Annotated in this window: 107 protein-coding genes and 1 tRNA gene (2 of these 108 only partly in view); 56 read left to right on the forward strand and 52 right to left on the reverse strand. The window is 55.2% G+C overall.

Going from position 1 to position 115,343, the window contains the following annotated elements; translation table 11 throughout:
- On the forward strand, positions 1-147 hold the end of the coding sequence (mdtD, locus tag WH298_RS09500; protein ID WP_180822730.1) for a multidrug transporter subunit MdtD. The gene continues 1,257 nt to the left of window position 1, outside the view; only the last 147 of its 1,404 coding nucleotides appear in the window; the start codon falls outside the window, past its left edge; the stop codon is at positions 145-147.
- Here mdtD and rbsR read toward each other — a convergent pair.
- From rbsR to WH298_RS09535, 7 genes are all read right to left on the reverse strand, one after another.
- Positions 144-1,127, reverse strand: coding sequence for a ribose operon transcriptional repressor RbsR (rbsR, locus tag WH298_RS09505; protein WP_202883443.1), 984 nt, complete (start codon positions 1,125-1,127; stop codon positions 144-146). The genes mdtD and rbsR overlap by 4 nt on opposite strands.
- A gap of 13 nt (positions 1,128-1,140) precedes the next feature.
- On the reverse strand, positions 1,141-2,070 hold the full coding sequence (rbsK, locus tag WH298_RS09510) for a ribokinase (RefSeq protein WP_007893647.1): 930 nt from the start codon (positions 2,068-2,070) through the stop codon (positions 1,141-1,143).
- Between the two features lie 64 nt (positions 2,071-2,134).
- Entirely contained in the window at positions 2,135-3,010 is an 876-nt protein-coding gene (gene rbsB, locus WH298_RS09515; protein WP_007893644.1) for a ribose ABC transporter substrate-binding protein RbsB, read from the reverse strand.
- A gap of 26 nt (positions 3,011-3,036) precedes the next feature.
- Complete coding sequence (gene rbsC / locus WH298_RS09520) at positions 3,037-4,008, reverse strand: ribose ABC transporter permease (protein ID WP_007893642.1); 972 nt, start codon at positions 4,006-4,008, stop codon at positions 3,037-3,039.
- The gene (rbsA, locus tag WH298_RS09525; protein WP_007893638.1) at positions 4,005-5,513 is read right to left on the reverse strand and encodes a ribose ABC transporter ATP-binding protein RbsA; all 1,509 of its coding nucleotides are present in this window, start codon (positions 5,511-5,513) and stop codon (positions 4,005-4,007) included. Before rbsA ends, rbsC begins: the two co-directional genes overlap by 4 nt.
- A gap of 7 nt (positions 5,514-5,520) precedes the next feature.
- Positions 5,521-5,940 (reverse strand): D-ribose pyranase, encoded by a 420-nt coding sequence (rbsD, locus tag WH298_RS09530; RefSeq protein ID WP_007893635.1) that lies wholly within the window; start codon positions 5,938-5,940, stop codon positions 5,521-5,523.
- A gap of 172 nt (positions 5,941-6,112) precedes the next feature.
- Entirely contained in the window at positions 6,113-6,508 is a 396-nt protein-coding gene (locus WH298_RS09535) for a YgiW/YdeI family stress tolerance OB fold protein (protein ID WP_180822732.1), read from the reverse strand.
- 180 nt (positions 6,509-6,688) lie between these two features.
- Between WH298_RS09535 and qseB the strand changes: the two genes are divergently transcribed.
- On the forward strand, positions 6,689-7,351 hold the full coding sequence (gene qseB / locus WH298_RS09540) for a quorum sensing response regulator transcription factor QseB (protein ID WP_007893629.1): 663 nt from the start codon (positions 6,689-6,691) through the stop codon (positions 7,349-7,351).
- Complete coding sequence (qseC, locus tag WH298_RS09545; RefSeq protein WP_007893627.1) at positions 7,348-8,679, forward strand: quorum sensing histidine kinase QseC; 1,332 nt, start codon at positions 7,348-7,350, stop codon at positions 8,677-8,679. The genes qseB and qseC overlap by 4 nt, the downstream gene beginning before the upstream one ends.
- Positions 8,680-8,690: 11 nt before the next feature.
- Here the strand turns inward: qseC and kup are convergent, their stop codons facing one another.
- On the reverse strand, positions 8,691-10,559 hold the full coding sequence (gene kup / locus WH298_RS09550) for a low affinity potassium transporter Kup (RefSeq protein WP_049852414.1): 1,869 nt from the start codon (positions 10,557-10,559) through the stop codon (positions 8,691-8,693).
- A gap of 299 nt (positions 10,560-10,858) precedes the next feature.
- Between kup and ravA the strand changes: the two genes are divergently transcribed.
- From ravA to WH298_RS09670, 24 genes are all read left to right on the forward strand, one after another.
- Positions 10,859-12,355 carry an ATPase RavA gene (ravA, locus tag WH298_RS09555; protein ID WP_180822733.1) on the forward strand — a complete coding sequence of 499 codons (1,497 nt, stop codon included), beginning with the start codon at positions 10,859-10,861 and terminating at the stop codon, positions 12,353-12,355.
- A complete protein-coding gene (gene viaA, locus WH298_RS09560; RefSeq protein ID WP_180822734.1) occupies positions 12,352-13,812 on the forward strand; it encodes an ATPase RavA stimulator ViaA in 1,461 nt (486 codons plus the stop codon). Before ravA ends, viaA begins: the two co-directional genes overlap by 4 nt.
- 54 nt (positions 13,813-13,866) lie before the next feature.
- Positions 13,867-16,005 (forward strand): 5-histidylcysteine sulfoxide synthase, encoded by a 2,139-nt coding sequence (ovoA, locus tag WH298_RS09565; RefSeq protein ID WP_180822735.1) that lies wholly within the window; start codon positions 13,867-13,869, stop codon positions 16,003-16,005.
- A gap of 106 nt (positions 16,006-16,111) precedes the next feature.
- The gene (gene asnC, locus WH298_RS09570; protein WP_007893613.1) at positions 16,112-16,573 is read left to right on the forward strand and encodes a transcriptional regulator AsnC; all 462 of its coding nucleotides are present in this window, start codon (positions 16,112-16,114) and stop codon (positions 16,571-16,573) included.
- A gap of 154 nt (positions 16,574-16,727) precedes the next feature.
- Positions 16,728-17,168, forward strand: coding sequence for an FMN-binding protein MioC (mioC, locus tag WH298_RS09575; RefSeq protein WP_007893612.1), 441 nt, complete (start codon positions 16,728-16,730; stop codon positions 17,166-17,168).
- 441 nt (positions 17,169-17,609) lie between these two features.
- Positions 17,610-19,499, forward strand: a complete 1,890-nt coding sequence (gene mnmG, locus WH298_RS09580) for a tRNA uridine-5-carboxymethylaminomethyl(34) synthesis enzyme MnmG (protein ID WP_180822736.1) — start codon at positions 17,610-17,612, stop codon at positions 19,497-19,499.
- A 47-nt stretch (positions 19,500-19,546) separates the two neighbouring features.
- Complete coding sequence (gene rsmG, locus WH298_RS09585) at positions 19,547-20,164, forward strand: 16S rRNA (guanine(527)-N(7))-methyltransferase RsmG (protein WP_180822737.1); 618 nt, start codon at positions 19,547-19,549, stop codon at positions 20,162-20,164.
- Positions 20,165-20,877: 713 nt separating this feature from the next.
- Positions 20,878-21,258, forward strand: a complete 381-nt coding sequence (atpI, locus tag WH298_RS09590; RefSeq protein WP_180822738.1) for a F0F1 ATP synthase subunit I — start codon at positions 20,878-20,880, stop codon at positions 21,256-21,258.
- A gap of 8 nt (positions 21,259-21,266) precedes the next feature.
- On the forward strand, positions 21,267-22,085 hold the full coding sequence (gene atpB / locus WH298_RS09595; RefSeq protein ID WP_007893608.1) for a F0F1 ATP synthase subunit A: 819 nt from the start codon (positions 21,267-21,269) through the stop codon (positions 22,083-22,085).
- A 49-nt stretch (positions 22,086-22,134) separates the two neighbouring features.
- Positions 22,135-22,374 (forward strand): F0F1 ATP synthase subunit C, encoded by a 240-nt coding sequence (gene atpE / locus WH298_RS09600; RefSeq protein WP_003849523.1) that lies wholly within the window; start codon positions 22,135-22,137, stop codon positions 22,372-22,374.
- A 107-nt stretch (positions 22,375-22,481) separates the two neighbouring features.
- The gene (atpF, locus tag WH298_RS09605) at positions 22,482-22,952 is read left to right on the forward strand and encodes a F0F1 ATP synthase subunit B (protein WP_007893603.1); all 471 of its coding nucleotides are present in this window, start codon (positions 22,482-22,484) and stop codon (positions 22,950-22,952) included.
- A 14-nt stretch (positions 22,953-22,966) separates the two neighbouring features.
- Positions 22,967-23,500: a F0F1 ATP synthase subunit delta gene (gene atpH / locus WH298_RS09610; protein ID WP_007893600.1), complete on the forward strand. Its 534-nt coding sequence runs from the start codon at positions 22,967-22,969 to the stop codon at positions 23,498-23,500.
- A 14-nt stretch (positions 23,501-23,514) separates the two neighbouring features.
- Entirely contained in the window at positions 23,515-25,056 is a 1,542-nt protein-coding gene (gene atpA / locus WH298_RS09615; RefSeq protein ID WP_007893598.1) for a F0F1 ATP synthase subunit alpha, read from the forward strand.
- Positions 25,057-25,108: 52 nt separating this feature from the next.
- Positions 25,109-25,975, forward strand: a complete 867-nt coding sequence (gene atpG, locus WH298_RS09620) for a F0F1 ATP synthase subunit gamma (protein WP_007893596.1) — start codon at positions 25,109-25,111, stop codon at positions 25,973-25,975.
- Between the two features lie 63 nt (positions 25,976-26,038).
- On the forward strand, positions 26,039-27,436 hold the full coding sequence (gene atpD / locus WH298_RS09625; RefSeq protein ID WP_007893594.1) for a F0F1 ATP synthase subunit beta: 1,398 nt from the start codon (positions 26,039-26,041) through the stop codon (positions 27,434-27,436).
- 24 nt (positions 27,437-27,460) lie between these two features.
- Positions 27,461-27,880, forward strand: a complete 420-nt coding sequence (locus WH298_RS09630) for a F0F1 ATP synthase subunit epsilon (protein WP_007893591.1) — start codon at positions 27,461-27,463, stop codon at positions 27,878-27,880.
- Between the two features lie 163 nt (positions 27,881-28,043).
- Positions 28,044-29,414: a bifunctional UDP-N-acetylglucosamine diphosphorylase/glucosamine-1-phosphate N-acetyltransferase GlmU gene (glmU, locus tag WH298_RS09635; protein ID WP_007893589.1), complete on the forward strand. Its 1,371-nt coding sequence runs from the start codon at positions 28,044-28,046 to the stop codon at positions 29,412-29,414.
- Positions 29,415-29,556: 142 nt separating this feature from the next.
- On the forward strand, positions 29,557-31,386 hold the full coding sequence (glmS, locus tag WH298_RS09640; RefSeq protein WP_007893588.1) for a glutamine--fructose-6-phosphate transaminase (isomerizing): 1,830 nt from the start codon (positions 29,557-29,559) through the stop codon (positions 31,384-31,386).
- A 176-nt stretch (positions 31,387-31,562) separates the two neighbouring features.
- Positions 31,563-32,606 (forward strand): phosphate ABC transporter substrate-binding protein PstS, encoded by a 1,044-nt coding sequence (gene pstS / locus WH298_RS09645; RefSeq protein ID WP_049852409.1) that lies wholly within the window; start codon positions 31,563-31,565, stop codon positions 32,604-32,606.
- Between the two features lie 89 nt (positions 32,607-32,695).
- Positions 32,696-33,658: a phosphate ABC transporter permease PstC gene (gene pstC / locus WH298_RS09650; protein WP_049852408.1), complete on the forward strand. Its 963-nt coding sequence runs from the start codon at positions 32,696-32,698 to the stop codon at positions 33,656-33,658.
- A complete protein-coding gene (gene pstA, locus WH298_RS09655; protein WP_049852407.1) occupies positions 33,655-34,542 on the forward strand; it encodes a phosphate ABC transporter permease PstA in 888 nt (295 codons plus the stop codon). Before pstC ends, pstA begins: the two co-directional genes overlap by 4 nt.
- A gap of 43 nt (positions 34,543-34,585) precedes the next feature.
- A complete protein-coding gene (pstB, locus tag WH298_RS09660) occupies positions 34,586-35,359 on the forward strand; it encodes a phosphate ABC transporter ATP-binding protein PstB (protein WP_007893584.1) in 774 nt (257 codons plus the stop codon).
- Positions 35,360-35,373: 14 nt separating this feature from the next.
- On the forward strand, positions 35,374-36,108 hold the full coding sequence (phoU, locus tag WH298_RS09665; protein WP_007893583.1) for a phosphate signaling complex protein PhoU: 735 nt from the start codon (positions 35,374-35,376) through the stop codon (positions 36,106-36,108).
- A gap of 119 nt (positions 36,109-36,227) precedes the next feature.
- Complete coding sequence (locus WH298_RS09670) at positions 36,228-37,466, forward strand: MFS transporter (RefSeq protein WP_007893577.1); 1,239 nt, start codon at positions 36,228-36,230, stop codon at positions 37,464-37,466.
- A 172-nt stretch (positions 37,467-37,638) separates the two neighbouring features.
- On the opposite strand, the gene yieH is transcribed toward WH298_RS09670, so the two are convergent.
- A complete protein-coding gene (gene yieH, locus WH298_RS09675) occupies positions 37,639-38,301 on the reverse strand; it encodes a 6-phosphogluconate phosphatase (RefSeq protein WP_049852406.1) in 663 nt (220 codons plus the stop codon).
- 152 nt (positions 38,302-38,453) lie between these two features.
- Here yieH and WH298_RS09680 point away from each other — a divergent pair, with 152 nt between their 5' ends.
- The gene (locus WH298_RS09680; RefSeq protein ID WP_180822739.1) at positions 38,454-39,767 is read left to right on the forward strand and encodes an NCS2 family permease; all 1,314 of its coding nucleotides are present in this window, start codon (positions 38,454-38,456) and stop codon (positions 39,765-39,767) included.
- Between the two features lie 32 nt (positions 39,768-39,799).
- Here the strand turns inward: WH298_RS09680 and WH298_RS09685 are convergent, their stop codons facing one another.
- Positions 39,800-40,546: a 4'-phosphopantetheinyl transferase family protein gene (locus WH298_RS09685; protein ID WP_049852404.1), complete on the reverse strand. Its 747-nt coding sequence runs from the start codon at positions 40,544-40,546 to the stop codon at positions 39,800-39,802.
- A 296-nt stretch (positions 40,547-40,842) separates the two neighbouring features.
- Between WH298_RS09685 and WH298_RS09690 the strand changes: the two genes are divergently transcribed.
- The gene (locus tag WH298_RS09690) at positions 40,843-41,352 is read left to right on the forward strand and encodes a flavin reductase family protein (protein WP_180822740.1); all 510 of its coding nucleotides are present in this window, start codon (positions 40,843-40,845) and stop codon (positions 41,350-41,352) included.
- Positions 41,353-41,399: 47 nt separating this feature from the next.
- On the opposite strand, the gene WH298_RS09695 is transcribed toward WH298_RS09690, so the two are convergent.
- The 6 genes from WH298_RS09695 to rpmH all read right to left on the reverse strand — a co-directional run bounded on the left by WH298_RS09695 (position 41,400) and on the right by rpmH (position 46,035).
- Positions 41,400-41,990, reverse strand: coding sequence for a malonic semialdehyde reductase (locus tag WH298_RS09695; protein WP_007893569.1), 591 nt, complete (start codon positions 41,988-41,990; stop codon positions 41,400-41,402).
- 199 nt (positions 41,991-42,189) lie between these two features.
- A complete protein-coding gene (gene mnmE / locus WH298_RS09700; protein ID WP_180822741.1) occupies positions 42,190-43,554 on the reverse strand; it encodes a tRNA uridine-5-carboxymethylaminomethyl(34) synthesis GTPase MnmE in 1,365 nt (454 codons plus the stop codon).
- Positions 43,555-43,650: 96 nt separating this feature from the next.
- Entirely contained in the window at positions 43,651-45,297 is a 1,647-nt protein-coding gene (yidC, locus tag WH298_RS09705) for a membrane protein insertase YidC (RefSeq protein ID WP_007893566.1), read from the reverse strand.
- Positions 45,298-45,299: 2 nt separating this feature from the next.
- Positions 45,300-45,557, reverse strand: a complete 258-nt coding sequence (gene yidD, locus WH298_RS09710; protein ID WP_007893564.1) for a membrane protein insertion efficiency factor YidD — start codon at positions 45,555-45,557, stop codon at positions 45,300-45,302.
- The gene (gene rnpA, locus WH298_RS09715) at positions 45,521-45,880 is read right to left on the reverse strand and encodes a ribonuclease P protein component (protein WP_034830013.1); all 360 of its coding nucleotides are present in this window, start codon (positions 45,878-45,880) and stop codon (positions 45,521-45,523) included. Before rnpA ends, yidD begins: the two co-directional genes overlap by 37 nt.
- Before the next feature lie 14 nt (positions 45,881-45,894).
- A complete protein-coding gene (gene rpmH, locus WH298_RS09720) occupies positions 45,895-46,035 on the reverse strand; it encodes a 50S ribosomal protein L34 (protein ID WP_003849659.1) in 141 nt (46 codons plus the stop codon).
- A gap of 602 nt (positions 46,036-46,637) precedes the next feature.
- On the opposite strand from rpmH, the gene dnaA reads away from it, so the two are divergent.
- From dnaA to gyrB, 4 genes are all read left to right on the forward strand, one after another.
- A complete protein-coding gene (gene dnaA, locus WH298_RS09725; protein ID WP_007893559.1) occupies positions 46,638-48,044 on the forward strand; it encodes a chromosomal replication initiator protein DnaA in 1,407 nt (468 codons plus the stop codon).
- 5 nt (positions 48,045-48,049) lie between these two features.
- Complete coding sequence (dnaN, locus tag WH298_RS09730) at positions 48,050-49,150, forward strand: DNA polymerase III subunit beta (RefSeq protein ID WP_049852401.1); 1,101 nt, start codon at positions 48,050-48,052, stop codon at positions 49,148-49,150.
- A gap of 172 nt (positions 49,151-49,322) precedes the next feature.
- Complete coding sequence (gene recF, locus WH298_RS09735; RefSeq protein ID WP_097095491.1) at positions 49,323-50,408, forward strand: DNA replication/repair protein RecF; 1,086 nt, start codon at positions 49,323-49,325, stop codon at positions 50,406-50,408.
- Between the two features lie 17 nt (positions 50,409-50,425).
- Entirely contained in the window at positions 50,426-52,834 is a 2,409-nt protein-coding gene (gene gyrB, locus WH298_RS09740; RefSeq protein WP_007893552.1) for a DNA topoisomerase (ATP-hydrolyzing) subunit B, read from the forward strand.
- 51 nt (positions 52,835-52,885) lie between these two features.
- Here the strand turns inward: gyrB and WH298_RS09745 are convergent, their stop codons facing one another.
- Positions 52,886-54,358, reverse strand: coding sequence for a sensor histidine kinase (locus WH298_RS09745; protein WP_180822742.1), 1,473 nt, complete (start codon positions 54,356-54,358; stop codon positions 52,886-52,888).
- A gap of 8 nt (positions 54,359-54,366) precedes the next feature.
- Complete coding sequence (locus WH298_RS09750) at positions 54,367-55,077, reverse strand: response regulator transcription factor (protein ID WP_180822743.1); 711 nt, start codon at positions 55,075-55,077, stop codon at positions 54,367-54,369.
- Between the two features lie 153 nt (positions 55,078-55,230).
- Here WH298_RS09750 and WH298_RS09755 point away from each other — a divergent pair, with 153 nt between their 5' ends.
- The 10 genes from WH298_RS09755 to WH298_RS09800 all read left to right on the forward strand — a co-directional run bounded on the left by WH298_RS09755 (position 55,231) and on the right by WH298_RS09800 (position 64,541).
- Positions 55,231-55,842 (forward strand): cytochrome b/b6 domain-containing protein, encoded by a 612-nt coding sequence (locus WH298_RS09755; RefSeq protein WP_180822744.1) that lies wholly within the window; start codon positions 55,231-55,233, stop codon positions 55,840-55,842.
- Between the two features lie 10 nt (positions 55,843-55,852).
- Positions 55,853-56,641: a molybdopterin-dependent oxidoreductase gene (locus WH298_RS09760; RefSeq protein WP_180822745.1), complete on the forward strand. Its 789-nt coding sequence runs from the start codon at positions 55,853-55,855 to the stop codon at positions 56,639-56,641.
- Between the two features lie 66 nt (positions 56,642-56,707).
- Positions 56,708-57,022, forward strand: coding sequence for a hypothetical protein (locus WH298_RS09765; protein WP_180822746.1), 315 nt, complete (start codon positions 56,708-56,710; stop codon positions 57,020-57,022).
- A gap of 152 nt (positions 57,023-57,174) precedes the next feature.
- A complete protein-coding gene (yidA, locus tag WH298_RS09770) occupies positions 57,175-57,984 on the forward strand; it encodes a sugar-phosphatase (protein ID WP_180822747.1) in 810 nt (269 codons plus the stop codon).
- 216 nt (positions 57,985-58,200) lie between these two features.
- The gene (locus WH298_RS09775; RefSeq protein ID WP_007893539.1) at positions 58,201-58,899 is read left to right on the forward strand and encodes a FadR/GntR family transcriptional regulator; all 699 of its coding nucleotides are present in this window, start codon (positions 58,201-58,203) and stop codon (positions 58,897-58,899) included.
- Positions 58,896-59,774, forward strand: coding sequence for a 2-dehydro-3-deoxygalactonokinase (locus WH298_RS09780; protein WP_180822748.1), 879 nt, complete (start codon positions 58,896-58,898; stop codon positions 59,772-59,774). Before WH298_RS09775 ends, WH298_RS09780 begins: the two co-directional genes overlap by 4 nt.
- Positions 59,758-60,375 carry a 2-dehydro-3-deoxy-6-phosphogalactonate aldolase gene (locus WH298_RS09785; protein ID WP_049852395.1) on the forward strand — a complete coding sequence of 206 codons (618 nt, stop codon included), beginning with the start codon at positions 59,758-59,760 and terminating at the stop codon, positions 60,373-60,375. The genes WH298_RS09780 and WH298_RS09785 overlap by 17 nt, the downstream gene beginning before the upstream one ends.
- Complete coding sequence (dgoD, locus tag WH298_RS09790) at positions 60,372-61,520, forward strand: galactonate dehydratase (RefSeq protein ID WP_007893527.1); 1,149 nt, start codon at positions 60,372-60,374, stop codon at positions 61,518-61,520. The genes WH298_RS09785 and dgoD overlap by 4 nt, the downstream gene beginning before the upstream one ends.
- A gap of 302 nt (positions 61,521-61,822) precedes the next feature.
- Positions 61,823-63,115, forward strand: a complete 1,293-nt coding sequence (locus WH298_RS09795) for an MFS transporter (protein ID WP_180822749.1) — start codon at positions 61,823-61,825, stop codon at positions 63,113-63,115.
- A gap of 163 nt (positions 63,116-63,278) precedes the next feature.
- Positions 63,279-64,541: a YidR family protein gene (locus WH298_RS09800; RefSeq protein WP_180822750.1), complete on the forward strand. Its 1,263-nt coding sequence runs from the start codon at positions 63,279-63,281 to the stop codon at positions 64,539-64,541.
- Here WH298_RS09800 and WH298_RS09805 read toward each other — a convergent pair.
- Positions 64,519-64,878 (reverse strand): YceK/YidQ family lipoprotein, encoded by a 360-nt coding sequence (locus tag WH298_RS09805; RefSeq protein ID WP_036622144.1) that lies wholly within the window; start codon positions 64,876-64,878, stop codon positions 64,519-64,521. The genes WH298_RS09800 and WH298_RS09805 overlap by 23 nt on opposite strands.
- Before the next feature lie 285 nt (positions 64,879-65,163).
- On the opposite strand from WH298_RS09805, the gene ibpA reads away from it, so the two are divergent.
- Positions 65,164-65,577 (forward strand): small heat shock chaperone IbpA, encoded by a 414-nt coding sequence (gene ibpA, locus WH298_RS09810; protein ID WP_049852393.1) that lies wholly within the window; start codon positions 65,164-65,166, stop codon positions 65,575-65,577.
- A 64-nt stretch (positions 65,578-65,641) separates the two neighbouring features.
- On the opposite strand, the gene WH298_RS09815 is transcribed toward ibpA, so the two are convergent.
- Genes WH298_RS09815 through WH298_RS09840 form a run of 6 tightly spaced genes read right to left on the reverse strand, consistent with a single transcriptional unit; the run spans position 65,642 to position 71,360 of the window.
- Entirely contained in the window at positions 65,642-66,547 is a 906-nt protein-coding gene (locus WH298_RS09815) for an O-acetylserine/cysteine exporter (RefSeq protein WP_007893510.1), read from the reverse strand.
- Positions 66,548-66,568: 21 nt separating this feature from the next.
- Positions 66,569-67,069 carry a YbaK/EbsC family protein gene (locus tag WH298_RS09820; protein WP_049852391.1) on the reverse strand — a complete coding sequence of 167 codons (501 nt, stop codon included), beginning with the start codon at positions 67,067-67,069 and terminating at the stop codon, positions 66,569-66,571.
- A 28-nt stretch (positions 67,070-67,097) separates the two neighbouring features.
- Positions 67,098-67,898, reverse strand: coding sequence for a 2OG-Fe(II)-dependent halogenase WelO5 family protein (locus tag WH298_RS09825; protein WP_180822751.1), 801 nt, complete (start codon positions 67,896-67,898; stop codon positions 67,098-67,100).
- Between the two features lie 5 nt (positions 67,899-67,903).
- Positions 67,904-68,611: a class II glutamine amidotransferase gene (locus tag WH298_RS09830; protein WP_180822752.1), complete on the reverse strand. Its 708-nt coding sequence runs from the start codon at positions 68,609-68,611 to the stop codon at positions 67,904-67,906.
- Entirely contained in the window at positions 68,599-69,876 is a 1,278-nt protein-coding gene (locus tag WH298_RS09835; RefSeq protein ID WP_180822753.1) for an ATP-grasp domain-containing protein, read from the reverse strand. The genes WH298_RS09830 and WH298_RS09835 overlap by 13 nt, the downstream gene beginning before the upstream one ends.
- Before the next feature lie 17 nt (positions 69,877-69,893).
- On the reverse strand, positions 69,894-71,360 hold the full coding sequence (locus WH298_RS09840) for a hypothetical protein (protein WP_180822754.1): 1,467 nt from the start codon (positions 71,358-71,360) through the stop codon (positions 69,894-69,896).
- 213 nt (positions 71,361-71,573) lie between these two features.
- Here WH298_RS09840 and WH298_RS09845 point away from each other — a divergent pair, with 213 nt between their 5' ends.
- Positions 71,574-73,007 carry an aminotransferase-like domain-containing protein gene (locus WH298_RS09845; protein ID WP_049852387.1) on the forward strand — a complete coding sequence of 478 codons (1,434 nt, stop codon included), beginning with the start codon at positions 71,574-71,576 and terminating at the stop codon, positions 73,005-73,007.
- A 66-nt stretch (positions 73,008-73,073) separates the two neighbouring features.
- Here the strand turns inward: WH298_RS09845 and WH298_RS09850 are convergent, their stop codons facing one another.
- From WH298_RS09850 to WH298_RS09890, 9 genes are all read right to left on the reverse strand, one after another.
- Positions 73,074-74,321: a valine--pyruvate transaminase gene (locus tag WH298_RS09850; RefSeq protein WP_180822755.1), complete on the reverse strand. Its 1,248-nt coding sequence runs from the start codon at positions 74,319-74,321 to the stop codon at positions 73,074-73,076.
- An 82-nt stretch (positions 74,322-74,403) separates the two neighbouring features.
- Entirely contained in the window at positions 74,404-75,378 is a 975-nt protein-coding gene (ghrB, locus tag WH298_RS09855) for a glyoxylate/hydroxypyruvate reductase GhrB (protein ID WP_180822756.1), read from the reverse strand.
- 66 nt (positions 75,379-75,444) lie between these two features.
- Positions 75,445-76,728: an MFS transporter gene (locus WH298_RS09860; RefSeq protein WP_049852384.1), complete on the reverse strand. Its 1,284-nt coding sequence runs from the start codon at positions 76,726-76,728 to the stop codon at positions 75,445-75,447.
- 180 nt (positions 76,729-76,908) lie between these two features.
- Positions 76,909-77,853, reverse strand: coding sequence for a sugar kinase (locus WH298_RS09865; RefSeq protein WP_180822757.1), 945 nt, complete (start codon positions 77,851-77,853; stop codon positions 76,909-76,911).
- Positions 77,854-77,863: 10 nt separating this feature from the next.
- A complete protein-coding gene (locus WH298_RS09870; protein ID WP_049852382.1) occupies positions 77,864-78,610 on the reverse strand; it encodes a sugar phosphate isomerase/epimerase family protein in 747 nt (248 codons plus the stop codon).
- Positions 78,611-78,734: 124 nt separating this feature from the next.
- Positions 78,735-79,760 (reverse strand): LacI family DNA-binding transcriptional regulator, encoded by a 1,026-nt coding sequence (locus tag WH298_RS09875; protein ID WP_180822758.1) that lies wholly within the window; start codon positions 79,758-79,760, stop codon positions 78,735-78,737.
- A 58-nt stretch (positions 79,761-79,818) separates the two neighbouring features.
- On the reverse strand, positions 79,819-80,823 hold the full coding sequence (locus tag WH298_RS09880; RefSeq protein WP_007893483.1) for a LacI family DNA-binding transcriptional regulator: 1,005 nt from the start codon (positions 80,821-80,823) through the stop codon (positions 79,819-79,821).
- 159 nt (positions 80,824-80,982) lie between these two features.
- Positions 80,983-81,645 (reverse strand): OmpA family lipoprotein, encoded by a 663-nt coding sequence (locus tag WH298_RS09885; protein ID WP_049852380.1) that lies wholly within the window; start codon positions 81,643-81,645, stop codon positions 80,983-80,985.
- Between the two features lie 109 nt (positions 81,646-81,754).
- Complete coding sequence (locus tag WH298_RS09890; RefSeq protein ID WP_007893480.1) at positions 81,755-82,315, reverse strand: DNA-3-methyladenine glycosylase I; 561 nt, start codon at positions 82,313-82,315, stop codon at positions 81,755-81,757.
- 141 nt (positions 82,316-82,456) lie between these two features.
- Between WH298_RS09890 and WH298_RS09895 the strand changes: the two genes are divergently transcribed.
- From WH298_RS09895 to WH298_RS09915, 5 genes are all read left to right on the forward strand, one after another.
- Positions 82,457-83,152, forward strand: coding sequence for an autotransporter (locus tag WH298_RS09895; protein ID WP_180822759.1), 696 nt, complete (start codon positions 82,457-82,459; stop codon positions 83,150-83,152).
- Positions 83,153-83,225: 73 nt separating this feature from the next.
- Complete coding sequence (locus WH298_RS09900) at positions 83,226-83,903, forward strand: hypothetical protein (protein WP_049852377.1); 678 nt, start codon at positions 83,226-83,228, stop codon at positions 83,901-83,903.
- A gap of 111 nt (positions 83,904-84,014) precedes the next feature.
- Positions 84,015-84,551, forward strand: coding sequence for a primosomal protein DnaT (gene dnaT, locus WH298_RS09905; RefSeq protein ID WP_007893473.1), 537 nt, complete (start codon positions 84,015-84,017; stop codon positions 84,549-84,551).
- Positions 84,551-85,291 (forward strand): replicative helicase loader DnaC, encoded by a 741-nt coding sequence (dnaC, locus tag WH298_RS09910; protein ID WP_007893471.1) that lies wholly within the window; start codon positions 84,551-84,553, stop codon positions 85,289-85,291. The genes dnaT and dnaC overlap by 1 nt, the downstream gene beginning before the upstream one ends.
- Before the next feature lie 8 nt (positions 85,292-85,299).
- Positions 85,300-86,430 (forward strand): ROK family protein, encoded by a 1,131-nt coding sequence (locus WH298_RS09915; protein WP_049852376.1) that lies wholly within the window; start codon positions 85,300-85,302, stop codon positions 86,428-86,430.
- 469 nt (positions 86,431-86,899) lie between these two features.
- Here the strand turns inward: WH298_RS09915 and WH298_RS09920 are convergent, their stop codons facing one another.
- Complete coding sequence (locus WH298_RS09920; RefSeq protein ID WP_180822760.1) at positions 86,900-88,363, reverse strand: sugar porter family MFS transporter; 1,464 nt, start codon at positions 88,361-88,363, stop codon at positions 86,900-86,902.
- A 401-nt stretch (positions 88,364-88,764) separates the two neighbouring features.
- On the opposite strand from WH298_RS09920, the gene WH298_RS09925 reads away from it, so the two are divergent.
- Positions 88,765-89,757, forward strand: coding sequence for a LacI family DNA-binding transcriptional regulator (locus WH298_RS09925; RefSeq protein ID WP_180822761.1), 993 nt, complete (start codon positions 88,765-88,767; stop codon positions 89,755-89,757).
- Between the two features lie 57 nt (positions 89,758-89,814).
- Here the strand turns inward: WH298_RS09925 and WH298_RS09930 are convergent, their stop codons facing one another.
- Together WH298_RS09930 and WH298_RS09935 are read right to left on the reverse strand one after the other, a co-directional pair.
- Positions 89,815-90,852 (reverse strand): acyltransferase family protein, encoded by a 1,038-nt coding sequence (locus WH298_RS09930; RefSeq protein WP_180822762.1) that lies wholly within the window; start codon positions 90,850-90,852, stop codon positions 89,815-89,817.
- 238 nt (positions 90,853-91,090) lie between these two features.
- Positions 91,091-92,224, reverse strand: a complete 1,134-nt coding sequence (locus tag WH298_RS09935) for an EpsG family protein (RefSeq protein ID WP_007893462.1) — start codon at positions 92,222-92,224, stop codon at positions 91,091-91,093.
- A gap of 209 nt (positions 92,225-92,433) precedes the next feature.
- Here WH298_RS09935 and WH298_RS09940 point away from each other — a divergent pair, with 209 nt between their 5' ends.
- Positions 92,434-93,402, forward strand: a complete 969-nt coding sequence (locus WH298_RS09940) for an alpha/beta hydrolase (RefSeq protein WP_238344424.1) — start codon at positions 92,434-92,436, stop codon at positions 93,400-93,402.
- Positions 93,403-93,405: 3 nt separating this feature from the next.
- Here the strand turns inward: WH298_RS09940 and WH298_RS09945 are convergent, their stop codons facing one another.
- The 4 genes from WH298_RS09945 to torC form a co-directional block, all read right to left on the reverse strand.
- Complete coding sequence (locus WH298_RS09945; RefSeq protein WP_180822763.1) at positions 93,406-93,846, reverse strand: GNAT family N-acetyltransferase; 441 nt, start codon at positions 93,844-93,846, stop codon at positions 93,406-93,408.
- A 112-nt stretch (positions 93,847-93,958) separates the two neighbouring features.
- Positions 93,959-94,597 (reverse strand): molecular chaperone TorD, encoded by a 639-nt coding sequence (gene torD / locus WH298_RS09950; protein ID WP_238344425.1) that lies wholly within the window; start codon positions 94,595-94,597, stop codon positions 93,959-93,961.
- The gene (torA, locus tag WH298_RS09955; protein WP_180822764.1) at positions 94,594-97,128 is read right to left on the reverse strand and encodes a trimethylamine-N-oxide reductase TorA; all 2,535 of its coding nucleotides are present in this window, start codon (positions 97,126-97,128) and stop codon (positions 94,594-94,596) included. The genes torD and torA overlap by 4 nt, the downstream gene beginning before the upstream one ends.
- A gap of 10 nt (positions 97,129-97,138) precedes the next feature.
- Positions 97,139-98,302: a pentaheme c-type cytochrome TorC gene (gene torC / locus WH298_RS09960; protein WP_180822765.1), complete on the reverse strand. Its 1,164-nt coding sequence runs from the start codon at positions 98,300-98,302 to the stop codon at positions 97,139-97,141.
- A gap of 135 nt (positions 98,303-98,437) precedes the next feature.
- Here torC and torR point away from each other — a divergent pair, with 135 nt between their 5' ends.
- A complete protein-coding gene (gene torR / locus WH298_RS09965; RefSeq protein ID WP_180822766.1) occupies positions 98,438-99,130 on the forward strand; it encodes a two-component system response regulator TorR in 693 nt (230 codons plus the stop codon).
- On the opposite strand, the gene torT is transcribed toward torR, so the two are convergent.
- Positions 99,103-100,128, reverse strand: coding sequence for a TMAO reductase system periplasmic protein TorT (gene torT, locus WH298_RS09970; RefSeq protein WP_180822767.1), 1,026 nt, complete (start codon positions 100,126-100,128; stop codon positions 99,103-99,105). The genes torR and torT overlap by 28 nt on opposite strands.
- A gap of 77 nt (positions 100,129-100,205) precedes the next feature.
- On the opposite strand from torT, the gene torS reads away from it, so the two are divergent.
- The gene (torS, locus tag WH298_RS09975) at positions 100,206-102,926 is read left to right on the forward strand and encodes a TMAO reductase system sensor histidine kinase/response regulator TorS (RefSeq protein WP_180822768.1); all 2,721 of its coding nucleotides are present in this window, start codon (positions 100,206-100,208) and stop codon (positions 102,924-102,926) included.
- A gap of 193 nt (positions 102,927-103,119) precedes the next feature.
- Here torS and WH298_RS09980 read toward each other — a convergent pair.
- A tRNA-Sec gene (locus WH298_RS09980) sits at positions 103,120-103,214 on the reverse strand.
- A gap of 167 nt (positions 103,215-103,381) precedes the next feature.
- Here WH298_RS09980 and xylB point away from each other — a divergent pair.
- Both xylB and WH298_RS09990 read left to right on the forward strand, forming a co-directional pair.
- Positions 103,382-104,824 carry a xylulokinase gene (xylB, locus tag WH298_RS09985; protein WP_180822769.1) on the forward strand — a complete coding sequence of 481 codons (1,443 nt, stop codon included), beginning with the start codon at positions 103,382-103,384 and terminating at the stop codon, positions 104,822-104,824.
- A gap of 134 nt (positions 104,825-104,958) precedes the next feature.
- Positions 104,959-105,891 (forward strand): GlxA family transcriptional regulator, encoded by a 933-nt coding sequence (locus WH298_RS09990; RefSeq protein WP_180822770.1) that lies wholly within the window; start codon positions 104,959-104,961, stop codon positions 105,889-105,891.
- Here the strand turns inward: WH298_RS09990 and WH298_RS09995 are convergent.
- The 9 genes from WH298_RS09995 to WH298_RS10035 form a co-directional block, all read right to left on the reverse strand.
- Entirely contained in the window at positions 105,876-106,871 is a 996-nt protein-coding gene (locus tag WH298_RS09995) for an acyltransferase (protein ID WP_180822771.1), read from the reverse strand. The genes WH298_RS09990 and WH298_RS09995 overlap by 16 nt on opposite strands.
- 192 nt (positions 106,872-107,063) lie before the next feature.
- A complete protein-coding gene (locus tag WH298_RS10000; RefSeq protein WP_049852364.1) occupies positions 107,064-108,179 on the reverse strand; it encodes a mandelate racemase/muconate lactonizing enzyme family protein in 1,116 nt (371 codons plus the stop codon).
- A gap of 32 nt (positions 108,180-108,211) precedes the next feature.
- On the reverse strand, positions 108,212-108,973 hold the full coding sequence (locus WH298_RS10005; protein WP_007893447.1) for a GntR family transcriptional regulator: 762 nt from the start codon (positions 108,971-108,973) through the stop codon (positions 108,212-108,214).
- A gap of 1 nt (position 108,974) precedes the next feature.
- On the reverse strand, positions 108,975-110,363 hold the full coding sequence (locus tag WH298_RS10010; RefSeq protein ID WP_180822772.1) for a dihydroorotase: 1,389 nt from the start codon (positions 110,361-110,363) through the stop codon (positions 108,975-108,977).
- Positions 110,360-111,286, reverse strand: a complete 927-nt coding sequence (locus WH298_RS10015; RefSeq protein WP_180822773.1) for an ABC transporter substrate-binding protein — start codon at positions 111,284-111,286, stop codon at positions 110,360-110,362. The genes WH298_RS10010 and WH298_RS10015 overlap by 4 nt, the downstream gene beginning before the upstream one ends.
- Positions 111,286-112,338 (reverse strand): alpha-hydroxy acid oxidase, encoded by a 1,053-nt coding sequence (locus WH298_RS10020; protein ID WP_180822774.1) that lies wholly within the window; start codon positions 112,336-112,338, stop codon positions 111,286-111,288. Before WH298_RS10020 ends, WH298_RS10015 begins: the two co-directional genes overlap by 1 nt.
- Complete coding sequence (locus WH298_RS10025; RefSeq protein WP_180822775.1) at positions 112,325-113,851, reverse strand: amino acid ABC transporter permease/ATP-binding protein; 1,527 nt, start codon at positions 113,849-113,851, stop codon at positions 112,325-112,327. Before WH298_RS10025 ends, WH298_RS10020 begins: the two co-directional genes overlap by 14 nt.
- 64 nt (positions 113,852-113,915) lie before the next feature.
- The gene (locus WH298_RS10030; protein ID WP_180822776.1) at positions 113,916-114,812 is read right to left on the reverse strand and encodes a transporter substrate-binding domain-containing protein; all 897 of its coding nucleotides are present in this window, start codon (positions 114,810-114,812) and stop codon (positions 113,916-113,918) included.
- Positions 114,813-114,928: 116 nt separating this feature from the next.
- Positions 114,929-115,343, reverse strand: the 3' end of a protein-coding gene (locus tag WH298_RS10035; RefSeq protein ID WP_180822777.1) for a D-2-hydroxyacid dehydrogenase. 557 nt of this gene lie beyond the right edge of the window; only the last 415 of its 972 coding nucleotides appear in the window; its start codon lies off the right edge, out of view; its stop codon occupies positions 114,929-114,931.

Genomic DNA, 115,343 nt, shown 5'->3' on the forward strand with positions numbered 1-115,343 from the left:
GAGGCGACAACCGTCGCGCAATTCCACGCCACCTTCCTAACAATGGGCGTCGTCACCGTGTTGTCAGCTTTCACCTTCATGATGTTACGTCCGGGCGATGGCCGAAATCTCATCGCCAACCGCGAGAAAAAGAAGAAAGCCGCTTAAACCGAACCGCGCTCCACCAGCTCCGGCGTCAGCACCAGCGTTTGCTGACTGGCGTCGGGATCGCTCATACGATGAATCAAGGTATCAATCGCCAGTTCGCCGAGCTCATCTTTCGGTTGATGGATGGTGCTAAGCGGCGGCGTCAGGTAACGCGCCAGCTCGATGTTGTCATAGCCCATCACCGCAATATCCTGCGGCACACGCAAGCCGGCCTGGAACAAAGCGTGATAGACGCCAACCGCCATAGCATCGTTACTGGTAAACACCGCTTCAGGTAACGCATCTAACGCCAGCAGCTGGTTCATCGCATTGAAACCGCCCTGAAACTCGAAATCGCCATCGACGACGTAGCCCGGCGGCACCGACAATCCGCGGTTGGCCATCGCTTTATGGAAACCTTCCAGACGCAAACGCGCCGGGGTTTTATCCTGCGGTCCCGCAATACAGGCAATACGCGTGTAGCCGCGATCGATCAGATGCTGAGTGGCCAGCTCGCCGCCCAGCAGCGCGTTATCCTGAATAATGTCACCGCGCCCTTCAAATGGCGCCCAGTCCATCATCACCATTGGCACCGACGGATAACGATTGAGGATCTCCGCCGACGGCAGATGGGTTTCGGTACACATCATCAGCAAACCATCGACACGCTTTTGCATCAACGTTTCGAGGCTGCGATTCATGCGTTCTTCATCGCCTTCGGTATTGCACAGAATCAGGCTATAGCCGCGTTCGTAGCAGCTATTCTCCACGCCACGCACCACTTCAGAATAGAACGGGTTACTGCTGGCGGTCAGCAGCATGCCAATGGTGCGCGTTTGCTTGAGCTTCAGGCTGCGCGCCAGCGCGGACGGCGCATAGTTGAGTTCGCGAATCGCCTGATCCACCTTTTCCCGCACCTGCTCGCTGACAAAGCGATTGTTATTGATGACGTGAGAAACGGTGGAGGTAGAGACGCCCGCCAGGCGAGCGACATCTTTCATGGTAGCCAAGCGCTTAGCCCTGTTGTTGCAGGAAGGCGTCGATCTCAGTGCGCCACGGCACTGAGGGTTGAGCGCCCGGACGCGTCACCGCAATCGCGGCGGCGGCATGGGCGAAACGCACGGCATCATGCATCGCTACGCCTTCCAGACGCGCGGTGATAAACGCACCGTTAAAGGTATCGCCCGCAGCGATGGTATCGATGGCCTGCACGCTGAAGCCCGGAATACGCACGCCGTTTCCTTGTTCACTCAGCCACACGCCGCGACGGCCCAACGTGATTAACACGGTAGCAATACCTTTGGCATGCAATGCCTGCGCGGCACGCGCTGCGTCTTCATCGCTCTTTACCGCGATACCGGTGAGAATTTCTGCCTCAGTTTCATTTGGCGTGATGATGTCAATCAATCCGAGCAGCTCATCAGAGAGTTGTGTGGCTGGCGCGGGATTGAGAATCACCTGGGTATGCTGCTCACGGGCAATTTTCGCCGCTGCCAGTACGCTTTCCAGTGGCGATTCCAGCTGCATCAGCAACGCATCTGCATCGGCAATGACCTGCTGATGATGCGCAACGCGGGCAGGGGTTAGGGCCGCATTGGCGCCGGAATAAATACCGATATTATTTTCGCCTTCGCCATTGACGAAGATCATCGCCACCCCGGTGGCTTCATCCGCGACGATTTCGACCGGCGCAGTATCAATGCGGTCTTGCTGCAGCTGCTGACGAATGCGTGCACCAATATCATCGGCACCGACACACGCAATAAATGCAATATCAGCCCCTGCACGGCCAGCGGCTACTGCCTGATTGGCCCCTTTGCCGCCAAAGGCAATTTGATACTGTTTGCCGATCACCGTTTCGCCCGGACGCGGAAAGTGGGCGAGGTTAAGGATGTGATCGGCATTGATGCTGCCGAGAACGGCCAGTTTTGCGCTTGTGGTCATTGGGATTCATCCAGAAAGATGCGCCACCAGGACGGTGGCGCGTTGCCCTGCTTTTCTTTACTTATTATTTGGTCACCAGCTTCAGGTCAACCGGGTTCACCGACTGCACCTTCTCACCTTTCAATACTTTATCGGCAGTCTGCACGCCAATCACGCCAATCTTATCTGGCATCTGTGCCACAGTAGCGGTCAGTTTACCCGATTCTACCGCCTTCACACCGTCAGCGGTGCCATCGAAGCCCACCACCAGCACGTCAGTTTTCCCGGCAGTTTGCAGCGCACGCAGCGCGCCCAACGCCATTTCGTCGTTCTGAGCAAAAACAGCCTGTACATCCGGATGTCCCTGCAGCAGGTTCTGCATCACGTTCAAACCTTTGGTACGGTCAAAGTCAGCAGGCTGGCTCGCCAGAATATTGAATTTGTGCGCATCAGCCGCCTGTTTGAAGCCTTCGCCACGCTCGCGCGCTGCAGAAGTACCGGCAATACCCTGCAGTTCAATGATTTTCGCGCCTTCGCCCAGCTTTTTGGCGATGAAGTCACCGGCCATTTTGCCGCCGAAGCGGTTGTCAGAAGCAACGTGACTCACCACGGTACCTTGTGCAGCAACACGGTCCAGGGTGATCACCGGAATGTTCGCCTGGTTCGCCATCTTAACGGCGTTGCCCACTGCATCAGAATCGGTTGGGTTGATCAGCAGCAGCTTGGTGCCGCGCACCGTCAGATCCTGCACGTTCGCCAGCTCTTTCGCCGGGTTGTTCTGCGAATCCAGCACTACAAGGTTATAACCCAGTTGATCAGCTTCTTTCTGTGCGCCATCTTTCAGTGACACAAAGAACGGATTATTCAGGGTTGAAACCACCAGAGCAATGGTGTCCTTAGCCATCGCGCCAGCACTGAGGGTAGCGCCAAGAATGACGGCCAATGCAGTTAACTTTTTCATTTTTAAATCCTGTGTGAAGGTCAGAGTTATTTACTGCTTTTGTTATCCACCAGCACCGCTAGCAGAATGACGACGGCTTTAACAATCATTTGGTAGTAAGACGATACGCCCATCAGATTCAGGCCGTTATTCAGGAAACCGAGGATTAACGCACCAATCAGCGTGCCCATAATGCGACCTTTACCGCCCGCCAGGCTGGTACCGCCCAGCACCACCGCAGCAATGGCATCCAGTTCATAACCGGTACCTGCCGTGGGTTGTGCAGAAGAAAGGCGAGCCACTTCGATGGTGCCCGCCAATGCCGCCAGCAGACCGCACAGCGAATAGACGATGATTTTGACGCGGTTAACGCTGATACCGGATAAACGCGTAGCCGCTTCGTTACCGCCCAGCGCATAGATGTAACGTCCGAGGCGCGTGTGATGCAGCATGTACCACGCCAGTGCGAACACCACCGCCATCAGCCATACCGGTGTAGGAATGCCCAATGGACGGCCGATGCCGAACCAGCCGAACAGATCGGCGTTATCGTTAAAACCGGTGTTAATTGGACTACCGTTGGTATAAACCATGGTGACACCGCGCAGCAGCAGCATCATTACCAGCGTAGCGATAAAAGCCTGCACCTTGCCGCGTGCGACAATCACGCCGGTAATAGCACCAATTGCCGCGCCCAGCGCCAGCGAAGCCGCAACGGCTACCAGCGCATTCACTTCTAATCCGACGATTGACGCCGCGACGGCACCCGTCAGCGCCAGTAGCGATCCCACCGACAAATCAATGCCCGAGGTCAGAATCACCAGCGTCATCCCCACCGCCATAATGGCGTTGACCGATGTCTGCTGCAGGATATTGAACATGTTTGGCAGCGTGAAGAAATTCGGGCTCTGGCTGGCGACCACGGCGATCAGCACAATCAGCGCAATCAGGGATTTCTGCTCTAGCAGCCAGGCTTTGCTGAACCAACGACGGCTGGCGGGTAAGGTTTGGGTGCTCATACTACTAACTCCTCGCTGTGTTGCTTACCGACTGCCGCCGCCATCAGGGATTCCTGGGTAGCCTGCTCACGGGAAAATTCGCCACTCAGATGGCCTTCATGCATCACCACGATGCGATCGCTCATGCCCAGCACTTCCGGCATTTCTGACGACACCAAAATGATGCTCAGCCCTTCGGCTTTAAACTGGTTAATTAACTGATAGATCTCTTTTTTCGCCCCGACATCGACGCCGCGTGTCGGCTCATCAAGAATCAGCACATCGGGGCGCGTCATCAGACCGCGCGCAATCGCTACTTTTTGCTGATTACCACCGGACAGCAGGCCAATCGGCTGCTCCATTGAGGGGGTTTTGACGTTGAACAGGCGGATAAAATCGCCCACCGCCAGCTGCTCGTCACTGTGTCGGAGATTGCCCGCGCCGGTACTGAAATAGCGCAGCGCGGTCAGCGACATGTTCTCTTTCACCGACATGCCAAGCACCAGGCCATCGCGCTTGCGGTCTTCAGAGATATAAACGATGCCGTTTGCTAAGCCATCCTGCGGTGAGCGGGTCATGATCTCGCGGCCATTCAGCGTCACTTTGCCTTTGCTGCGCGGCAAGGCGCCATACAGCACTTTCATCAATTCGGTCCGGCCCGCGCCCATCAGGCCGGACACGCCAAGGATTTCCCCTTTGCGCAGCGTAAAGCTGACATCATCGACGCCCGGCCCGCTCAGGTTTTCTACTTTTAAGCGGATCTCACCCGGCTGTTGATCGATGCGCGGATATTGATCTTCCAGCTTGCGGCCGACCATCATCTCGATCAGGCTCTCTTCGCTCAGATCGCTGACCGCACGCTCGGCGATAAACTGCCCATCGCGGAACACGGTGACGTCATCGCAAATCTCGAAGATCTCTTTCATGCGGTGCGAGATATAGACGATGCCGCAGCCCTGCGCTTTCAGTTCATTAATCACGCGGAACAACGACAGCGTTTCGGTATCGGTTAGCGCATCGGTCGGTTCATCCATAATGATGACTTTCGACTCGAAGCTGAGCACTTTGGCGATCTCGACCATCTGCTGATCGCCAATCGACAAATCGCCCACCAGCTTGTGGCTGCTAAAACGCAGATTGAGGCGCTTTAACAGCGCATCCGCCGCGGCGTACATCTTTTTCCATTCGATGCGGCCAAAGCGGTTAACAAATTCACGGCCAAGGAAAATATTCTCGGCAACAGTCAGTTGTGGAATCAGGTTCAGTTCCTGATGGATGATGCCAATGCCCGCTTCCTGAGACGCTTTTGGGCCAGAGAACGCCACATCCTTACCTAGCCACTGCATGGAACCGGCGTCCATGCTGTAAATGCCGGTAAGCACTTTCATCATGGTGGATTTACCGGCACCGTTTTCACCCACCAGCGCCATGACGCGGCCAGGATAGACGGCAAGCGAGGCGCCATTCAGCGCTTTCACGCCAGGAAACGACTTTTCAATCCCTTTGAGTTGCAATAGCGGTTGCATAACGGCCTCAGAAGGTCACGCCAGCGCTCAGGATGACATTCGCATACGGAGAACACTCTCCGCTGCGAATGACCGCCTGACTACGCTGCGTTTGTTGTTTGAATTGTTCATGGCTGGTGTAACGGATGGTAATGACATTCCCCTGGTGCCGTTGCAAGGCTTCGAGCACGGCGAGCAGTGCGCTGTGGAGCTGCGGATTATGCTGCTTAATCTCCTCCGCCATCAGGGCGCTTTCGACCTGCATCTCCTGCGTGATAACGTCGACCACCTGTAAAAATTCGGGCGTACCCGGCGTTAACGCCAGATCGATGCGCTGTGGACCGGCCGGAATCGGCAAGCCTGCATCTGCAATCGTCAGCGTATCGGTGTGCCCCAGGCGGGCAATCACATGAGAGACTTCAGCGTTTAACAAGCGACCTTTTTTCATTTCTTCCACTCCACAGCGAAACGTTTCGCTGATCGGGAGTGTATAAAATGCGCGCGGCAACTCAATGACGGCATCACGGAAATGTGATCGCCATCGAAACGTTTCGCTTGTACCAGAGAGAATTTGAGTTTGGTGGGATTGCGGAGCCGCTTACACGGCCCCGGGGAGGAAATTATGGCAGTTTACGCACCTGTTTCACGTCCAGTTCGATGGAGTTGAAATCTTTATCCAGTTCACCGGTCAGTTCTACCTGATCCTTCGGTGAGATGGTTAAACCGTTCCAGCGCTTATGATCGATTTCGACCTTCATGGTGCCAGTGGCATCACGGAACTGATAATCCTCATCACCAATTTGCTTCTCTAGCGTACCGCGCACGGTAATCCAGCTATCGTCTTTCATCTCTTCGGCCTGTTTCACCGTAACAACACTGGTGTTATCAGCTTTGAAACCACCAGACTTAACCTGCGCCGTTGGTGCATTCGGATCAATAAAGCCACCCTGCTGGGCGGCAAGTACCGGCGTAGCGGCCAGCGCGATAACGGCTAATAGAGCTGCAGACTTTTTCATAAATGACCTCTTTTTCATCAATGTGTCGGATTACGGGAGCTATTTCACCACAAGGTTCTTAACAGGATCTTAAGAAAACGCATTGCGCGTACATTCATGAAAAATAGTCTATTTGCCGCGATTTTCGCTGTACAAGAGTGATTGTGCTTCGTATAACTCCGTTTAACAGAAGGAGACGTAATGCGCATTTTACTGATTGAAGATGACACGCTGATTGGTGACGGATTAAAAGTCGGGCTCACCAAACTCGGCTTCAGCGTGGACTGGTTTGTCTCCGGCGAAAGCGGGTTTCAAGCGTTAACAGCGGCCCCCTGGGATGCGGTGGTGCTGGATCTGTCGCTGCCCGAGCGCGACGGTCTGGATATCCTGCGCCAATGGCGCCAGCAAGGACACGATGTGCCAGTTCTGATCCTTACCGCGCGTGATGCGCTCGATCAGCGTGTGCAGGGATTGCAGCTCGGCGCCGATGATTACCTGTGCAAGCCGTTTGCGCTGACAGAAGTGGCGGCGCGCTTGCAGGCGCTGATCCGTCGTCGTCACGGGCAACTACAGCCCGAACTCAAACACGGCAAGGTGGTGATGGCGCCCGGCAGCCACAGCGTAATGTGCGATGGCGAAGCCGTCAGCCTGAAGAGCCGTGAACTGGCGCTGCTGGAGCTGTTTCTGCGCAACCCTGGCCGCGTGCTGACGCGCAGTCAGCTGGAAGAAAAACTGTATAGCTGGAATGAGGATGTCTCCAGCAATGCGGTGGAAGTGCACATTCATCATCTGCGTAAAAAACTCGGTAGCCAGTTTATTCGCACCGTGCATGGTGTGGGCTATACGCTGGGAGCGGCGGAATGAGTCTGTTTCTGCGCCTCGCCATCGGCTTTGTGCTGCTGATTCTGTTATGCGGCGGACTTGCCGGCCTCAGCGCATGGCATCAAACCCGCGATACGGTGAATGAGCTGTTTGATACCCAGCAGATGCTATTTGCTAAACGCCTGATAGCGCTCGATCCCACCTCGCTGCAGGACGTTACGCTGCCCAAAACCAAAGCGATATTACGCCATCATCGTGGCGATCAGGATGATGATGCCCTGGCGTTTGCCATTTTCAGCGCCGAGGGACAACCGCTCTTAAACGATGGTGAAAACGGTCGCGATCTGCAGTTTGATCATCAGCGCGATGGCTTTGTCGATGGCCGCCTGCGCGGTGATAAGGACAGCTGGCGCTTAGTGTGGCTCACCTCTGCCGATAAACGTTATCGCGTGGTGGTTGGTCAGGAGTGGGAGTATCGCGAGGATATGACGCGCGATCTGGCGCTCAGTAGCTTGTTGCCCTGGCTGATTGCCATGCCCTTTATGCTGCTGTTTTTGCTGGCGCTGGTGTGGTTCGAACTGCGTCCGTTGAAACGTCTGACGGTTTCACTGCATCAACGTGCGCCGGATGACGCCACGCCATTGCCGGAAGCGCGCTTGCCTAAAGAGGTGAAACCGCTGGTGGTGGCGCTCAACGGATTGTTTAGTCGTATGGCACATCTGGTGCAGCGCGAACGTCGCTTCACCTCCGATGCCGCCCATGAACTGCGTAGTCCGCTGGCGGCACTGCGCGTACAGAGCGAAGTGATTCAGCTGGCCGATGATGATGAAGCGATGCGCAAACGCGCCATTCAGCAGTTGGATAGCGGTATTGTGCGCGCCACCCGGCTGGTGGATCAGCTGCTGACACTTTCACGCGTGGAAGCAGACGATCTGCGCAGCGAATTTCAACCGGTCGCGCTGGCGCCGCTGCTGCAAAATCTATTGGCGGAACATTTCCCACAGGCGGAACAGCAGCATACCGATTTAGCATTTACCAGCCATGCTGAACCGGTGATGAACGGTCATCCGCTGCTGTTGGGTTTGATGGTGCGCAACCTGCTGGATAACGCGCTGCGCTATTCACCGGCGGGAAGTACTATCGATGTGCAGCTCAATGCTCGCGCCATTACCGTTGATGATAACGGACCTGGCGTCAGCGAAGAGCAACTGGCAAGGCTGGGAGAACGCTTTTGGCGACCGCCAGGGCAGGCACAAACCGGGAGCGGATTGGGGCTTTCCATCGTGAAGAATATTGCCCAACTGCACGGCATTCGATTGCAGTTCAGCCAGCGCGCCAGCGGAGGATTGCGCGTCACTTTAAGCTGGTGACGCGCACAGCGTTAAATCTCGACCTGGGTTCCCAGTTCGATCACGCGATTGGGTGGGATTTCAAACTGATCCGGCGCGCGCAGCGCATTGCGTTGCAGCGCCAGGAACAACTTGCCACGCAGGCGCAGATACCACGGACGATCGCCGATAATCAGCGATTCATGCGACATGAAGAATGACGTCTCCATCATGCGGCAATTCAGCCCTTCAAGGCCGCAGCGGTGGAAAATCTCCTCAACGTTCGGCGTTTCACGCCAGCCGTAGCTCGCAACCACGCGCCAGAACGTCGGCGACAGCTGCTCAATCGTCACACGACGTACGTTGTGCACGTAAGGTGCATCTTCAGTACGCAGCGTCAGTAGCACCACGCGCTCATGCAACACTTTGTTGTGTTTAAGGTTATGCAACATGGCAAACGGAATCACGTTAAGCGCACGCGACATATATACCGCGGTACCCGGCACGCGCACCGGCGGCGATTTCTCCAGCGAAGCAATCATCGCTTCCAGAGAGTTACCGTGCTCATGCATACGACGCAGCAGGCGGAAACGCTCGCTTTTCCAGGTGGTCATAATGATGAACATCATCAGTGCCAGCGTTAGCGGCAGCCAACCGCCAGAGAATACTTTGATCAGGTTGGCGGAGAACAGCGACACATCGATACACAACATGGCGATCAGAATCAGCACCACCAGATAGCGGTTCCAGTGCCAGTTTTGAATCGCCACCGTAGAGCAAAGAATCGCGGTCAGCACCATGGTGCCCGTTACCGCAATGCCGTAAGCCGCGGCCAGATTGCTGGAGTGCTCGAAGCCGACAATCACAATCACCACCGAGAAGTAGAGCAGCCAGTTGATCACCGGGATGTAAATCTGCCCTGACTCTTCCTCAGAGGTGTGCACAATACGCATCGGCGGCAAATAGCCAAGGCGCACGGCCTGACGCGTTAACGAGAACACACCGGAAATCACCGCCTGCGAGGCGATCACCGTGGCTAAGGTCGCCAGAATTAACATCGGGATCAGCATCCAGTCCGGCGCGAGCAGGAAGAACGGATTTTTAATCGCTTCCGGATGTTTGAGCAGCAGCGCACCCTGACCGAAGTAGTTGAGCACCAGCGATGGCAGCACCACGATGAACCAGGCAAGTCGAATCGGAAATTTGCCGAAGTGGCCCATGTCAGCATACAGCGCTTCTACGCCTGTAATCGCCAGCACCACCGCGCCCAGCGCGAAGAAAGAGACCGTTTTGTATTCGATAAAGAAGTGCAGCGCCCAGTATGGATTCATCGCGTGCAGCACGTCGGGATTACTGATGATACTGCGCGCGCCCAATACCGCCAGAACCAGAAACCACAGCAGCATCACCGGTGCGAACAGTTTTCCGACAATGCCAGTACCGTGCTTCTGGATAACAAACAGCAGGGTCAAAACGGCGATCGCTAATGGCACGATATAGGCATCCAGACTTGGGGCCGCAATTTCCAGCCCCTCAATCGCCGAAAGCACCGAGACTGCTGGGGTAATCACCACTTCGCCATAGAAGAAGCTGCCGCCAATCAGGCCCATGATCACCAGTATCGCGGTGGCTCTGGCGCCGGTATGACGGCCAGCCAGCGACATCAGCGTCAAAATCCCGCCTTCACCCGCGTTATCGGCGCGCATCACGTAGCTGATGTATTTAAGCGACACCACCAGAATCAGCAGCCAGAAGATCAGCGACAGGAAGCCAAAAACCGCTTCACGCTCAACGCCAAAACCAAACTGACCAGAGAGACATTCACGCAATGTATAGAGCGGGCTGGTGCCGATATCGCCATACACCACGCCAATGGCCGCCAGTGTGACTGCCCCAAGGGACTGTTTCTTATCCGAGCTCATAAGTTGTCTTTTGTTGGAGCCGATGAGGCACTTGCCCACCGCTCAAGCCATCAAAAAGCGCACAGTATGCACATATTCCCAAAAAAACCTACTCTTACAAAGTGTCACCATCGCGTCGGTGACGCGGTTTTTCGCCGAAAATCGGGTAAAAAAAGCGTTGGAAGCGGCGAGTTATCTCGCATCAACCTTCTGAAACAAAAAAGCTGACGGCTATCAACGCAATCGCGCATGATAATCAGTAGAGTATTGCGCTCGCCAGACTATGACGGCACCAGGATCAAAAGGATAATGATGTGATTATGGCTCAACCCCATCTTTTGGCAGAAAGAATTTCTCGCCTGAGCAACGCGCTGGAAAAAGGGCTGTATGAACGCCATCACGCGATCCGCCTCTGTCTGCTGGCTGCGCTGAGCGGCGAAAGCGTGTTTTTGCTCGGGCCGCCCGGCATCGCTAAGAGCCTGATTGCCCGCCGCCTGAAATACGCCTTCCAACACGCCCGCGCTTTTGAATACCTGATGACCCGTTTTTCCACCCCCGAAGAGGTGTTTGGCCCGCTGTCGATTCAGGCGCTGAAAGATGAAGGGCGTTATCAACGTCTCACCAAAGGCTACCTGCCGGATGCCGAAATTGTTTTTCTCGACGAAATCTGGAAAGCCGGCCCGGCGATTCTGAATACCTTGCTCACCGCCATCAACGAACGCCGCTTCCGTAACGGCGACAGTGAAGAAAAAATCCCGATGCGTCTGCTGGTTACCGCCTCCAACGAACTGCCGGAAGCCGATAGCGGACTGGAAGCGCTGTACGATCGCATGTTGATTCGTCTGTGGCTGGATAACGTGCATGAAAAGCAGAATTTCCGCAGCATGCTCACCCACCAGCAGGACGAAAACGACAACCCAGTCGCAGAAGCGTTGCGCATCAGCGATGAAGAGTATGAGCAGTGGCAGAAAGGCATCAGTCAGGTCAGCCTGCCCGACCACGTGTTCGAACTGATTTATCAGCTGCGTCAGCAGTTAGAAACGCTGCCGGATGCGCCGTACATCTCCGATCGCCGCTGGAAGAAAGCCATTCATCTGTTGCAGGCCAGCGCGTTCTATAGCGGCCGCGTGACCATCGCCCCTATCGACTTAATTCTGCTGAAAGATTGCCTGTGGCATGACGTGGCTTCGATGAAGCTGCTGGATCGCGAAATCGATACGCTAATGTCGCAACATGCGTGGCAGCAGCAGGCGCTGCTACACAAGCTGCAACAGATCAAAAGCCGTCGCATTGCGCTGCAACAGCAGCAAAGCGTGGCGCAAGCGCTGACGCTAGAGAAACACAGCGGCATGTTCAGCCGCAAACCGCATTATGAATTACCCGCAGCCATTACTGATGAGCAACTGACATTGATGCTGCAACAGCCGCTAATGCTGCACGATATGCAGGTGACGCATATCCTGATTGGTCGCGAAGCGCTGGAGCAGTGGCTGCTGAAAGGCGGCGAGATCCGCGGCAAGCTGAACGGTATTGGCTTTGGTCAGACGCTCGATCTGCTGGTGGATACACATCACTGTCTGACGCTGCGCGATGTCAGCCTGCAATCCACGCGACTGACGCTGCCGGGCGCCAGCAGCAGCAGCGAGATGCCGCAGGAGATCGTGGATGAATACGAAGCGCTCGAGACACAGCTGCGTGCGCAGCGCACGCTGTTTAGCCAGCATCAGCGCTGCCTGTTTATCAGTGACGATTGGCTAGCCCGCATTGAAACCAGCCTGCAGGATGTCGCGGAACAGCTGAAACAGGCGCGAAAATGATCTCACTGGAGACGCTGAGCACGCTGTTATCGATTGGCGAAACCGAGTTAATCGAAGAGCTGATTTTAGCGCTGCTCGCTTCGCCGCAACTGGCACTGTTCTTTGAGAAATTCCCGCGTTTGAAGCAAGCCATGATGCGCGATCTACCGCGCTGGCGCTCAGAGATCGCTGAGCAGATCAAAGTCACACCGGTGCCAGAAGCGCTGGCGCAGGAGTTTCAGCTGTTTCAACAGATGCAGCTGCTCAGCTCACACCATTTTACCCAACAGTTACCTCACATCATGACGCAGCTGAAAAGCCTGCCGTCGCCGTTCATCGAAGAAGCCAGCAAACTGCTGCTCAACGCCGAAAGCGCCGAGCTCAGCAACGCACAACACACGTTGTTTCTGCAACGCTGGCGCCTCAGTCTGACGCTGCAAACGCTGACGCTGAATGAAACCATCCTGGAAGAACAACGCGAACGTTTAATGGCCGAGTTGCAGCAGCGCATGGCGATCAGCGGTCAACTGGCACCCATTCTCACCGGTGATGATGAAGCCGCCGCCGGACGCCTGTGGGATTTGAGCAAAGCGCCGCTGCAGCACGGCGATTACGAACTGATTGTGCAGTACGGCGACTTCCTTGCTCAGCAGCCGGAGCTGATGAAGCTGGCACAGCAGCTGGGGCGCAGTCGCGAAGCCAAATCGGTACCTTCGCAGGATGCGCCGCTGGAGGCGTTTCACCAACTGGTGCGTGAACCGGATAACGTGCCGGAAGAGGTCAGCGGCATTCATCAGAGCGATGATGTGCTGCGGCTGTTGCCACCTGAGCTGGCGGCACTGAGCATCAGCGAGTTAGAGCTGGAGTTTTATCGGCGCTTAGTGGAAAAACGCTTGCTGACCTACCGTTTGCAGGGCGATGCGTGGCATGAAAAAGTCACCATGAGTCCGGTCAGCCACCAGCAGCACGAAGAACAGCCGCGCGGCCCGTTTATCGTCTGCGTGGATACCTCCGGTTCGATGGGCGGTTTCAACGAACGCTGCGCCAAAGCCTTTTGCCTGGCGCTGTTGAAAGTGGCACTGGCGGATAGGCGCCGCTGCTACATCATGCTGTTCGCCCATGAAGTCATCGGCTATGAACTCACTTCTGATAACGGTATTGAGCAGGCGATACGTTTCCTCAGCCAGCGTTTTCGCGGTGGCACCGATCTGGCGGCCTGTCTTGCGGCAGTCGTGAAACGGATGGAAGGCAGCGCGTGGCAGGAAGCGGATGCGGTGATCGTGTCAGATTTTATAGCCCAGCGTTTACCCGACGATATCGTCAACACCATTAAGCAGCGTCAGCGCCAATATCAACAGCGCTTCCATGCGGTAGCCATGTCGCTGCACGGTAAGCCTGGCATTCTTCGCATCTTTGATCACATCTGGCGCTTCGATACCGGGTTGAAAAGTCGCCTGTTGCGCCGCTGGCAGCGCTAAGTCATCTGGCAGAAATGCTAATTTGCTATAGTGATAAGTTCGCACACTAAGCAAATGGAGCACCTTGTGACCACCGCCCAACTTCCCGCACCGACCCGCACACTGCGACTCTCCGGCCAAAATAGCGAACAAAAAAGAGCCGAACTGCTGACGTACTTCACCCAAACCTGGGAATTGTATGAAAGCCTGTTTGATTGCCTCGCCGACGAGCGCGCCTGGTTTAACAAAGCCATTTCGCTGCGCCATCCGCTGATCTTCTACTTTGGCCATACCGCCACCTTCTACATCAATAAACTCATGGCCGGCCGCTATCTCGACCAACGCGTTGACGATCGTATTGAAGCGATGATGGCGATCGGCGTGGATGAGATGAGCTGGGACGATCTCAATGATAGCCATTACGACTGGCCGACCATCAATGAAGTACGCGACTATCGCGGCAAAGTAAAAAGCCTGGTCAGCGAGTTCATTCGCACCATGCCGCTGGAGCTGCCCATCGATTGGCAAAGCCCGGCGTGGGTGGTTTTGATGGGGATCGAGCACGAACGTATTCATCTGGAAACCTCCAGCGTGCTGATGCGCCAGTTGCCAATTGAATGGGTAAAAGCGCAGCCGCATTGGCCAGTTTGCCCGCAGGCGCGTCACGATCGTCAATCTGTGCCAGCCAATTCGCTAATCGCTATGCCCGGTGGCCGTGTGCAGCAGGGTAAAACTGACGACACTTACGGTTGGGATAACGAATATGGCAGCCAGCAGACGGAACTGAAGCCGTTCAAGGCCAGCAAAATGCTGGTGAGCAATGCCGAGTTTTATCGCTTTATCGCGGCGGGTGGTTATAACGACCCGCGCTGGTGGGATGATGAAGGTTGGGGCTGGCGCGAATTTTCCGGCGCGCAGATGCCGACGTTTTGGGTTGGTAATGAAAAACTGCCCGATCAGCTTAAACTGCGTTTGCTGGCTGAAGAAGTCGCGATGCCGTGGGATTGGCCTGCGGAAGTGAACCAGCTGGAAGCCGCCGCGTTCTGCCGCTGGCTGGCTGAAGAGACAGGTAAATCCGTTCAGTTGCCGTGCGAAGCTGAGTGGGCGCAGCTGCGTGAGCAGGTAAGCGGCGATCAGCCGGATTGGACGGAAGCGCCAGGCAATATCAATCTGGCATATTGGGCTTCATCCAGCCCGGTTGACCATTTTGCGCAGGGGGAGTTTTACGACATCGTCGGTAATGTCTGGCAGTGGACCACCACGCCGACCAACGGTTTCGAAGGCTTTAAAGTGCACCCGCTGTATGACGATTTCTCCACGCCGACCTTTGATGGCAAACATGCGCTGATCAAAGGCGGCAGCTGGATTTCCACCGGCAATGAAGCACTCAAATCCGCACGCTACGCTTTCCGCCGTCACTTCTTCCAGCATGCCGGTTTCCGCTATGTGGTCTCATCTCATGAAGAAACCATGGCGCTCAATCCCTATGAAACGGACAGCATGGTGTCGCAGTATCTCGATTTCCAGTACGGACCGAACTACTACGATGTACCCAATTACGCTGCTGCGCTGGTGGAAAAATTGCTGCCGCACTGCAGTGCGCGCGGTGAAGCGCTGGATATCGGCTGTGCCACCGGACGCGCCAGTTTTGAACTGGCGCGCTATTTCGATGCGGTCACCGGCATGGATTACTCGGCGCGCTTTATTGATGTGGCGCTGCAGCTGACCTCCGGTGAAGATTTCCGCTATGTGGTACCTGAAGAAGGCGAGCTGGTGGAGTATCGCCAGGTGCGACTGAAAGAGTTTGGCCTTGAGGCCGAGCAGGCGCAGCGCATTCAATTTATTCAGGGCGATGCCTGTAACCTGAAGCCGCAGCCGGAACGTTACGATCTGGTACTGGCTTCCAACCTGATTGACCGTTTGCGTCAGCCAAAGCGTTTCCTGCAGGATATAACGCCGATGATCCGTTCCGGCGGTCTGCTGGTGCTGTCATCGCCCTATACCTGGCTGGAAGATTTCACCCCGAAGGAGAACTGGCTGGGCGGTATTCGCGAAAATGGCGAAGCGTTAACCACCTATCAGGCACTGCAGCGCGAACTGCGTGGCGCGTTTGAAGAAGTGGCACCGCCGCAGGATGTGCCGTTCGTCATACGCGAGACGGCACGCAAGTTTCAGCATACTCAGGCACAAGTGACCTTCTGGCGTAAGCGCTAAAAAGCATGCAGACAACGGGATATCCGTTGTCTGCACCTTGCCTGCACCGCTAATTTGCTGCACATTCTCCTTTATTCATAGAAGAAGAACTCAACGAGGATGGACAATGGCGGAACACCTTCAGCTGGATAACCTGGACCGCGGCATTCTGAATGCGCTGCTGCAAAATGCGCGCACCGCCTACGCCGAGCTCGCCAAACAGTTCAATGTGAGCCCGGGCACCATTCATGTTCGCGTGGAGAAGATGCGTCAGGCGGGCATTATTTTAGGCACGCGCGTGGAGATCGATCCCCGTCAACTCGGCTTCGATGTGTGCTGTTTTATCGGTATTATCCTGAAAAGCGCGCGTGACTATCCTGCGGCACTCAGCAAACTGGAAGCGCTAGATGAAGTAGTAGAAGCTTGGTATACCACCGGTCATTACAGCATCTTTATCAAAGTGATGTGCCGATCGATCGATGCCTTGCAACAAGTGTTGATCAACAAGATCCAGACTATTGATGAAATTCAGTCCACCGAAACCCTGATCTCACTGCAAAACCCGATCATGCGCACCATCAAGCCGTAATCCCTCCCTATTCTGTGCACAACCTTATCCCGGGCAGATCGCGCGTCTAGCGCGACTTGCCGCCTGATGCTTTCTACTATTAACCCTGTTTTCCACAGGTGGATCACCGCTTGATCACAGCGTACAATGCTCGCCTTTAGTGCGGGAGAGCATCATGGCCGATATTACGTTAATCAGTGGAAGTACCCTTGGCAGCGCCGAATATGTTGCTGAACATCTGGAAGAAAAACTGCAGGAAGCGGGCTTCTCAACCGAGGTGCTGCATGGCCCTGAGCTGGACGAGCTGCCACAGCAGGGTATCTGGCTGATCGTTACCTCTACGCACGGCGCTGGCGAACTGCCTGACAACTTGCTTCCTTTATATGAAGCATTGCAGGAGACGCAACCTGACCTTTCCGGCCTACGTTATGGCGCTGTGGGCATCGGCAACCATGAATACGATCTTTTCTGCGGCGCGATTAAGCTGCTAGAAGAGCAGTTGAACCAGTTGGGTGCCAAACGCATTGGCGATCGCCTTGAGATCGACGTTTTAGAGCATGAGATCCCGGAAGACGCGGCTGAAGTGTGGGTCGCCACATGGAAAACACAGATTTAAAACGATCTTAGCCGGCTGGGGATCGGGAAAAAGAGACGATCCCCAGTTTATTACGCTGTTTTTTCGCGTTTATCGTGCGATCACTTGTGGATAACATGGCCTGTTTCATGCGTATAACCAGTAGTTATACAAAGAACAACCATTGATTCATTTTTAGCCTGTGCATAAGTCGCCATTTTGATCCCAGCTTATACGGATCAGGATCACCGATCATTCACAGCAAACGATCCTCTCTAATCACTTGTTTAATCTTTGCTTTTCGGGGTTATCAACAGCCTGGTGCGATCCTAATAGTAGATCTAACAGAGAGATCATATAAAAGATCTAAAGATCCTTTATTTAAAACCTCAGGATCCCGCGACTTTCGCCGCCGACATAATTTCAGTAGAATCCACCGCCCAGGGCAACAATCCCTGTCCGAACACTAACGAGGACCACTTCATGTTTTATCCAGATCCTTTTGACGTCATCGTAATCGGTGGTGGTCATGCGGGCACAGAGGCCGCGATGGCCGCCGCCCGAATGGGTCAGCAAACCCTGTTACTCACCCATAACATTGATACGCTTGGACAAATGTCCTGTAACCCGGCGATCGGTGGCATCGGGAAAGGACATCTGGTGAAGGAAGTGGATGCCTTAGGCGGTTTGATGGCCACGGCAATTGACCAGGCTGGCATCCAGTTTAGGATACTAAACGCCAGCAAGGGCCCAGCCGTTCGCGCTACTCGTGCTCAGGCTGACCGCGTGCTGTATCGCCAGGCGGTACGCACTGCGCTGGAGAACCAGCCCAACCTGATGATTTTCCAGCAGGCAGTTGACGATCTGATTGTGGAAAACGATCGCGTCGTCGGTGCTGTGACGCAGATGGGCTTGAAATTCCGCGCCAAAACCGTGGTACTGACCGTCGGGACGTTCCTTGATGGCAAAATCCATATTGGCCTGGATAACTACAGCGGTGGTCGAGCGGGCGATCCGCCATCAATTCCATTGGCGAAGCGTCTGCGTGCACTGCCGTTGCGTGTAAATCGCTTGAAAACCGGTACGCCACCACGTATCGATGCTCGCTCGATTGATTTTTCAGTACTGACTCCGCAGCACGGTGATAACCCGATGCCGGTGTTCTCGTTCATGGGTAAGGCTTCACAGCATCCGCAACAGGTGCCGTGCTGGATCACCTACACCAACGAGCAGACGCATGACGTGATCCGCAACAACCTCGATCGTAGCCCGATGTACGCCGGGATCATCGAAGGGATTGGTCCACGTTACTGCCCGTCGATTGAAGACAAAGTTATGCGCTTTGCCGATCGTAACGCGCACCAGATCTTCCTGGAGCCGGAAGGCCTTACCAGCAACGAGATCTACCCGAATGGCATATCCACCAGCCTGCCGTTTGACGTACAGATGCAGATCGTGCGTTCCATGAAAGGATTGGAAAACGCGAAGATCATCCGTCCGGGTTATGCCATTGAGTATGATTTCTTCGATCCTCGCGATCTGAAGCCGACGCTGGAAAGCAAATTTATCCACGGCCTGTTCTTTGCCGGTCAGATCAACGGCACCACCGGCTACGAAGAAGCGGCGGCACAAGGTTTGCTGGCAGGGCTGAATGCAGCACGTTCCTCTGCAGACAAAGAGGGCTGGGCGCCACGTCGCGATCAGGCCTACCTCGGTGTGTTGGTTGACGATCTCTGTACCTTAGGTACCAAAGAGCCATACCGCATGTTCACATCGCGCGCGGAATACCGCTTGATGCTGCGTGAAGATAACGCCGATCTGCGTCTGACTGAAGTGGGTCGTGAACTCGGCCTGGTTGATGATGATCGCTGGGCGCGCTACAACCAGAAACTGGAAGCGATTGAGCAAGAGCGTCAACGCCTGCGCGATCTGTGGGTGCATCCGAAATCGGAAAACGTGGCTGAAGTCAACGCCGTGATCAGCGCCCCGCTGACTAAAGAAGCCAGCGGCGAAGATCTGCTGCGTCGTCCAGAGATGACTTACCCACTGCTGACGTCGCTCGCCAGCTACGGTCCGGCACTGCTTGATGAGCAAGCCGCTGAGCAGGTGGAGATTCAGGTGAAGTACGAAGGTTACATCGCGCGCCAGCAAGAAGAGATTGATCGCCAGCAGCGCAATGAAAATACCTTGTTGCCTGTGGAGCTCGATTATCGTCAGGTGAATGGCCTGTCGAATGAAGTGATCGCTAAACTTAACGATCACAAACCCACCTCCATCGGCCAGGCTTCACGTATTTCGGGTATCACACCGGCAGCAATTTCAATTCTGCTGATTTACCTGAAGAAACAGGGCCTGCTGCGTAAAAGCGCCTGATAGACTTTGGGGCGAGGCAACTCGCCCACGTTAATGGAATTCTCGTTGTGATCAACAAACTCTCCTCGCTGCTGAAAGCGGCAAACATTTCCCTTACCGATCAACAAAAACAACAGTTGGTAGGCTATGTTGAATTGCTGCATAAGTGGAATAAAGCCTACAACCTGACTTCGGTGCGCGATCCACAGCAGATGCTGGTGCGTCATATTCTCGATAGCGTGGTGGTTGAGCCGCATCTGCAGGGCGAACGCTTTATTGATGTTGGCACAGGGCCGGGTCTGCCGGGTATTCCGCTGGCCATCGTGCGTCCTCAGTCGCATTTCACCTTGCTGGATAGCCTCGGCAAACGCGTGCGTTTTCTGCGCCAGGTACAGCATGAGTTAGGACTTACTAACGTCACGCCGGTGCAGAGCCGCGTTGAAGAGTTCCCATCTGAACCACCGTTTGACGGCGTTATAAGCCGTGCATTTGCTTCGCTGGAAGACATGTTGAACTGGTGTCATCATTTGCCGGGCCGCGAAGGCCGCTTTTATGCCTTAAAAGGTGTGCGTCCGGATGATGAGATTTCCGCGTTGCCTGCTGGCTTTATGGTAGAAAAAATTCAGCCGTTACGGGTACCCGAATTAGATGGTGAACGTCATCTGGTGGTGATTTCCCGGCAATAGCCTTTAAAACGGTATGGATATAAGCCCGTTCATGCCGTTTGTCTTAGCGAATGTGCTGAATGAAAAAGCAGCGATTGAACACTTTAAGATAAAGGCTTTTATTTAGCAGGGCAGGGTGAGGGAGTTAACATCCTCGCCGGAAATTATCCGAAAAGCTCTGTTACATTTAACGATTAGTTCACATTTCATTATCACTTAGATCACTTTATTGCGTGTATTTACCTGGCCGAATAATCACTGTTGAAAATATAACTCTGCAATAAATTGGCGTGCGTAATATCAATTTTACGTTTTTATTGCAGCACATGATGTCAATAGAGTGTTTTTATCGAAAATCCTGATTCAGCACGTAAGTAATAATTTTAACCGAATGATAAGTAAGTGCTTTAACCCGTTTTTGAATCGAATGATTCTTGTCATAAACAAATTTTCTTAGTTATTCCTTGTTTATTATGTGATCTAAAGCACGCTTTAAAAGCAAGTTGAATGGGCGATTTCAGACTTTCAGCGAAGCATTGTCGGAAGTCGATGTTTTGAAAAAGAGTCCTTCAGAAAGAAATTTAAATAATTGTTCACCTTTTCGCTACTTACCGATTGAAATCGCAGGTGGCGCCCGTATAATTTGCACGGCTTTTGCTGCTTGACTCAAATGAGTAAAGGCAGTCTTATACGACACGCGACATACCCCGTTCGGGGCAGGAGAGTTCAGCGTCATGTCAGTGTCTCTTTACAGTGTGAAATTAGCCCGGGCCGTGCTGATCATTCAGCTGGTGACCTTTGTCATCATCGGTGCGCTCTTTACCCTGAAAGAGGTCACCTGGGGCGCCTCCGCCATCGCCGGTGGAGTGGCAGCCTGGCTGCCGAACGTGTTGTTTATGTTTTTAGCCTGGCGCCTGCAGGATCAAACGCCTGCGAAAGGCCGTGTTGCCTGGAGCTTCGCCCTCGGGGAAGTGTTCAAGGTGTTTACAACGGTCATTTTTCTCGCGGTGGCGTTGGGTGTGTTTCGAGCGGTCTTCTGGCCACTCGCAATCACGTGGTTATCGGTGCTGGTGGTGCAGATCGTCGCTCCGGCTGTAATTAACAACAAAGGGTAAGAGGCATCATGGCTGCTGGAGAAATCTCTACTCCGCAAGAATACATAGGTCACCATCTGAATAATCTTCAGTTGGACCTGCGTACTTTCGAGTTGGTGAATCCGCACGACGCTCCTGCGACGTTCTGGGTATTAAATATCGATTCCATGTTTTTCTCTGTGGTGCTGGGACTTATTTTCCTGGTGTTGTTCCGCAAAGTGGCCAAAAGCGCTACCAGCGGTGTTCCAGGGAAATTACAAGCGGCTATCGAACTGGTTGTCGGCTTCGTTGATAACAACGTGCGCGACATGTACCACGGTAAAAGCAAACTTATCGCCCCGCTGGCTCTGACGATTTTCGTCTGGGTCTTCCTGATGAACTTCATGGATCTGCTGCCTATCGATTTGCTGCCGTTTATCGGCGAGCACTATTTAGGCCTGCCGGCGCTGCGCGTCGTGCCGTCTGCAGACGTGAACATCACGCTGTCTATGGCGCTGGGCGTATTTATTTTGATTCTGTTCTACAGCATCAAAATGAAAGGCATTGGTGGCTTCACCAAAGAGTTGACGCTGCAGCCTTTTAATCACCCGATCTTCATCCCCATTAACCTGATTCTTGAAGGTGTTAGCCTGCTGTCCAAGCCTGTTTCACTGGGTCTGCGACTGTTCGGTAACATGTATGCGGGTGAGCTGATCTTTATCCTGATTGCCGGCTTGCTGCCGTGGTGGTCGCAGTGGTTGTTGAATGTGCCTTGGGCCATTTTCCACATCCTGATCATTTCGCTGCAGGCTTTCATTTTCATGGTCCTCACGATCGTCTATCTGTCGATGGCATCTGAAGAACATTGATTTTTATCTCAACACTTAAGCTTTTAACTGAAACAAACTGGAGACTGTCATGGAAAACCTGAATATGGATCTGCTGTACATGGCTGCCGCTGTGATGATGGGCCTGGCGGCAATCGGTGCTGCGATCGGTATCGGCATCCTCGGAGGTAAATTCCTGGAAGGCGCCGCGCGTCAACCGGATCTGATCCCTCTGCTGCGTACGCAGTTCTTTGTTGTAATGGGTCTGGTGGATGCTATCCCGATGATCGCTGTAGGTCTGGGTCTCTACGTGATGTTTGCTGTCGCTTAAACCTGGTAGCCTTGTTCACTCATGGCACCTGGTGTGATGAGGGACGGATTCTGCCGTTTATCTCTGATAGCGGCAGAGCAAGTTAACTTAATAAGAGGCATTGTGCTGTGAACATTAATGCAACAATCCTCGGCCAGGCCATCGCGTTCATTCTGTTTGTCGCGTTCTGCATGAAGTACGTATGGCCGCCGATTATGGCTGCCATCGAGAAGCGCCAGAAAGAAATTGCTGAAGGCCTTGCTTCTGCTGAGCGCGCGAAGAAAGATTTAGATCTCGCGCAGGCCAATGCGACCGACCAGCTGAAAAAAGCCAAAGAAGACGCTCAGGTCATTATCGAGCAGGCGAACAAACGCCGTGCCCAGATTCTGGACGAAGCCAAAACTGAAGCTGAGACTGAACGTAACCGCATCGTGGCACAGGCGCAGGCAGAAATTGATGCCGAGCGTTCGCGTGCCCGTGAAGAGCTGCGTAAGCAAGTCGCGTTGCTGGCATTAGCTGGCGCCGAGAAAATCATCGAACGTTCCGTGGATGAAGCTGCTAACAGCGACATCGTTGATAAACTGGTCGCTGAACTGTAAGGAGGGAGGGGCTGATGTCTGATCTTATTACTGTAGCTCGCCCCTACGCCAAAGCAGCTTTTGACTTTGCTGTTGAGCATCAAAGCATCGATCGCTGGCAATCAATGCTGGCGTTTGCCGCAGAAGTGGCTCGCAACGAACAGATCGCAGATCTTCTTTCCGGTGCGCTTGCACCGGAAGCGTTATCTGCTTCTTTCATTGCAGTTTGTGGCGATCAACTTGATGAAAACGCCCAGAACCTGATTAAGGTGATGGCCGAAAACGGACGTTTGACAGCGCTTCCAGCGGTACTGGCTCAGTACATTCAACTGCGTGACGCTCATGAAGCGACAGCGGAAGTTGATGTGATTTCTGCCAGCACGCTGAGTGACAGTCAGCTGACTAAAATCAGCGCCGCGATGGAAAAACGTCTGTCACGTAAAGTTAAGCTGAATTGCAAAATTGATAAGTCTGTAATGGCAGGTGTGGTTATCCGTGCGGGTGACCTGGTCATTGATGGCAGCGTACGCGGCCGTCTTGATCGTCTGGCAGACGTCTTGCAGTCTTAAGGGGACTGGAGCATATGCAACTGAATTCCACCGAAATCAGCGAACTGATCAAGCAGCGCATTGCTCAGTTCAATGTCGTGAGTGAAGCTCACAACGAAGGTACTATTGTTTCTGTAAGTGACGGTATCATCCGCGTACACGGCCTGGCCGATGTTATGCAGGGTGAGATGATTGCCCTGCCGGGCAACCGTTACGCTATCGCACTGAACCTCGAGCGTGACTCGGTTGGTGCAGTAGTGATGGGCCCGTATGCTGACCTCGCGGAAGGCATGAAAGTTAAATGTACGGGTCGTATTTTAGAAGTTCCAGTTGGCCGCGGCCTGCTGGGTCGTGTGGTGAACACCCTGGGTGCACCGATCGACGGTAAAGGCGCAATCGAAAACGACGGCTTCTCGCCTGTTGAAGTGATTGCACCGGGCGTTATCGACCGTCAGTCAGTAGACCAGCCTGTTCAGACCGGTTACAAATCTGTCGATGCGATGATTCCAATCGGCCGTGGCCAGCGTGAGCTGATCATCGGTGACCGTCAGACCGGTAAAACCGCAATGGCAATCGACGCCATCATCAACCAGCGTGATTCAGGCATCAAGTGTGTCTATGTTGCGATTGGCCAGAAAGCGTCAACCATTTCTAACGTCGTTCGCAAACTGGAAGAGCACGGCGCGCTGGCTAACACCATCGTCGTTGTCGCTTCTGCTTCTGAATCTGCAGCACTGCAGTACCTGTCACCGTACGCCGGTTGTGCGATGGGTGAGTACTTCCGTGACCGCGGTGAAGATGCACTGATCGTATACGATGACCTGTCTAAGCAGGCTGTTGCTTACCGTCAGATTTCTCTGCTGCTGCGCCGTCCACCAGGTCGTGAAGCTTTCCCTGGCGACGTGTTCTATCTCCACTCTCGTCTGCTGGAGCGTGCATCACGCGTTAGCGCTGACTACGTTGAGCGCTTCACCAACGGTGAAGTGAAAGGCCAGACCGGTTCATTGACCGCACTGCCAATCATCGAAACTCAGGCGGGTGACGTTTCCGCGTTCGTTCCGACCAACGTAATCTCGATTACCGATGGTCAGATCTTCCTGGAATCGAACCTGTTCAACTCCGGTATTCGTCCAGCCGTTAACCCGGGTATCTCTGTATCCCGTGTTGGTGGTGCTGCACAGACCAAGATCATCAAGAAACTGTCCGGTGGTATCCGTACCGCGCTGGCACAGTATCGTGAACTGGCTGCGTTCTCTCAGTTCGCTTCCGATCTGGACGATGCAACACGTAAACAGCTGAGCCACGGTCAGAAAGTGACCGAGCTGCTGAAACAGAAACAGTATGCGCCGATGTCAGTCGCGCAGCAGGGTCTGGTGCTGTTTGCTGCTGAGCGCGGCTATCTGAACGATGTTGACCTGGCGAAAGTCGGCAGCTTCGAAGCCGCTCTGCTGGCGTTCGCGGATCGCGATCACGCTGAGCTGATGGCTGAAATCAACCAAGCGGGTAACTTCAATAACGAAATCGAAGAGAAGCTGAAAGGCCTCCTCGAAACGTTTAAAGCAACCCAGTCCTGGTAATGTCTGGCGGCTTGTCTGAAAAGGCAGGCCGCAAGGCTTTGAGGAGAAGCTAATGGCCGGCGCAAAAGAAATACGTAGTAAGATCGGAAGCGTAAAAAATACGCAGAAGATCACCAAAGCGATGGAAATGGTCGCCGCCTCCAAAATGCGTAAAACGCAGGAACGCATGGCGGCCAGCCGTCCGTATGCAGATACCATGCGCAAAGTGATTGGTCACCTTGCTCTGGGTAATCTGGAATACAAGCACCCTTACCTGGATGAGCGTGACGTTAAGCGCGTCGGCTACCTGGTCGTTTCGACTGACCGCGGGCTTTGTGGTGGTTTGAACATTAACCTGTTCAAAAAATTGCTGGCAGATATGAAGGGCTGGGCTGATAAAGGTGTGCAGAGCGATCTGGCCGTTATTGGTTCTAAAGGCAATTCATTCTTCGGCTCTGTAGGTGGCAACATCGTGGCACAAGTCACCGGTATGGGCGATAAGCCTGCACTGTCTGATTTGATCGGCCCGGTAAAAGTGATGTTGCAGGCCTATGATGAAGGTCGCATCGACAAGCTGTATATCGTTGCCAACAAGTTTAATAACACCATGTCTCAGACTCCGACCATTACCCAACTGCTGCCGTTACCGCCAGCGGAAGGTGAAGAAGAGATGAAGGCGAAGACCTGGGATTACCTGTACGAACCCGATCCGAAAGCGCTGCTGGATACCCTGCTGCGCCGTTATGTCGAATCGCAGGTTTATCAGGGTGTGGTGGAAAACCTGGCCAGTGAGCAGGCCGCACGTATGGTTGCGATGAAAGCTGCAACCGATAACGGCGGAAACCTGATCAAAGAGCTGCAGTTGGTTTACAACAAAGCTCGTCAGGCCAGCATCACCCAGGAACTTACCGAGATCGTCTCGGGAGCCTCCGCGGTTTAACCAGGCATATATCCTGTCGCGCGAGCGCGGCTGGGTATTTTCGTATTAGGTAGAGGATTCAAGATGGCAGCTGGAAAGATTGTCCAGATTATCGGCGCCGTAGTTGACGTCGAATTCCCTCAGGACGCGGTACCGCAGGTATACAGCGCTCTCGAGGTGAAAAATGGTGATGCTCGTCTGGTGCTGGAAGTTCAGCAGCAGCTGGGTGGTGGCGTGGTTCGTACCATTGCCATGGGTACTTCTGACGGCCTGAAGCGCGGTCTGGAAGTTACCGACCTGAAAAAACCTATCCAGGTTCCGGTTGGTAAAGCAACCCTCGGCCGTATCATGAACGTATTGGGTGAGCCAATCGACATGAAAGGCGACCTGCAGAATGACGATGGCAGCGCATTAGAGGTTTCCTCTATTCACCGCGCAGCACCTTCATATGAAGATCAGTCTAACTCGCAGGAACTGCTGGAAACCGGCATCAAGGTTATCGACCTGATGTGTCCGTTCGCTAAGGGCGGTAAAGTCGGTCTGTTCGGTGGTGCGGGTGTAGGTAAAACCGTAAACATGATGGAGCTGATCCGTAACATCGCGGCTGAGCACTCAGGTTATTCGGTCTTTGCTGGTGTGGGTGAGCGTACTCGTGAGGGTAACGACTTCTACCACGAAATGACTGACTCCAACGTTATCGATAAAGTAGCGCTGGTGTATGGCCAGATGAACGAGCCGCCGGGTAACCGTCTGCGCGTAGCACTGACCGGTTTGACCATGGCGGAAAAATTCCGTGATGAAGGCCGTGACGTTCTGCTGTTCATCGACAACATCTATCGTTACACCCTGGCCGGTACTGAAGTATCAGCACTGTTGGGTCGTATGCCATCTGCGGTAGGTTATCAGCCGACGCTGGCAGAAGAGATGGGTGTGTTGCAGGAGCGTATTACCTCCACCAAGACCGGTTCAATCACCTCTGTACAGGCCGTTTACGTTCCTGCGGATGACTTGACTGACCCGTCACCAGCAACCACCTTTGCTCACTTAGACTCAACCGTTACGCTGAGCCGTCAGATCGCCTCTCTGGGTATCTACCCAGCCGTTGACCCGCTGGATTCTACCAGCCGTCAGCTGGATCCACTGATCGTGGGTCAGGAGCACTATGACGTTGCGCGTGGCGTGCAGTCTCTGCTGCAGCGTTACCAGGAACTGAAAGACATCATCGCCATCCTCGGTATGGACGAGCTGTCTGAAGAAGACAAACTGTTGGTGGCACGTGCGCGTAAGATTCAGCGCTTCCTGTCTCAGCCGTTCTTCGTTGCTGAAGTCTTCACCGGTTCTCCAGGTAAATACGTTACCCTGAAAGACACCATCCGTGGCTTCAAAGGCATCATGGAAGGCGAATTCGACCACCTGCCAGAGCAGGCGTTCTACATGGTCGGCGCTATCGAAGAAGCCGTAGAAAAAGCGAAGAAACTGTAATTTCGGTTTCCCAGGAGGAATGGTATGGCTATGACTTATCATCTGGACGTGGTCAGCGCGGAGCAACAAATGTTCTCCGGTCTGGTTCAGCGCATCCAGGTGTCAGGTAGCGAAGGTGAGCTGGGTATTCGTCCTGGCCACGCCCCGCTGCTGACAGCCATCAAGCCTGGTATGATTCACATCGTGAAACAGCACGGCGAAGAGGAGTATATCTACCTCTCTGGCGGCGTGCTGGAAGTACAACCTGGCAGCACCACCGTTCTGGCTGACACCGCGATTCGCGGTGAAGACCTTGACGAAGCGCGCGCGCAGGAAGCGAAACGTAAAGCGGAAGAGCACATGAACAGCAGCCACGGCGACGTGGACTATGCTCAGGCTTCTGCGGAGCTGGCGAAAGCCATCGCGAAACTGCGTGTTATCGAGCTGACCAAAAAAGCGATGTAATCAGGCTTTATGCGTCACGAAATGCCAGCCCTTTGGGCTGGCATTTTTTTTGCCTGGCGTTTGCTGCAGCGCGATGACACCCGCTAATTTCGACCTGAGAAAAATGTAGTAATCTCAGGGTTAAACCTTACACTTTCGAAAGTTGAAGAGAATCAGGATAGTTATGTCTACGAACGCGATGAGTGTGGTGATCCTGGCCGCTGGCAAAGGCACCCGAATGTATTCCGACCTGCCTAAAGTTCTGCACACCCTTGCAGGAAAACCGATGGTCCAGCACGTGATTGATGCCGCAACAGGTTTGGGCGCACAGCAGATCCATCTGGTTTATGGCCATGGCGGTGATTTACTGCAATCAACATTGGCGGATAACGCACTTAATTGGGTGTTGCAGGCAGAACAGCTCGGCACCGGCCATGCGATGCAGCAGGCGGCCCCTTTCTTTGCTGATGACGAAGATATCCTGATGTTGTACGGCGATGTGCCACTGATCTCGCAAGCCAGCTTGCAACGTCTGCGTGACGCTAAACCGGCTGGTGGCATTGGTTTACTCACCGTGGTTTTGGATAACCCCACCGGTTACGGCCGCATCGTGCGTGAAAACGGCACGGTGACTGGCATTATCGAGCAGAAAGATGCATCGGCAGAACAGCTAAAAATCCAGGAAATCAACACTGGCATCCTGATTGCCAACGGCGGCGATCTCAAGCGCTGGCTGGCGCAGCTCAACAACAACAATGCGCAGGGCGAATTCTATATCACCGATATCATCGCCATGGCGCATCGTGAAGGCCGGGTGATCAATGCGGTACACCCGGCGCGTATCAGTGAAACCGATGGGGTAAATAATCGCCTGCAGCTGGCAACACTTGAGCGCGTATATCAAAGCGAGCAGGCAGAAAGGCTGCTGCTGGCGGGTGTGATGCTGCGCGATCCGGCACGTTTCGATCTGCGCGGCTCGCTGCAGCATGGACGTGATGTTGAGATCGATACCAACGTGATCATCGAAGGCGAGGTCACGCTTGGCAACCGCGTCAAAATTGGCGCAGGCTGCATCATCAAAAACAGCGTGATTGCGGACGACTGTGAAATCAGCCCCTATTCGGTACTCGAAGATGCCACCTTAGCCGCTGCCTGTACGGTTGGACCTTTCGCGCGTCTGCGTCCGGGCAGCGAGTTGGCTGAAGCAGCCCACGTCGGCAACTTCGTTGAAATGAAGAAAGCCACGCTGGGTAAAGGCTCCAAAGCCGGTCATCTCTCCTACCTTGGCGATGCGGAAATTGGCGCGGGCGTGAATATTGGCGCCGGCACCATTACCTGCAATTACGATGGCGCCAACAAATCCAAAACCATCATCGGCGACAACGTGTTTATCGGTTCAGATACACAGCTGGTGGCACCTGTCAGCGTGGCGAGCGGCGCGACTATTGCCGCCGGCACCACCATAATGAAAGATGTGACAGCCGCTGACCTTGTCTATAACCGTAAAGAGCAGAATCAGAAGTCTGGCTGGCAGCGCCCGGTAAAGAAAAAATAAATTTTAAGGGCCGACAATGATCGGCCCATTAGCAGTGCCATAACTATATCCCCTTCTCTACAAGGCTCGGGGAACCGGCAACGCCGGAAATCAGGTCGTATGACAACGCAATGGCCAAAAGCCATGAAGTCAGGAAATTACTATGTGTGGAATTGTTGGTGCAGTAGCGCAGCGTGACATCGCAGAAATTCTGCTGGAAGGTTTGCGTCGTCTTGAGTATCGCGGTTATGACTCTGCCGGTCTGGCAGTGGTTGATCGACAGGGGCACATGACGCGCCTGCGTCGTCTGGGCAAAGTGCAAAATCTGGCGGAAGCGGCAGAACAACAGCCGCTGATTGGTGGCACCGGCATCGCGCACACGCGCTGGGCGACCCACGGTGAGCCGTCAGAGGCCAATGCGCATCCGCATGTTTCTGAGCACATCATCATCGTGCACAACGGCATCATTGAGAACCATGAGCCGCTGCGCGCCCAGTTGCTTGAGCGCGGCTATCACTTTGCCTCAGAAACCGACACTGAAGTGGTGGCGCATCTGGTGCATTGGGAGCAGAAGCAGGGCGGCACGTTGCGTGAAGTGGTATTGCGCGTGATCCCGCAACTGCGTGGCGCTTATGGCATGGTGATAATGGACAGCCGCGATCCATCGCTGCTGGTGGCGGCGCGTTCCGGTAGCCCGCTGGTGATTGGCCGTGGCGTGGGTGAAAACTTTATCGCTTCCGATCAACTGGCCTTACTGCCGGTGACGCGCCGCTTCGTTTATCTGGAAGAGGGCGATATCGCGGAGATCACCCGCCGCGAAATCACTATCATCGATCGTGAAGGCAAGCCCGCTAAGCGTGCTGAAATCGAATCGACCGCACAGTACGATGCCGGTGATAAAGGCATCTATCGTCACTACATGCAGAAAGAGATTTACGAGCAGCCAAATGCGATTAAAAACACCTTAACCGGGCGTTTTAATCACGGTGAAGTCGATCTCAGCGAGCTGGGCGCGGATGCCGAGAAGCTGCTGAGCCAGGTCGAACACATTCAGATCATTGCCTGCGGCACCTCATACAACTCCGGCATGGTGTCGCGCTACTGGTTTGAATCGCTGGCCAACCTGCCTTGTGATGTGGAGATCGCCTCCGAATTCCGCTATCGCAAATCCGCGGTACGCAAAAATAGCCTGCTGATCACGCTGTCACAATCGGGTGAAACCGCCGATACGCTGGCCGCGCTGCGTCTGTCGAAAGAGCTGGGTTATCTCGGTTCGCTGGCGATCTGTAACGTGGCTGGTTCATCGCTGGTGCGTGAGTCAGATTTGGCGCTGATGACCAAAGCCGGCACCGAAATTGGTGTTGCTTCGACCAAAGCCTTCACCACGCAGCTGGCGGTGTTGCTGATGTTGGTGGCGAAACTCGGTCGTCTGCACGGCATGAAAGCCGAAACCGAGCACGAAATTGTGCATGCGCTGCAGGCATTGCCAAGCCGTATCGAGCAGATGCTGGCGCAGGATAAAGTGATTGAAAGCCTGGCGGAGGGTTTCTCGGATAAACATCACGCGCTGTTCCTTGGGCGTGGCGATCAGTATCCCATCGCCATGGAAGGTGCGCTGAAGCTAAAAGAGATCTCCTATATCCACGCCGAAGCCTATGCGGCAGGCGAGCTGAAGCATGGTCCGCTGGCGTTGATTGATGCGGATATGCCGGTAATCGTGGTGGCGCCAAACAACGAACTGCTGGAAAAGCTGAAATCCAACATTGAAGAGGTACGCGCGCGCGGCGGTTTGCTGTATGTGTTTGCCGATCAGGATGCCGGTTTCAGCGACAGCGAGGGCATGAAAATCATCTCACTGCCACACGTAGAAGAGGTGATTGCACCGATCTTTTACACTGTGCCGTTACAGCTGCTTTCCTATCACGTAGCGCTAATTAAAGGCACCGATGTAGACCAGCCGCGTAACCTGGCAAAATCGGTTACCGTAGAGTAATCAGTCATCAGAGTGGGCCCGCAACGGGCCCGCTTCATTTCCGCATGCTGTCATATAACTGTCACATTTCGTACATTTCACTGTCATCAAACTGTCCTATTTTCCCTCCAGCAGCAATCACTAACTCCTACTAAAAAGGCATTGAGCCTGATTTTTTTAAATCCCCTGGAGGGAACATGACACTGATGCGTAGCACCGTAGCCCGAATCCTCGCCGCCACCTTCGCAGTAAGCGCGGTCTCTGCTTTTGCAGCAACCGATCTGACGGGCGCAGGCGGGACATTCCCGGCACCGGTTTATGCCAAGTGGGCAGCCGAGTATCAGCAAGCCACCGGTAGCAAAATCAACTATCAGGGTATCGGTTCTTCAGGCGGCGTGAAGCAAATCATCGCGAAAACCGTCGATTTCGGTGCGTCAGATGCGCCAATGAAAGAAGAAGATCTGCAGAAAAATGGCCTGTTCCAGTTCCCTACCGTCATCGGTGGTGTGGTGCTGGCGGTTAACATCCCAGGTGTGAAATCAGGTGAATTGACTCTCGACGGTAAAACCGTGGGTGATATCTACCTCGGCACCATCAAAAAGTGGAACGACCCGGCAATCACTAAACTGAACCCAGGCGTGAAACTGCCAGATTCCAACATTAACGTGGTCCGCCGCGCTGACGGTTCCGGTACTTCATTCGTCTTCACCAGCTACCTGGCGAAAGTGAACGAAGAGTGGAACAGCAAAATTGGTAAAGGTAACACCGTTAACTGGCCAACCGGTCTGGGCGGCAAGGGTAACGACGGCGTAGCCGCTTTCGTACAGCGTTTGCCGGGTTCGATTGGCTACGTAGAGTACGCTTACGCCAAGCAGAACAACCTGACCTACACCAAACTGGTTGATGCCGACGGTAAAGCGGTAGCACCAAGCGAAGAGAGCTTTGCTAACGCGGCGAAAGGCGCAGACTGGAGCAAAACCTTTGCTCAGGATCTCACCTTCCAGAAAGGCAACGATGCCTGGCCAATCACCTCAACTACCTTCATCCTGATTTATAAAGATCAGGCTAACGCTGAGAAAGGTAGCGAAGTGCTGAAGTTCTTCGACTGGGCTTACAAAGGTGGCAGCAAAACCGCAACCGACCTGGATTATGCAGCGCTGCCAGAAAGCGTCGCTAACCAGATTCGTGCAGCGTGGAAAGCCAACATTAAAGATAGCTCCGGTAAAGCGCTGTACCAGTAACCGATTTACCTGGCCAGCCGAGACGGTTGGCCAACCCCAATGGGCGGCATGCGTGCTGCCCTGACATCCTCCTGAGAACAGAGAATTCTATGGCTGCCACTAAGCCGACGTTCAAAGCCCCCGGTAAACAAGGCGACATGATTTTCGGCGCGCTGGTTAAGCTGTCCGCGCTTATCGTGTTGCTGTTGATGGGTGGCATTATCGTCTCCCTGATTTTCTCCTCCTGGCCTAGCATCCAAAAATTTGGTTTCTCCTTCCTGTGGAATAAAACCTGGGATGCGCCGAACGAACAATTTGGTGCGCTGGTACCGATTTACGGCACCCTCGTCACCTCGATTATTGCCCTGATCATTGCCGTGCCGGTGAGCTTCGGCATTGCGCTGTTCCTGACGGAACTGGCGCCAGGCTGGCTGCGTCGCCCGCTGGGCACCGCCATTGAGCTGCTGGCAGCGATCCCGAGCATTGTTTACGGCATGTGGGGCCTGTTTGTTTTTGCCCCGCTGTTCGCCGAATATTTCCAGACGCCGGTTGGTAATGTGATGTCGAATATCCCGATTGTCGGCACGCTGTTCTCTGGCCCGGCTTTTGGTATCGGTATCCTGGCGGCGGGCGTGATTCTCGCCATCATGATCATTCCGTACATCGCCTCGGTGATGCGTGACGTGTTTGAGCAGACGCCGGTAATGATGAAAGAGTCGGCTTACGGTATCGGCTGCACCACGTGGGAAGTGATCTGGCGCATCGTACTGCCGTTCACCAAAAACGGTGTGATCGGCGGCGTTATGCTCGGCCTGGGGCGCGCTTTGGGTGAAACCATGGCGGTAACCTTCATCATCGGGAACACCTACCAGCTCGACAGCCCATCGCTGTTTATGCCGGGCAACAGTATTACCTCCGCGCTGGCCAACGAATTTGCTGAAGCGGAATCCGGCGTGCACGTAGCGGCACTGATGGAGCTGGGTCTGATTCTGTTCGTGATTACCTTTATCGTGCTGGCGATCTCCAAACTGATGATCCTGCGACTGGCGAAGAGTGAAGGAGCCCGTTCATGACCGTTATTGAAGTGCAGGCTCGCGCTGAGCTGGAAGCATCGCGCCGCAAAATGCAGGCGTGGCGCAGTACCAAAAACAAAATTGCCCTGACGCTGTCGCTGCTGACCATGGCTTTCGGCCTGTTTTGGCTGGTGTGGATTCTTTTCACTACAGTGACGCGCGGTGTCGATGGTTTGAGCTGGTCGCTGTTTACCGAATCGACTCCGCCACCCAATACTGCCGGTGGTGGTTTGGCCAACGCCTTAGTCGGCAGTGGCTTACTGATTTTCTGGTCGACGATCATCGGAACGCCGCTCGGCATCATGGCCGGGATTTATCTGGCGGAATATGGCCGTAAACACTGGCTGGCAGAAGTGATTCGCTTCATCAACGATATCTTGCTGTCCGCACCCTCGATAGTGGTGGGTCTGTTCGTCTACACCATCGTGGTGGCGCAGATGCAGCACTTCTCCGGCTGGGCCGGCGTGGTGGCGCTGGCGCTGTTGCAGATACCGATTGTGATTCGTACCTCCGAGAACATGCTGCGTCTGGTGCCAGACAGCATGCGTGAAGCGGCTTATGCGCTGGGTACGCCGAAGTGGAAGATGATTTCAGCCATTACGCTGAAAGCCTCTGTTTCCGGCATCATCACCGGTGTGCTGTTGGCTGTAGCGCGTATCGCCGGTGAAACCGCTCCGCTGCTGTTCACTGCGCTGTCGAACCAGTTCTGGAGCACCGACATGATGCAGCCGATCGCGAACCTGCCGGTCACCATCTTTAAATTCGCCATGAGCCCGTTTGCCGAATGGCAAAGCCTGGCGTGGGCGGGTGTGCTGATTATTACAGTGTGCGTGCTGCTGCTGAACATTGCGGCGCGTGTGATTTTCGCCAAGGGCAAACACTAATTTCCCGGCGCGGCTTCGGCGGCGCTGCTTATGAGAGACGAGAATGAGTAACGTGACTTCATCAGCCGGTAAAATTCAGGTCCGTAATCTGAACTTCTATTACGGTAAGTTTCACGCGCTGAAAAACATCAACCTGGATATCACTAAAAACCAGGTCACCGCGTTTATCGGCCCATCAGGCTGCGGTAAATCCACGCTGCTGCGCACCTTCAACAAAATGTACTCGCTCTATCCCGAGCAGCGTGCAGAAGGTGACATCCTGCTGGATGGCGATAACATTCTGGCATCTAATCAGGATATCGCCCTGCTGCGCGCGCGCGTTGGCATGGTATTCCAGAAGCCGACGCCGTTCCCGATGTCGATTTACGACAACATCGCCTTCGGCGTACGTCTGTTTGAAAAGCTGTCGCGCGCCGATATGGACGAGCGCGTGCAGTGGGCGCTGACCAAAGCGGCGCTATGGAATGAAACCAAAGACAAGCTGCATCAGAGCGGTTACAGTCTTTCCGGCGGTCAGCAGCAACGTTTGTGTATCGCTCGCGGTATCGCGATTCGTCCGGAAGTCCTGTTGCTGGATGAGCCGTGTTCAGCGCTCGATCCCATCTCAACCGGCCGTATCGAAGAGCTGATCACCGAGCTGAAGCAGGATTACACCGTGGTAATCGTGACCCACAACATGCAGCAGGCCGCGCGTTGTTCTGATCACACCGCTTTTATGTATCTGGGCGAGCTGATTGAGTTTAGCGATACCGATACTTTGTTCACTAAGCCCGCACAGAAGCAGACCGAAGATTACATCACCGGTCGTTACGGCTGATTCAGGAGACGCACATGGATAATTTAAATCTGAACAAACACATCTCCGGTCAGTTTAATGCGGAGCTGGAGCACATTCGCACGCAAGTGATGATTATGGGCGGCATGGTTGAGAAGCAGCTGATGGATGCCATCACCGCGATGCACAACCAGGATGGCGAGCTGGCGCGTCACGTGATCGACGGCGACCAGAAGGTCAACATGATGGAAGTGGAGATTGATGAAGCCTGCGTGCGCATCATCGCCAAACGTCAGCCTACCGCCAGCGATTTACGTCTGGTGATGGCGATCATCAAAACCATTTCAGAGCTGGAACGCATTGGCGATGTGGCGGAGAAAATCAGCCGCACCGCGCTGGAGAAATTCAGCCAGCAGCATCTGCCGCTGCTGGTAAGCCTCGAAGCGCTCGGTCATCACACCGTGCAGATGCTGCATGACGTGCTGGATGCGTTTGCGCGCATGGATCTCAACGAAGCCATCAAAATCTACCGTGAAGACAAGAAGGTAGATAAAGAGTATGAAGGCATCGTGCGTCAGCTGATGACCTATATGATGGAAGATCCGCGTACCATTCCCAGCGTGCTGACCGCGCTGTTCTGCGCGCGCGCCATCGAGCGTATCGGTGATCGCTGCCAGAACATCTGCGAAATTATTTTCTATTTCGTCAAAGGTCAGGATTTCCGTCATGTGGGCGGCGACAAGCTGGATGAACTGCTGTCGGGTGACGACGGTAGCAATAAACCCTCTTGATTATCGCTTTGGCGACCCGTTGCCACTGTGGCTAACGGGCCGCCTGCTTAAATTCTGCCTGTTCTCAACGATTCCCTCTCTTTATACTTGGCGCACTTTTTTCTGCAAGGTGCTGCCGCATGTCCTCCCCAACTCCTACAAAACAAGCCATAACGCCGGCGAAAGCCATGGTGGCTGCCATCAGCGGCTACGCGATGGACGGATTCGATCTGCTGATACTCGGCTTTATGCTGCCGGCGATCAGCGTCTCGCTGGCGCTCGATCCTTCTCAGGCGGGTTCCCTGGTGACCTGGACACTGATCGGTGCGGTGATCGGCGGCATTGTATTTGGTCATCTGAGCGATCGTTATGGCCGCATCCGTATTCTCACCATAACCATTTTGATGTTCTCGGTATTCACCGGTCTGTGCGCCGTGGCGCAGGGTTATTGGGACTTGCTCGCGTACCGTACGCTGGCAGGCGTGGGGTTGGGCGGCGAGTTCGGCATCGGCATGGCGCTGATTGCCGAAGCCTGGCCGAAAGAGAAGCGCAATCGCGCCTCGGCATGGGTTGGCATTGGCTGGCAGCTTGGTGTGCTGCTGGCGGCCTTTATCACGCCGCCGCTGCTGAGCGTGATTGGCTGGCGCGGCATGTTCCTCGTCGGGTTGCTGCCGGCGCTGGTCTCGTTTGTGATTCGTCGCAGCATGGGCGAGCCGGAAGGCTTTACCCGCCACGTTGAGAAAACGCCGCAGCTCTCTTTCGCTGCGCGTATTAAATTGCTGTTCGCCGATCGCGCGACCAGCAAAGCCAGTCTGGGGATATTCATCCTTTGCTCAGTGCAAAACTTTGGTTATTACGGGCTGATGATCTGGATGCCAAGCTATCTCTCCTCCAACTTCGGTTTCAGCCTGACCAAATCTGGCTTGTGGACCGCGGTGACGGTGGTGGGCATGACGTTCGGTATCTGGCTATTTGGCGTACTGGCCGATCGCTTCGCGCGCTGGAAAATCTTCCTGCTGTACCAGTTCGGCGCGGTGGTGATGGTGGTGGTGTACGCACAGCTGCGCGATCCAACGGTGATGCTGTTTACTGGCGCGCTGATGGGGATGTTTGTGAACGGTATGATTGGCGGCTACGGCGCGCTGATTTCAGATACCTTCCCGCCGCAGGCACGTGCGACAGCACAAAACGTGTTGTTTAATCTTGGGCGTGGCGTGGGTGGTTTTGGTCCGCTGGTGATTGGTTTGCTGGCCACCAACATCTCTTTCACCGCCGCGATTACGCTGCTGGCGCTGATTTATCTGCTGGATATCGTTGCCACCCTGTTCCTGCTGCCGAAGAAGCAGAGCAACGAGGATTCGCTGGGGGCGATTGGCTGATTTGGATTGTGCTGGCTGTCCTTTCTTCGGTGCGTGCTGGCTGCCCCCCACCTCAGTCCTCCCCCACGAGTGGGGGAGGATGATGCTGCTATAGGGTAGTTGGGGAGTTGCATGTGGCAGCGTCTCCTTCCCCCACTCGTGGGGGAAGGCCGGGATGGGGGACAGCCAGCACCTACCCCACCAAATCCCACCCACGCGCTCGCCACAGATCCGGCAACTGCGCCATATCATCAAAGCGCGTCACCAGCGGATGATCTAACTCGGGATTGTGCGCATCGGCGCAGTAGTAAAACACCGGAATCCCGGCGGCGATTCCCGCACGTGCGCCCGCCTCGGAATCATCTACCAGAATGCATTGCTCAATCGGCACCTGCATCTGCTCGGCCGCGTGATACATCAGCTCCGGATCGGGCTTCCAGTGGTTAATGTCATAACCGCTGTACAATTTCCCCTCCAGATACGGCAGCATGCCGGTTAATCCCAGCGAATGTTGCATCTTCTTTACCGTGCCGTTCGAAACCACGCACATTGGCACTTTTACGCGCTCCACCAGCGCTTTGGCACCGTCAATCGGCTTTAAATCGAGATCGAACAGTCTCGCCACTTCGGCGCGATAGGCGGTTTCCACCTCTTCAAGCGGCAACTCAACCTGATGTTCTGCCGCCACGTCGCGGATGATGTCGTAGAGCTTCACCCCTTTATATTGCTCAAACATCTGCTGCAGCGAGAGCTCAATACCGTAGCGGGCAAAGGTGTTGACGTAAGATTGCGTACAGATTACTTCGCTGTCGACCAGCGTACCGTCGCAATCAAAAAAAATACATTCAACCGACATCGCACATCATCCTTTTGTTAAACAATAAGCTGACACTCTAGCTTACTGAGCGCAGAAAGCGACCCTGAGCAACCGGTTGCGAATAATCAGTGTTTTGCCGCGCCAAACTCTATACGATACGCGGCGATAAATTTTTTCATCGGAACAGTGAAATGAATAATCAGGGTCTTTTGCAGCGCATCTTCAAACTGCAGGAACACGGCACCACCGTGCGTACAGAAGTGATCGCCGGGTGCACCACTTTCCTGACGATGGTCTACATCGTCTTTGTTAACCCGCAAATTCTTGGTGTGGCGGGCATGGATACCCAGGCTGTCTTTGTGACCACCTGCTTAATTGCCGCGTTCGGCAGCATCCTGATGGGGCTGGTGGCGAACCTGCCAGTGGCATTGGCGCCGGCGATGGGCCTCAATGCCTTCTTCGCCTTTGTGGTGGTCGGTGCAATGGGCTACTCGTGGCAGATTGGCATGGGCGCGATTTTCTGGGGCGCATTGGGTCTACTGATCCTCACGCTGCTGCGCGTGCGTTACTGGATGATTGCGAATATTCCGCTGAGCCTGCGCGTGGGCATCACCGCCGGTATTGGCCTGTTTATCGCCATGATGGGGCTGAAAAATGCCGGCATCATCGTGCCGAACGCCGATACTATCGTTGCCGTCGGCAATCTGACCTCGCACAGCGTGCTGCTCGGTGCGCTTGGCTTCTTTATCATCGCTATTCTGGCTTCGCGTAACATTCATGCGGCGGTGCTGGTGTCGATTGTGGTGACCACCGCGCTGGGCCTGATAATTGGCGATGTGAAATTCAGCGGCGTGTTTGCGGCGCCGCCTGCTATCACCTCCGTAGTGGGCCAGGTCGATATCAAAGGCGCGTTCAACATTGGTATGGCCGGTGTGATCTTCTCCTTTATGTTGGTTAACCTGTTCGACTCATCCGGCACGTTGATTGGCGTGACGGATAAAGCCGGACTGACCGATGAGAAAGGCACTTTCCCGCGCATGAAGCAGGCGCTGTATGTCGATAGCATTAGTTCCGTCACCGGTTCACTGATCGGCACCTCTTCTGTTACCGCTTATATTGAAAGCTCGTCCGGCGTGGCGATCGGCGGACGTACTGGCTTGATGGCGGTGATTACCGGGATTCTTTTCCTGCTGGTGATGTTCCTGTCACCGCTGGCCGCGATGGTGCCATCCTATGCGGCGGCGGGTGCGCTGATTTACGTTGGCGTGCTGATGACGGCATCGCTATCTCGCGTGCAGTGGGACGACCTCACCGAAGCGGTTCCGGCGTTTGTCACTGCCGCAATGATGCCTTTTAGCTTCTCGATCACCGAAGGCATCGCGCTGGGCTTTATCTCTTACTGCGTGATGAAAGTAGGTACCGGCCGCTGGCGTGAAATCAGCCCGTGCGTGGTGGTGGTTGCTCTGCTGTTCGTGCTGAAAATCGTCTTTATCGACGCCCACTAAACCAATAAAGGCCGCGACTGCGGCCTTTATTACTATGGATGCCCCATCTCATGCGGTGTGACCAAGCTGGTCAGGCGCAAGGTGCGCGGCCCCATGTTGGGTTTGCTCATCTCGACATCGCGTAGCGATTGCCATTGCTGCGCGCCATCAATCTCCCACAGGCGTAAGCGTTCGGTGCCTGGCGACAGCGCACACGACCACACCAGTGTAGGTTCGGCATCACATACCGCCTGAATATCGGGAAACACGGTAGAGCGCAGTCGGCCAGCTGCGGGATGCAAACGCAGGGAATCAATGCCGCTATCAGATTCGCCGGTGAGCTTAAGAATGCTTTGGCGCAGCGTCCAGATTTGCGTCAGCGCTTCCATGAAATCCTGCTGCGCGTTGATCCAGGCTTTTTCGCCGGAGGAGAGATCCTGCGTCAGCATCTCTTGAGTTTGACGGCTGTGGGCGCGCACAATTTCCATATCCAGCCCAGCGCGTCCGCCTTCTTCCGCCAGCAGCACGCCAATGGTATTGCCGGCGTAGGAAATACTGAAATCCGGTAGCGTGGGATCAGCAAAACGAGGACGTCCGCTGCTGGTGGTGATCAGCTGCGGAAGTTCATGAATGCCATAGACGCGCAGCATTAACTGCGCCAGCAGTTCGCGCGCCGCTAAAAAGCGTCCGCGCCGCTTATCAGCGAAGCGGTCGGCACTGTTGATCACATCCTGTGGAACCCGCATGTTCTCTGAAGAGAAGGGCGGATTACCTATCCAACGAACAAAATGACTAGCCATCTGTCGCTCCGTGAAAATGGTCGAATAATCATCAGTGCTATTGTAAGAATTTTCTCATGGGTTTGCATCCGGCTTAAGAGGGATAAGACGATATTTCAGATAAGGACGAAGCCGAGCGACAATCCCATTTGGCAACTTTGCATAGAACGCTTTTGCAGATTCATCGCTGAACGGGTGCCGAACGGTCTGATGTGGTGTAGGATTTGGACAGTAAAAAAGGCACATTGAAGTGCGCTAACCCATTTATTCATCTGCCAATCGTGCGTATCTTAGAAGCATGCACGTCGGAGTTTTCTATGTCAGTTACCGCTATTACTCGCCAGGAATCGATCTCTCTTGATGAGTTTCGTCACGGCATGCGTCGCTTAACGGCGGGCGTTTCTCTGGTTACCACCGAATTTCAGGGCGAAAAGCTGGGGCTGATTGCTACATCAGTCAGCTCGCTGGCTGCTGAGCCGCCAAGTCTGCTGGTGTGCGTCAATCGCAGTGCATCCAGTCATGATGCCTTTATCGAAGCCGGCCATTTTGCCGTTAACGTGCTGCGTGAACAGCATGATGACCTGTGTGCCCAGTTCAGCCAATCTTCTCGCCGGTCCGAGCGTTTTCAAAATGGCGCCTGGCAGACGCTGAATACTGGCTCGCCGATCCTGGCTGATGCGCTGGTGAGCTTTGATTGTCAGTTGGAGAAAGTGGTGGAGTGGAACACGCACAGCGTGCTGCTGGCGCGGATTGTTGGCATCGCTCTGCCTGGTGAAGCGGCAGAGCCGATGATCTACTTCAACAGCGGTTTCCATTCACTGGGCTAACCGCGCAGGAATCGGCGTCATGGGTTAAGCCCGACGCCTTTTCTCACTCAGGCAAAGGTGCTGGCTTCATCAAAGCCAAGACGCGGCAAACGCGCGTGCAGTTTGCTGGCTTCGCCGTAGCCCAGATTAATCAGTAAATTCACCTGCCATTTGCTCTCGCTGAAGAACGCTTCGTTCACTTTTGACGGATCGAAACCGGACATCGGGCCCGCATCCAATCCCAGCGAACGCGCTGCCAGAATCAAATATCCTGCCTGCAGGCTGCTGTTACGGAATGCTGTCTCTTTCGCCAGGTCTGGGCTGCTGGTGAACCAGCTGCGTGCATCGCCATGTGGAAACAGCTTTGGCAACGCTTCGTAGAATTCCGGATCCCACGCCACAATCACCGTCACCGGCGCCGCCATGGTTTTGTCGACATTGCCAGACGAGAGCGCCGGTTTCAGCTTCTCTTTGCCTTCCTGCGACGTCACAAATACAAAACGACCCGGCGAGCAGTTAGCAGAAGTCGGCCCCAGCGCGGTCAGGTTATAGAGCTGCTTCAGCACCTCTTGAGAAATCGGTTTGTCCTGCCAGTAACTGTGGGTGCGGGCTTCATTAAACAGCGCGTTCAGCGCCACGCTGTCGAGCGTTGTACTCATGTTTCTCTCCTGTTCGGGCGGCAATGTGCGCCCAATATTTAGCATGAATAGTGAATGTACCCGGCAGGACCGGTTAGCCGGGCAGTGATCGTTATACTGCAAAGCGCAAGGGGAGCCAAATAACAAAGACGCATGGAAGGTTCTTGGCGGGAGAATTGCAGGTAGCTCAGAGAGCTACCTGTTGAAAGCCAGGGAAGTCTTACTTACCAATACAGAAACTGGAGAAGATTCGTCCCAGCAGATCATCGGAGGTGAATTCACCGGTGATTTCGCTTAGCGCCTGTTGCGCTAAACGTAACTCTTCCGCCAGTAATTCGCCGGCCCACGCGCCTAACAGCTGATGTTTACCCTGTTCTAAGTGCGTTGCGGCTAACTCCAGCGCTTGCAGATGACGGCGACGGGCGAGGAAGCCGCCTTCCATGTTGCCAGCAAAGCCCATGCTCTGTTTCAGGTGATCGCGCAGCGCTTCCACGCCTTCACCGGTACGCGCCGAGAGACGAATCAGTGAGTGACCATTCACTTCAGTGAGACCCAGCACTTCGCCAGTCATATCCGCTTTGTTGCGTACCACGGTAATTGGCAGCGCATCCGGCAAGCGCGCGACAAAATCGGGCCAAATAGCGGCGGCTTCGGTCGCATCCGTTGTGGTGCCATCGACCATAAACAGCACGCGGTCGGCCTGCTCGATCTCCTGCCAGGCGCGTTCGATACCAATTCGCTCCACTTCATCGCTGGCTTCGCGCAAACCGGCGGTATCGATGATGTGCAGCGGCATGCCGTCGATATGGATATGCTCACGCAGCACGTCGCGCGTGGTGCCAGCGATATCGGTGACAATCGCCGCTTCGCGCCCGGCTAAGGCATTCAGCAGGCTCGATTTACCGGCATTCGGACGACCGGCAATGACCACTTTCATCCCTTCGCGCAGCAGGCTGCCCTGACGCGCTTCGGCACGCACGCCGTTGAGATCGCCGATCACCACATTGAGCTGTGCTTCAATTTTGCCGTCGGAAAGGAAATCGATCTCTTCATCCGGGAAGTCGATGGCCGCTTCCACATAGATGCGCAGGTGAGTAAGTGCTTCCACAAGCGCGTTGATGCGCAGGGAAAATGCGCCCTGCAGCGAGTTTACTGCGGAACGGGCTGCTTGCTCTGAGCTGGCATCGATCAGATCGGCAATCGCTTCGGCCTGTGCCAAATCGAGTTTGTCGTTGAGGAAGGCGCGTTCCGAGAATTCGCCCGGCTGAGCAATACGCAAGCCGGGCAGCGCCACGATGCGTTTGAGCAGCAGGTCGAGAATTACCGGACCGCCGTGGCCTTGCAGCTCCAATACATCTTCGCCGGTAAAGGAGTTCGGGCCAGGAAACCACAGCGCAATGCCCTGATCGAGCACGCTGCCATCGACATCGCTAAAAGGCAGATAGTCGGCGTAGCGCGGTTTCGGCAGCTTGCCTAACACGGCTTGCGCCACGTCAGCGGCTTTGGCACCGGAAATACGCAGAATGCCGACGCCGCCGCGGCCGGGAGGCGTCGCCTGGGCAACAATGGTGTCGCTGTGGCTCATGATTCCACCTTAAACTTTTAGGGTATTAATAAATAAAAATAGGGCGACATAAATGTCGCCCTTTGATTATACGCTGCTGCTGATGGCAGTCAGACGTTACGCTTTCTTCTTGTCGCGGCTATGCAGGCCACGTTTTTCCAGGCCGCGATAAATCAGCTGCTGCTGGAGAATGGTTACCAGGTTGCTGACGATGTAGTACAGCACCAGACCTGAAGGGAACCACAGGAAGAACACGGTAAAGATAACCGGCATGTAGGTCATGATCTTCTGCTGCATCGGATCGGTCACGGTGGTCGGTGACATCTTCTGAATGAAGAACATGGTGATACCCATGATGATCGGCAGAATGTAGTACGGGTCCTGCGCGGACAAATCATGAATCCACAGAATAAACGGTGCATGACGCAGTTCAACCGAGCCTGACAGCATGTAGTACAAGGCAAGGAAGATCGGCATCTGGATAACCAGAGGCAAGCAGCCGCCCAGCGGGTTCACTTTCTCCGCCTTATACAGCGCCATCATCTCCTGGCTCTGCTTCTGCTTATCATCACCCAAACGTTCACGCATCGCCTGAATTTTCGGCTGCAGCATACGCATCTTCGCCATCGAGGTGTACTGCGCTTTGGTCAGCGGGTACATGATGCCACGAACGATGAAGGTGATAACGATAATGGAGAAGCCCCAGTTACCGATAAAGCTGTGGATGAACTTCAGCAGCTTAAACAGCGGCTGAGAGATGAACCACAACCAGCCGTAATCTACGGTCAGATCCAGGTGAGGCGCGATAGCCGCCATCTGGTCCTGAATTTCCGGGCCAACCCACAACGTTGCGCCAAGATCTTGCTGTGCGCCTGCACCAACGGTAACCGGTGCAGATTTGTAGCCAATTGCCGCTACGCCATTACCGAGGTTGCTGGTGTACAGCGTGTTGTTACCCTGTGTGCGTGGCACCCAAGCGGTAGCAAAGTACTGTTGCAGCATCGCCACCCAGCCATTGCTGGTGGTGGTGTTCAGGTTCTCGTTATCCGCGATGGTGTCGAATTTATATTTTTCGTATTTCGCATCGCTGGTTGAGTACGCTGCACCACGGAAGGTGTGCAAAGCAAAGTTGTTGCTGCCGGTATCGCGGTGCTTAGGCACATCGATGGTCTGCTTCAGCTGACCAAACATCGACACTTCCAGCGGCTGCTGGGTAGTGTTGTTAATGTTGTAGTCAACGTTAACCGCATACTCACCGCGCTTGAAGACGAAGGTCTTGGTGTAAACCACGCCGTTTTCACCGGTCCATGTCAACGGGACGCGCAGCTCGCTCTGACCATCGGCCATCACGAAGCTATCTTGTGAAGTGGTATACAGCGGACGTGCGCCATTGTTAGGGTTATCCGGACCGTTACGGCCCGTTAAGCCGCTCTGCGCCTGATAAACGAATGCTGGAGTGGTCTCAAGCAGCTGGAACGGTGCATCTGAACCCAGTTTGTCTGGGTAAGTCAGCAGCTGAGCCTGCTCAATATCGCCACCGCGCGTGTTGATGTTGAGTGACAGGACATCTGTCTTAACGGTGATCGTTTTGCCCTGTCCGCTAGCCGGCACGCCGGAAGTGGCGGCATCACCCGCTGCGCTGCTTGTGTTTTGTGTGGTCTGAGTTTGCTGTGGCTGCGGAGCGTGGTCCGTCTGCCAGGCTTGCCAGATCATAAAAGACACGAACAGAAAAGCGATGAGAAAGAGATTGCGTTGCGAATCCATCGTTAATGTTCTCTGGTATCAAAGGTTTTTGGCGGCACAGGATCGTCACCACCCGGGTTCAAAGGGTGGCATTTTAATACGCGTTTTATCGTCAACCAACTGCCTTTTACAACACCAAAACGGCGTAAGGCCTCAATCCCATACTGCGAGCAGGTGGGATGGAACCGGCAATGAGGTCCCAGCAGTGGGCTGATGGCGCGTTGATAAACGCGTATCAGGGCAATCAGGAGCCGCGAGCCAGGCGACAGTGACGACGCCATAATTTCTCCAACGCTTCCGTCAGCGCACGGTTATCCAGGTCAGCAATCCCTTTTTTCGCCACGATCACAAAATCCATTGCAGGCAGCTCATGTTGACGCAGACGAAAGCTTTCGCGGGTCAATCGCTTGATCCGGTTGCGTTCATGGGCACGTTTGACATGTTTTTTTGCGACGGTGAGACCGATGCGGGGATGCCCCAGCGAATTAAGTCGGCCGAGTATGGTGATCTGCGGCGTACCGGCTCTTTGTGGCTGCTGGAAGACGAAAGTGAAATGAGTGGGAGTTAACAAACGTAACTCCCTGGGAAATGCGAGCTTAACCACGAGGGTTAGCTTTATTACTTAGAAACGGTCAGACGAGAACGGCCTTTAGCACGACGACGTGCCAGAACCTGACGACCATTTTTTGTTGCCATACGAGCACGGAAACCGTGTGAACGGTTGCGCTTCAGTACGGACGGTTGAAAAGTGCGTTTCATGGCGATTTCTACCTAAACTTGAAAATTTTCACTGGGTGACGCGTTTTCGGGCCAGTAAATCGACCAACGCCTCAATGTGTCTTTAATAAAGAGGCGGGATTGTAATAATTGTACAGTCCAGAGTCAATTTACTTCGCTGGTCGCGGCACCTGGAAACCCAGATACAGCCCGCTGATTCCGGGCATCAAGGCTTCACGCAATAATGCCGGGTGGGGAATTATACGGGCTGTGGGTTAAAGCGCAAGGATCGCGCAGGATCTTCTTGCGATCAATTTGCAGGTTTGTTGCGCGGAAATGCGAGCCAGGCAGAAAAAATAACGGTTTCAGCCAGATTAACGCTGGCTTTTTTGCCAGAAAGCGTAAACTCATTTTCGCTACCGATGCCTGTGGATAAATTGGATCAAAACTGTGTAGAAAGGGAAGATCTCTCGGCGGCTTTACGTTATGATCCGCCCTTCCGCTGGCGATCCTCACTGCGATCGCCGGGGAAGACTACCGCGAATAGCGGTCGCAGGCGCTTTCCAACCGCCTGTGTCTAAAAATTACGTTTCTATTTATTAGCGCCTAAAATTCTTATCGATTTTGTACGAGTGGAGTCCGCCGTGTCACTTACGCTTTGGCAACAGTGTCTTGCCCGTTTGCAGGATGAGCTTCCTGCCACCGAATTCAGCATGTGGATTCGTCCGCTGCAGGCTGAATTGAACGACAATACGCTGACCTTGTATGCACCAAATCGGTTTGTACTCGACTGGGTTAGAGATAAATATCTCAATAGTATCAATGGGCTGCTGAACGAGTTCTGCGGTGCGAATGTGCCATTACTGCGTTTTGAAGTCGGCACTCGCCCTACCGCTCAGGTGACAACCAGCCAACCGGCGATGGCCACTTCCAATTACAGCGCGCCTGCACCGATTGAAAATCGTCCCGCGCCAACGCAAATTCTGCGTCCAAGCTGGGATTCGGTGCCCGCGCCGGCCGATGTCACTTACCGTTCCAACGTGAATAACCGTCATAACTTCGACAACTTCGTTGAAGGTAAATCGAACCAGCTGGCGCGCGCGGCGGCACGTCAGGTGGCGGATAATCCTGGTGGCGCGTATAACCCGCTGTTCCTTTATGGCGGCACCGGTTTGGGTAAAACTCACCTACTGCACGCGGTGGGAAATGGCATTATTGCGCGTAAGCCGAATGCCAAAGTGGTGTATATGCACTCCGAGCGTTTTGTGCAGGACATGGTCAAAGCCCTGCAGAATAACGCCATCGAAGAGTTTAAGCGTTATTACCGTTCGGTTGATGCGCTGCTGATCGATGACATCCAATTCTTTGCCAATAAAGAGCGCTCGCAGGAAGAGTTTTTCCACACCTTCAACGCGCTGCTGGAAGGCAATCAACAGATCATCCTGACTTCGGATCGCTATCCAAAAGAGATCAACGGCGTAGAAGATCGCCTGAAATCGCGTTTTGGCTGGGGATTAACCGTGGCGATCGAGCCGCCTGAGCTGGAAACGCGTGTCGCGATCCTGATGAAGAAGGCCGATGAAAACGACATCCGTCTGCCGGGCGAAGTGGCGTTCTTTATTGCTAAGCGTCTGCGTTCCAATGTGCGAGAGCTGGAAGGTGCGTTGAACCGCGTGATTGCCAATGCGAACTTTACCGGTCGCGCCATCACCATCGATTTCGTGCGCGAAGCGCTGCGCGATCTGCTGGCGCTGCAGGAAAAACTGGTCACCATTGATAACATCCAGAAAACGGTGGCCGAGTATTACAAAATTAAAGTGGCGGATTTGCTGTCGAAACGCCGTTCGCGTTCGGTAGCGCGTCCGCGCCAGATGGCGATGGCGATGGCGAAAGAGCTCACCAACCACAGTTTGCCGGAAATTGGCGATGCGTTTGGTGGCCGCGACCATACCACCGTGCTTCACGCCTGCCGTAAAATCGAGCAACTGCGTGAAGAGAGCCACGACATCAAAGAAGATTTCTCTAACCTCATTCGAACACTATCTTCCTGACGCATATGAAATTTATTGTAGAACGTGAGCAGTTACTGAAGCCCCTGCAACAGGTCAGCGGTCCGCTTGGCGGACGCCCAACGCTGCCGATTCTTGGAAATTTACTGCTGCAGGTCAGCGAAGGTTCGCTGCGGCTGACCGGCACCGATCTGGAAATGGAAATGGTGGCGCGTGTGGCGCTGACGCAGCCCCACGAACCGGGCGCTACCACGGTACCGGCGCGTAAATTCCTCGATATTTGCCGCGGTTTGCCGGAAGGCGCTGAAATCAGCCTGACGCTGGAAGGCGACAGAATGCTGGTGCGTTCAGGCCGCAGCCGTTTCTCGCTATCTACGTTGCCGGCCAGCGACTTCCCGAATCTGGATGACTGGCAGAGTGAGGTGGAATTCACCTTGCCGCAGGCGACGTTAAAACGCCTGATTGAAGCCACGCAGTTCTCAATGGCGCATCAGGATGTGCGTTATTACCTTAACGGCATGCTGTTCGAAACCGAAGGCGAAGAGTTGCGTACCGTCGCTACCGATGGTCACCGCCTTGCGGTGTGCTCAATGCCGATTGGTCAGGCGCTGCCGAATCATTCGGTGATCGTGCCGCGTAAAGGTGTGATTGAGCTGATGCGTTTGCTCGACGGGGGCGAAACGCCGCTGCAGGTGCAAATTGGCAGTAGCAACATCCGCGCACACGTCGGTGACTTTATCTTCACTTCGAAGCTGGTTGATGGTCGTTTCCCGGATTATCGCCGCGTATTGCCGAAGAATCCGGATAAAGCATTAGAAGCCGGCTGCGATATTCTGAAGCAGGCATTTGCGCGTGCGGCGATTCTCTCTAATGAGAAATTCCGCGGCGTTCGCATCTACATCACCGAAAATCAGCTGAAAATTACTGCTAACAACCCTGAACAGGAAGAGGCGGAAGAGATGCTGGATGTCTCTTACAATGGCACCGATCTTGAGATCGGATTCAACGTCAGCTATGTGCTGGATGTATTGAATGCGCTGAAGTGCGAGAACGTGCGTTTGCTGCTGACTGATTCGGTGTCGAGCGTGCAGATTGAAGATGTTGCCAGTCCAGCCGCGGCATACGTAGTTATGCCAATGCGCTTGTAGTAGAAAATATCGGCCTGGCTTACTTGCCATTCTGGTCCCGGGCAGTGCTCGCCCCTGGTCACATACTTCAGTATGCTCCCAGGGCCTGCGCGCTGGCCGTGACCAGACTGCCTGCGCCGCCGACGGCCTGGATTATTAATGTTAGGCAACCCCCTTCTGGCTGGAATGATTCATGGCTTTAACCCGCCTCCTGATTAAAGATTTCCGTAATATCGAGCAGGCCGATCTCGCGCTGGCACCGGGCTTCAATTTCCTTGTGGGCGCTAACGGCAGCGGTAAAACCAGCGTGCTGGAGGCGATCTACACCCTCGGACACGGTCGTGCGTTTCGCAGTTTGCAGGCTGGCCGCGTTATTCGCCACGATCAGGATGCCTTTGTGCTGCACGGCCGTATTGAAGGCAGTGAACGCGAACTGTCGGTGGGTCTCACCAAAAATCGTGCCGGTGACAGCAAAGTCCGCATCGATGGCAGCGACGGTCACAAAGTCGCCGAGTTAGCGCAACTGTTACCCATGCAGTTGATTACGCCGGAAGGTTTTACGCTGCTGAATGGCGGCCCCAAATACCGTCGCGCCTATATCGATTGGGGATGTTTTCACGCCGCGCCCGGCTTTTTCCATGCCTGGAGCAATCTGCGTCGTCTGCTGAAACAGCGCAATGCGGCGCTGCGTCAGGTATCGCGCTATAGCCAGATTCGTCCGTGGGATCAGGAGCTGGTGCCGCTGGCTGAGCAAATCAGCGCATGGCGCGCCGAATACAGCGCGGCGATTTCCCGCGAGATCATCGCCACCTGTGGCCAATTTTTACCGGAGTTCGAGTTAGCGTTCTCTTTCCAGCGTGGCTGGGACAAAGAGAGCGACTACGCCGAACTGCTGGAACGCAATTTCGAGCGCGATCGCGCGCTCACCTACACCGCCAGCGGCCCACATAAAGCCGATTTTCGTATTCGTGCTGAAGGGACGCCGGTGGAAGATTTACTCTCACGCGGTCAGTTAAAGCTGCTGATGTGTGCGCTGCGCTTAGCGCAGGGCGAATATCTGACGCGCAGCAGCGGACGACGCTGTTTGTATCTGATTGATGACTTTGCCTCAGAGCTGGATGACACCCGTCGTCGGCTATTAGCTGAACGCCTAAAAGCCACGCAGGCTCAAGTATTTGTCAGCGCCATTGGTGTCGAGCATGTAATCGACATGAGTGATGAAAAGGGCAAGATGTTCCGCGTGGAACAGGGTAAAATAGTGGTTCAACCTGAAGATTAAATGAGCGAGAAACGTTGATGTCGAATTCTTATGACTCCTCAAGTATCAAAGTCCTGAAAGGGCTTGATGCGGTACGCAAACGCCCGGGTATGTACATCGGCGATACGGATGACGGCACCGGTCTGCATCACATGGTATTCGAAGTCGTGGATAACGCTATCGACGAAGCGCTCGCCGGTCACTGTAGTGACATTACCGTTACAATTCATGCCGATAACTCGGTCTCAGTGCAAGATGATGGCCGTGGTATTCCGACCGGCATTCACCCGGAAGAGGGCGTCTCTGCGGCGGAAGTGATCATGACCGTCCTGCACGCCGGCGGTAAATTTGATGATAACTCCTACAAAGTGTCTGGCGGTCTGCACGGCGTCGGCGTTTCCGTGGTTAACGCCTTGTCACAGAAGCTGGAACTGACTATTCGTCGCGAAGGCAAAGTGCATCATCAGATTTATCAGCACGGCGTACCGCAGGCACCGCTGGCGGTATCAGGCGATACCGATGCAACCGGTACGCGCGTGCGTTTCTGGCCGAGCTATGAAACCTTCACCAACGTGATTGAGTTTGAGTACGAGATCCTGGCGAAACGCCTGCGTGAGCTGTCGTTCCTTAACTCAGGCGTCTCGATTCGTCTGGAAGATAAACGCGACGGCAAGAACGATCACTTCCACTACGAAGGCGGCATCAAGGCGTTTGTTGAGTACCTCAACAAGAACAAAACGCCAATCCATCCAACGGTGTTCTATTTCTCGACTGAGAAAGATGGCATTGGCGTGGAAGTGGCGCTGCAGTGGAACGATGGTTTCCAGGAAAACATCTACTGCTTCACCAACAACATTCCACAGCGCGACGGCGGGACGCACCTGGCCGGTTTCCGTGCGGCAATGACGCGTACCCTGAACGCCTACATGGATAAAGAAGGCTACAGCAAAAAAGCCAAAGTCAGCGCCACCGGCGATGATGCGCGTGAAGGCCTGATTGCGGTGGTTTCCGTGAAAGTGCCGGATCCGAAATTCTCTTCTCAGACCAAAGATAAACTGGTCTCTTCAGAGGTGAAATCGGCGGTTGAGCAGCAGATGAATGAACTGCTGGCGGAATACCTGCTGGAAAACCCATCTGACGCCAAAATCGTGGTCGGTAAAATTATCGATGCAGCGCGCGCGCGTGAAGCGGCGCGTCGTGCACGTGAAATGACCCGCCGTAAAGGCGCGCTGGATTTAGCCGGTCTGCCAGGCAAACTGGCTGACTGTCAGGAGCGCGATCCGGCGCTGTCTGAAATCTACCTGGTGGAGGGTGACTCCGCAGGCGGTTCAGCCAAACAGGGCCGTAACCGTAAGAACCAGGCGATTCTGCCGCTGAAAGGTAAAATCCTGAACGTGGAGAAAGCGCGTTTCGACAAGATGCTGGCATCGCAGGAAGTCGCGACGCTGATCACCGCGTTAGGTTGTGGTATCGGTCGTGATGAATACAATCCGGATAAACTGCGTTATCACAGCATCATCATCATGACCGATGCTGACGTCGATGGTTCGCACATCCGTACGCTGCTGTTGACCTTCTTCTATCGTCAGATGCCGGAAATTGTTGAGCGTGGTCACGTCTACATCGCTCAGCCGCCACTGTACAAAGTGAAGAAAGGCAAGCAAGAACAGTATATTAAAGACGACGAAGCGATGGATCAGTATCAGATTTCCATCGCGCTCGACGGCGCTACGCTGCACACCAACGCCAGCGCGCCTGCGTTAGGCGGTCAGCCGCTGGAAACGCTGGTGGCGGATTTCAACAGCACACAGCGCATGATCAAACGTATGGAGCGCCGCTTCCCATCGGCTCTGCTGCGTGGCCTGATCTACCATCCAACCTTAAGCGACCTCAGTAATGAAGCCGCCGTACAAGGCTGGATCGATGGCTTAGTGGCGTATCTGACCGAGCGTGAAGCGCACGGCAGCAGCTACCTGGCGCAGGTTCGTGCTGATAACGAACAGAACCTGTTCGAACCGGTGCTGCGTGTCCGCACGCACGGCGTTGATACCGATTATCCACTGGATAGCGAGTTCATCGATGGGCCGGAATACCGCAAAATCTGTGCGCTGGGCGAGCAGCTGCGCGGCCTGATTGAAGAAGATGCCTACATTGAACGTGGCGAGCGTCGCCAGCCTGTAACCAGCTTCGAGCAGGCGATTGAGTGGCTGGTGAAAGAGTCGCGTCGTGGTCTGTCAGTACAGCGTTATAAAGGTTTGGGTGAGATGAACCCAGAGCAGCTGTGGGAAACCACCATGGATCCAGATAGTCGCCGCATGCTGCGCGTGACGATTAAGGATGCGATTGCTGCCGATCAGCTGTTCACTACCTTGATGGGCGATGCGGTTGAACCGCGCCGTGCTTTCATCGAAGAGAACGCGTTGAAAGCCGCCAACATCGATATCTAATCGAGCGGGTAACACGAAAAAACCCTTCCACTTAGGAAGGGTTTTTTGTTTTTAGCGCGGTATGGAGAAGCGGAAGCAGGCGCCCGATGTTTGTTCATCCAGACGAATATCACGCTCATGCAGCTGCAGAATACGGCGCACCACCATCAATCCCAGACCACCGCTGTTTTTCCGCGTGCTGGCGTGCGTTAACGCAGACGGACGCTCAAACAGTGTGGCACGTAACGCATCAGGAATGCCGGGTCCCGAATCTTTCAGACTTACTTCAACCTCGCGTTCGGCGCTACGCAGCGTGACCTCAATGGTTCCCGCCTCCGGCGTGTATTTGATAGCATTATCAAAGAGATTGGTCAGCACGCGATCGATCATCGAAACATCGGCATTCACCTGCGGCAGCTGTTCGGGCATATCCACCACAAAGCGGATATTGCGCGTGCTGGCCATTAACTCAAATTTTTGCACCACGTCGTAAGTCAGCTCTGAAAGGCTGAACATTTCACGATTGGGCTTTATTACGCCATATTCCAGCTGCGCCAGTTCAAATAGCTGCTGCGCCAGCATGCTGACTTTTTGGCTTTGCGAAAGCGCAATGTGCAGGTAACGCTGGCTTTCGGTCGATTTCAGGCTGTCCGATTTATACAGCAAGGTTTCGAGATAACCGTGCAGCGTGGTCAGAGGCGTGCGCAAATCGTGTGAAATATTGGCCACGAAATCACGCCGCAATTGGTCCTGATAAGCCAGCTTCTCCCACTGAAAGGCGACGCGTCGCGCCATACCCACAAACGCGCCCTGCAATACACTGACCTCATCTTTCTCATGCGGCTGTGGCAACGGTAATTCCGCCATCTGCTTGATTGCCGTCATGTCTTCCCGGTTGAGTTCACGAACACGTTGCGTCAACTGGCGCATTGGGCGCGTGATTAAACTGAACGCCACCGCGCCCGCCGTCAGACCAAACAACACCACCAGCAAAGATGACCAAAATGATGTGTGCATCAGAATATCGATCTGCGCTTCCTGCGCCAGTTGGTGATAGTTCTCGCCCTGCAAAATCACATACAGATAACCCACCGTTTGGCCATGCAGGGCAAGCGGTGCAACGCTAAACACTTTATTTTCCATCAAATTACGTGGGTCATCGCCATATACTGGCGAAGCGGTGCCATTAAGCTGCGCATGGATTGGAGCCAGGCTCACGCGGCTGCGTTTGACATGATTAGGCGGTGCTGCATCAGCCAGAATATAGCCCTGTAAATCGAGCAAATAGACTTCCACACTGGGATTGAGCACCATCAAATCACTGAACAGCGCCTTCATCAGCGGCAGATTCACGCCCTGCTCGCCAATCATATTGGGGTTGAGGCTGGCGATACTGCGCGCCAGTCCGTCGGACAAACGTTGCACCACGGCGCTACCGTACTGCGCGTTGATGCGAATCTGCATCCAGCCTGACAGCAGTGTACAAAGTAACAGCAGGGAAGCAAAAACCAGCGCCAGGCGCTGGCTGAGTGTCAGGCGTTTCATCATTAAACCTACTTCGCCGGCAGCGAAAATTTATAGCCTTTGCCCCACACCGTCAGGATGTAGTGCGGTTCGGCGGGATTGTCTTCAATTTTCAACCGTAAGCGGTTGATATGTGTATTAACCGTGTGTTCATAACCATCGTGCTGATAGTCCCAAACCTGATTGAGCAGATTGAGGCGGGAAAACACTTTTCCAGGATGTTTAGCGAAGTGGTAAAGCAGATCAAACTCGCGCGGCGTTAAGGTTATCGGCTTATTCTCCAGCCACACTTCACGGGCTACCGGATCGATCATTAATGCATCGTGATGCAGCGTGCCCGCTTCCAGGCGCGAATTTAAATTCATCGCTTCCTGGCGGCGAAACAGTGCCTTAAGCCGGGCGACGAGTTCCACCACGGAAAAGGGTTTGGGCAGATAATCATCTGCGCCTAGCTCAAGGCCCAAAACGCGATGCACTTCACTGGAGCGTGCACTGATCATAATGATCGGCGTATAGCGTTTCATTGCGCGGGCGCGGCGACAGATCTCTAAACCATCAATGCCGGGCAACATCAGATCAAGAATCAAAGCATCCCATTGCTGGGTTCCCAATAAATGGACGGCGAGGTGTCCATCAGCCGCATGGGTTACATCATAACCTTCATCCTGAAAGTTTAAGCGCAGAACGTCGGCTATTCCGCTGTCATCTTCGACAATAAGCACTCTCTTTGCGTCGATCATCATCCCTTCCTGTTGCGCCACTTCAATCAATGTTAGCGCCTATATCGCCTCAAAGTGTTCACGTTTTGTTTAACTCCTCGTGAGGCTTCGGTGAACAACAATTCGGCACCATAACACTCAGACGTTAAACAGCAGGGTCAGAAACGGATGGAAATGCAGAGGGATGAAAAGCCTGAACGCTTACTTGTGGTTCATCCAGCATGGCTGCGGTTGTGTCACTGGGTGAATGCGGCGGTCATGGTGATCATGACGTTGAGCGGATGGCGCATTTATAACGCCTCGCCACTTTTTAGCTTTTATTTTCCGGGTGAAATTACCCTCGGTGGCTGGCTAGGTGGCGCCCTGCAATGGCACTTCGCCGCGATGTGGATTTTTGCCGGGAATGGCGTGCTGTATCTCACGATGAATGTCGTTACTGGACGCTTCAGGAAGAAATTTCTACCGCTTAGTCTGCGGGGATTGCTGCACGATGCCAGCTGCGCGCTGAAAGGCAAGCTGGCGCATGCGGATCTGCGTCACTACAACCCCATCCAGCGTGCGGCTTATCTGTTTGTGATGCTGGACTGCCTGCTGTTGGTGCTGTCAGGGCTGGTGTTGTGGAAATCGGTGCAGTTTGGCGTGTTACGCGATCTCCTCGGCGGCTATGAAGCGGCACGTTACATCCACTTTTACGCGATGGCCGCGCTGGTGGGCTTTGTCATGGTGCATCTGCTGATGGTCGCGCTGGTGCCAAAAACCCTGCTTGCCATGTTGCGTGGACGCTAAGGAGAGCGAGATGAAAAAATTTAAGGTCGATATTGCTCCCGGTGATGCGGATGCCCTGATTAAAGAAGCGCAGCAGCTACTGGCGCGAAAGCTGGATTCCGCCTCACGCCGCCGATTTTTACGCCAGGGCTTAACGCTCGGCGGCGTGGTAATGCTGACGGGCTGCGATCTCAGTGATAAACCCGACATCGATAGCGTGCTGAACAGATTTTCCCGCTTTAACGATCGCGTGCAGAGCTGGCTGTTTAATCCTGCCCATCTCTCTCCGGAATACAGCGCCGATCGCATCGCGCCCTTATTTCCGTTTAACGCCTTTTACGGTGAAGAATATATTCCCCAGGTCAACGGCGATCGGTGGCGTCTGGAGATTGCCGGGCTAGTGAGTGATAAACGCAGTTGGTCGCTAGCTGAGCTCTACAACATGCAACAGGTTGATCAGATTACGCGCCATATCTGTGTGGAAGGCTGGAGTGAAATTGGCCGCTGGGGCGGCGTGCGTTTCGGCGACTTTCTCAGGGTGATTGGTGCCGATACGTCGGCCAAATATGTCAGCTTTAAATGTGCGGACGATTACTACACCAGCATCGATATGGCCTCGGCGCTGCATCCACAAACCCTGATGGCATTGAGCTGGGATGGGCGAATACTCCCGCCCAAATATGGTTATCCGATGAAAATCCGTATTCCCACCAAGCTGGGATATAAAAATCCGAAGCATATTCAGGTGATTGAAATAACCAATCGTTATTCCGGTGGTTACTGGGAAGACGAAGGCTACAACTGGTTCGGCGGAAGCTGATCCCTTAATCCGGTGCCTTATTGCGCCAACACCATTGATACTCGTAAAACTATAAGGAAACACCCTATGAAAAACGCAATCGTAGCAACCTTTATCGCTTCAATGATGACTCTGTCTACCGCCTATGCTGCGGATACTATGGGCAAAGATGCGATGAAAAAAGATGAAATGGGCATGAAGAAAGACAGCATGCACAAAGATGAAATGGGCATGAAGAAAGACAGCATGCACAAAGATGCAATGGGCATGAAGAAAGACGGCATGCACAAAGACGCAATGGGCATGAAGAAAGATGGCTTGCACAAAGATGCGATGGGCATGAAGAAAGATGCCATGAAGAAAGAGGAAATGGGCATGAAAAAGGATGCGATGAGCCACTAAGGTCATCCTTTAACGCCCTGTATTCAAGGCCATCACAGGAGTGATGGCCTTTTTTATTTGCGTGAGGAAAAATCTGAAGTCGGGCGCGAAACTGGTCAATGTGAGCTGAATCGCGCTAGCATTGATCAAAACCCTGACTCAACGAGGATGTTATGGCAATAAAACTGGTTGCAATCGATATGGACGGCACGCTGCTCAATCCGCAGCACGAGATTACGCCCGCCGTTAAATCGGCGATTGAACGCGCACATAAAAAAGGCGTAATGGTGGTACTTACCACCGGTCGTCCGTACGTCGGCATTCAGCGCTATCTGATGGAACTGAATCTGGTTGATGAAGGCCAATACTGCATCAGTTATAACGGTGCGCTGGTACATCGTGCTAACGATGGCGAATGTGTTGCCGAAATTACCCTGGGTTTCGACGATTATCTTTATATCGAACAGCTGGCGCGCGACCTTGGCGTTCACTTCCAGGCTTTCGATAAATCCTTCCTCTACACGCCGAATAAAGATCTCAGTGAATTCACCATCCATGAAGCGAGCCTAACCGGTATTCCGGTGCGCTATCGTTCTGTGGAAGAGATGGATCGCGCCACGCGCTTCCCTAAGCTGATGATGATCGATAAGCCGGATCTGCTGGATTCCGCCATTCAGCGCTTGCCGCAGCAGGCGCGTGACAACTACACCATTCTCAAAAGCGCACCTTATTACCTCGAAATCCTCGATTCACGCGTGAATAAAGGACAAGGGGTAAAAATGCTGGCGGATAAGCTGGGTCTGGCGCGTGAAGAAGTGATGGCGATTGGCGATCAGGAAAATGATTTAGCCATGATTGAGTACGCCGGTACCGGCGTTGCAATGGGAAATGCCATTGATTCGGTGAAGAAAATCGCGCAGTTCATTACCAAAACCAATATGGAAGATGGCGTCGCGTACGCTATTGAAGAGCTGGTGCTATAAATCTCCTTTGCGGGCAGCGCTCTGCTGTCCGCTGCTATTCCCCCTGATTCTCCCCCTCGCACCTCGGTGCATGGATTGTCTATTTTGTGATCCAGATTGTAGTACAACTTTACTAAATGGTACTACAATCGGCGGCACGGACTCAGGCGGTCGTTGGGCTTCACTGAGCGAAAGCAGTAATCTGATGCGTTATCGCCTTTCACTGAATGGAACATCATGACGCAAGAACAATTAAGCAAAACAGAGCGCATCATCCTGACGCTGGGTGAAGAGATTGTGGCCGGCAAGTTTGTGCCAGGCGCGGCGCTGCCCGCCGAAGCTGAACTGTGCGAACGCTTTGGCACCTCACGCAACATTATCCGTGAAGTGTTTCGCTCACTGATGGCCAAACGCTTGATGGAGATGAAGCGCTATCGCGGTGCCTTCGTCACGCCACGTAACCAGTGGAACTATTTGGATAGCGATGTGTTGCAGTGGGCGCTGGCGCACGATCAGGACCCGCGTCTGATTGCGGCGATGAACGAAGTGCGTGTGCTGGTGGAGCCGCAGATTGCGCGCTGGTCAGCTGAGCGCGCGACTTCAACCGATCTGGCGGCGATTGAGTTGGCCTATAACGAAATGGTGGCCAATCACCTCGATCGTGAAGCCTTTAATGAAGCGGATATCCGCTATCACGAAGCGGTACTGGATTCGGTGCATAACCCGGTGCTGCAACAGCTCAACGTGGCGATCAGCCAGCTGCAAAAAGCGGTGTTCGCGCAAACCTATATGGCCGATGAAGGCAACATGCCGCGCACCTTAGCCGAACATAAAGCGTTATTCGATGCCATTCGTCATCAGGATGGCGATGCGGCTGAACAGGCCGCCAAAGCGATGATTGCCAGCTCCACGGCGCGACTCAAGGAGATTATGTGACCAGCTATATTGCGATTGATTGGGGCTCAACCAATCTGCGCGCCTGGCATTATCAGGGCGGTACCTGCGTAGCTGAGCGCCGTTCAGAAGCCGGTGTCACGCGCCTTGGCGATCGCACGCCAGCCGAGGTGTTTGCCAGCGTCACCGACGGCTGGCCCGTCAACGAGGTGCCGGTGGTGATGGCGGGCATGGTGGGCAGCAATGCGGGCTGGCTGTCGGTGCCTTATCTTTCCTGTCCGGTGGCGCTGGGCGAGCTGGCGGGTCGCCTAACGCGCGTTGAGGATCAAGCGTGGATTGTGCCGGGATTGAGCGTCGAACGTGACGACAACTACAACGTTATGCGCGGTGAAGAGACGCAGCTGCTTGGTGCGCTGGCATTGCAACCCGCACCGCTCTACGTGATGCCCGGCACGCACGCCAAATGGGTGCAGGTAGAGCAGGATCGCGTGGTGGATTTCCGTACCGTGATGACCGGCGAACTGCATCATCTGCTGCTCAAACAATCGCTGATTGGTGCCGGTTTACCTCAACAGGAAGAGAACGCCGCCGCTTTCCATGACGGTTTGCAGGTGGGATGCAACGATACCTCGATTCTGTCGCGCCTGTTTGAAGTACGCGCTTCACACGTGCTCGGCGCGCGCGATCGCCGTCATATCAGCGACTTCCTTTCAGGTTTATTGATTGGTCACGAAGTGGCGCTGATGACGCAACAGGCCGACGTCACAAGCCAACCGATCACCATTATTGCCGGTAGCGCGCTGGCGCAACGTTATCAACAGGCGCTGCACTTTATCGGCCTGGATTCAGTCACGCTGGCAGGCGATAGCGCTTTCCAGCACGGAATAAGGAGTATTGCGAATGACCTGGCAAACTAAAATCCCGCTGATCGCCATTTTGCGCGGTATCACGCCGGACGAAGCGGAAGCGCACGTTGGAGCACTGATCGACGCGGGTTTCGATGCGATTGAGATCCCGCTTAACTCGCCGGAATGGGCGAAAAGTATTGGCGCGATGGTGAAAACCTTCGGCGATAAAGCACTGATTGGCGCCGGCACCGTGCTCAATCCGGCGCAGGTCGATGAGCTGGCGACGCTGAACAGCAAATTAGTCGTCACGCCCAACACCGATGCTGCAGTGATTCGCCAGGCGGTTTCCAAAGGCATGATCGTCGCCGCGGGTTGCGCCACCGCCACCGAAGCGTTCACCGCCTTACAGGCCGGCGCGCAGGCGCTGAAAATTTTCCCATCGTCGGCCTTTGGTCCGGGCTACATCAAAGCATTGAAAGCGGTGCTGCCGCCGGAGGTGCCGGTGTTTGCTGTGGGCGGCGTGACGCCGGAAAACCTGCACGAATTTATGGCCGCAGGTTGCATTGGCGCCGGTTTGGGCAGCGATCTCTATCGCGCCGGACAACCGCTGTCGCGCACTGTGGAACAGGCTCGCGCATTTATTGCTGCTTATAAGGATGCTGTACGATGAAAATTACCAAACTGACCACTTACCGCCTGCCGCCGCGCTGGATGTTCCTGAAAATCGAAACCGACGAAGGCATCGTTGGCTGGGGCGAACCGGTGATTGAAGGCCGCGCCCGCAGCGTGGAAGCGGCGGTGCATGAGCTGTCTGAATATCTGATTGGTCAGGATCCGGCGCGCATCAACGACTTATGGCAGGTGATGTATCGCGGTGGCTTCTATCGCGGTGGCCCGATTCTGATGAGCGCTATCGCCGGTATCGATCAAGCATTGTGGGATATTAAAGGCAAAGCGTTGGGCGTACCGGTTTATCAACTGCTGGGTGGTTTAGTGCGCGACAGCATTAAAGCTTACAGCTGGGTAGGCGGCGATCGTCCGGCCGACGTCATTGATGGCATCAAGAAGTTGCGCACCATCGGTTTTGATACCTTTAAACTCAATGGCTGCGAAGAGATGGGCATTATTGATAACGCCCGTAAAGTCGACGATGCGGTGAATACCGTGGCGCAGATTCGCGAAGCCTTCGGTAAAGAGATTGAGTTTGGCCTTGATTTCCACGGCCGCGTCAGCGCGCCAATGGCGAAAGTGCTGATTAAAGAGCTGGAACCGTATCGCCCGCTGTTTATTGAAGAGCCGGTGCTGGCGGAGCAAGCGGAATATTATCCGCGCCTGGCCGCGCAAACCCACATTCCGATTGCCGCTGGTGAACGCATGTTCTCGCGCTTTGAGTTTAAACGCGTGCTGGAAGCGGGCGGTTTAGCGATTCTGCAGCCGGATCTGTCGCATGCCGGCGGTATCACCGAGTGCTACAAGATAGCGGCGATGGCTGAATCCTATGATGTCGCGCTGGCACCGCACTGTCCGCTCGGCCCGATCGCATTGGCGGCTTGCCTGCACGTTGACTTCGTGTCACGCAACGCGGTGTTCCAGGAACAGAGCATGGGCATTCACTACAATCAGGGCGCCGAACTGCTCGATTACGTGATTAATAAAGACGATTTCAAAATGGATGACGGTCACTTCTATCCGTTAAATAAACCGGGCCTCGGCGTGGAAATTAACGAAGAGCTGGTGATCGAGCGTAGTAAAAATGCACCTGACTGGCGCAATCCGCTGTGGCGTTTTCCAGATGGCAGCGTTGCTGAATGGTAAATACCCGTCATACTTCAAGCTACAGATGCGTTGGCTGCGTTTATTCACCCCAGTCATGGTGTAAGCTCCCGGGGATTCATTCGCTTGCCGCCTTTCTGTAGCTCGAATTATTTAGGGTGTTAAATTTAATTAAATCTAAATGATTATATGCCGGTGAAATAGGGCATAGGGCTTCACTCAGCCTTTTTCCCGGCACAGCTTATTTACCGCCTCGGCGGATTTACCTTTGTTACCACTACCCTGAGTTTGTCGGGGCGTACTTTGTCGCGCCTTTACGGCAAACCCGATGACGGAGAAACACCATGGATCTCTCTGCTGTGCAAGCCAAACCGACGCGCCGTCGTTATATCACGCTGCTGATGATATTTATTACGGTGGTGATTTGTTATGTTGACCGCGCAAATTTAGCCGTCGCTTCTGCCCATATTCAGGAGGAGTTCGGTATTACTAAAGCGCAAATGGGCTATGTATTTTCTGCCTTTGCCTGGCTATATACGTTATGTCAGATTCCCGGCGGCTGGTTCCTTGATCGCGTCGGTCCTCGCGTAACCTATTTTATTGCCATTTTTGGCTGGTCGGTCGCAACGCTATTTCAGGGTTTCGCGACGGGCTTATTATCCTTAATTGGCCTGCGTGCCATTACCGGTATATTCGAAGCGCCCGCGTTCCCCACCAACAACCGCCTGGTGACCAGCTGGTTCCCGGAGCAGGAACGCGCTTCTGCGGTTGGTTTCTATACCTCCGGCCAGTTTGTCGGCCTGGCTTTCCTGACGCCGCTGCTGATATGGATTCAGGAACTGCTGAGCTGGCACTGGGTCTTCATCATCACCGGCGGTATCGGCATCATCTGGTCGCTGATCTGGATTAAGTTCTATCAGGCACCGAGCCAGAGCAAAGGCATCAATAAAGCCGAGCTGGATTACATCCGCGAAGGCGGTGCGATGGTCGATGGTGATGCGCCGAGCGAGAAGAAAACCCGCACCAAACTCACCGCCGCCGACTGGAAACTGGTGTTCCATCGCAAGCTGTGCGGTGTCTATCTCGGCCAGTTCGCCGTGACCTCCACGCTATGGTTCTTCCTGACCTGGTTCCCGAACTATCTGACGCAGGAAAAACACATCGCGGCGCTGACCGCCGGCTTTATGACCACCGTGCCATTCCTCGCGGCGTTTGTGGGCGTGATTCTGTCGGGCATCGTCGCCGATCGTCTGGTGCGCAGCGGTCGTTCGCTTGGCTTTGCCCGTAAAACGCCGATCATCTGTGGTTTGCTGATCTCCACCTGCATCATGGGCGCTAACTACACGAACGACCCTATTTGGATCATGACGTTGATGGCCATCGCCTTCTTCGGCAACGGTTTCGCCTCGATCACCTGGTCGCTGGTGTCATCGCTGGCGCCGGTGCGTTTGATTGGTTTGACCGGCGGCATGTTCAACTTTGTCGGTGGCCTGGGCGGCATTACCGTGCCGCTGGTCGTCGGCTATCTGGCGCAGGATTACGGCTTTGCCCCTGCGCTGGTGTACATCTCGGCGGTGGCGCTGATCGGTGCGCTGTCGTATATCCTGCTGGTCGGTGATGTAAAACGCGTGGGTTGATCCAACCAGGTGCGCATGAATGCGCACCCTACAAACCTTGCTGTAGGGTCGCCATTTATGGCGACCTGGCTAATAACCGCACGATAATGACGACCGGGTTTATTCGCATCCCACTAGCAAATCACGTAATTTATCCGGCAACTGTCAGATGTAAGGTTGCCTCATGTCAGAAAAACAACTCACCTTTGCCCAGCGCCATCATCAGCTGACCAATATCAACGTCTGGACCGGCGATAGCCAATGGCTGGCGTTTGATGTGCGGCCGTCTGGCGCCTCCTTTACCAGCCTGACCATTGAGCGCGTTAACGTGACAAGCGGCGCTGTTGAAGTGCTGTATCAGGCGCGTGATGGCGCACACGTTGGCGTGGTCACCGTTAGCCCGGATCTGCCGTCGCGTTACGTCTGCATTCACGGGCCGGAACATCCGGACGCGCACTGGCGCTACGATTTTCATCATCGTCGCGGCGTGATTGTGCAGCAGGGCATTGCCGAAAATCTCGACGCCTGTGATATCACCGCGCCTTATACGCCCGGCGCGCTGCGCGGGGGATCGCATGTGCACGTCTTCAGTCCGGATGGTTCGCGCCTGAGTTTTACCTATAACGATCACGTAATGCATGAAAAGGATGCGCGTGATGACCTGCGCAATGTCGGCGTGGCGGTGCCGCTGCATCCGGTGTGTCCGCCCAAACAGCATCCGCGTGAATATGAGGGCAGCCACTATTGCGTGCTGGTCAGCCAGACGCAGCGCGATCCGCAGCCGGGCAGTGACCAGATTGACCGCGCCTATGAAGAGTGCTGGATAGGTAATCAAGGCTACCAGAGAGCCGACGGCAGCTGGCAGCGCTGGGCTATTGCCTTTATTGGCGATACGCGCGATGCGAACGGCGAAAAAGTACCTGAGGTGTTTGTCGTGGATCTGCCAGCAGCGCTCGCAGATTACGCGAAGGCGGGTGCATCACCGTTGCAGGGTACGCCCGATAAACTGCCTGCGCCACCAGCCGGCGTGCAGCAGCGGCGCGTCACGCACACCAAAGGACTGGCGCTGCAGCCGCGCCATTGGCTGCGTGCCTCAGCGGATGGCAGCGCCATCGCCTTTTTGCTGGCGGACGAGCACGGCATCGTTCAGTTGTGGACGGTTTCACCCAATGGCGGTCAGCCGCGTCAGATAACTCAGCTGGCAAGCAGCATCCAGTCTGCTTTTAGCTGGCAGCCGGATGGCAGCGTCATCGCTTTTATCTGCGATAACAGTGTGATGCGTTGTGAAGTGATGACGGGACACTGTACGCGCTTGACGCCACGCAGCGATCGCGCGCCATCCGGTGATGCGGTGGTGTGGTCGCCGGATGGTGAGCAGATCGCTTATATGCGGGAGGTTGACGGTTGGCGCCAGCTGTTTTGCGTCAGTGCGATGTTACCGGAGTAGAGGCTGCGGTCGCCAGGCTGGCTTGGGTGCCGGCCAATTTTTCGCTCTGCATCACACGCTCGTGGATGGAATCCTTGCTCTTGTCGTCATCGGAACGGAAATAGTCCCACGGCAGCAGCACGGTATCCATCACCGCTGAAAAGGGTAAATCGATCAGGGCCAGCGGCTTAATTGCCCAACTGGTTTTGTCATCCGTTAGCATCTCTGCACTGGCGCGCGTACCGGGATAGTAGCCCTGACTGGCGCCCGTATGAGACATCACGCTGGAGCAGCCCGAAGAAGCAAAGGCGCTGCAAATCAGCACAGCTGTGAGTGGAAAGCGTTTCATCATCTTCATTATCATCATCCCTTCAGTCATGGCATGGCCCTGGCTGGAGTGTGTCACCTGACGTTTCGCAAAGCTCTATGACCTTGTCTTGGATCTCAGGAGAATGGTTCCCTGAGTGTATGCCATATCGTCAGAATTGCTGTAAAAAATACGCATTGGCCCTTGAAAGCGACCAGGCTGCACCCACTTTTAAGGAACGGTCACGCTGCTGTTGCCGGAAGGGACAGCAGCGGGCTGAACAACCTGTCCATGGTGGAAGGTTGCCTAAACTTGCTGATTATCAGGAGTCTTATTATGCGTAATTTTGATCTCTCTCCACTTTATCGTTCTGCCATCGGTTTTGATCGCTTGATTAACCTGCTTGAGACCAATCAGAACCAGGCTAATGGGGGCTATCCTCCGTATAACGTTGAGCTGGTGGATGAGAACTTCTACCGCATCACGATTGCCGTCGCGGGCTTTGCCCAGAGCGAATTAGATATCACCTCACACGATAACGTGCTGGTGGTACGTGGTGCGCACCCGGAAGAGCAGCCGGAGCGCAAGTATCTGTATCAGGGCATTGCCGAGCGCAACTTTGAGCGTAAATTCCAGCTGGCCGATCACATCACCGTGCGCGATGCGCGTCTGGAAAATGGTCTGCTGAGCATCGATCTGGTACGCATCGTCCCGGAAGAGGCGAAACCGCGCCGTATCGAAATCCTGTAATCAGGTTGCTGAGTTGACGAAAAACGCCGCATAACGCGGCGTTTTTTTATGTGTGTGATAAACGTCAGGTTCGCACCAATAAGCGCTGACTGACCATGCCACCAAACACATTCACCAGCAGACCCAGAATGATCACCGCCACACCGATCATCTGCTGGATCGACAAGGTCTCGCCGAGAATCAACGCTGCGCTGAGAATGCCCACCACCGGTACCAGCAGCGACAGCGGCGCCACGCGCCAGGTTTCGTAGCGACTGAGCAAATTGCCCCAGATCGCGTAGCCCACAATGGTGGCGATAAAGGCGAGATAGATCAGCGCCAGCACCGTTTGCAGCGAGATGTTCAGCAGGCTGGTAACAATCGATGCTTCGCCATCAAATAGCCATGAGCAGGCAAAGAACGGCACTACCGGCACCAGCGCACTCCACACCACCAGCGACATCACCGGCACCTTGCGGTTACGCAAAATGATTTTATTGGTGATGTTGCCAAGCCCCCACGACAGCGCCGCGGCCAGCGTCAGCATCATGGTGGTCAGCGTTATGCCCGCCGTGGTTTGCCCTTCCATGCCGGCGGTCGCCAGCATAAACATGCCGAGCGTCGCCACTAAAATGCCGACGATGTGATTCCAGCGCAGCTTCTCCGCCAGGAACAGCGCGCCAAGCAGCAGGGTGAAAAATGCCTGCGCCTGCAGCACCAGCGACGCCAGTCCCGCCGGCATGCCGAGTTTGATGGCAAGGAACAGAAAGGCGAACTGCCCGAAGCTGATGGTCATGCCGTAGACCACCAGCCAGCGCAGCGGAATTGCCGGACGTTTAACAAACAAGATCGCCGGAAACGCCACCAGGCTAAAACGCAGCCCCGCCAGCAAGAAAGGCGGCATGTCCTGCAAACCCAGCTTGATCACCACGAAATTCACGCCCCACGCCACCACAACCAGCAGGGCTAACAACATATCTTTGACTGACATACAGATTCCTTACTGCCGCGATCAGGCGGTTGCCGTCACCGGTGTCGCGATCTCGGCACAACATTCATCACCGACAACCTGAAAAAAATCATCCACCTGCAACGCAACGGAGCGATCTAAGGCGCCGGCGTTGAACCACAGCGTGCCGACATCGCGCAGCCGCGTATCGACACGCAGCGCCAGCCGATCATCAAAACTAAACGGCGGCACCGCCCCCATCACGCACTGCGTTAACTCCTGCGCTTTCTCGGGCGGTGCAAAGCTCGACTTCTTGCCGCCAATAGCGCGCGCGGCGCTTTTGAAGTTGATCTTGCAGTCGCCTGGCACAATCGCCAGCAGGTAACGTGCATCGGCACCATCCGGCATCGTCACTTCCAGCACCATCGCCTTGGCCGCCTGATTGAGATCGTTGCCGCGAATTTCGCTGATCAGGTCGGTTTGGCCGATAGCTTCATGTTCCACCACGCGATAGCGCGCCTGATGCTGATCCAGCAGCGCAGTAATTTTTTCGTAGGTATTCATGCTCGTCTCCTCGTCTAAAAACCTGGCGTTAGCTCCAGGCGATGGCGTGTTTCATTTTTTTGTCGGTCAGGCCAAAGAAGAAGCCCATGGTGATGCGCGTGTCGCCTTCCACGCGATCGATTTCGTGATAAAAAGCCGGGTTAAACAGATAGATATCGCCACTGCGCGGTGAGAACTCACACACCTCGCTGTGCGCGATGACGCCGCTTTGATAACCCAGTTCGCCCGGCGTTTTGAAACGTTCATCTACCGGCTGCCACTGCTTATTGAAGATGCGCAGCTCGCCACCTGCATTGCACTCCTGCAAACACACTACGCAGCTCAGTTGATGCAAAATGTTAGTCACCGCCAATCCGCTGCCGGCGGCATCGCGCACGATGTTGTCGTTATGCAGGGGATTGGCGACCCCGTTGGCGTGGAAGCGCACAATCGAACCGGCGTAATCGCCCAGATCGGGTTCGCTGGCGGTTTGCAGACTCTCCAGGCGCAGCGCGTGCTTCACCCAGTTATAGATTTGATCGCGCAGGCAGTGCAGCGACGGCGGCAGCGCCGACTGAATATCGCGCAGTTCGGTGAAGTAGTTTTCGGGGGCGGCAGTATGCTTTGCCAGATAGGGGCCTAGCGTGGTCAACGCACCGTTTGGATAGTGCGATACGCGGACCTGTTCGCGGCACTGCTGCAAATCGCCGACCACGGCTTCCCGCACCTGTGGCGTCAGAAAGTTGCGTAAAACCAGCAGCGGCACGCGCGCCGTCACGATGTCATCCAGCCAGGTGCTTTCCACAAACATGTCAGGATTGATAATGCGTATCTGATTGAAAATAGCCATGTTGATCACTCCCCTAAAGGAAATTCATGAAGTTCATGGTTGCTCATGCGACGCCATTCAGACGCCGTGCCTAGTGTTGAAATGGGTTCAGAAGAGATAAACGTCGTGTTGTCATTCTGGAAACGGTGCAGCGTGAAATAGTTGGGATAGGGCGTATCGTCGGGATGCCATTGCCATGCCCAGGCTTTATCGCGGGTGACAAAAATCGCGTTGGCAGAGCTGCCGCCCGGTGCCACCTGCGCCATCTTATTGCGCAGATAATCGCGGGTAAAATCCGCGGGCGTGGCGCGATCAACCATGTATTCGAGGTATTCGGCAGAATCAAAGTGCGACTCCGCCATGCCCAGCTGCTGGTAGACGGTGGGCAAAAACCCGTTATGCATCATGTACCACTGGGTTGCGCCGCTGGTGCGCCACAGCGGGTGGGAAAATTCGATACCGTGATTTTTGCTCAGCGTAGCGTGGCGCACATGCACCGCCAGAAAGCGGCCACGCAGGCGATCAATATCGATGGTCGGCAGCGCATCGGCGAAGGTGCCGGTGCCGTGCAGCGTGCGAATGTGTCCTTGCTCCAGCCACAAACAGCCCCAGCCGTTAGGATGCTGTTTGATCGGCCCTTCATGGGTGGCGGTTTCTCCACAGCTCATGGCGCGGGCTGCATCCAGCACTGCGGCGGCGTCAAATTGGCCGTGCGCCACAATCATTCTGCACATAGTAAATCCCTCCTGGTGGTGAGCGATGAGACCTCAAGAATCTGATGGAACACCGCCAGAATCTCATCGCGGTTCGCGGCCGCAAGGCGTAAGGTCGCCAGAATTCCGGCGTGACGGGTTAAATCTGCATAGAGAGAAGAGCGCGGTGAAACGGCCAGCGTCGGCAAATTGAGCGGCGGCAACAGCTGACCGCGCTGATGCTGCGCGATCCAGCGTTCTGCCGCGTCATACTGCAGGCGCTGGCGCAGGCGTACCCGGCCCACCGCGAGCGGCTGCGGCGGGAAATGCAGCGGCGGCATGCCGTGACCGGCTTCGATGTGAAACGCCACTTCAGCCCAGTTGATGCCGGTCACTTCCTGCACCAGATTCACCACGCCCATGCCCGAAAGACGGAAGCCCATTTCGAGAAAGTGCGGTTCGCCATTCACTACAATAAAGTCGATGTGAAATGCGCCCTGACGATAGCCAAAGGTTTCGCAGCAGAAACTCATCAGGCTGGAGAAGCTGGCAGGCAGCTGCTGCGCCGCGACCGCCACATGGCCGGACTCGTAAAAACTGACGCAGCCGTCGGCATCGGTGTGATGTTCGATCACCTTTTGGCAGCAGGTCAGCGCCAGCGCATGGCCGTCCGCCACCACGCCTTGCAGCGAATACTCATCGCCGGCCAGCCAACTCTCGACGATAAAGCCGCTGAAGCCGCGCCCGCCGTAGTTCATGGTATCGACCAGCTTGCCAATCACCGCATCCAGCTGGCGGGCTTCTTTGACCAGCCAGATACCCAGACCGCCGCCGCCGTCAACCGGCTTGATCACGCAGGGATAAAGCAAGGCATCACGCGCGTCGCGGATGCTGAGCGGCGAAGCGAAGAAACGAAACTCCGGCTGTGGGAAGCGTTGCCAGGCTTTGCGCAACGCCATGCGCTGTGCGTACTTATCCGGTGGAATAAAACTCGCCCCGGCATCGGGTCCCGCCAGCAGCTCGCGCACGCGACCGGCGCTGGCGTTGTAAGCTTCAAAACCCGCCAGCACCACATGAGGATGTTCCATCAGCCCGGCATGCAAACAGGCTTGCAGCACATCCCACGGATTTTCCGGGCGATCGAGCCGCACAATCAGATCGAACGGCAACGCAATGCTTAGCGATTGGTAATCGACGAAATCGCCCATTTCCGCCAGCACGGTAAAATAGCCGTCGCGTTTGGCCACCGCACAGTACGGATTTTGTCCGTCGCGGGTGGCGCCGATCTGCAGGAAAATCTTTCTCATCGCGTTGCCTTACCGGGTTAACGCCCGGAGATCACTTCAGTGACGACGTCGTGCATCACGCCGTTATTCACCTGAATCACTGCTTTGTGCGGATCAAAACGCAGCACGCGTGAGAGCGCATCGCCGCGCCGATCGTCCAGCAGTGAACTCACCTGTGCGCTGCGCCAGCAGTGGCGCATCTGCGCGACGGTCAAACCAGAAAGTTGCTCAAGCTGCTGTGCCAGTAACCGATCGTCGCTTTCACCGCGCAACAGCGCGCGCACCGCAGCTTCATCCGGCGCATCGACCAACTGCTGCAGCCAGTTTTTCAGCTGCTGTCCTTCGGCGATAAACGGCGAATAGATCATGCAAATCAGCTGGGTTTCATTCAGACCAAATGCCTGCTCGGCGAACTGCGCCGCGCGCTGGCGGGCGCGCTTAATCGCCTCATCGTCCTGATAACGTGCCGCCATCTCATCGATCAGCTGCGGTGGGAAATCCTTTTTCACCATCAGCCCAAGCGCAAAGCGCACATATTCGCGAATGCCTTCGGCATAGTTACGCTGCAGCAGCGTCTCCGCGCGCAGACCGCGAATATGTGCCATTAACGTTGGGTTACCGCAGTCCGATTCGGAAAAGCTGAACATCAGCTCATCAAAGCGGAAATGCATAAATTCAGTCAGCAGCGCCCAGTGCGCACCGGCTTCATAGGCGGTGTCCTGATAGATGTTGAAGAACAGTGGATCGCGTGCCAGTTGCCAGGTAATGCGGTGCGCGGGCGTCACCTGATCGGCGCCGTAAATATCGGCGAAGTAGCGCTCGGCCACGCCATCCAGCGTCTGCAAAAAGCCGCTAAAGCCGCGCGATTTATCCGCCACCGGCGCGGAAAATAGACGCGAAAGATGCCGCGCCCAGGCGAGATAAGCGGTTTGTTCCTGCGGCGAATCGCCGGTGATGATCACATCAACGCCGCCGTCGTAATGCGCCGCCAGGCCAAACGAGTTCACCATGCTGAGGTTACAGGCATTACAAAAGGTGGAGCGGGCATCGGCGCGGAAGCGGTGGCCATTCATCAGCACATCGTTGCGATTCTGCTGGCGCACGCTGGCCGGCATGGGTAGATGGCGATCGAAGTGGCGGATTTGCAGGCCATCGGTCACCAGACATTCGGTGAAATCATCTTCAAAGATATGCAACGCGCGATACACGCGATCGATATTCTCCATCACGCTGTCGTTCATCGCCGCATGGCGGTTAGTGCTGATGCGCAGTTGAAAGGTGCTGCCGTGCTGTTGCCAGATCAGTCCCTGAATGTAACGGACATATGCCACCATGTAGCTGCTGTCTTTGCCGCCGCCGTAGGCCAGCAACACGCGGTTATTTTCCGGCTGTGCGGCATCGGGGAGGGCGGCAAGTAAACGGCGTGCGCAGTGCTGAGCTGAATCGATAATCGTGGGGGTGAGATATCCTTCAATGTCTCTCATCATGGTGGACAGGTTATTCATTTTTCACTTCATCCTTTGGCTAATAAAATCGCTATTGCCGTGCTGACGGTAACAGTCGGGAAATGGGCCACGAAGGTGCTACGGAATGAATTTTTCACTGGGAAGCGCAACGGCAACGCCTGCGCTGAGCTAACAATTAACTGATGCAGCCTAAAGTACTTTGAATGTAATCTGGTGAAAACGCACAGATCAGCACGAAATAGGGTGGAACAGATGGCGGGTGAAACGGAACAGGGCAGTCGTTACCGTCAAATCGCAGAGCAGATAAAACAAGCCATTCACAGCGGTTCGCTGCCGCCCGACAGTCGTCTACCTTCGGTGCGCACGCTGGCGACGCAGTACAGCGTCAGCATGACCACCGCGCTCAAAACATTACGCACGCTTGAGGATGAGCACTACGCGGTGGCGCGTCCCAAGTCCGGCTTTTTTGTCGCGCCGCGTAAGGCGGATAACGTTTTTCCCGTGGCGATCGCTGAGCAAGCGCGCGAAGTCGCGCCGCTCGACGAGCAAACTGAGCTGCATCTGGCGATGCTTGGTTCGGATTGCCGCGTCAGGCTCGATCTGGCCAACGGTGATATTTCGCTTTATCCGGTGAAGAAGATCGGCTTGCTGATGCGCCAGATGGGCTATAGCAAACCGGCGCTGCTGGGCAACACCGTTAAAGGCACCGGCTATATGCCGCTGAAAACGGAAATTGCCCGCCGGGCGGTGGATTATGGCTGCAATATCAATGCCGATGACATCCTGATCACCAACGGCTGCATTGAGGCGATTTCGCTGGCGCTGCGTGCGACCACGCGGCCCGGCGACATCGTGGCGGTGGAATCACCCTGCTATTTTGTGCTGCTGCAGATGCTGCATAACCTCAATCTGCGGGTGATTGAAGTGGAGGCGGGCCCGGCGGGCTACGTCAACGTGGAGAAGCTGACGGCGCTGTTTCAGCGCAAAGCAGTGCAGGCCTATCTGACCATCAACAACATTAACAACCCGCTTGGCAAAAGCATTCCCAACGAACAAAAAGCCTATATCGCGCGCCAGGCCGATGAGAATGATGTGGTGATCATCGAGGATGATATCTTCGGCGATACCGCGTTTGGCGAGCGCCGCCCGTTCCCGATGCGCGCCTTTAGCCCCAATGCCATTTTGTGCAGCGGCTTCTCAAAAACGGTCGCGCCCGGCATACGTATCGGCTGGGTGCACAGCAGCAACTACATGCGCAAAATCGCCTCGCTGAAATACACCACCAGCATGGGGACGTCCGTGCTATCGCAGGCGGCGATAGCCGAACTGCTGCGCAGCGGCGGCTACGACGCCCATTTGCGCAAGCTGCGGCGCGAGCTGAAGAATCAAATCCAGCATATGCGCCAGGCGGTGCTGCGCTACTTCCCGCCGGGCACGCGCGTGTCCGATCCCGAAGGGGGATATGTGTTATGGGTGGAAATGCCATTGGGCGCGTTGAATGTGCGCGCGCTGTTTCTCAAAGCGCGCAACGCCGGCATCGGTATCGCGCCGGGACACATCTTCGCCACCGATCACCGTTACGATCACTGTTTCCGACTGAATGCCGGTTTTGGCTGGAATGCTGAAGTGGATCAGGCGATTCAGCAGCTGGCGCAGTGGTGCCAGCTGTCGTTGCCAGCGACGTGATGCAGCGGTCGCCATAAATGGCGCCCCTACTAAACAACCGTAGGGGTGCCATTCATGGCACCCTGGTTAATTCGTAAACGCGCCTTCCAGTTCTTCTGCCAATATCTGTACCGCGCGCTCAATCTTCTCTGCATCCGGCACGTAGTTCATGCGCATGCATTGATGGGTGTGCGGCCATTCATGTTCCAGGCCGGGGAAGAAGAAGTGGCCCGGCACCATTAACACGCCGCGCGCTTTCAGGCGTTGATAAAGCGTTTCGGTGCTGATCGGCAGATCGCGGAACCACAGCCAGAGGAAAATCGCCCCTTCGGGTTTGTGAATCAGGCAGCGATCTTCCGGTAAATAGCGGCGAAGAATCGCAATCGTCTCGCTGACTTTAGCCTGATAAAACGGCTTAATCACCTCTTCTGACAGACGCAATAAATCGCCGCGCCCGATCATCTCATTGGCCATCGCTGGGCCAATGCTGCCTGGCGCAAGGCTGATGATGCCATTCATGTTGCCAATAGCCGTAATTGTGCTCTCATCGGCGACGATAATGCCGCAACGTGCGCCAGGCAAACCGAGTTTCGACAGGCTCATACACAGAATGGTATTCGGGTTCCACAGCGGTCGCGCTTCGCTAAAGATAATGCCCGGGAAAGGGACACCGTAAGCGTTATCGATCAGCAGAGGTACGCCGTGCTGCTGTGCCAGCGCATCGAGCTGCAGCAGTTCGTCATCGGTGATCACGTTACCGGTCGGGTTGGTGGGGCGCGACACGCAGATCAGGCCGATATCATCATTCAGCGGCAGATGATCGAAATCGACGTGATATTTGAACTGGCCTTCAGGCAACAGCTCAATGTTGGGCTTCGCGGAGACAAACAGATCTTCTTCCAGTCCGGCATCCGCGTAGCCAAGATATTCCGGCGCCAGCGGGAACAGCACGCGCTTTTTGCTGCCATCGGCGCGACGTCCAGCAAACAGGTTGAACAGATAGAAAAACGCGCTCTGGCTGCCGTTGGTCAGCGCGATGTTTTGTGCGGTTAATGGCCAGCCAAGTTCCTCACGCAGCATCTTTGCCAGTGCATCCAGCAGCAGCGCCTTGCCGCGCGGACCGTCGTAATTGCACAGCGCTTCGCTGAGTTTTCCATCCTGATGCATCTGCAGCAGCAGCTGGTGGAAATAGTCGTTCATTGCCGGGATTTGCGCCGGATTGCCGCCACCCAGCATGATGGTGCCAGGCGTGCGCAGGCCTTCACCCATGTCTTCCATCAGACGTGAGATGCCGGAATTTTGAGTAAATTTGTCGCCGAACTGAGAAAAGGACATAGGAAGTTAAAACGTTGTGAAATCGAATGGGGAACCACCATAGCGCCCGCCGCTGGCAGGCGCAATGGCTAAAACAGCAAGCTTAACCCTGGATTTGCGGGTTGACGCAGTTTTTCTCGACGTTGCCGTTCAGCGCCGCGATCAGGTTATCCACCGCGTCGCGCGCCATGCCATAACGGGTTTCATGCGTGGCAGAACCGATATGCGGCAGAGCCACCACGTTTGGCAGCGTCAAAATCTCGGCATCGGCGGGAACCGGCTCAACTTCGAACACATCAAGCCCTGCGACGTGGATGGTGCCGTCTTTCAGTGCGGCCGTCAGCGCCTGCTCATCAACAACCGGACCGCGGCCCGCGTTAATCAGAATCGCGCTTGGCTTCATCAGCTTGAGCTGCGCTGCGCCAATCATATGGTGCGTCTGTTCGGTCAGCGGCAGACTGATGCAGACAAAATCACTCTCTTTCAGCAGGGTTTCGAGATCGCAGGCGCGCGCGCCGAAGCGGGTTTCCGCCTCTTCATGCTGACGACGTGCATTGTAGAGAATGTTCATGCCGAAGCCGAAATGCGCACGTTGCGCCAGCGCCAGACCGATGCGGCCCATGCCGAGAATACCGAGAGTTTTGTGGTGCACATCAATGCCGAAATGATCCGGGCCGATACTCGCTTGCCACTCGCCGGCTTTTACCCACTTATCCAGCTCGGTTACGCGCCGCGCGGTACTCAGCACCAGCGCCATCATGGTGTCGGCAACGGTTTCGGTCAGCACGGTTGGCGTATGCATCAGCAACACCTTACGTTGATTCAGTGCCTCGACATCGAAGTTATCGTAACCCACCGAAACGGTGGAGCAGGCGCGCAGCGCGGGCATTTTTGCCAGCAGATCGCCATTCACTTTGCCGCCTGAGCCAAGCAAACCTTGCGCCTGTTCGAATTGGGCCTTGTGCTGCTGGATAGTTTCCGCAGAAATATCATTGACTTCAGTGACGGTGAAATGGGCATCCAGCTTGGTGCGCAGGTCATCTGGCAGGCTCTTATACAGAATCACAGCAGGTTTCATCTTTTGCTCCCTGTAGAACGAGTTGTGGGCGACCGCAGTCGCCCCGAAAATTCATCTTTTACGCTTTCAGGCGTGCTTCGCCCCGTGCACGGGCGGCGGCGTTTTGTTCTGCGCCGGTTTGACAATCAACGTCAGCCAAACCGAGGCCAGCAGCGCAGCACCCATGAAAATGTAGGAGGCGGCAGGCGAACCGGTCGCGCCATTAAGATAGCCTACAATCCACGATCCGATGAAGGATCCGAGTGCGCCCATGCTGTTAATCAGTGCCATCGCACCCCCGGCGACGTTGCGCGGCAACATCTCAGGAATGATGGCGAAGAACGGGCCGTACGGCGCATACATCGCACCACCGGCAATCACCAGCAGCGTATATGACAGCCAGAAATTGCTGGAACCGACCAGATACGAACCGAGGAATGCCAGCGCGCCAATCAGCAGCAGCGGCCAGACAAACAGTTTACGGTTCTGGGTTTTATCGGATGCCCATGACACCACGATCATCGCGATGGTCGCCACCAGATACGGCACCGCTGACAGCCAGCCCGCTTCCACCATGCCCATCTGCGAACCGTTGCGCAGAATGGACGGCAGCCACAGCACAAAGCCGTACACGCCGATGCTCCAGGCAAAATATTGCAGGCACAGCAGGATGACGTTGCGATTACGGAACGCTTCACCGTAGTTACGTACCGCTTTGATGCCTTCCTGCTCTTTTTGCAGCTGCGCCTGCAGCGCCGCTTTCTCGCTTTCGCTCATCCATTTGGCCTGCGCAGGTTTGTCCTGCACCAGGAACCACCAGGCCACCGCCCAGATGACTGCTGGGATGCCTTCAATGATAAACATCTCGCGCCAGCCAAAGGATTCAATCAGATAGCCGGAAACCACCGACATCCACAGCACCGTGACCGGATTACCGAGGATTAGGAAAGTATTGGCGCGCGAACGCTCCGATTTGGTAAACCAGTTACTGATATAAATCAGCATCGCTGGCATCACCGCCGCTTCCACCACGCCAAGTACAAAGCGAATCGCCGCCAGCATTGGGATGTTACTCACCACGCCGGTCAGCGAGGCGCAGCCGCCCCATAAAATCAGGCACCAGAAAATTAACTTCTTAACGCTACGACGCTCGGCATACAGCGCGCCGGGGATCTGGAAGAAGAAGTAGCCGAGGAAGAACAGGGCGCCCAGCAGCGATGACATGCCTTTGGTGATACCCAGATCTTCGTTAATCCCTGCGGCAGAGGCGAAACTGAAGTTCGCCCGGTCCAGATACGCCAGACTGTAGGTGATAAACACGATGGGCATGATAAACCACCAGCGTTTTGGCGCGATTGTCTGCGATTTCATGGGTGACTCCTCTGGTTGAGGTGGGCGCATTCTGTGGATGCGTCTCGCAATATCGTTGTTGTAGGTACAGACTGTTTGGTTTCGTACGGACCCGTAGCGGCGCAATTTATTGCGCTTCTGGCCGCGAAGCCGCTGCTTAAAGTGCGCGATGAATCGCGCCGCTACGGGATTGTGCAGTTATTAGTAATCACCCAGCGCCGCGCGCGTAGGCAGTCCTTCGCTGTCGCCGGCAACCTGAATCGCCAGCGAACCGATTTTGTTGCCGCGCAGAATCGCCTGCGGCAGCGTTTTTCCTTCCAGCAGGGCGCTGATAAGACCAACGGCAAAGCCATCGCCCGCACCAACGGTATCGACCACGTTTGCCACATGAATCGGCGCCACCTGGCCCTGCTCACCGTCGGCGGTTTTGTACCAGGCGCCATCGCCGCCGGTTTTAATCACCACCGCTTTCACCCCCTTATCGAGGTAGAAATCGGCAATCGCTTCTGGCTGACGATAGCCGGTGAGAATCAAACCCTCTTTCTCACCAGGCAGCACCCAGTCGGCATATTCCGCTAAATGATTCAGCTGTTTACGCATCTCCTCTTCGCTGCGCCACAGCACTGGGCGCAGATTGGGATCAAAGGAGATGGTTTTGCCACGCGCGCGCATCTCTTTCGCCGCGTGCTGTGCCAGTTGCAGCGAGCTGTCAGAGATCGCTGCCGCCACGCCGCTCAGATGCAGGTGGCGCGCGCTGCCAAAGTAATCGTCGTTAAAGTCGGCCGGCGACAAGTGGCTAGCGGCTGAGCCTTTACGGAAATACTCCACTTCTGGATCGGAGCCGTCATCAACGCGTGATTTGAGCTGGAAGCCGGTGCGATATTGGGCATCGGTGGTCACACAGCGGTGATCGACACCCTCTTTTTCCAGCTGTTGTAGCGTGAAGCGGCCAAAGCTGTCGTCACCGACGCGGCTGACCCAACCTACATTCAACCCGAGACGCGCCAGGCCAATCGCCACGTTGAGCTCGGCACCGGCAATGCGCTTGACGAACCCTTCAGCCGCGGCGAGATCGCCGGTTTGCTGGGCGATAAACATCGCCATCGCTTCACCAATCGTCACCACATCCAGCGTTTTTTGCGTCATTTTCGGCTCCTTACGCTGCACGCAGCAGGTCAACGTAATGGCGAGTGACCGCCAGCAAATCGGCGCCTTCCAGTGGGAATTCGATACCGCGTGGCGCATCGACGGGCAGCGCCTTGAGCAGCGAACGCCAGCTCTCGTCTGCCTGATCCAGCGCGATAGCGCGGAAAGTGTTGCCGTGCGGCACGGCGGTTTTAACGTGAATATAGCTGACGTAGCGGCTAAGCTGAGCGGCGGCCTGTAAACCGTCTTCGCCGGTCCACTGCCAGTTACCCATATCGAAGGTCATATCCAGCGGCAGCGCGGCATCGCAGGCTTGATGGAAGAAGCGCAGCATCGGTGCCAGTTTGCTGTCCGGCGTTTGATCGTTTTCTACCACCAGCGTGACGTTTGACGTGTTCAACACCTCGAGCAGCGGGCTGGCATCCAGTTCAACAAAATGCCCCAGCGCCAGCTTCAGCCGTTTGGCTCCGATGTGTTCAGCTTCCTGCAGGAACTGCGCCAGACGCGGATTCAGTGCGCCATCATCCAGCCACAGCGCTTCCGGCACGGAATAGCTGGCGCTCAGCTGATGCTGGGAAATCGCATTGCCCAGCGCATGCAGCAGGCAGAGCTCATTTTCACTGAACAGCTCGCGGCGAATTTCCACGCCATCCGCACCCGCCTGTTTAATCAGCGGCAGCAGTGCGGCCTGGCCACCCAGCTCCGCCACTTTCTGCGCGCCGTATGCGGCAGTTACAACAATAATTTCTGGTTTCATCACTTTTCTCCGGGCAAGACCACATCCCATTCGTAATAAAAAAGCTAAATGGAACCGGTTCCAAAGGAAAGGTGCAGACCGCGGAATTATGATCAGGCTCACGAAGTGAGCCAAAGAAAGGGGGTTAGCGCAGCGGCTGGGTGGAGCCGCGCACGATCAATTCGCCGGAGAACAGCTGCTCGCTGATGATTTGTTCGCTGCCTTCAATGCGCGCGATGACCTGCTCCAATGCGGCATAGCCAATCTGCCAGGTGGGCTGCTTCAGGGTGGTGATGCCGACGCCCGCCAGCGCGGCCCACTCCAGCTCATCGAAACCGAGCAGGCCGATGGATTCGCCCCAGCGCAGGTCAAGGCGCTGTAAGGCGCGCGCCACCTGCAACGTCAGCGCGCCGTTGGCGGCAATCACCGCAGCGCGTTTGCCCGGGTGGCGTTGATGGAAATCGTGCAGCAACTGTTCCAGCGCTGCGGGTTGATGCAGCGCCACTTCGGCATTCTCGGCCACGACCTGCGGTGCGTTTTGCACCGTGGCGTAGAAGGCGCGCAGACGTTCGCGCCGCGTGTTGACGCTGCCCAGCGGCTCGCTGACAAACAGCAGCGCCTGATAGCCATTATCCAGCAGATGCTGGGTGGCAATGTTTGAGGCTTCAAGGTTGTTGAGGCCAACCACATCGCAGGCGAAATCGGGGATTTTACGGTCGATCAACACCATCGGCAGCATCGACTGTTGCAGCCGATTCAGCACCTCTTCATGCATGCCAACGGCGTTCACCACAATGCCTTCAACCTGATAGCTGCTCAGCAATTGCAGATAGTGCTGTTCGAGATCGACTTCATTGTTGGTGTTACACATCAGCAGCGTAAAGCCCTGCGCACGGCAGGCCGCTTCAATGCCGCTCAGCACGTCAACCGAGTAGGGATTGGTGATATCGGCAATAATCAGGCCAATCAAACGCGTGCGGCCACGTTTCAGACCGCGCGCCATCTGGCTGGGACGATAATTGAGTTCGGCGATGGCTTGTTCGATTCGGGCTTTGAGATCGGGCGAGAGCAGATTCACTTCGCCATTCAGATAGCGGGAAACGCTGGTTTTACCGGTTTTTGCCGTACGGGCAACGTCACTGATTGTGGCTCGTGGCGGCCTGGTTTTCATTGCTTACACCTGCTGGAAAGAAACAGGCGAAGACTAACACAGCTCGGGCCTGGCGCAATCATTGCGCGTCAGAAGTGAGGCGCAGCACCGGCTGCCACAGCGTCTGAAGTTGGTTAAGTGGCTTATCATCCAGCAGTTGTAACACCATTTCCGCAATGCGCTCACCGATGCGCTGCTGTGAGAGCTGCAGAATGGCATTAACTGGCTGATCGATAATCGAGTCTGGCGGTAGGCCATCATAGACATACAGCGGAATGGCCTGCGCGCCCTTCAAACGGGCGGCTTGCTGCAGGGCAATTGCGGCACCTTCACCCAGCGTACTGCAATCGGTAATGATCGCCTGCGGCGCATCACCTTGTGCCAGCCAGGCATTGGTTTGCTGATAGCCGGAGCGGCGGGTGGCGGGCAAAGCTGCCATCAATGATTGATCGACCGGCGCCTGATGCTGGATCAGCGCATCAATAAACCCCTGGCGGCGATCGAGGGTGAAGGTTGAGAACTCATTACTGCCGAGATAGGCGAGGCGTGGCAAGCCTTGTTGCAGGCAGTGTTCTGCCGCCAGAAAGGTACCGGCATGATTATCGTAATCAATCCACGCATAAGGCTGTGGCAGTTCGCTGCGTCCCAGCGTCAAAAAGCGAAAACCCTTCTGCTGCAAGCGTTGCAGGCGCGCATCCTGCGGCAGGGTATGGGTCAGAATCAGTGCATCCATCGCGCCGCTGCGCATCATACGCATCAGCTTACGGTGTTGATCGGGCGATTTAGCGGGCAGCAGCAGCAAATCAATATCGTGCTGAGCGAGGCGTTGATCCAGCGTCAGCAGCATTTGGCTGTAGTAACTGTCATTGAGCGAAGCATGGCTGATGGGAAACACCAAACCGACCGCATTGGCGCGTCCGGTTTTCAGGCGACGAGCGGCATCGTTGGGGCGATAACCGCGCGAATGCGCTTCCTCTTCAATGCGTTTGCGGGTGGCGGCGGCGACATCGTCATAGCCATTTAGCGCCCGGCTCACGGTGGTAACAGAGAGGCCAAGGGTAGCGGCGATGGCTTTCAGTGACATGATAGCGTTCCGTTGATCAATTTTTGATCACGCTAGCATAAAGGAAAAGGCGGCTCTATCTGTTGCGAATTTTTTAGCTTTTTCTGACAAAGATGGCGCTAAAAGTAGCTTAAAAGTGCGATAAAAGCCGATCTGTTGTGGCAGATCGGCTCTTTACTCTTAGCTCAGTGGGCTGAGAGTGATCTCAACGCGACGGTTTTGCGCTTTACCGTCTTCGGTGCTGTTGCTGGCAACCGGATTGTCCGGGCCTAAGCCCTGGGTACGCAGACGGTTCTGCGCCACGCCTTGCAGAATCAGGCCGCTGGCAACGCTGTCAGCACGCTGCTGTGACAGACGCATATTTAACGCACGGGTGCCGGTGCTGTCGGTATAGCCGACCACGTTCACCGCGGTTTTTGGATACTCTTTCAGTACCATCGCCACGCCGGTCAGCGTATTGGCTCCCGCCGGTTTCAGATTGCTGCTGTTAGAGTCAAAGGTGACGTTATTCGGCATGTTGAGCACGATGTTATCGCCCTGACGCGTGACGCTAACGCCGGTACCGCGCATTTTGTCGCGCAACTTCGCTTCCTGCACGTCCATGTAATAACCTGCACCGCCGCCAAGCGCTGCGCCGGATGCCGCGCCAATCAGCGCGCCTTTGCCGCGATCTTTCTTCGATGACGACAGCACGCCAACCCCTGCGCCCAGCATCGCACCCAAACCGGCGCCGATGCCCGATTTTCCAGCCTGAGATTCACCGGTATAAGGGTTAGTGGTACAGCCCGACAGCGCGACGCTGCCGCTTAATAACAAGGTCAGCGCCAAAATACGCTTATTCATACAAAGTCCCTCAAAGATTCGCACGGGGAAAAGCCCCAAAACGGCACTATTATGCCGTTCAATTATGGGGAAATGCGTGAGGGTCAGTCTTAATTTGTAAACTTTTGCGTTAAAGATTATTGGGATGGCAGAAACAACTGGTTTGATGATCGTTAATCAAGCCGCAAGCCTGTAGAAATGAGTGGCAGGTTGTGGGACCGACGAATTTAAAACCACGCTTCTTCAGCGCCTTCGACAGCGCAATCGCAGGCTCGGAGGTGGTGGGCGCCAGTTTATAATCGGCGTAATGATGCAAAATCGGCGTGTTGTCGACAAATGACCAGATAAAGCGGGAAAAGTCCTCTCCGCTCGCTTCCAGTGCTAATAATGCGCGCGCATTGTTGATGATGGCTTCCAGCTTGCCACGATGGCGGATCAGGCCGGCATCCTGCATCAGGCGCGCCATATCGTCTTCATCCATCAGGGCCACAGCATTGGCATCAAATTCATGGAAAGCGCGGCGGTAATTTTCGCGCTTTTTAAGCACCGTAATCCATGAAAGCCCAGCCTGCTGGCCTTCGAGGCAGACCATTTCGAATAAGACTCGCTTATCGGTTTGCGGTACGCCCCACTCTTTATCGTGGTACGCGAGGTAGAGCGGATCCTGAGTTACCCAGCCACAACGTTGCATTGCTTCACTCCCTTAGCAGATGAAAAAGTGATAGTTCCCTTGACGTTTTACAAAATCGATTAATAGTTAAACAAATGGTGTCGATAAAGATCTCATAAAAAGATAACGCCCAATCTCTTCCCGGCTCGTCAGGAGTCTTTCATGTTGCAGAAAAGTCAGCGGACAGGCCAGCACAAAATTGCGCTGGCTTTTGGCGGTTTGTGGCTATTTTTTCTGGCCGGGAATGCCTATGCCTTTGATCAATCAGGCCAGAATAGTGCGCCAGATTACAATGCGATACTTGGCGAAAAGATTTCCAGTAATCATCTGATGTTGACAGAAAACGCGGATGCCAATTTGTTTGATGCGGCCCTTAATTCGCCCAACGATAATGCCATAGTGATGCACAGCGAAAGCGCCAGCGTCGGGGCCGCGCCGTTTGTAAATCGCTACTCGGCCGGTTGGTCGATGCCGATGAGTGCAGCGGTGAGCACCGGGCCAGTGGCACAGTTCGCGGTGGATGATTCAACGTTGAGCTGTCCTAAATGTGAACGGGTTGATAGCAATAATGCCGAGCATATTGCGTCATTAGGCTGGCGCGTGGATTCCAGCCTGGGCTGGATATCGCCGTGGGCGCAGGTGAGTTATAGCCATCTGGTGAATGAAGAATTCCCATCACCCAGCCGCGAGCGTGCAGAGGATATCAACGGTCGTGATAACAATTGGGTGGATGTCAGCGTCGGTGCCAATCTGCCACTGGGGCAAAATATGGCCGCCTTCGCGTCGTTCGCGCAAACCGGTGCGGTCAGTAACGGCGAGCAGTTTATTTATAGCCTTGGCGTCAGCGCCAGCTTCTAATCGGCATAAAAAGAGAAGTGTCAAAAAGTGAGGTCAATATACTAAGCGCGCTAATCATTACCTTGGTCACAATATGCGCAACAATATTATTCTTATTAGCCGTGAAATTACGGCATTTATCATCAGTGGATTGGTGCTGGTTTTCTGTATGGCGATGGTCTATATCGACGTCAACTGGATGAACGATGCACTGCACGAAACCTCTTTCACCGAAATCACGCAGGAGGTAATGCTGCTGCTGATCGCGTCCTGCTATTTCCTCTGCGCCTGGCAACGGCCGCAGCAGCGCAGCGTGCTGATCCTGGTCGGCGGTTTTTATAGCTGTATGCTGATTCGCGAGATGGACTTCCTGTTCGATTTCATCAGACACGGATCGTGGCTGTGGTTTGCGCTGGCGACAACGGCTGCCAGTCTGGCCATGGCATTGCGCCAGCCGCGTCAGATTCTGCCCGGTCTGGTATCGCTGGTTCAGCATCGCAGCTGGCAGATGATGGCCGCAGGATTACTGGCTGTGCTGGTGTTTTCGCGCTTATTTGGCATGCATCAGCTGTGGGAACATCTGATGATGGACGGTTATAACCGCGTGGTGAAAAACATGGCGGAAGAGGGCAGCGAGATGTTCGGCTACAGCCTGTGCCTGATCGCCTCTGCACGCTATTTGTGGCAAACCCGACCACAGCCTGTCTCGGTTCAGGCACCGCAGGTTTCACGCCATGTGAAACACGCTGAACCGCTGTCTGCATCACGCTAATACCTGCGACCTTTTTGGCGATCCCTTGCCCTAAAACAGGTACACTTACCGCATAACGTCGGGCTGAATTTGCCGCCCGACGCATCATGCTGGTTAACGTCAGGTTTCTTCATGTCAGTCAAAATCTTATCTTCAACGTTGGTGGGGCTGGATGGCTTTTGCCATGACCCGCTCGCGGTGCTGCAGCAGGCCGATAATGGCACGCTGGCGGTGCTGCATAACAATGCACCGGCGTTTTATGCGCTGACGCCACAACGCCTGGCGCAGCTGCTGGCGTTGGAATCCGCCGCGCAGCAGCCTAATGATGTCACGCTGGATGAAAGTCTGTTTCAAACGGACAGCGCGCCCATCGCCACGCCGGTTGGCAAGTTCGCGATGTATGAAGGCTGGCAACCAGATAGCGATTTTCAGCGTCAGGCAGCCATCTGGGGTGTGGCGCTGAGTGAACCTGTTACCGCTGCTGAGCTGGCGACGTTTATCGCTTACTGGCAGGCGGAAGGTCGTTTGTTCCATCACGTGCAGTGGCAGCAGAAGTTAGCACGCAGCGTGCAGATGAATCGCGCCGCCAATGGTGGACAGCCAAAGCGCGATCTCACGCAAATCAGTAATACTGATTATGATATTCCCGATGGATTCCGAGGTGAGTAATGAAAACGCCGAACGATCTCTTTAGCCGCCTGAAAAAAATGATGCCGTCCGAAGTGCAGCCGAAATTCAAAAACGGCGCGGAGCTGCTGGCCTGGAATCAGGAGCAGGGCCGCTTGCGCTCGGAGGCGATTGTGCGTGAAAACCGCGCGATGAAAATGCAGCGCATTATGGGGCGCTCTGGCATTCGTGAGCTGCACATGAACTGCTCGTTCGACAACTATCGCGTGGAAAATGATGGGCAGCGCAAAGCGCTGGCCATGGCGCGCGAATATGCCGCCGGATTTGAAAATAGCATCTCCAGCTTTGTTTTTTCCGGTCGTCCCGGCACCGGAAAAAACCACCTGGCGGCGGCGATTGGTAACGATCTGATTATTCGCGGCAAAAGCGTGCTGATTGTTACCGTTGCGGATTTGATGTCGAGCATGAAAGGCACGTTCAGCGGCGGCAGCGATTTAACCGAAGAGCGTCTGCTGCACGATCTTAGCCATGTCGATCTGCTGGTGATCGATGAGATCGGCATGCAGAGTGAATCGCGCTATGAAAAAGTGATCATTAATCAGATTGTCGATCGCCGCTCATCGTCGAAACGCCCAACCGGCATGTTATCGAACCTCGATCCCGCCGGGATGAATTCGCTGCTGGGTGAACGTGTGATGGACCGTATGCGCCTCGGCAACAGTTTATGGGTGCGCTTTGACTGGGAAAGTTATCGCAGCCGTGTGCGCGGTGACGAGTATTGAGGGGTGCTATGAAAGCAGCCGGTAAAGGTCCAGCATTACTTCGCCTGAATAACCTGAAACGGGTGATGACGCAACTGCGTACCACCCGCATCACCTCCCGCCAGGATCTGGCATTAGCGCTCGAACTGAGCAAAAACACCGTTTCGTTGATTGTCGATGATTTGCTCGAGCAGGGGCTAATCAATGAGCTTGGCCCGGTGAGCGTCGCCACCGCCGGTCGACCCAAAATCGAAATTTCGCTGCGCGCAGAAAAGTTGAAAAGCGCGGGCATTATGGTGGAGCGCCAGGCGATTCACTGGCGCGTCTGCGACTATTTCTCGCAGGTGATTGCCGAACAAACCTGGCGTACGGAAACCCGCGATCCCGAACATCTGCTGCATGAGCTGGTGGAAGTGTGTCAAACCCTGCACGCCGCGCATCCTGAATTACTGGGTGTCGCGATTGGCTTCCCCGGTATCATCGATCCGCTGCGCGGCTGGGTGCATTTCTCCGCCCATCTCGGTTGGCAGGATGTTGATGTCATCACCCTGCTGCGCCGCGAAATTCCGCTGCCGCTGCGCATTATGAACAACGTGAAAGCGGCAGCGCTGCTCTCGGTACAGCAGCTCGAACTGGACAAGTCGCAAAGCCATTTCTATTTGCGTATTTCAGAAGGGCTGGGCGGTGCGCTGGTGGAGCAGGGTGAAGTGTTTACCGGCAGCAGCTGGACGGCGGGCGAAATCGGCCATCTTACAGTGCAGCCCAACGGCGAGCGCTGCAGCTGTGGACGTCTCGGTTGTCTGGAAACGCTGGTCAGCAAGCCGGCAATTCAGCAGCAGCTGGCTAAGCGCAAACCCGGCCTGCGCTGGCAGAACGGTGAAAGTGAGCCGGAAATCTTGCAGGAAGTGATGACGCAGGCGGGCACCTATTTGGGCACCGCGCTGAGCCAGGTGATGCAGCTGGTCAATCCGGCCAGCATTATTATTGATGGGCCGTGGAATGCGCAGCCGGCATTTGTGCAGGCGGTGCAGCAGGCGGCGCAGTCCGGAACGCTGGCCTTTACCTTCGCCCACACCGCGCTGCATTTCCTGCCAATGCGTATCGATCCCGCTAACGGCTTAGCGCTGGCGGTGATTGAGCAGTACGAACGCCTGAGTTAAAAAGGGCGCCATAAATGGCGTAATGCCGATCAGTTAAGCGCTGAGCGACTTTCGTTCGCCATCGGCTGGGGCAGTTTCAGTTATGCCGTGCGGCGACCGAGAAGAGGGCGTCTGGGCCACGCCCTCTTCACTCCCCGGCCCTGCGCCAGCCCATCCCGCCGCTTCGCGGTGCCTTCACTCTCTCACGATTCCTGACGGACCGGCGGCGATTCGCTCCTGCTCAGCGCCGCCTCTCGCCGCATCCCTGCGGCTCGCCCTGGAATCCCTCACTCGCTCAGCGGGCTGGAATGTCGCCTCAACACCCGCGCTGCAGCATGCATGCGTTTTTCTAAATCACCATCGCTGTAACGCCTGTAGGGTCGCCATTCATGGCGACCAGGTAACCCCCGCGGAGCCAGTGCGCTACTTAACTGACGAGCATTACGCCATAAATGGCGCCCCTTCAGGTCTGTTGCCGCATGCTTAACAATTAATGTCTTGGAATATCAAACGACTCGCTCGGCTTGCCGGATGTGGTACTTTCCGGCAGGTCCGCTTCGACGTTAAATTTGCGCAGTACCAAAGCGTGGATCTTCTCGAGTGACACGCCCGCCGTTTCTGGCAAATAGCGGAAGGTAAAGAAGTACATTCCTAGCGAGAAGATGGCGAACAGCAGCAGCGGGAAGCCACCGTGGAACATATCCAGCAGCATCGGGCTGCTGTTCATGATCGGGAAGGTGCTGCTGATAACAAAGTTGGCCATCGACATCGCACAGATGGAAATCCCGACGCAAATTGAACGAATCTCAGTCGGGAACACTTCGCCCAACACCGTCCACACAATCTGGCCCCACGTCATACCGAAGAAAATCATATAGGCGAACAAGCCCACCACCGCCAGCATGCCCGGTAAATGATAATAGAAGGCGATGAAGGAGTAGGTCAGGCACACGCAAGAGGTGATGGCGCCCAGCAGCAGTAGCTTACGACGACCCACTTTATCGATCAGCATCATGCCCACCAGTACGCCGATAAACTGACAAATCGACAGCCAGAAAGTTTGCAGCAGCGCTGAATCGGTGCTGCCCGCGACGTTTTTCAGCAAGGTTGGCCCAAAGTACTGAATTACGTTGATGCCGCTAATCTGGTTACCTACCGCCAAACCGATACCGACAATCAGCAATGGAACGGTGGTCTTATCCAGACGCAAACGCGATTTGTGTTGCTGCGCGGTTTTATCAGAAAACGAATGTTTGATTTCATTGAACACGCTCTCGGCATGCTCGCGGTTTGAGATCTTGGTCAGCGTATCCAGCGCTTCATCATATTTGCCTTTCAGCACGTTCCAGCGCGGTGACTCCGGGATAAAGGCGATGAACAACATAAACAGCGCACACGGTACCAGCGCCGTCGCGAGGATGTAGCGCCAGCCCATGTTGATCATCACATCCGGCAAGGTGGATTTGGTGATGAAGTAGTTAGTCAGTAACACCACCGATTGACCGCCGACGCAGCACACGGCATACAGCGCAGTGGTACGGCCACGAAACTTAGAAGGCGACAGCTCAGCCAGATAGATCGGCGAAATTACCGACGCCAGGCCAATCGCCAGGCCGCCGATCATGCGGAAGATGACGAAGACGGTGAAGTTATGGGCGATTGCCGTGCCGACCACCGAAAGGGTAAACAGCAGAGCGGTGATGGCGAGGGATTTTTTGCGTCCCAGCTTGTCGCTGAGGCGCGGCGCCATAAAGCAGCCGACCAAACTGCCAAGCAGAATGTTGGAAACCGCCCAGCCTGTTTCGGCAGGCGTTAGCTGGAAATATTCACTTAAGGGTTCGATTGCCCCGGAGATAATGGAAGAGTCATAACCCATTAGCAGACCGCCAAATGCCGCGACGGTACAGCAGAGAATGACATACTTCATGTTGTAGCGTTTTTGCCTGGTATCCATTGTTATAGCCCCTTGTCTCTACGGCCTGAACATTACTTGTTCAGAAAGAGGTGTTATGTAGGTTTCGATGTTCAACTTTTATGCACGCAAGGTCTTCGCTATGGAATATATGTTCTAAATGATGGTTTTTGGATCATTTTTTCCGAAAAGTGTGAAGGGGGTTGCGAAAATTGCTGCTTAGCTGGTCAGGGGCAGTTTTATAGCTCAATGAATTGATAGGTTTTTCATCAACTCACTTTGTAAGGAGATTGCAAAACTTGCGATAGAATAGAATTTTCATTCTGTTGAGTGCGAAAATTTCCCTTTTTATTTCACCCGGCTGACCGCATTGGTGCGTTTCATTTTTTAGCCATCAACGGGCATAATACGTTGATTCTCAGCCCCTCTTTGCGGACGCCGTAATGAAAACGCAGCGCATCACTCTGGACGATATTGCTACTCTGGCGGGCGTCACCAAAATGACGGTAAGCCGTTATTTACGCACGCCAGAAAAGGTCAAAACGGAAACGGCGGAGAAAATCGCGAGCGTAATCGCTGAGATCGGCTACGTCGCCGATACCGACAATGTGGCAGCGACCAAACAAAATCCGCCGCGTATCGGCGTGTTAATCCCTTCATTTAATAATCAAATCTTTGCCGATCTGCTGGCCGGAATCGAATCGGTTACCAGCGCGCACGGCTATCAAACGCTGGTGGTCAATTACGACTACAATGCGCAGCGTGAAGAGGAGCAGATTGCCACGGTGCTGGCTTTTAATATCAAAGGGTTAATTCTGACCGAATCGGTACACACCGTGCGGGCGGAAAAGTATCTTAATGCCGCGAATATTCCGGTAGCTGAAGTGATGGGAATAACGGAAGCGAATGGCCGCATCAACGTTGGCTTCGATAACTATCGCGCCGGCTACGATATGACGGCGATGCTGCTGGCCAGCGGCAAACAGCGCGTTATCTATTTTGGCTCAATGTCCGATCGTCGCGACGAGCAGCGCTATGCCGGCTATCGCGATGCGGTGGAAGCGGCCGGTTTGCCTGCCGGCCGTATTGTGCCGAATAAGATCTCTTCGGTATCGATTGGTACCGGCATGATGACGCTGGCGCGCCAGCTCTATCCAGAGATGGACGCGATTTTGTGCACTAATGATGATTTGGCCGTTGGCGTGCTGCAGGAGTGCCAGGCAGTAGGAATTGCCGTGCCGCAGACGATGGCGATTGCCGGTTTCCACGGGCTGGATATTGGTCAGGCGACGACGCCCCGACTAGCCAGCGTGATCACACCACGTTTTGAGATGGGCAAGGTGGCGACGGAAATCATCCTGAAAAAGATTAATCAGCAGCCGACTATTGAGCAGGTGAATTTACACTACCGGCTCTCAATGGGCGCGACCATCTGAAAAAACAAAACCCGCTTCAGGCTGCACCGGAAGCGGGTTTTTTACAGCCTGACGAACTCAATCGCGCGCTGTGGTAGTTGGAACAATCGGTGGCGGCGTATGATGCGCGCGCTTCAGGAAGCGACTCTCCAGCACATTCCACGAGGTGTAAGCCAGCGCCAGCGTAATCACAATGGTTAGCAACAATCCGACAAAGGCGTTGGAATCGTACACGCCAAAGTGCTGCAGCACCTGAATAATCGGCCAGTGATAGAGATACATACCGTATGACAAATCACCGTATTGGCTGATCTTCACCTCTTTGCACAGATTGGTGCAGAACAGGATCACCACCGATGAGAACGCCACCGGCTCAATGATGAACGCATAATCGGTGCTCTTAAACAGCAGGAACAGTACCAGCGAAACAATCGTAATCTCTTTCAGGCGCTCAAAAATGGGCTGGTGGACCGCCAGCAGGCTGCCAAAGAAGAAATAAGATGACAGCGAGATAAATTGTTTAGCCAACGTATCGGCTTTCGCGCCGGTATACACCGAAGTGAAGTAGAAGAACCAGGCGCAAGAGATAACAAAAATCACGCCCCACACTTTCAGCGGACTTCTCTTCATCAGCGGCACGATAAACGGCAGCAGCACATACAGCGTCAGTTCGGCCTTAATGGTCCACAGCGAGCCATCCATCGGCTGGTTGGGATTACTGGTGAACACGCCCGGTAACGAAGCCTGAATGAAGTTCAGGAACGAGAAGTTAGCGATCAGATACTTGATGGTCTCTTTGTTCTTCAGGAAATCCATCAGTGGCAGCGTGGTCAGGCACATACCGATGACAAAACACAGAATAATAACGAATATATACGCCGGTAAAATTCGTTGCGCGCGTTTAATAAAATAGGATTTGAGCGATTTACTTCTTAAGTAACTTTTCGCAATAAGAAAGCCACTTATTGCGAAAAACCCTTTTACTGCAAAGTCACTATTTAGAAAGTGAGCAAGGAAACGTATATCAGTATTCCGTGTCACCTCGGCGGCATGCACCAGCATGACGATAAAGGCGAGAGAGAATCGTACTATGTCAAAGTTGTTTTTTTCGTTCATGTCTGCATTCTTACATTGAGTGACGAAGCGCCAGTAAAGTCATTAAGACTTCGCGTGAATAGATAGTTAGGAATATTCCGAGCTCTGCTGGCACAGATGTAACCTATTAGAGATTCAAACAAAGCAAAATGCAACTGCTGCCAGAAAGAGGCAAAATATTCAGAATTTCGCTATGCGTCTATCAGTGTTATCTGAGAAATAAAAAACGCTAACTGTCATCAGTTAGCGTTTTCTGGATCTAGCGGAAAATTTTGAAGCTTTGTGAGACCTGATAACCGGTAATCGACTGCTTGCTGGAAACGGTATTGTAATAAAGGTAATACAACACCATTAATATCGTAATTGCCACGGCAGCGATTTTCTTTAACTTTTTACATTCCCAAATACACAGGGAGATCAGTACCGGTTCAACTTGTAATAGATAGTTTGCCAAACGCCCACCAGAAGCGTAATCCTGCAGCGCCATCCTCAGACCACTACCAATTGCGAAAGTAATCACCAGAATGTAGTAGGTGTTAAACTTCTCAGCATCAACGTTCTTAATTTTGTCGCTCAGCAGAACAAAACTAAAAATAAACACAAAGCCGATGTTTTTCAGGTTGGAGAGGGTAAGAATCCCCTGATCCTGGGTGGAATCCTGGTTGGCATAGCCCATTGCCCTGTCGCCTAAACCGCCAAGATGACTGGAGAGCAAGGCAATCAGCGCCGAACTGCCCATAAAGGCAAGCGGGAGGCTGGCCAGCACGATGAAAATAGGAATGTATTTGTTTTTTCGAACAATCATCGCCAGCGGAATAAGGATGGCAACAATCGCGGTCGCATGGCTAATAAAGGAAAGAATAAAGGTGGTAAACATCCCGGATTTACTGCGGCGGGACATATGATAAACAAAGCCCATCAGGAAGGCTGAACATAAACCGAAGCGAATCTGGTTCATGTCTTTGTTGATAAATAAGTGTGCGGAATACACGGCCAGCGCCACCAGCGGCAGCGGTGTGAGCTTGCGGAAATAGTGGGCGTTAACGCCAACCGAAATCACGGCAAAGACAAAGATGAAGATATCGGGATTCGCCGTAAACAGACGGGTGATGCCCGCAATGGCGTAGATAGCGGGTTCGTAGCGGAACTCCTCTACGGTGCGCCAAAAGCCTTCGATAACAATTTTATCAACAAACTGAACAAAGAAGTCACGATACTGGAAGTCATCCAGGCCGGTTCCCAGGCCACGAATACCGCCGAAAGTAAAAAGTACTACAACGGCGACAAAATAAAGATAGGTCCTGATTTGTGCTGTGTTTTCATTTTTACTTAACATGGTTTCGACAATAGCGACGAAACTCAGGCTAAGACTTATGATCCAGTAAATTCCCATGGTCACATATTCTTATAGTTTAAAATTTACTTATAACATATGGCCTTGGTAACGTAAACATGAGAAAAGTCTAATTTTTACTGGCCCGGTATTATATTGGTGCCACGAAGTAATATTATTTGCTAACGTTCCAGGATAAATCTTTTCCCCCGGTTTTATTTTCGATATCTCATGGGTAAGTGTTATGTAGCAAAGTGCGCGGCCCGTGGTTGCGAACTGTTTTTTGTCACTGTTTTTACTCAGGATTTGGAGCCAGCGCAATGAAGTTTCCACGATTATCAGTTCTGCTTTTTATGCTTTATCTTCCTGCATCGTTTGCCAATAAGGAAATTCCTATCTGGCCAAAGGAAATGTCAGGGAATAATAAATTTATTAATTTTAGTAAAAACCCAGCCAGTAATAATCGCGCTGTCACAAATGTCGAATCTCCAGAAATGATTTATGTTCCCCCCACCGGAAAGAATAATCATTCGGCGGTGCTAATCATTCCCGGTGGCGGTTTTTCTTATATTATGAAAGATCTTGAAGGTTTGGATGTGGCAAAAATATTGAGCCAGAAGGGATATTCCTCTTTTGTGCTTATTTACCGTATGCCGCACGGCGGTTCTGAGGTTAATCGCAATAACGCTTTTGCTGATGTACAGCGAGCAATGCGGCTGATTCGTAGTAATGCCGCTAATTATCGCATTGCGCCTAATCAAATTGGCGTGATGGGCTTTTCTGCCGGAGCTTTCCTCGCGGCCAACATCAGTAATAATCCGGATGCAGCTAACTATCCTGCGGCTAATGCGCAGGACCAGGTTTCAGCGCGTCCGGATTTCACCGCGCTGATCTATCCGGTGGTATCGCTCAAAGAGGGAGTCACCCACGTGGGGACGCGCGCGGCGATGTACGGCAAAGATGTCACGCCTGAAGTGATTGAGCAAAACTCACAGGAAGATCGCGTCACCTCCCGTACGCCGCCGACTTTCCTCGCCCAGGCGCTAAACGATGGCACCGCCTCACCACAAAACTCGCTACGCATGTTTGAAGCGCTGCGCAAAAACAAAGTGAATGTGGAGATGCATCTCTTCCAGCAGGGCGGACATGGTTTCGGCACTGGCCAGAAACAGAATATCCCCGCCAAAAACTGGCCGACGCTGTTTAGCGACTGGCAGGCAAGCCTGGTCAAGCCATAGCGATCACGGCTGATAACGCAGGTGCAGCAGGGGAAAGGGATTTCCCTGGCCATCAAGAGGTGAGCGACCCGTAATGACAAATCCCTGACGCTGATAAAATCCTAACGCCTGCGGGTTTTGCTCATTCACATCCAGTTCGTTGACGCCAAGGTGTTGGGTGGCATAGCGCAACAACTGCGTCCCAACGCCCTGCCCAAACGCCTGCGGCGCGACAAACAGCATCTCCAGTCGGTTTTCCGCTACGCCGAGAAAGCCGACAATGGTGTGCTGCTCATCGCGGTAAACCCGCAGCTCGACCATCGGTAAATAGTGCATGCGCACCTGCGGCCGCAGCGCGAGGATATCGGCTTCCTGTAAGAAATCATGCGTTGCCCGCACCGATGCCTCCCACACCGCAGTTATCGCCTCAAAATCACACTCTTGTGCCTGATAAATTCCCGTCATCTTTTTCTCCCTTTTGTTCTCATAGGCTTTGCACTCAGATGCACAAGCGACAACGTTGGATTGGTGAAGATGCCAGAAGGCGCTTTCACCGTCCATGCCTGCTTAGTGGGGATTAACGTTGGCTTAACACCATCCGATCATGTTTAACCAGCGCCAGCAGTAGCTGACTTTGTGCCGCATAAAAACCAAATGGGTCATGCTCACTGCAGTGTGCGTTGAAGGCAGGTAACCAGCGCCACAACTGGTTTAGGGCTTTATCGCGCAGCTCAAGGCAGGCGGCCGCCTTCGCCATATTTTCACTGACCGCGAAACTCAGGTGGCTGAGTAACTCCAGGTTAATCGCCAGATGATCTTCCGGCTCAGGAAAGGCCTGATGACGCTCCAGGCCCGCTTCCATCAACAACGTTTGCATCTCTTCGCAGGCATCCTGGCGCAAGCGTGCATCACCTGGCTGATAGCAGGAGGCATAAGGCAGCGCCGCCTGTTTTTGCGACATCAAAAACAGACCGGCAAAATCCGCAGCCAGCTCCAGACGTGCATCGGGCCGCAGTTGCAGCGCGGCGATGCTGTTGCGTAAAGCCAGCACGCCATCCTGCATTGCCGGCAGCGCCGCCAGATGGTCCAGCCATAACGTCACATCCGGGCTCTGCAGCTGCGCCAGATGTTGGTCGTCCAGCTCGCGGGCAAACAGCCCGGCGAACCAGCTATACAAACAAGCATAGTGATGAGGGGTTAACTGGCCTGGCATCATTGGGCATCCGCCTCTTCAGGCTTGGGAATGTAGTCACATTTGGCGATCATCTCAGTGGGACCGGTAAACGCGGTGACCGGTGCGATATCCCCCTGATACTTCTCAATGTTCACAATCGCGGTATGCGCACTGGTAGCCTGCGCCAGTTGGGAAGAACCGATATCCAGCGTCAGAACATTCGGATTGCCATATTTGCACAGCGCGCCAATCACGCCGCCACGATCCGGGTTGTACCATGCACCTTCATGGATGCGAATCACACCCGGCTTATAGCAATCGCTGATCACCGCGCCGGCCAGCACCTGTCCGCGCGCATTGAATACGCGAACCACATCACCGTTGCGAATCCCGCGTGCGCTGGCATCTTCGGGGCTGATATACACCGGCTCTTTGCCCGCGACGCTGTATTGCGCACGCAGCGTTTCCGATTCACACAGCTGCGAGTGCAGGCGAAAATCGGGATGCACTGACTGCAGATGCAGCGGATAGTGCGCAGATCCAGGTCCACCGTGCGAGCGCTCGGCTTTCTCAAACCACATCGGATGACCCTGACAATCGTCATAGTTCAGGTCGGCTATGCTTTTCGAATAGATTTCGATTAAGCCGCTCGGCGTACCTAACGGTTCCAGATCGGGATCGTTGCGGAACGCCTGATGGCGGACAAACAGCTTCGGATCGTTAAATTCGATATAGCCGCGCTCATGCCAGAACGTGTCAAAGGTGGGTAACTGCAGGCCGCGGCCTTTGCCCTGTTTAACGCCATCCTGATAAATGCGCTTTAGCCAGCCCATCTCATCCAGCCCTTCGGTGAAGGCCTGTTCGCGGTCAAAGCGCCGACAAAGGTCGCGAAAAATATCGAAGTCGTTACGCGCTTCAAACTGTGGCGGCACAATTTGTTTCATGCCGAGCAGGCCGCGATTCGAGAGGTTGCCGTACTGATCGATATCATTGCGCTCGAACTGCGTGGTGGCGGGCAACACGATATCGGCGAAGCGGCAGGTGGCGGTCCACTGATTATCAATCGATATCACGGTTTCCAGCGTCTGCCAGCCTTCAATGATGCGGTTAGTCTGCTGATGGCGGTGGAATGGATTGGTGCCGGCAAACACGCACATCTTCAGCTGCGGCAAGGTGACTTTTTTGCCGTTCCAGTTGATCACTTTGCCTGGTTCCAGCATGGCATCGACGAAACGCGCGATCGGAATGGTGCTGCTATAGCCTTTGAAATCGGTGCTGGTGTGGCGCGGCGGCGTGGCAGTTGAGCCGGAAAAGCCGCTGAGGATGATACCGTTACGCGTTGGCGTACCGGCACCGTTGTAATGCCAACCGAAACCGAAGCCGCCACCGGGCAGACCAATTTGGCCCAGCATCGCGGCCACTACCACCACCATCCACGCCCATTGCTCGCCGTGCTGCATACGCTGCACGCACCAGCCGGCGATAATCTGGCTGCGGTCGGCTGCCAGCTGACGCGCCAGTGCACGAATGGTCTGTGCATCAATACCGGTCAAGCTTGCAGCCCACTCGGCATCTTTCGGCTGGCCATCGGTTGTACCGTTGAGATACGGCAGGAACTGCTCAAAGCCGACGCAATAGGTACTGAGAAACGCGCTGTCGTGCAGCTTCTCACTGTAGAGCGTATGCGCCAATGCCAGCAGCAGTGGCACGTCAGTTTGTGGATGCAATGCGATGTGCTGCACCTTATCGCGCCCCAGATATTCGTGGGTGCTGGAGATCACTGGATCCACGCTCACCACGCGGATTTCACCTTTCTCCACCTTCTCTTTTAGCTGCGCGTAATAGCCGTAGACGTCGTGATCCGGGCACCACCAGTTGGCCTGCTGGTTCTTCACCATATCGGAACCCCACAGCAGCAGGGTTTTGCTGTTTTCCAGCACCAGCGGCCATGAGGTTTGCTGCTCGTAGACTTCCATCGAACCGACCACGCGCGGCAGAATTACCTGCGCCGCACCGGTCGAGTAGTCGCCGCCGCTGCCAACGGATGCGCCATGCAGCGCCAGCGCGCGACTCAACATGCCACCGGCGTTATGGAACATGCCAGTGGATTGCCAGCCGCTGCTGCTCAGTAATGCGCTGGGGCCGTAAGTCGTCTGCACGCGTTCTAACTCCTGATAGAACAAGTCGAGTGCTTCGTCCCAGCTAACGCGTACAAAGCGATTATCGCCGCGCTGACGCGTATCGCTTTGATGACGTTTGCGCAGCCAGTCGACGCGAACCATTGGATAGCGCACGCGCGCGGTGCTATGCACGTGATCCGGTAAGCCGGCGATAATTTTGCTGGGATAGCTATCCTTTTCGAATGGCATAGCTTTTACAAAACGGCCATCTACCACCGTGGCGCGAATTGCCCCCCAGTGCGAGCCGGTGAGAATGCCTTGTGCGGCATGTTGCGCCGCCTGCGCCTGGCGTGGCACCAGCAGCGAAGGTGCCAACATACCCAGCGTGCTGAGTCCGCCCAACTGAACGAGAAAGCGGCGGCGTGATTGGTTAAATGAATTGGTATTTTTCATGCTCGCTTCCTTAGTGTTTCTGCTGTGCGCCGCCGGTATCGGACGCGTTTAGCTGAAGATATTTCAGCAAGGTACGTTCTTCACGCTTGTCCAGACTGGTGAAGCCGATCATGCCGTTGAGGGTGCCGATCCAGCCGTTGGCATCAAAGTGCGCTTTATCAGGCGCGCCGTGACACTGATTACAGGTGCCGCTATACAGCGCGCTGGCGTAGGCCCAAATCGGTTTGCTGTCGTTGACCATGTCGCCTTTCTGCATCCACGCGGTGGTTTGCAGCTTGCTCCACTCCACGTTGGTGGCGGCAACGGTGGTGGTTTCCAGCGTTTTGGCGTTTTTTTGCAGATCATCGCGAATCGATGAAACGAAAATACGTTTGCCTGGCATCAGCGACAGCACGCGCTGGCGGCCCTGAGTTTCAGTCCATCCGCTGATCTGCACCTGCAGCCAGTCGCCGTCGCGTTTCAGTACCTGAACTTCGGAGGCTGGCAGCAGTGAACCCGCTGGCGTACTGTCGGTTTTGTTGGCAAAAATCGGTTTCATATCGAGCGCAAATAAGGTGTCGCCGCTGCTGTTGGCGTCGGCGGTTTTGCGCATCTCTTCGAACTGTTTGCGGAAACCACTGCTCATATCCGGTAGCTGGTGGGTAATGCCTTTGTGGCAATCAATGCAGGAACGATTTTCCAGCGCGGCGGCGCTCATCTGGCGCGCGGCTTCGGGTTTCTGACGCGTATGGTCCATCGCGTCATAATTGTGGCAACCGCGGCAGACAGCGGAATTGCTCTCTTTCATGCGCTTCCACTCACGCTCGGCAAGGATTAAGCGCTTCGCTTCAAACTTTTCTGGCGTATCAATCGACCGCGCAATCAGAGCCTGATAGAGATCATTACTCGCTTCCAACTTGCGCTTTAGCATGCCCGGAATATCGCGCGGGATGTGGCAATCGCGGCACTCAGCGCGCACGCCTGATGGATTCCTGAAGTGGGTGGACTGCTTATACTCTTTGTAAGGTTGCTGCATGCCGTGGCAGCTAATGCAGAACTCGGTTGAGCTGGTGAGTGTAATCCCGGTGTGGGGCACCACAATTACCGCCAATCCAATGACGATCCCGACCAGCAGGATCGCCAGTACCGACCAGCGTGCGCTGGGTCGGCGTAAGCGCTTCCATAGTGTTTTCATTGCTATAACCCTGTTGTTGTTATGGTCTATATCGCGCGGCAATTTTAGGGATGAGATATGAACAAGGTCAGCGGGCGGTATGAACAGGATGCAGCAGAATATGAACAGTTATGAACAGACAGGATCGGGCTGGCGATGCCACATCACATAGTGATTGTTGAAGATGATGTCGTGACGCAGGCGCGACTGCGTGATTACTTCCTGCAGGAGGGCTATGGCGTTTCAGTGACCGCCAGCGGGGCCGGAATGCGTGAACACATGCTGTTGCAGCCGGTGGATTTGGTGCTGCTCGATATCAATCTGCCGGGGGAGAATGGGCTGCAGCTAACGCGTGCGCTGCGCGAGCGATCGACGGTCGGCATTATTTTGGTGACGGGGCGCAGCGATCAAATTGATCGTATCGTTGGTTTGGAAATGGGTGCCGATGATTATGTGACTAAGCCGCTGGAACTGCGCGAGTTGGTGGTGCGGGTGAAAAACCTGCTGTGGCGCATCGATCTGGCGCGTCAGGCGCAGCCGCTGCAGGAAGAGAATAGCTATCTGTTCGCCGGTTACAGCCTGAATATTTCCCGCCATACGCTGGAGCATGCGGGCGAATTAATCAAACTGACGCGCGCCGAATACGAAATGCTGGTGGCGTTTGTCACCAATCCCGGCCAGATCCTCAGCCGCGAACGCCTGCTGCGTATGTTAACGTCGAGCCGCGTCGATCAACCCGATGTGCGTACCGTTGATGTGTTAATTCGCCGCCTGCGCAGCAAAATGCGCAGCGAACTGTTTGTTACCCAGCATGGCGAAGGCTATTTACTGGCCGCAGAGGTGCTTTGAAAGAAGTAAACCGGACGGAATCCTGGTGGCGAGAGCGAAAGCGCGACGGCTGTGCTGCTGCTGTTTTTCGCAGTCAAAATCAGAATGGGTGGGCTGATATTATCTGGCACGGGCTGGCCTTCAAGCACTCGCACGGCTTGCTCTACGGCTAATTCGCCTTGCCAAACCATCTGATCGCTGGCGGCGACTACGATGCGATCGCGCTTCAATCCGCGATACACCTGATGCGTCAGATAAAATGAGGCGATATCCAGCGGCGCTGCCCGACTGCGACCTTCTCCCATCGCCACTTCTGCCGCCAGCGCGGTGCCCGCCACCAGATTGATTTCTGGATAGCGCTCCAGACGATCCTGCAATAAATTGCGCTGCACCTCGATATCATTATCACCATAGGCGACATCCACGATATGCAGCTGGCTACCTGCCAGCGCCGCACGGAAACCGCTGCTCATCTTCTGGCTGCCGCCAGCATCAATTGGACCCGGTAGCAACAAAATACGCCATGGCTTAGCGTGAGGATGCGTAACCAGATATTGACCGATTTGATAGCCCATTTGGTACCAGGGAACGCCAACACGCGTGCGCACCGGCACATCACGAATAGCATTCACTACCTCAATCACTGGCGTATGTTGCGCGAATAAGACCGCGCCAGGAAATTGCGCCACGCTGCTGCCGAGTAAAATCGCGTCGGCGCCCCACCGCTGGCAGGCTTGCAGCTGATTTTGCTGCACTTCGCCCTGACGATAACCACCGGCTTCAAAAACATTGAGTGTGACTCCCAAACGTGCTGCCGCCTTACTCATTCCATAGTTGATCGAGAGCCAGTAACCGTCTTTCAGATTGGGATAAAGTGCGCACAATTTCCAGGCACGCGAGGCGCTAAGCGCCGGCAATTTCGCCGCTGGTGTGCTGTGATTCTCCTGCCAATGCAGCAGCGGTTGCGTCGCGAGTAAGGGCGAACTCAGCAACAACAGCGTTAAAAAAAGTGTGCGCATAAATAACCTCAAACAAAGTGCGGCTAATGCTAGTGGCATTCGTCCGCCAGACTCAACTGTTTTTAGCGCGGAATCGCATGGCTAATACCTCCTTAATTCGTCGGCTGTGGCTGGCCTTTGCCCTGATGGCGTTACTTACGCTGCTTAGCGTCGCCACGGGCTGGATAAACCTGCGCTTTGTTGGACGCGTGGAACAGGCCAACACCCAATCGTTACTCTCCAGTATGAATATGGCGCGCCATCTGAGTGTCGCCAGTGCCAAAGCGCTGTTTTCGGCACAGCAGCTGCTTAACGCGCGCGATGAGCAGGAGTGGCAGACGCAGCGCACTATGCTGGGCAAGCAGGACCAGAGTATCGCTCAGCTGCTCAACCAGCTTAGTGCACAGGGCTTTGATACGCGTGCGATGGCGCAGCTGGAAACCGCCAATCGCCAGGCAATTATGCAGCAGGGCGATGTGGTACATCAGCGTTTGCAATTGACGCAGCAGCAGCATCAGTTGAGTGACGATATCGCTGCCGCCGCACATCGCATTGCGGATTTGGCACACGGTCAGGCCAGCAACGCCGCGACAGCGGCGGGCGCCACTCAGGCGGGCATCTACGATCTCATCGAACACCAACAGCGCGCCGCTGCCGGTCAGGCACTGGATCGGTTGATTGATGTCGATCTCGAATACCTCAACCAGATGGGTGAGCTGCGGCTCATCGCGCTGCGCGTTGAGCAAATTGTTATGACGCTGAAATGGTATAACGGCGCGCCGGACCTCACTGCGGCGCCGCTGGCGGAGCTAATACAGGTTTTACAACGACGCCAGCAGCGGGTGGAAGATCCGCGTATTCGGGCTGATATTGGTGAGGCGCTGGCGGTTGTTGCGCGTTATAAAACGTTGCTGGCAATGTGCGGGCAGCAGCAGCGTTTGCATGCGCAGCTGGAAGGCTTAGCGCAGCAAAATTTGACCTTATTCGGCCGCTTTAGCCGTGAAATGGAACGCCAGGTAAGCGAGATTGAGCAGCGCAATGCGGATGCGCTGAGCCGGGTCAATCGCGAGCGAGTATTCGGCACGCTAATGCTGGCGCTGCTGGGTGTGATGGCCTTGCTGACGTTATCGTTAGTACTGTGGCGCCTGGTTTATCGTTCGATCTCGCTGCCGCTGGCACGGCAAACTGATGCGCTGCAACGTTTGCTCGAAGGCGACCTCGACTCGCCTTTCCCATCTAGCGGAAATGCCCGCGAACTCAATACCATTAGCCGCCTGATGGAAGCATTTCGCAACAATGTGCGCGCACTCCAATACCAGCAGCAGCACCTGGCGGAGCTAGTGAAAACTCGCACCGAGGCGTTACAGGCGCTGGTGATTCAACATCATCAGGCGCGTGCTGATGCCGAGCAAGCCAACCGCGCCAAATCGGCGTTTCTGGCGGCAATGAGCCATGAAATACGCACGCCGTTGCACGGTATTCTCGGCACCGCGCAGCTGCTCGCCGATCGGCCTTTGAGCGATAGCGATCGCCGCTATGTACAGGCAATTAATGATTCCGGGGAAACACTGCTGTTTATCCTCAATGACATCCTCGATTATTCGGCGATCGAGGCCAGTTTAAAAACAATCACCCTGCACAATGCGCCGTTTGAACCGCGTCAGTTGTTGCGCAGCGTCACCCATTTGATGAACGGGCGGGCGCAGAGCATAGGATTGCAATTAAAAGCCGAAGTGAATGCGCGGGTGCCGGAATGGCTGCAAGGTGATGTACATCGCTTGCGGCAGATAGTGATGAATCTGCTAATTAATGCGCTGAGATTCACTGAACAGGGCGACATCGTGCTGCGTATTGATAGTGATGAATGTGAGTGGTTTATCGAGGTCGACGACAACGGCTGCGGCATTGCACCTGAGGATCAGCAGGCGATTTTCGAACCTTTCGTGCAACTACAAGCGGGCAAGGGCGGTACGGGATTGGGGCTGGCGATTTGCCGCGGCCTGGCGCAGGCGATGCAGGGAAGATTAACGCTCACCAGCCAGCTAAATAGCGGCAGTTGCTTCCGGCTGACCTTACCGCGAGTAAATGCCTCGACCACGGCGTCGCTACCGGATTCTGCGTCCGCGGATCTCACCGGTTGGCATCTGCTGATTATCGAAGATAACCCGCTAACGCAGCAGATCACAGTGGAGACGCTAACGCGCAAGGGGGCGCAGATCAGCATTGCTGGCAGTGCGGCGGCGGCGCTGGCATTGCTGGCGCAGAGTGATGATATTGATTGCGCGCTAGTGGACTTCGCGTTACCGGATGCCGATGGCGTGCAGCTAGCGCAAAAGCTGGCGGAATGTTATCCCGCTATGCGGCGCATCGGTTTTAGCGCCAGCGTACCTGATGAAATGCAGCTTGGCACCGATGGACTTTTCTGCGGCATCATTCAAAAACCGGTGCACGGTGACATGCTGTGTCGGCAGATTGTACGCTTTCTCACCTCCACATCGTCGACGGATCTCAACGTGGCACAGTTAAAACAGGATTATACCGCGCTGGGCGCTGAAACATTGCGAAGCTGGCTAACGCTATTTCGCCAGCATGCCTTGCCATTGCTGGATGAGATTGAAGCCGCAGAAAAGGGCGAAACCGTGTCGCGGCTGGCGCATCAACTCAAAAGCAGCTGCGGCAGTTTAGGGATGCAAACCGCCTGGCAAGCCTGCGCGCGGTTGGAGCAGCAGCCAGATGCAAATATTCCCTTAAGAGCGATTGTTGAGCGCGGGTTGATGCAGGTTGAGGAGTGGATTGCTGGGATGTGCAATGAAAGTTGAGTTGTTCGGTAAAACCGAACAACTCAACTTTTAACTTATTCACTGTTTAAAAAGGATGTTATCGATTTGCTCGCTGATGGTCGCATTAATTTTCTACTTTATGGCCTCATTGCATCGTCAAAGATTCGTAAGATGATCATCAGCTGATTGGCGTTTATTTTTATTGAAGACGTTAGAGGGTAATGAACTAAAGTGGCGGAAGATCACAGGAGTCGAACCTGCCCGGGACCGCTGGCGGCCCCAACCGGATTTGAAATCCGGCCGCCTCACCGGAGACGACGATCTTCCTTTGAAGATGCCGCAGGAGTATAGCGGCAATCCACAGCAAAATCTTGATCTCACCTGTGCTTGAACGCACGTTCCTGCCGAGACTTTGGCGCATGCGGTTTAGCAGGATGCTTAAATACCGACTAGAACTCTGTCATCTGAGATTATTAACTCATCAGGAGCGCAGCATGGTGATCGGCATCGATTTGGGCACTTCCGGCGTGAAAGTGGCGCTGCTGGATGCGCACGGCAAGGTGATAGCAGTGGAGAGTGCGCCGCTGGAGGTTTCACGCCCTCAGCCGCTATGGAGCGAGCAGGATCCTGAAAGCTGGTGGCAGGCGACGGATCGCGCCATGCAGGCGCTGGCGCGGCAGCACGATCTCAGCGGCGTAGAGGCGATGGGCCTAAGCGGCCAGATGCACGGTGCCACCTTGCTGGATCGCGATAATCAGGTGCTGCGTCCGGCGATTTTATGGAATGACGGACGCAGCGGCGAGCAGTGCCGCGAGCTTGAGCAGCGCGCGCCGGATGCGCGGCACATCACCGGCAATCTGATGATGCCCGGCTTTACCGCGCCCAAGCTGTTGTGGGTGAAACAGCATGAGCCGCAGCTGTTTGCGCAAATCGCAAAAGTCCTGCTGCCGAAAGATTATCTGCGCTGGCGCATGAGCGGCGATTTCGCCAGTGATATGTCGGATGCGGCCGGAACGATGTGGCTGGACGTGGCGCAGCGCGACTGGAGTGATGTGATGCTCAACGCCTGCGATTTGCAGCGCAGCCAGATGCCACAGCTGTTTGAGGGCAATCAAATTACCGGCACTTTGTTGCCGGACGTTGCCGCACGTTGGGGGATGAAAACGGTACCGCTGGTGGCAGGCGGTGGCGATAATGCCGCAGGCGCGGTGGGCGTCGGCATGGTTGAGCCGGGACAAGGCATGTTGTCGCTCGGTACCTCGGGCGTCTATTTCATGGTGAGCGATGGTTATCTCAGCAATCCGCAGCGGGCGGTGCACAGCTTCTGTCATGCCCTGCCGCAGCGCTGGCATTTAATGTCGGTGATTTTGAGCGCGGCTTCCTGTCTGGATTGGGCGGCGGCATTGACTGGCTGCGAGGATGTGCCGCAGTTGCTGAGTGAAGCGGAAAAAGCGCGCAACGATGTGCCGCCGGTATGGTTCCTGCCGTATCTCTCCGGGGAGCGCACGCCACACAACAATCCGCAGGCGCAGGGTGCGTTTTTTGGTTTAACGCATCAGCATGGCCGAGCTGAACTGGCGCGCGCGGTGCTGGAAGGTGTCGGATTTGCGCTGGCCGAAGGTATGGATGCGGTGCATGAGTGCGGCGTGCAGCCGAAAACGGTGATGCTGATTGGCGGCGGCGCGCGGAGTACCTACTGGCGTCAAATGCTGGCGGATATTAGCGGGCTGACGCTGGATTATTGTCACGGCGGTGAAGTTGGCCCGGCGCTGGGTGCGGCGCGATTAGCGCAGCTGGCGATTGATGCAGATAGTCGTTGGCCCGCGCTGGAATTGGCGCAGCGGCATCAGCCGGACGCGGCACGCCATCAAGCCTATCAGCAGCAGCGTGAAGTGTTTGCACGCTTGTATCAGCAGCTACAGCCGTTGATGTCTTGATGATGGCTGGATTTGGCAGGATGTGAGGTTTTTTGTCAGGTATGATGTGCGAGTCATGTCAGATAGTTTGGCCTGATTTGGTCGCCATTCATGCCACCCTGGTCGAACGTCGCACCTATCCCACGGAGCCCACCATGCCACAACACGTCTTCTTCCTTGTCCTTCCCGGCGTGATGGCGCTGGATCTCACCGGCCCGGCGGAAACTCTGCAGCTGGCTGATGGCCACTTCGTGCTGCACTACATCGGTCCGCAGCCCAGCGCGCTGTGCTCCACCGGCATGACCATCGCCGATATCGCGCCGTTGCCCGCGCAGCTGCCCGACAACAGCCTGCTGGTGGTGCCTGGCGTCTACGATTCGCGCGTCTGTTTTGACACCGAACCGGCAGCATTAGCGCGTGACTGGCTGCGCCAGCAGCAGGCGGCGATTGATGCCCAGCGCATCACGCTGGTGTGCATCTGTTCCGGCGCACTGCTCTGCGCGCAGGCGGGAATGCTGGATGGCGTGCAGTGCACCACGCACCACGACGTGTTAGCGCGCCTGAAAGCGGCGGCGCCGACAGCTTTAGTGAAAGATAACCGCGTGTTCGTCGAAGATAGCGGCATCTGGACCAGCGCAGGCATTACCGCCGGCATCGACTTGGCGCTGCATTTAATCAACCGGTTGTGCGGTGCGCCGCAGGCACTGAAAGTGGCGCGTGAAATGGTGGTGTGGTTCCGCCGTTCTGGTGACGATCCGCAGCTGTCGCCGTGGCTGCGCTATCGCAACCATATGCATCCGGCAATTCACCGCGCGCAGGATGTGATGATTGCCCATCCCGAACATGACTGGTCGCTTAGCGCGTTAGCCGAGCGGGCGCACGTTAGCGAACGTCATCTTACGCGGCTGTTTCGCCAGCATCTGGGCATTAGCGTGCGCGAATATCATGAACAGCTGCGTTTAGTGATTGCTCGTCAGCGTCAGCAGCAGGGCGAAGCGGCGGAAAAAGCGGCGCTGGCGGCCGGATTCTCCTCGGCGCGCCAGCTGCGTCGCGCGCATCAACGCTGGGACGATCAGCTCACCAGATGACGTTTATCCACGCGTTTTAACCCCATCGCCAGCAGCAGACTGCCTATTAATGTAACGCCGATCACCCACGGCAAATCGAGCCATGGCCGCGACATGTCGTCGTAGTGATGGGTGCGCAGAAAGTGGATAAACAGCGCGTGAAAGCCATAAATTGGCAGCGAATAGCGCGAAACGGTGGCGAGTCCCGGCAGCGCGCGCTGATTCAGCGTGTTTTTGAACAATATCAACAGGCTAATGGCGGCAATAAACACCAGCGGGCCGCAGTAGAGGTACCAGGTATCGTTGAACGCGCCGTTGATTTTCAGCATCTGTTTGGTGCCAAGCGCAATACCAATCACGCAGGCGATAAAGCCCAATCCCGCCAGCCAGCTCACGCTACGTTTATCCGTTTCCATGCAGCCAATCGCGCGTCCGAGCAGCGCATACAGCAGGTAGTAAATGCTGTCGCCGCTGACATACAGATTCACCGGCAGCCAGTGGAACGGCCCCAGCGACTGACTCACAGTATTGGGATTGGCCAGCACCGCCAGCACAATCACCAACATTGCCACATAGCGCGGCGCCACACTTTTCACCTGAATCAGCGGTGACAACAGATAGATGCCGATAATGGCGAAGAAGAACCACAGGTGATAGAACACCGGTTTTTGCAGCAGCTTAAGCAGCGATCGCCCTTCGCTAATCGGCGTTAGCCAGGTGATATACGCCAGCGCCACCGCACTGTAAAACAGCAGGCACAGCACGATGCGCAGCAAATGTCGCCCCTGCGCGCTACGTTCACCGAAAAACAGATAGCCCGAGATCATAAAGAACAGCGGAACGCAGACACGTGACGCCGAGTTGAGCAGATTCGCCACATCCCAGGTTGTGCCGGTTACCGCCATCGGTCCGGTGATGTACCAGGTGGTGGTGTGGATGACGATCACCATCAGGCAGGCAACCGCGCGTAAGTTGTCGATCCAGTAGATTTTTTGCTGCATGGCGTCCTCTTGCATTCACTGCGAAGAAGGGTAGCCAGTGAGCCGCGCGCCAACAACCTTTTGCGATGTAATTCAGATCGCTCTGATGTTTGGTACAGAATTCAATTACCGCACATGCCGTAGCGGCGCGATTCATCGCGCAATAAATTGCGCCGCTACGATGTGTGCATCGGTGTTATGCGGTAACAGACTTTAATCGCGCACGAGGAACTTCTCGATCACCGCTTCATCGGGTTCAACGCCAAGGCCCGGCTCGCTTGGCAGCCACGCGTAGCCATCGGCGATGCGCACCGGGTTTTTCGCCAGCGAGCGGCTGATTTCGCCCGGTTCAACGCAGTACTCCATCACCAGCGCATTCTCAATCGCACAGAGGAAATGCAGCGAGGCGGCGGTATTGATGTCAGTGGTGAAATTGTGATTACACACTTTGCGGCCACGGCTGTGCGCGTAGCTGGCGATCTCCATCGCCTGGGTGAAACCGGTGCGCGTCAGATCGATCTGCACGATATCGATGCCGCCTTCATCAATCAGGCGCTGGAAACCGACGACGGAACACTCTTGCTCACCGGCGGCGATATGCTGCTGGCAGGCGGCGGAAACCTGGCCGTAACCGGCGTAGTTATCCGGATGCAGCGGCTCCTCGATCCAGAACAGATTGAGATGCTCGTAGCGCTGGCTGCGGCGGATAGTGGTTTTGGCATCCCACACGTGACCGACATCCAGCATCAGATCCACGTTATCGCCCATCGCGTTACGCAGCGCGTCGAGATAGCGCAGGTCCAGTGCTTCGTCGGTGCCGAACGGCTCCCAGCCAAACTTCACGCCGCTATGGCCGGTATCAATCGCGTGCTGGGCGCGGGCAACGGTCTCTTCCACGCTGAACTGGAACATGTTGGAGGAGTAAACGCGCATCTTGTCGCGCAGCGCGCCGCCCAGCAGTTCGACGATCGGCTTACCGAGCGCTTTACCTTTGATGTCCCACAACGCGATGTCGATGCCGGCCATCGCCTGCAACACCGCGCCGCTGCGTCCGTAGTAGATGGTGGCGCGGTGCATTTTCTTCCACAAACGGCCAGTTTCCAGTGGGTTTTCGCCAATCAGCAGCGATTTCAGGCCGGTTACCATGGTGTGCGAATAGGGCGCTTCGATGATGGCTTTGGTGACATACGGGCTGCCATCCACTTCGCCCCAGCCGGTGATGCCGGCGTCGGTGGTAATTTTGATCAGCAGCGCATCCTGAGAACTGTCGGTACGCTGCTCAATCACCGGCAGGCGCAGGTAAAACGCCTCAACGTTAATGATTTTCATGGTGTTTTCCCTGGTGTAAAGGCACTTCAAAATTAGCCGAGAGCGGAACGGTGCTGTCGGCGCTGTGTTATCAGGGTTTCGTAATCCACGTCCAGCGCCTGAATGCGGATGTGGTTCTCAACCTCGTCGGTCATTTTGGCGATGTCGCCATCGGCAAAGACATTGATCAGTCGTTGGTGCTCCTCAATGATGTCGCTCATCGATTTGCCCATGGTGGAGAGACCGAAAATCACCGTCAGCTGACGGGCAATTGACTCCCACAAGTTGCTCAGCACCGGGTTGTGCGCAAAGCTGCACAGCGTGCGGTGGAAATCGGTATCGGCCGAGGCAAAACCGTAAACGTCATCGTTTTGCATCATCGCCTGCATCTGCGCCACGCCCTGATACAGCTGGTTGAGCTGCTCGGCGCTGTTGCGTCCAGCCTCAATGGCGCGGCGACAGGCCAGCGTCTCCAGCGGGATGCGCACATCAATAATCTGCTCCAGCCGCTGATGCGAAATCTCCATCAGGCGGATGCCTTTGTACGGCTCGCTGGTGACGATGCCCTGGCTCTCGAGAATGCGCAGCGCTTCACGAATCGGCACGCGGCTCATGCCCAGCTTGGCCACCAGTTCCGGTTCGGCGATGCGGTCGCCGGGCAAAATCAGGCCGCGCGATGCGGCGCTGAGAATCGCATCCACGGCGTGATCGACCAGCGTGCGCGGACGTGCCGCACTCCAGCTGTTATCGGTTGCAGCTTCCTGCGCCAGCGGGGCGCTATTTTTACGACTAGCGGTAGACGGTTTTCCTGCCATGTTATTTTCCTGTTTCAACCTGTCGGGTCACGAACTGACCGAAGCCGGGCTCAACCTGCATCTGGTCATCCTCGAATACCGTGACGCCACGAATCATGGTGCGCACCACTTTACCCTGACAGCGCATCCCTTCAAATGCGCTCCACTTGCCGAGTCCCTGGAAATTCGCCCCTTTTACCGTCCAGCTCTGGCTGGCGTCGTAGAACACCAAATCAGCGTCAAACCCGGGTGCGATCGCCCCTTTCTTACCCCACAGCTGGAAGGCTTTGGCCGGTCCGCTGGCGGTCATACGCGCGAACTCGCTGAGTGCTAAGCCGCGATCGCCATGTGCCGCGCTGAAGAACATCGGGCTGAGCGTTTCCACGCCGGTCAGGCCCATGCCCGCCTCCCAGATGCTGGCTTCACCGGCCTGTTTTTGCGCGGGTGTATACGGGCAATGGTCGGAGGCGATCATGTCGACGTCGCCGCGCAGCAGCACCTGCCACAGCGCATCCACCACCGGACGCGGGCGGATCGGCGGGCCGCAGCGCGCATTGGGGCCGATGCGTACCAAATCATCTTCGTCGAGCAGTAAATAGTGCGGACAGGTTTCGAAGCTGGCGCGTACGCGGCTTTTGGCGGCAACGATGGTTTCTGCGGCGCGCGCCGAGCTGACGTGCACGATATGGCAGCGTGCGCCGGTCTCTTCGGCGATGGCCAAGACGCGGCCCACCGCTTCAATCTCCGCAATTTCCGGACCGGCCTGCGCATGGGCGCGCGTATCTTTGCGTCCGGCGCGGCGCAGTTCGTTGCCGGCCCCGATGAGAATCTCGTGGTTCTCGGCGTGCACGCCAATCAGCCCGTCGAAGGTTGCCAGCTCGCGCATAGCGCGCAGCAGGCCATCGTCGTCGAGACGCGGCAAACCTTTCTCGTCGGTGGCTTCACCGCCGGGCGCGCCGCTGCACAGGAAAGCTTTGAACGCCAGCGCACCGGCCTGATCCAGCGCCGCCAGTTCGTGCACGTTGCGGCTATCAAGGCCGGCCCACATGGCGTAATCCACCGAACAGTTGTCGGCCAGCCAGCTTTTTTTAGCGCTGAAGTTAGCCAAAGATGTCGCGGGCGGCAGCGAGTGCGGCATCTCAACGATGGTGGTCACGCCGTGCGCCGCCGCGCCGCGCGTGCCTTCGCGCAGCTCCTGCTCGGGAAAGTCGTGCGAACCGGTGAAGTGGGTATGCACATCGATGGCGCCAGGCACGATGATCAGGCCACGTGCATCGATCACCGCGTCAACGCCGTCCGTCATCGCACCAGGCGTTAATAACCCGCTGATTTTGCCGTCTTCGATTAACAGATCGGCGAGTGCGGTAGCGTGTTCGCTCACCACCAAGCCGTTAATAATTAACTGTTTCATTGCTCTGCCCCTGCCTGCGTCACCAGCGCCGCATAGGGCACCGGTTGTGAAGGATCCAGCCAGCCAATCGCGCCTAACAGCTGGCTGAAATGCGCAAACTCAGCGCGCGGAATGATGCTGTCTGATGCAAAAACGCGGGCCTGTTGATAGGCGGCCAGCCCGCGTTCCAGCGCATCACGCGGATAATCGGCATAAAACGGCTGCACTTTTTCTGCCAGTTCGGCGGCATCATGCGTAGCCATCCACGCCAGCGCCTGGGTTATCGCCCGGGAAAAGGCGGCGAAGGCGGGCGCTTTCTCGCGCAACACATCGGCGCGCGCAATGTAAGCACTCCACGGCACGTGACCACATAAGTTGGCGAGGCTGCTGATGCTGCAGAGCTGTCCGGCGACGATGGCGGGCGCCAGCATGTGCATGGCGTGCAGCGCATAATCGACCTCTCCGTGCGCCACCGCTGCGAAATCGCGCGCCTGATCGCCGCTGCCGGCAACCAGCTCAACCTCACCCTGCAAACCGTGGCGCGCCAGTAACCAGCGGAAGGTCAGCGTAGCGGTGCCGACATTGCCGACATCCAGCACGCGCTTGCCGCGCAGGTCGCTGAGCTGAAAATCCGGCTGCGGCTGTGCGGCGGCGAGAAACCACGGATTGGCGGCCACCGAGGCGCAGAAACACTGCAGCTCCGCGCCGTGCTGCTGGAAATGCTTCATCACCACCATCGGACCGCCGAGCGTCAGATCGGCCGCGCGGCTTAACACCGCGGGCACCTGTCCGCCCTGCACGGTGTGTCCGCCTGATTCGCTGGTAGTGAAATGCACCTGCAGCTGCTGTGCGGCAAACAGGCCTATGCTGTGCGCCAGATAGTGGGCGCAGTAATAGATGCGTGATTCGCTGGCATCGCCCTGATTGAAAATTAACGTCTGCATCAGCTGCGTACCTCGGTGAGAAAACTGCCGTTAAGTGCCGCCATGTCGCTGACGCCGCACCAGTGGCTGATGGCGGTAATCTCATTGATCCAACCGGAGAGCAGCTCGAATACTGCGCTCTCGCCACCGGCGACTAAGGCACTGATGATCGGTCGCACGCTGAGAGACAGCGACGCGCCGAGACAGCGCGCTACCAACGCATCGCTGCCGCAGCGTACGCCGCCATCCAGCAACAGCGGCAGCCGCGTCACCGCTTGCAAATCGGGCAACTGATCGACTGGCGTGGCCCAGCGCGCGCTCTGGCGCAGACCGATATTCGAAGCAATCAAGCCGCTGACGCCGTGTTGTGCCGCCTGCGCGGCATCGTCATGATGCAGAACGCCTTTCAGCCACAGCGGTAAGTGATGATTGGCGCAGTGCGCCGCCACCTCGTCAATCTCCTGCCAGCGCCACACCGGAAATGCTGGCAGCGGCTCAACACCCGGCTGCGTGCCGCCGATGGTGTGCCAGCCGCGCTGTTTTAATGCGTCGCCAATCGAGAAGCCGCCGGGCTGTAATCCGGCCACCGGATGCACCGGTGCCAGCACCGTAAGCACGATGTTTTGAAATCCGGCCTGCGCCGCTTGATCGACTAACGCTTTGATGCGGCCGACATCGCCTGCTGCACGCAGTTGCAGCCAGCAGCGATGGTACTCCGCGCCAATCTGCTCCAACGGCGTGACGGTCTCCTCGGAGATCACCAGCGGCAGCTGCAGGCGTTTGCAGGCGCGGGCAATCGGCAGCACACCCTCTTGGTGGAAAATGCGGTCACCGGCAAAGGCGCCGACGCCAATCGGTGCGGCCCAGCGTTGTTCATGCAGCGAAATCTGCGTGTCGATGGTGTCATTGCCTTGCAGCACGCGCGGCAGCAGACGATAGCGGCGCAAAGCCTGCTGATTGGCATCCGTTTCGTTACCGCGCGCATCGGCAGGCTGGCCTTGCATATAGCGGAACAACGCATCGCCGAGGCGCTCGCGCGCGGTCAGTTCAAACGGCAGTTCAGGCGTTGGCATGCTGCACCTCCGCGGCATTTTCATGTTCAAGGAAGGTGGCGAAAGCCGGCGTTTGCGGATTTTGCAGAATTTCTGGTGTGCCTTCTTCAATCAGCGCACCGTTTTGCAGAAACACCACGCGATCGGCAACGCCCGCCGCAAAGGCGATGTCGTGAGTGCTGATGATCATGGTGATGCCGGTTTGCGCCAGGCTGCGCATGGTTTGGTTCACTTCGCGCACCAGTTCCGGATCGAGCGCCGAGGTTGGCTCATCAAACAGCAGGATTTGCGGTTCGGCCGCTAGCGCACGCGCAATGCCAACGCGCTGTTTCTGTCCGCCGGAGAGCTCATGCGGCAGCGAGGCGGCAAAATCACCGAGTCCTACCATCTTCAGCGCGCGCATCGCTTTGGCTCGGGCGATTTCCGGCTGTGCACCTTGCACGCGCAGCAGAATGCTCATCACGTTTTCCAGCGCGGTGAGGTGATCGAATAACGCGAAGTGCTGAAATACGATGCCGATACCTGATTTAGCACGGTTCACCGGCAGATGACGCTGCGCCAGCGCGCGACCTTTTTCGTCGCTGCCCATGAAATGGCCTTCGGTTTGAATGGTGCCGCTGCTGCGTGGCGTCAGCGCCAGAATGGATTTCAGCAGCGTACTTTTGCCCGAACCGGAGCGACCGAGCAGCACCACCACTTCGCCACGGCGCACGGTCAACGACAGCGATTTCAGCACCGCTTTGCCGGCATACTCGACGCACAGCTGATCCACTTCCAGCACCGGCGCGGCGGTTTGGGTATCCCAGCGCCGTTTCGGTAGTTGCATCGGCATCACATCTGCTTCCGGCGGCAGTTTCGCCAGGCGTGCGCGTGCCCGACGTGCACGTTCATCCAGGTTGTAGAACTTCTCCAGCCACCATTGGCCGCCCGCCAGCAAGGTGGAAAGAATCAGGTAGATGCCGCCTGACGCGACCAGCACCGGAATAAACAGGAAGTTTTGCGACACAATTGCCTGGCCGCGCATCGTCAACTCATTGACGCCCACCACCGACGCCAGCGAAGTGGATTTTAGCAGCCCAACGGTTTCATTACCCATGGTGGGCAGAATGGCGCGCAACGCTTGCGGAATCACCACGTGGATCATCTCTTTGCTGCGCGAATAACCGAACGCCTGCGCCGCCATGCTCTGATCGCGATCGGTCGCCATAATGCCACCGCGAATAATTTCAGCGCAGAAGGCGGTTTCATTGATCATCAGGGCGACCAGCGCGCTGGTGAACGGGCTTAAACGCAGGCCGAATTCCGGCAGCACGTTGTACAGCAGAATCAGCTGCAGCAACACCGGCGTGCCGCGCAGCGTATAGATGTAGATTTTCACCGGCACGCGGATAAACCAGTGCTTTGAGCTGCTGGCTAACGCCAGGAAAAAGCCAATCAAAATGCCGCCCGCCAGCGCACCAACCAACAGCTGCACGGCAATTACGGCACCTTCCCAGAGGTAGGGGAAAGTCAGGTACTTAAGAAAATCATCCAAGGCGTTATCCTCCTCAACGCCTCGTTTGAGGGGTTTACCCAAACGAGGCAGCTGAGTTTATGCATTAACCACGCGCAACCACTGGGCGTTCGGCAGCGCTGCCCTGGCCCCAGTAATCCAGCAGTTTTTTCTGTACGCCGCTCTCCTGAATCACCTTCATCGCGTCCAGCACGGCAGCGCGCAGCGTGGCGTTATCTTTGGCAATCGGGAAGCCGACCATGATTGGCAGGTCCACGGTGAAGCCGCTCTGCAGCGTTTTGTCCGCTTTGGCGATGGCGATGGCTGAACCGGCTTCGGTCAGATACACATCGGCGCGACCGCTTTTCACCGCCTGAATGCTGTTGTCGGTGTTCTGCACCATCAGCATGCTCACTTCCGGTTTACCGGCGGCGCTGCATTTGGCGCTCTGCTCTGGCACCAGCTTGTTGGCTTCGTAGGAACCCGCAGCAGCGGCGACGGTTTTGCCGCACAGGTCATCAACACTATTGATTTTCTTCGGGTTGCCTTGGGCCAGAATCGAACCGTCCTGCACCTGCATGGAAGCCACGAAAGCGATCTGTTTCATGCGCTCTTCAGTGACGTACAGCATCGGGCCGATGTCGGCGCGTCCACTGGAGATCGAGGTGAGCAGCACGTTGAACGAGCCGCTTTGATAACTGTGTTTCGCACCAAGGCAGCTGCTGATGCGCTCGAACAGGGAGGGATCGAGACCTTCAATGATGCTGGGATCTTTTTCCGAGGGCGCTTCAAAGCCTTTGGTGTAGCCGCCGAGGCCAACCACCAGATCTTTGCCTTTCAGCGCGGGATACTTGGTTTGTAGCGCTTTACACTGCGCCATGGCTGCGAAGTCGCTGGCGGTGGGCGTGATGGGATCGGTGCTGGCGGCGTGAGCGCTGGAGATGCCCGCCAGTAAGCTGCCGGTGAGACCAGAGATTAACAAAGCAGTGCGTGCAAATTTCATAAGAAGGTTCCCCTGATGCTGGTAAATGAAAAAGCGATGACCTTGTGATTTATGAACGTCTTTGGTGCTTTTTTAGGTGGCCGCCATGAATGGCGACCCTACGGAAATGGCGAGGCTCAGTATCCTCTTGCCGCATCAACCTGGTTGCGCAGCGGTTGTCCGTGGCGGTAACGCGCCAGATTATCGAGAAACACCTCAAGGCAACCGGCGAGGTAAGCGCTGTGATCGTCGAGGCTGCAGTGCGGCGTCATCACCACGCCGGGCGTGTGCCACAGCGGGTCGTCGACCGGTAACGGCTCTTGCGGATACACATCCAGCACCGCGCCCGCCAGTTCACCTGCCTGCAGTTTTTCGCGCAGGGCGGAGTAATCGAACACATCGGCGCGACCGACAATCACGATACCGGCGCGTGCGGGCAACCGGTCCAGACGCTGGCGATCGAACAGGTTGTGCGTTTGTGGCGTCAGCGGCAGGGTGGAAACCACTACATCAACCTGCGGCAACACTTCATCTACGGCATCAATGCGGATG

The organism is Pantoea nemavictus, assembly GCF_037479095.1.
In the GTDB taxonomy this organism is placed as follows: Bacteria; Pseudomonadota; Gammaproteobacteria; order Enterobacterales; family Enterobacteriaceae; genus Pantoea; species Pantoea nemavictus.

Coding starts and splice junctions, on each gene's coding strand:
- WH298_RS10000 (WP_049852364.1), bottom strand. CDS start 108,179: ATGAAAATCATTAACGTTGAGGCGTTTTACCTGCGCCTGCCGGTGATT.
- rpmH (WP_003849659.1), bottom strand. CDS start 46,035: ATGAAACGCACTTTTCAACCGTCCGTACTGAAGCGCAACCGTTCACAC.
- yieH (WP_049852406.1), bottom strand. CDS start 38,301: ATGTCGGTTGAATGTATTTTTTTTGATTGCGACGGTACGCTGGTCGAC.
- mioC (WP_007893612.1), top strand. CDS start 16,728: ATGGCCGATATTACGTTAATCAGTGGAAGTACCCTTGGCAGCGCCGAA.
- pstC (WP_049852408.1), top strand. CDS start 32,696: ATGGCTGCCACTAAGCCGACGTTCAAAGCCCCCGGTAAACAAGGCGAC.
- atpB (WP_007893608.1), top strand. CDS start 21,267: ATGGCTGCTGGAGAAATCTCTACTCCGCAAGAATACATAGGTCACCAT.
- rbsB (WP_007893644.1), bottom strand. CDS start 3,010: ATGAAAAAGTTAACTGCATTGGCCGTCATTCTTGGCGCTACCCTCAGT.
- WH298_RS09845 (WP_049852387.1), top strand. CDS start 71,574: ATGGCGGGTGAAACGGAACAGGGCAGTCGTTACCGTCAAATCGCAGAG.
- WH298_RS09765 (WP_180822746.1), top strand. CDS start 56,708: ATGAAAAACGCAATCGTAGCAACCTTTATCGCTTCAATGATGACTCTG.
- WH298_RS09685 (WP_049852404.1), bottom strand. CDS start 40,546: ATGGCTAGTCATTTTGTTCGTTGGATAGGTAATCCGCCCTTCTCTTCA.
- ghrB (WP_180822756.1), bottom strand. CDS start 75,378: ATGAAACCTGCTGTGATTCTGTATAAGAGCCTGCCAGATGACCTGCGC.
- WH298_RS09995 (WP_180822771.1), bottom strand. CDS start 106,871: ATGCAGCAAAAAATCTACTGGATCGACAACTTACGCGCGGTTGCCTGC.
- WH298_RS09990 (WP_180822770.1), top strand. CDS start 104,959: ATGCCACAACACGTCTTCTTCCTTGTCCTTCCCGGCGTGATGGCGCTG.
- torC (WP_180822765.1), bottom strand. CDS start 98,302: ATGAAAACACTATGGAAGCGCTTACGCCGACCCAGCGCACGCTGGTCG.
- gyrB (WP_007893552.1), top strand. CDS start 50,426: ATGTCGAATTCTTATGACTCCTCAAGTATCAAAGTCCTGAAAGGGCTT.
- mnmG (WP_180822736.1), top strand. CDS start 17,610: ATGTTTTATCCAGATCCTTTTGACGTCATCGTAATCGGTGGTGGTCAT.
- atpD (WP_007893594.1), top strand. CDS start 26,039: ATGGCAGCTGGAAAGATTGTCCAGATTATCGGCGCCGTAGTTGACGTC.
- dnaC (WP_007893471.1), top strand. CDS start 84,551: ATGAAAACGCCGAACGATCTCTTTAGCCGCCTGAAAAAAATGATGCCG.
- WH298_RS10010 (WP_180822772.1), bottom strand. CDS start 110,363: ATGAAACAGTTAATTATTAACGGCTTGGTGGTGAGCGAACACGCTACC.
- WH298_RS09690 (WP_180822740.1), top strand. CDS start 40,843: ATGTCAGTTACCGCTATTACTCGCCAGGAATCGATCTCTCTTGATGAG.
- torS (WP_180822768.1), top strand. CDS start 100,206: ATGGCTAATACCTCCTTAATTCGTCGGCTGTGGCTGGCCTTTGCCCTG.
- atpA (WP_007893598.1), top strand. CDS start 23,515: ATGCAACTGAATTCCACCGAAATCAGCGAACTGATCAAGCAGCGCATT.
- ovoA (WP_180822735.1), top strand. CDS start 13,867: ATGGAGCACCTTGTGACCACCGCCCAACTTCCCGCACCGACCCGCACA.
- WH298_RS09935 (WP_007893462.1), bottom strand. CDS start 92,224: ATGGGAATTTACTGGATCATAAGTCTTAGCCTGAGTTTCGTCGCTATT.
- atpH (WP_007893600.1), top strand. CDS start 22,967: ATGTCTGATCTTATTACTGTAGCTCGCCCCTACGCCAAAGCAGCTTTT.
- WH298_RS09745 (WP_180822742.1), bottom strand. CDS start 54,358: ATGAAACGCCTGACACTCAGCCAGCGCCTGGCGCTGGTTTTTGCTTCC.
- WH298_RS10030 (WP_180822776.1), bottom strand. CDS start 114,812: ATGAAATTTGCACGCACTGCTTTGTTAATCTCTGGTCTCACCGGCAGC.
- glmU (WP_007893589.1), top strand. CDS start 28,044: ATGTCTACGAACGCGATGAGTGTGGTGATCCTGGCCGCTGGCAAAGGC.
- WH298_RS09885 (WP_049852380.1), bottom strand. CDS start 81,645: ATGAATAAGCGTATTTTGGCGCTGACCTTGTTATTAAGCGGCAGCGTC.
- WH298_RS09785 (WP_049852395.1), top strand. CDS start 59,758: ATGACCTGGCAAACTAAAATCCCGCTGATCGCCATTTTGCGCGGTATC.
- WH298_RS09760 (WP_180822745.1), top strand. CDS start 55,853: ATGAAAAAATTTAAGGTCGATATTGCTCCCGGTGATGCGGATGCCCTG.
- WH298_RS10005 (WP_007893447.1), bottom strand. CDS start 108,973: ATGGCAGGAAAACCGTCTACCGCTAGTCGTAAAAATAGCGCCCCGCTG.
- rbsA (WP_007893638.1), bottom strand. CDS start 5,513: ATGCAACCGCTATTGCAACTCAAAGGGATTGAAAAGTCGTTTCCTGGC.
- WH298_RS09920 (WP_180822760.1), bottom strand. CDS start 88,363: ATGGATACCAGGCAAAAACGCTACAACATGAAGTATGTCATTCTCTGC.
- WH298_RS09925 (WP_180822761.1), top strand. CDS start 88,765: ATGAAAACGCAGCGCATCACTCTGGACGATATTGCTACTCTGGCGGGC.
- WH298_RS09670 (WP_007893577.1), top strand. CDS start 36,228: ATGTCCTCCCCAACTCCTACAAAACAAGCCATAACGCCGGCGAAAGCC.
- pstS (WP_049852409.1), top strand. CDS start 31,563: ATGACACTGATGCGTAGCACCGTAGCCCGAATCCTCGCCGCCACCTTC.
- WH298_RS09930 (WP_180822762.1), bottom strand. CDS start 90,852: ATGAACGAAAAAAACAACTTTGACATAGTACGATTCTCTCTCGCCTTT.
- WH298_RS09860 (WP_049852384.1), bottom strand. CDS start 76,728: ATGAAATCGCAGACAATCGCGCCAAAACGCTGGTGGTTTATCATGCCC.
- torT (WP_180822767.1), bottom strand. CDS start 100,128: ATGCGCACACTTTTTTTAACGCTGTTGTTGCTGAGTTCGCCCTTACTC.
- xylB (WP_180822769.1), top strand. CDS start 103,382: ATGGTGATCGGCATCGATTTGGGCACTTCCGGCGTGAAAGTGGCGCTG.
- dnaN (WP_049852401.1), top strand. CDS start 48,050: ATGAAATTTATTGTAGAACGTGAGCAGTTACTGAAGCCCCTGCAACAG.
- pstA (WP_049852407.1), top strand. CDS start 33,655: ATGACCGTTATTGAAGTGCAGGCTCGCGCTGAGCTGGAAGCATCGCGC.
- WH298_RS09825 (WP_180822751.1), bottom strand. CDS start 67,898: ATGGCTATTTTCAATCAGATACGCATTATCAATCCTGACATGTTTGTG.
- torA (WP_180822764.1), bottom strand. CDS start 97,128: ATGAAAAATACCAATTCATTTAACCAATCACGCCGCCGCTTTCTCGTT.
- kup (WP_049852414.1), bottom strand. CDS start 10,559: ATGAGCTCGGATAAGAAACAGTCCCTTGGGGCAGTCACACTGGCGGCC.
- WH298_RS09870 (WP_049852382.1), bottom strand. CDS start 78,610: ATGAAACCAGAAATTATTGTTGTAACTGCCGCATACGGCGCGCAGAAA.
- WH298_RS09795 (WP_180822749.1), top strand. CDS start 61,823: ATGGATCTCTCTGCTGTGCAAGCCAAACCGACGCGCCGTCGTTATATC.
- rbsR (WP_202883443.1), bottom strand. CDS start 1,127: ATGAAAGATGTCGCTCGCCTGGCGGGCGTCTCTACCTCCACCGTTTCT.
- atpE (WP_003849523.1), top strand. CDS start 22,135: ATGGAAAACCTGAATATGGATCTGCTGTACATGGCTGCCGCTGTGATG.
- WH298_RS09900 (WP_049852377.1), top strand. CDS start 83,226: ATGCGCAACAATATTATTCTTATTAGCCGTGAAATTACGGCATTTATC.
- qseC (WP_007893627.1), top strand. CDS start 7,348: ATGAGTCTGTTTCTGCGCCTCGCCATCGGCTTTGTGCTGCTGATTCTG.
- WH298_RS09895 (WP_180822759.1), top strand. CDS start 82,457: ATGTTGCAGAAAAGTCAGCGGACAGGCCAGCACAAAATTGCGCTGGCT.
- pstB (WP_007893584.1), top strand. CDS start 34,586: ATGAGTAACGTGACTTCATCAGCCGGTAAAATTCAGGTCCGTAATCTG.
- viaA (WP_180822734.1), top strand. CDS start 12,352: ATGATCTCACTGGAGACGCTGAGCACGCTGTTATCGATTGGCGAAACC.
- qseB (WP_007893629.1), top strand. CDS start 6,689: ATGCGCATTTTACTGATTGAAGATGACACGCTGATTGGTGACGGATTA.
- WH298_RS09875 (WP_180822758.1), bottom strand. CDS start 79,760: ATGAAAACCAGGCCGCCACGAGCCACAATCAGTGACGTTGCCCGTACG.
- WH298_RS09805 (WP_036622144.1), bottom strand. CDS start 64,878: ATGAAGATGATGAAACGCTTTCCACTCACAGCTGTGCTGATTTGCAGC.
- WH298_RS09830 (WP_180822752.1), bottom strand. CDS start 68,611: ATGTGCAGAATGATTGTGGCGCACGGCCAATTTGACGCCGCCGCAGTG.
- atpG (WP_007893596.1), top strand. CDS start 25,109: ATGGCCGGCGCAAAAGAAATACGTAGTAAGATCGGAAGCGTAAAAAAT.
- WH298_RS09820 (WP_049852391.1), bottom strand. CDS start 67,069: ATGAATACCTACGAAAAAATTACTGCGCTGCTGGATCAGCATCAGGCG.
- yidA (WP_180822747.1), top strand. CDS start 57,175: ATGGCAATAAAACTGGTTGCAATCGATATGGACGGCACGCTGCTCAAT.
- torD (WP_238344425.1), bottom strand. CDS start 94,597: ATGATGCCAGGCCAGTTAACCCCTCATCACTATGCTTGTTTGTATAGC.
- torR (WP_180822766.1), top strand. CDS start 98,438: ATGCCACATCACATAGTGATTGTTGAAGATGATGTCGTGACGCAGGCG.
- WH298_RS09840 (WP_180822754.1), bottom strand. CDS start 71,360: ATGAATAACCTGTCCACCATGATGAGAGACATTGAAGGATATCTCACC.
- WH298_RS09755 (WP_180822744.1), top strand. CDS start 55,231: ATGCAGAGGGATGAAAAGCCTGAACGCTTACTTGTGGTTCATCCAGCA.
- recF (WP_097095491.1), top strand. CDS start 49,323: ATGGCTTTAACCCGCCTCCTGATTAAAGATTTCCGTAATATCGAGCAG.
- WH298_RS09835 (WP_180822753.1), bottom strand. CDS start 69,876: ATGAGAAAGATTTTCCTGCAGATCGGCGCCACCCGCGACGGACAAAAT.
- rbsK (WP_007893647.1), bottom strand. CDS start 2,070: ATGACCACAAGCGCAAAACTGGCCGTTCTCGGCAGCATCAATGCCGAT.
- WH298_RS09750 (WP_180822743.1), bottom strand. CDS start 55,077: ATGATCGACGCAAAGAGAGTGCTTATTGTCGAAGATGACAGCGGAATA.
- WH298_RS09865 (WP_180822757.1), bottom strand. CDS start 77,853: ATGACGCAAAAAACGCTGGATGTGGTGACGATTGGTGAAGCGATGGCG.
- WH298_RS09915 (WP_049852376.1), top strand. CDS start 85,300: ATGAAAGCAGCCGGTAAAGGTCCAGCATTACTTCGCCTGAATAACCTG.
- yidC (WP_007893566.1), bottom strand. CDS start 45,297: ATGGATTCGCAACGCAATCTCTTTCTCATCGCTTTTCTGTTCGTGTCT.
- WH298_RS09695 (WP_007893569.1), bottom strand. CDS start 41,990: ATGAGTACAACGCTCGACAGCGTGGCGCTGAACGCGCTGTTTAATGAA.
- ibpA (WP_049852393.1), top strand. CDS start 65,164: ATGCGTAATTTTGATCTCTCTCCACTTTATCGTTCTGCCATCGGTTTT.
- rbsD (WP_007893635.1), bottom strand. CDS start 5,940: ATGAAAAAAGGTCGCTTGTTAAACGCTGAAGTCTCTCATGTGATTGCC.
- WH298_RS09850 (WP_180822755.1), bottom strand. CDS start 74,321: ATGTCCTTTTCTCAGTTCGGCGACAAATTTACTCAAAATTCCGGCATC.
- WH298_RS09945 (WP_180822763.1), bottom strand. CDS start 93,846: ATGACGGGAATTTATCAGGCACAAGAGTGTGATTTTGAGGCGATAACT.
- WH298_RS09680 (WP_180822739.1), top strand. CDS start 38,454: ATGAATAATCAGGGTCTTTTGCAGCGCATCTTCAAACTGCAGGAACAC.
- WH298_RS09800 (WP_180822750.1), top strand. CDS start 63,279: ATGTCAGAAAAACAACTCACCTTTGCCCAGCGCCATCATCAGCTGACC.
- rbsC (WP_007893642.1), bottom strand. CDS start 4,008: ATGAGCACCCAAACCTTACCCGCCAGCCGTCGTTGGTTCAGCAAAGCC.
- atpI (WP_180822738.1), top strand. CDS start 20,878: ATGTCAGTGTCTCTTTACAGTGTGAAATTAGCCCGGGCCGTGCTGATC.
- WH298_RS09535 (WP_180822732.1), bottom strand. CDS start 6,508: ATGAAAAAGTCTGCAGCTCTATTAGCCGTTATCGCGCTGGCCGCTACG.
- phoU (WP_007893583.1), top strand. CDS start 35,374: ATGGATAATTTAAATCTGAACAAACACATCTCCGGTCAGTTTAATGCG.
- glmS (WP_007893588.1), top strand. CDS start 29,557: ATGTGTGGAATTGTTGGTGCAGTAGCGCAGCGTGACATCGCAGAAATT.
- WH298_RS09890 (WP_007893480.1), bottom strand. CDS start 82,315: ATGCAACGTTGTGGCTGGGTAACTCAGGATCCGCTCTACCTCGCGTAC.
- WH298_RS09815 (WP_007893510.1), bottom strand. CDS start 66,547: ATGTCAGTCAAAGATATGTTGTTAGCCCTGCTGGTTGTGGTGGCGTGG.
- dgoD (WP_007893527.1), top strand. CDS start 60,372: ATGAAAATTACCAAACTGACCACTTACCGCCTGCCGCCGCGCTGGATG.
- WH298_RS09775 (WP_007893539.1), top strand. CDS start 58,201: ATGACGCAAGAACAATTAAGCAAAACAGAGCGCATCATCCTGACGCTG.
- WH298_RS09880 (WP_007893483.1), bottom strand. CDS start 80,823: ATGTCACTGAAAGCCATCGCCGCTACCCTTGGCCTCTCTGTTACCACC.
- WH298_RS10020 (WP_180822774.1), bottom strand. CDS start 112,338: ATGCCAACGCCTGAACTGCCGTTTGAACTGACCGCGCGCGAGCGCCTC.
- dnaT (WP_007893473.1), top strand. CDS start 84,015: ATGTCAGTCAAAATCTTATCTTCAACGTTGGTGGGGCTGGATGGCTTT.
- mnmE (WP_180822741.1), bottom strand. CDS start 43,554: ATGAGCCACAGCGACACCATTGTTGCCCAGGCGACGCCTCCCGGCCGC.
- WH298_RS09630 (WP_007893591.1), top strand. CDS start 27,461: ATGGCTATGACTTATCATCTGGACGTGGTCAGCGCGGAGCAACAAATG.
- ravA (WP_180822733.1), top strand. CDS start 10,859: ATGGCTCAACCCCATCTTTTGGCAGAAAGAATTTCTCGCCTGAGCAAC.
- WH298_RS10015 (WP_180822773.1), bottom strand. CDS start 111,286: ATGCAGACGTTAATTTTCAATCAGGGCGATGCCAGCGAATCACGCATC.
- asnC (WP_007893613.1), top strand. CDS start 16,112: ATGGCGGAACACCTTCAGCTGGATAACCTGGACCGCGGCATTCTGAAT.
- yidD (WP_007893564.1), bottom strand. CDS start 45,557: ATGGCGTCGTCACTGTCGCCTGGCTCGCGGCTCCTGATTGCCCTGATA.